The 115,343-nt window shown below is 62.6% G+C and carries 98 protein-coding genes, 5 tRNA genes and 1 pseudogene (2 of these 104 running past the window's edge); 53 read left to right on the top strand and 51 right to left on the bottom strand.

Going from position 1 to position 115,343, the window contains the following annotated elements:
• The 7 genes from ACUN9V_RS02860 to ACUN9V_RS02830 all read left to right on the top strand — a co-directional run.
• Nucleotides 1–1,362 carry the 3' portion of an RNA polymerase factor sigma-54 gene (locus ACUN9V_RS02860; RefSeq protein WP_110693214.1) on the top strand. It extends 90 nt beyond the left edge of the window, so 1,362 of the gene's 1,452 nt are visible here — the last part of the coding sequence; the start codon falls outside the window, past its left edge; it ends in the stop codon at nucleotides 1,360–1,362.
• A gap of 118 nt (nucleotides 1,363–1,480) precedes the next feature.
• Entirely contained in the window at nucleotides 1,481–1,789 is a 309-nt protein-coding gene (gene hpf, locus ACUN9V_RS02855; RefSeq protein WP_075563104.1) for a ribosome hibernation-promoting factor, HPF/YfiA family, read from the top strand.
• A 9-nt stretch (nucleotides 1,790–1,798) separates the two neighbouring features.
• A complete protein-coding gene (locus ACUN9V_RS02850; protein ID WP_075563174.1) occupies nucleotides 1,799–2,275 on the top strand; it encodes a PTS sugar transporter subunit IIA in 477 nt (158 codons plus the stop codon).
• 17 nt (nucleotides 2,276–2,292) lie between these two features.
• Nucleotides 2,293–3,234, top strand: coding sequence for an RNase adapter RapZ (rapZ, locus tag ACUN9V_RS02845; RefSeq protein WP_445510263.1), 942 nt, complete (start codon nucleotides 2,293–2,295; stop codon nucleotides 3,232–3,234).
• Nucleotides 3,221–3,490 (top strand): HPr family phosphocarrier protein, encoded by a 270-nt coding sequence (locus ACUN9V_RS02840; protein WP_445510262.1) that lies wholly within the window; start codon nucleotides 3,221–3,223, stop codon nucleotides 3,488–3,490. The genes rapZ and ACUN9V_RS02840 overlap by 14 nt, the downstream gene beginning before the upstream one ends.
• Before the next feature lie 110 nt (nucleotides 3,491–3,600).
• Nucleotides 3,601–4,956: a magnesium transporter gene (mgtE, locus tag ACUN9V_RS02835; RefSeq protein ID WP_445510261.1), complete on the top strand. Its 1,356-nt coding sequence runs from the start codon at nucleotides 3,601–3,603 to the stop codon at nucleotides 4,954–4,956.
• A gap of 82 nt (nucleotides 4,957–5,038) precedes the next feature.
• Nucleotides 5,039–5,428, top strand: a complete 390-nt coding sequence (locus ACUN9V_RS02830; protein WP_075563100.1) for an acyl-CoA thioesterase — start codon at nucleotides 5,039–5,041, stop codon at nucleotides 5,426–5,428.
• A gap of 196 nt (nucleotides 5,429–5,624) precedes the next feature.
• Here the strand turns inward: ACUN9V_RS02830 and pmbA are convergent, their stop codons facing one another.
• Complete coding sequence (gene pmbA, locus ACUN9V_RS02825) at nucleotides 5,625–6,965, bottom strand: metalloprotease PmbA (RefSeq protein ID WP_445510260.1); 1,341 nt, start codon at nucleotides 6,963–6,965, stop codon at nucleotides 5,625–5,627.
• Nucleotides 6,966–7,186: 221 nt separating this feature from the next.
• Between pmbA and yjgA the strand changes: the two genes are divergently transcribed.
• Complete coding sequence (gene yjgA / locus ACUN9V_RS02820; protein ID WP_439284950.1) at nucleotides 7,187–7,702, top strand: ribosome biogenesis factor YjgA; 516 nt, start codon at nucleotides 7,187–7,189, stop codon at nucleotides 7,700–7,702.
• Nucleotides 7,703–7,850: 148 nt separating this feature from the next.
• Here the strand turns inward: yjgA and tldD are convergent, their stop codons facing one another.
• From tldD to ACUN9V_RS02780, 8 genes are all read right to left on the bottom strand, one after another.
• On the bottom strand, nucleotides 7,851–9,314 hold the full coding sequence (tldD, locus tag ACUN9V_RS02815; RefSeq protein WP_445510259.1) for a metalloprotease TldD: 1,464 nt from the start codon (nucleotides 9,312–9,314) through the stop codon (nucleotides 7,851–7,853).
• A 258-nt stretch (nucleotides 9,315–9,572) separates the two neighbouring features.
• Nucleotides 9,573–9,821 carry a hypothetical protein gene (locus tag ACUN9V_RS02810; RefSeq protein WP_439284946.1) on the bottom strand — a complete coding sequence of 83 codons (249 nt, stop codon included), beginning with the start codon at nucleotides 9,819–9,821 and terminating at the stop codon, nucleotides 9,573–9,575.
• 282 nt (nucleotides 9,822–10,103) lie between these two features.
• On the bottom strand, nucleotides 10,104–14,174 hold the full coding sequence (locus tag ACUN9V_RS02805) for a YhdP family phospholipid transporter (protein ID WP_445510258.1): 4,071 nt from the start codon (nucleotides 14,172–14,174) through the stop codon (nucleotides 10,104–10,106).
• Between the two features lie 4 nt (nucleotides 14,175–14,178).
• A complete protein-coding gene (rng, locus tag ACUN9V_RS02800; protein ID WP_075563094.1) occupies nucleotides 14,179–15,654 on the bottom strand; it encodes a ribonuclease G in 1,476 nt (491 codons plus the stop codon).
• Between the two features lie 122 nt (nucleotides 15,655–15,776).
• Nucleotides 15,777–16,364 (bottom strand): Maf family protein, encoded by a 588-nt coding sequence (locus ACUN9V_RS02795; RefSeq protein ID WP_439284942.1) that lies wholly within the window; start codon nucleotides 16,362–16,364, stop codon nucleotides 15,777–15,779.
• Nucleotides 16,365–16,432: 68 nt separating this feature from the next.
• Entirely contained in the window at nucleotides 16,433–16,912 is a 480-nt protein-coding gene (gene mreD, locus ACUN9V_RS02790) for a rod shape-determining protein MreD (RefSeq protein WP_075563092.1), read from the bottom strand.
• A 2-nt stretch (nucleotides 16,913–16,914) separates the two neighbouring features.
• Nucleotides 16,915–17,886 carry a rod shape-determining protein MreC gene (gene mreC / locus ACUN9V_RS02785; protein ID WP_280951141.1) on the bottom strand — a complete coding sequence of 324 codons (972 nt, stop codon included), beginning with the start codon at nucleotides 17,884–17,886 and terminating at the stop codon, nucleotides 16,915–16,917.
• A gap of 57 nt (nucleotides 17,887–17,943) precedes the next feature.
• A complete protein-coding gene (locus ACUN9V_RS02780; protein ID WP_071232911.1) occupies nucleotides 17,944–18,981 on the bottom strand; it encodes a rod shape-determining protein in 1,038 nt (345 codons plus the stop codon).
• 382 nt (nucleotides 18,982–19,363) lie between these two features.
• Here ACUN9V_RS02780 and gatC point away from each other — a divergent pair, with 382 nt between their 5' ends.
• The 12 genes from gatC (at nucleotide 19,364) to ACUN9V_RS02720 (ending at nucleotide 32,463) form a co-directional block, all read left to right on the top strand.
• Nucleotides 19,364–19,654, top strand: a complete 291-nt coding sequence (gatC, locus tag ACUN9V_RS02775; RefSeq protein ID WP_075563091.1) for an Asp-tRNA(Asn)/Glu-tRNA(Gln) amidotransferase subunit GatC — start codon at nucleotides 19,364–19,366, stop codon at nucleotides 19,652–19,654.
• 190 nt (nucleotides 19,655–19,844) lie between these two features.
• Nucleotides 19,845–21,317, top strand: a complete 1,473-nt coding sequence (gene gatA, locus ACUN9V_RS02770) for an Asp-tRNA(Asn)/Glu-tRNA(Gln) amidotransferase subunit GatA (protein WP_439284939.1) — start codon at nucleotides 19,845–19,847, stop codon at nucleotides 21,315–21,317.
• Complete coding sequence (gatB, locus tag ACUN9V_RS02765; RefSeq protein WP_439284937.1) at nucleotides 21,317–22,783, top strand: Asp-tRNA(Asn)/Glu-tRNA(Gln) amidotransferase subunit GatB; 1,467 nt, start codon at nucleotides 21,317–21,319, stop codon at nucleotides 22,781–22,783. Before gatA ends, gatB begins: the two co-directional genes overlap by 1 nt.
• A gap of 256 nt (nucleotides 22,784–23,039) precedes the next feature.
• Complete coding sequence (locus ACUN9V_RS02760) at nucleotides 23,040–23,936, top strand: FAS1-like dehydratase domain-containing protein (protein WP_445510257.1); 897 nt, start codon at nucleotides 23,040–23,042, stop codon at nucleotides 23,934–23,936.
• A complete protein-coding gene (locus ACUN9V_RS02755; RefSeq protein WP_445510256.1) occupies nucleotides 23,933–25,117 on the top strand; it encodes an acyl-CoA dehydrogenase family protein in 1,185 nt (394 codons plus the stop codon). The genes ACUN9V_RS02760 and ACUN9V_RS02755 overlap by 4 nt, the downstream gene beginning before the upstream one ends.
• A gap of 8 nt (nucleotides 25,118–25,125) precedes the next feature.
• A complete protein-coding gene (locus ACUN9V_RS02750) occupies nucleotides 25,126–25,521 on the top strand; it encodes a VOC family protein (RefSeq protein WP_439284931.1) in 396 nt (131 codons plus the stop codon).
• Nucleotides 25,518–26,894 carry an MmgE/PrpD family protein gene (locus ACUN9V_RS02745; RefSeq protein ID WP_439284929.1) on the top strand — a complete coding sequence of 459 codons (1,377 nt, stop codon included), beginning with the start codon at nucleotides 25,518–25,520 and terminating at the stop codon, nucleotides 26,892–26,894. The genes ACUN9V_RS02750 and ACUN9V_RS02745 overlap by 4 nt, the downstream gene beginning before the upstream one ends.
• Before the next feature lie 49 nt (nucleotides 26,895–26,943).
• Complete coding sequence (locus ACUN9V_RS02740; RefSeq protein ID WP_439284927.1) at nucleotides 26,944–28,143, top strand: CaiB/BaiF CoA transferase family protein; 1,200 nt, start codon at nucleotides 26,944–26,946, stop codon at nucleotides 28,141–28,143.
• 58 nt (nucleotides 28,144–28,201) lie between these two features.
• Nucleotides 28,202–29,026, top strand: a complete 825-nt coding sequence (locus tag ACUN9V_RS02735) for an HpcH/HpaI aldolase/citrate lyase family protein (protein ID WP_445510255.1) — start codon at nucleotides 28,202–28,204, stop codon at nucleotides 29,024–29,026.
• Between the two features lie 473 nt (nucleotides 29,027–29,499).
• A complete protein-coding gene (locus ACUN9V_RS02730) occupies nucleotides 29,500–30,510 on the top strand; it encodes a DctP family TRAP transporter solute-binding subunit (protein WP_445510254.1) in 1,011 nt (336 codons plus the stop codon).
• Between the two features lie 10 nt (nucleotides 30,511–30,520).
• Complete coding sequence (locus tag ACUN9V_RS02725) at nucleotides 30,521–31,183, top strand: TRAP transporter small permease (RefSeq protein WP_439284921.1); 663 nt, start codon at nucleotides 30,521–30,523, stop codon at nucleotides 31,181–31,183.
• Complete coding sequence (locus ACUN9V_RS02720) at nucleotides 31,180–32,463, top strand: TRAP transporter large permease (protein WP_445510253.1); 1,284 nt, start codon at nucleotides 31,180–31,182, stop codon at nucleotides 32,461–32,463. Before ACUN9V_RS02725 ends, ACUN9V_RS02720 begins: the two co-directional genes overlap by 4 nt.
• A gap of 127 nt (nucleotides 32,464–32,590) precedes the next feature.
• On the opposite strand, the gene ACUN9V_RS02715 is transcribed toward ACUN9V_RS02720, so the two are convergent.
• Nucleotides 32,591–34,309 carry a protein kinase domain-containing protein gene (locus ACUN9V_RS02715; RefSeq protein ID WP_445510252.1) on the bottom strand — a complete coding sequence of 573 codons (1,719 nt, stop codon included), beginning with the start codon at nucleotides 34,307–34,309 and terminating at the stop codon, nucleotides 32,591–32,593.
• 192 nt (nucleotides 34,310–34,501) lie between these two features.
• Between ACUN9V_RS02715 and ppa the strand changes: the two genes are divergently transcribed.
• A complete protein-coding gene (gene ppa, locus ACUN9V_RS02710; protein ID WP_445510251.1) occupies nucleotides 34,502–35,062 on the top strand; it encodes an inorganic diphosphatase in 561 nt (186 codons plus the stop codon).
• Nucleotides 35,063–35,167: 105 nt separating this feature from the next.
• Here the strand turns inward: ppa and ACUN9V_RS02705 are convergent, their stop codons facing one another.
• Nucleotides 35,168–36,337, bottom strand: coding sequence for a DUF2333 family protein (locus tag ACUN9V_RS02705; protein WP_445510250.1), 1,170 nt, complete (start codon nucleotides 36,335–36,337; stop codon nucleotides 35,168–35,170).
• A 310-nt stretch (nucleotides 36,338–36,647) separates the two neighbouring features.
• Here ACUN9V_RS02705 and ACUN9V_RS02700 point away from each other — a divergent pair, with 310 nt between their 5' ends.
• The 9 genes from ACUN9V_RS02700 to purH all read left to right on the top strand — a co-directional run bounded on the left by ACUN9V_RS02700 (nucleotide 36,648) and on the right by purH (nucleotide 45,889).
• Nucleotides 36,648–36,785 carry a hypothetical protein gene (locus tag ACUN9V_RS02700; RefSeq protein ID WP_439284914.1) on the top strand — a complete coding sequence of 46 codons (138 nt, stop codon included), beginning with the start codon at nucleotides 36,648–36,650 and terminating at the stop codon, nucleotides 36,783–36,785.
• Entirely contained in the window at nucleotides 36,782–38,962 is a 2,181-nt protein-coding gene (dsbD, locus tag ACUN9V_RS02695) for a protein-disulfide reductase DsbD (RefSeq protein ID WP_445510249.1), read from the top strand. The genes ACUN9V_RS02700 and dsbD overlap by 4 nt, the downstream gene beginning before the upstream one ends.
• Before the next feature lie 172 nt (nucleotides 38,963–39,134).
• Nucleotides 39,135–39,578 (top strand): type II 3-dehydroquinate dehydratase, encoded by a 444-nt coding sequence (gene aroQ / locus ACUN9V_RS02690; protein WP_439284910.1) that lies wholly within the window; start codon nucleotides 39,135–39,137, stop codon nucleotides 39,576–39,578.
• Nucleotides 39,579–39,758: 180 nt separating this feature from the next.
• Nucleotides 39,759–40,229, top strand: a complete 471-nt coding sequence (gene accB / locus ACUN9V_RS02685; protein WP_075562120.1) for an acetyl-CoA carboxylase biotin carboxyl carrier protein — start codon at nucleotides 39,759–39,761, stop codon at nucleotides 40,227–40,229.
• 21 nt (nucleotides 40,230–40,250) lie between these two features.
• Entirely contained in the window at nucleotides 40,251–41,594 is a 1,344-nt protein-coding gene (gene accC / locus ACUN9V_RS02680) for an acetyl-CoA carboxylase biotin carboxylase subunit (protein WP_075562119.1), read from the top strand.
• Nucleotides 41,595–41,707: 113 nt separating this feature from the next.
• A complete protein-coding gene (gene prmA, locus ACUN9V_RS02675) occupies nucleotides 41,708–42,616 on the top strand; it encodes a 50S ribosomal protein L11 methyltransferase (RefSeq protein WP_439284907.1) in 909 nt (302 codons plus the stop codon).
• A gap of 210 nt (nucleotides 42,617–42,826) precedes the next feature.
• Nucleotides 42,827–43,861 (top strand): tRNA dihydrouridine synthase DusB, encoded by a 1,035-nt coding sequence (dusB, locus tag ACUN9V_RS02670; RefSeq protein ID WP_075562150.1) that lies wholly within the window; start codon nucleotides 42,827–42,829, stop codon nucleotides 43,859–43,861.
• Nucleotides 43,858–44,166, top strand: a complete 309-nt coding sequence (fis, locus tag ACUN9V_RS02665; RefSeq protein ID WP_075562117.1) for a DNA-binding transcriptional regulator Fis — start codon at nucleotides 43,858–43,860, stop codon at nucleotides 44,164–44,166. The genes dusB and fis overlap by 4 nt, the downstream gene beginning before the upstream one ends.
• 91 nt (nucleotides 44,167–44,257) lie before the next feature.
• Nucleotides 44,258–45,889: a bifunctional phosphoribosylaminoimidazolecarboxamide formyltransferase/IMP cyclohydrolase gene (gene purH / locus ACUN9V_RS02660; protein WP_445510248.1), complete on the top strand. Its 1,632-nt coding sequence runs from the start codon at nucleotides 44,258–44,260 to the stop codon at nucleotides 45,887–45,889.
• Between the two features lie 152 nt (nucleotides 45,890–46,041).
• On the opposite strand, the gene ACUN9V_RS02655 is transcribed toward purH, so the two are convergent.
• The 5 genes from ACUN9V_RS02655 to ACUN9V_RS02635 all read right to left on the bottom strand — a co-directional run bounded on the left by ACUN9V_RS02655 (nucleotide 46,042) and on the right by ACUN9V_RS02635 (nucleotide 50,837).
• Complete coding sequence (locus ACUN9V_RS02655; RefSeq protein ID WP_110693265.1) at nucleotides 46,042–47,541, bottom strand: NAD-dependent succinate-semialdehyde dehydrogenase; 1,500 nt, start codon at nucleotides 47,539–47,541, stop codon at nucleotides 46,042–46,044.
• A 250-nt stretch (nucleotides 47,542–47,791) separates the two neighbouring features.
• A complete protein-coding gene (locus tag ACUN9V_RS02650) occupies nucleotides 47,792–48,241 on the bottom strand; it encodes a DUF4190 domain-containing protein (protein ID WP_439284900.1) in 450 nt (149 codons plus the stop codon).
• A gap of 71 nt (nucleotides 48,242–48,312) precedes the next feature.
• Complete coding sequence (gene folE / locus ACUN9V_RS02645) at nucleotides 48,313–48,870, bottom strand: GTP cyclohydrolase I FolE (protein ID WP_439284898.1); 558 nt, start codon at nucleotides 48,868–48,870, stop codon at nucleotides 48,313–48,315.
• Between the two features lie 184 nt (nucleotides 48,871–49,054).
• Nucleotides 49,055–50,041: a serine/threonine protein kinase gene (locus tag ACUN9V_RS02640; protein WP_445510247.1), complete on the bottom strand. Its 987-nt coding sequence runs from the start codon at nucleotides 50,039–50,041 to the stop codon at nucleotides 49,055–49,057.
• A 40-nt stretch (nucleotides 50,042–50,081) separates the two neighbouring features.
• Nucleotides 50,082–50,837 (bottom strand): ComF family protein, encoded by a 756-nt coding sequence (locus ACUN9V_RS02635; protein ID WP_445510246.1) that lies wholly within the window; start codon nucleotides 50,835–50,837, stop codon nucleotides 50,082–50,084.
• 140 nt (nucleotides 50,838–50,977) lie between these two features.
• Here ACUN9V_RS02635 and ACUN9V_RS02630 point away from each other — a divergent pair.
• A tRNA-Leu gene (locus tag ACUN9V_RS02630) sits at nucleotides 50,978–51,062 on the top strand.
• Nucleotides 51,063–51,336: 274 nt separating this feature from the next.
• Here ACUN9V_RS02630 and ACUN9V_RS02625 read toward each other — a convergent pair.
• The gene (locus ACUN9V_RS02625) at nucleotides 51,337–52,014 is read right to left on the bottom strand and encodes a hypothetical protein (protein WP_445510245.1); all 678 of its coding nucleotides are present in this window, start codon (nucleotides 52,012–52,014) and stop codon (nucleotides 51,337–51,339) included.
• Nucleotides 52,015–53,406: 1,392 nt separating this feature from the next.
• Between ACUN9V_RS02625 and ACUN9V_RS02620 the strand changes: the two genes are divergently transcribed.
• The 3 genes from ACUN9V_RS02620 (at nucleotide 53,407) to ACUN9V_RS02610 (ending at nucleotide 55,646) form a co-directional block, all read left to right on the top strand.
• A complete protein-coding gene (locus ACUN9V_RS02620; RefSeq protein ID WP_246837739.1) occupies nucleotides 53,407–54,138 on the top strand; it encodes an amino acid ABC transporter substrate-binding protein in 732 nt (243 codons plus the stop codon).
• Nucleotides 54,139–54,228: 90 nt separating this feature from the next.
• Entirely contained in the window at nucleotides 54,229–54,903 is a 675-nt protein-coding gene (locus tag ACUN9V_RS02615; protein ID WP_110693333.1) for an amino acid ABC transporter permease, read from the top strand.
• The gene (locus ACUN9V_RS02610) at nucleotides 54,900–55,646 is read left to right on the top strand and encodes an amino acid ABC transporter ATP-binding protein (RefSeq protein ID WP_445510244.1); all 747 of its coding nucleotides are present in this window, start codon (nucleotides 54,900–54,902) and stop codon (nucleotides 55,644–55,646) included. The genes ACUN9V_RS02615 and ACUN9V_RS02610 overlap by 4 nt, the downstream gene beginning before the upstream one ends.
• Before the next feature lie 21 nt (nucleotides 55,647–55,667).
• On the opposite strand, the gene ACUN9V_RS02605 is transcribed toward ACUN9V_RS02610, so the two are convergent.
• Together ACUN9V_RS02605 and ACUN9V_RS02600 are read right to left on the bottom strand one after the other, a co-directional pair.
• A complete protein-coding gene (locus ACUN9V_RS02605; RefSeq protein ID WP_445510243.1) occupies nucleotides 55,668–57,179 on the bottom strand; it encodes a sodium:solute symporter family protein in 1,512 nt (503 codons plus the stop codon).
• On the bottom strand, nucleotides 57,169–57,399 hold the full coding sequence (locus ACUN9V_RS02600; protein WP_075562946.1) for a hypothetical protein: 231 nt from the start codon (nucleotides 57,397–57,399) through the stop codon (nucleotides 57,169–57,171). The genes ACUN9V_RS02605 and ACUN9V_RS02600 overlap by 11 nt, the downstream gene beginning before the upstream one ends.
• A gap of 308 nt (nucleotides 57,400–57,707) precedes the next feature.
• Between ACUN9V_RS02600 and ACUN9V_RS02595 the strand changes: the two genes are divergently transcribed.
• Nucleotides 57,708–58,526: a DUF1206 domain-containing protein gene (locus tag ACUN9V_RS02595; protein ID WP_445510242.1), complete on the top strand. Its 819-nt coding sequence runs from the start codon at nucleotides 57,708–57,710 to the stop codon at nucleotides 58,524–58,526.
• A 150-nt stretch (nucleotides 58,527–58,676) separates the two neighbouring features.
• Here ACUN9V_RS02595 and ACUN9V_RS02590 read toward each other — a convergent pair whose 3' ends face one another.
• The 15 genes and pseudogenes from ACUN9V_RS02590 to ACUN9V_RS02520 form a co-directional block, all read right to left on the bottom strand.
• Entirely contained in the window at nucleotides 58,677–59,114 is a 438-nt protein-coding gene (locus ACUN9V_RS02590) for a hypothetical protein (protein WP_439303881.1), read from the bottom strand.
• Nucleotides 59,115–59,247: 133 nt separating this feature from the next.
• Entirely contained in the window at nucleotides 59,248–59,853 is a 606-nt protein-coding gene (locus tag ACUN9V_RS02585; protein ID WP_110693337.1) for a HupE/UreJ family protein, read from the bottom strand.
• Nucleotides 59,854–59,930: 77 nt separating this feature from the next.
• Entirely contained in the window at nucleotides 59,931–60,593 is a 663-nt protein-coding gene (gene ureG / locus ACUN9V_RS02580) for an urease accessory protein UreG (protein ID WP_110693338.1), read from the bottom strand.
• A gap of 25 nt (nucleotides 60,594–60,618) precedes the next feature.
• Nucleotides 60,619–61,305 (bottom strand): urease accessory protein UreF, encoded by a 687-nt coding sequence (locus tag ACUN9V_RS02575; RefSeq protein WP_445510241.1) that lies wholly within the window; start codon nucleotides 61,303–61,305, stop codon nucleotides 60,619–60,621.
• 3 nt (nucleotides 61,306–61,308) lie between these two features.
• Nucleotides 61,309–61,962, bottom strand: a complete 654-nt coding sequence (gene ureE / locus ACUN9V_RS02570) for an urease accessory protein UreE (protein ID WP_445510240.1) — start codon at nucleotides 61,960–61,962, stop codon at nucleotides 61,309–61,311.
• A gap of 93 nt (nucleotides 61,963–62,055) precedes the next feature.
• Nucleotides 62,056–63,762: an urease subunit alpha gene (gene ureC / locus ACUN9V_RS02565; protein ID WP_075562940.1), complete on the bottom strand. Its 1,707-nt coding sequence runs from the start codon at nucleotides 63,760–63,762 to the stop codon at nucleotides 62,056–62,058.
• A 167-nt stretch (nucleotides 63,763–63,929) separates the two neighbouring features.
• Nucleotides 63,930–64,232: pseudogene (locus tag ACUN9V_RS02560) on the bottom strand (urease subunit beta); the annotation flags it as partial.
• Between the two features lie 69 nt (nucleotides 64,233–64,301).
• Complete coding sequence (locus ACUN9V_RS02555; RefSeq protein ID WP_075562939.1) at nucleotides 64,302–64,604, bottom strand: urease subunit gamma; 303 nt, start codon at nucleotides 64,602–64,604, stop codon at nucleotides 64,302–64,304.
• A gap of 165 nt (nucleotides 64,605–64,769) precedes the next feature.
• A complete protein-coding gene (locus ACUN9V_RS02550; RefSeq protein WP_445510239.1) occupies nucleotides 64,770–65,717 on the bottom strand; it encodes an urease accessory protein UreD in 948 nt (315 codons plus the stop codon).
• A complete protein-coding gene (gene urtE, locus ACUN9V_RS02545; protein WP_445510238.1) occupies nucleotides 65,714–66,409 on the bottom strand; it encodes an urea ABC transporter ATP-binding subunit UrtE in 696 nt (231 codons plus the stop codon). Before urtE ends, ACUN9V_RS02550 begins: the two co-directional genes overlap by 4 nt.
• Nucleotides 66,409–67,194, bottom strand: a complete 786-nt coding sequence (gene urtD / locus ACUN9V_RS02540; protein ID WP_439284867.1) for an urea ABC transporter ATP-binding protein UrtD — start codon at nucleotides 67,192–67,194, stop codon at nucleotides 66,409–66,411. The genes urtE and urtD overlap by 1 nt, the downstream gene beginning before the upstream one ends.
• An 83-nt stretch (nucleotides 67,195–67,277) precedes the next feature.
• Nucleotides 67,278–68,399, bottom strand: a complete 1,122-nt coding sequence (gene urtC, locus ACUN9V_RS02535) for an urea ABC transporter permease subunit UrtC (RefSeq protein WP_445510237.1) — start codon at nucleotides 68,397–68,399, stop codon at nucleotides 67,278–67,280.
• Entirely contained in the window at nucleotides 68,396–70,021 is a 1,626-nt protein-coding gene (gene urtB, locus ACUN9V_RS02530) for an urea ABC transporter permease subunit UrtB (RefSeq protein ID WP_445510236.1), read from the bottom strand. Before urtB ends, urtC begins: the two co-directional genes overlap by 4 nt.
• Before the next feature lie 184 nt (nucleotides 70,022–70,205).
• Nucleotides 70,206–71,519, bottom strand: coding sequence for an urea ABC transporter substrate-binding protein (gene urtA / locus ACUN9V_RS02525; protein ID WP_110693345.1), 1,314 nt, complete (start codon nucleotides 71,517–71,519; stop codon nucleotides 70,206–70,208).
• 444 nt (nucleotides 71,520–71,963) lie between these two features.
• Nucleotides 71,964–73,760, bottom strand: coding sequence for an acyl-CoA dehydrogenase C-terminal domain-containing protein (locus tag ACUN9V_RS02520; protein WP_445510235.1), 1,797 nt, complete (start codon nucleotides 73,758–73,760; stop codon nucleotides 71,964–71,966).
• Nucleotides 73,761–74,130: 370 nt separating this feature from the next.
• Between ACUN9V_RS02520 and ACUN9V_RS02515 the strand changes: the two genes are divergently transcribed.
• Nucleotides 74,131–75,762, top strand: coding sequence for a BCCT family transporter (locus ACUN9V_RS02515; protein ID WP_110692900.1), 1,632 nt, complete (start codon nucleotides 74,131–74,133; stop codon nucleotides 75,760–75,762).
• Between the two features lie 109 nt (nucleotides 75,763–75,871).
• Here the strand turns inward: ACUN9V_RS02515 and ACUN9V_RS02510 are convergent, their stop codons facing one another.
• From ACUN9V_RS02510 to serS, 4 genes are all read right to left on the bottom strand, one after another.
• Nucleotides 75,872–76,597: a 3'-5' exonuclease gene (locus tag ACUN9V_RS02510; RefSeq protein ID WP_445510234.1), complete on the bottom strand. Its 726-nt coding sequence runs from the start codon at nucleotides 76,595–76,597 to the stop codon at nucleotides 75,872–75,874.
• Nucleotides 76,594–78,567, bottom strand: a complete 1,974-nt coding sequence (locus tag ACUN9V_RS02505; RefSeq protein WP_445510233.1) for a DUF294 nucleotidyltransferase-like domain-containing protein — start codon at nucleotides 78,565–78,567, stop codon at nucleotides 76,594–76,596. Before ACUN9V_RS02505 ends, ACUN9V_RS02510 begins: the two co-directional genes overlap by 4 nt.
• A gap of 197 nt (nucleotides 78,568–78,764) precedes the next feature.
• The gene (cobA, locus tag ACUN9V_RS02500) at nucleotides 78,765–79,628 is read right to left on the bottom strand and encodes a uroporphyrinogen-III C-methyltransferase (RefSeq protein ID WP_445510363.1); all 864 of its coding nucleotides are present in this window, start codon (nucleotides 79,626–79,628) and stop codon (nucleotides 78,765–78,767) included.
• Nucleotides 79,629–80,167: 539 nt separating this feature from the next.
• Nucleotides 80,168–81,445 (bottom strand): serine--tRNA ligase, encoded by a 1,278-nt coding sequence (serS, locus tag ACUN9V_RS02495; protein WP_445510232.1) that lies wholly within the window; start codon nucleotides 81,443–81,445, stop codon nucleotides 80,168–80,170.
• Between the two features lie 347 nt (nucleotides 81,446–81,792).
• On the opposite strand from serS, the gene ACUN9V_RS02490 reads away from it, so the two are divergent.
• From ACUN9V_RS02490 to ACUN9V_RS02475, 4 genes are all read left to right on the top strand, one after another.
• The gene (locus ACUN9V_RS02490; protein WP_445510231.1) at nucleotides 81,793–85,065 is read left to right on the top strand and encodes an FAD-binding and (Fe-S)-binding domain-containing protein; all 3,273 of its coding nucleotides are present in this window, start codon (nucleotides 81,793–81,795) and stop codon (nucleotides 85,063–85,065) included.
• Nucleotides 85,066–85,191: 126 nt separating this feature from the next.
• On the top strand, nucleotides 85,192–85,815 hold the full coding sequence (locus ACUN9V_RS02485) for a LysE family translocator (protein WP_445510230.1): 624 nt from the start codon (nucleotides 85,192–85,194) through the stop codon (nucleotides 85,813–85,815).
• A 138-nt stretch (nucleotides 85,816–85,953) separates the two neighbouring features.
• Entirely contained in the window at nucleotides 85,954–86,397 is a 444-nt protein-coding gene (gene trxC, locus ACUN9V_RS02480; protein ID WP_445510229.1) for a thioredoxin TrxC, read from the top strand.
• Nucleotides 86,398–86,486: 89 nt separating this feature from the next.
• Entirely contained in the window at nucleotides 86,487–88,286 is a 1,800-nt protein-coding gene (locus ACUN9V_RS02475; RefSeq protein WP_445510228.1) for a cation:proton antiporter, read from the top strand.
• A gap of 179 nt (nucleotides 88,287–88,465) precedes the next feature.
• Here the strand turns inward: ACUN9V_RS02475 and trpC are convergent, their stop codons facing one another.
• From trpC to ACUN9V_RS02450, 5 genes are all read right to left on the bottom strand, one after another.
• Entirely contained in the window at nucleotides 88,466–89,278 is an 813-nt protein-coding gene (gene trpC, locus ACUN9V_RS02470) for an indole-3-glycerol phosphate synthase TrpC (RefSeq protein WP_110692892.1), read from the bottom strand.
• 108 nt (nucleotides 89,279–89,386) lie between these two features.
• Nucleotides 89,387–90,406: an anthranilate phosphoribosyltransferase gene (gene trpD / locus ACUN9V_RS02465; RefSeq protein ID WP_075562922.1), complete on the bottom strand. Its 1,020-nt coding sequence runs from the start codon at nucleotides 90,404–90,406 to the stop codon at nucleotides 89,387–89,389.
• Between the two features lie 36 nt (nucleotides 90,407–90,442).
• A complete protein-coding gene (locus ACUN9V_RS02460) occupies nucleotides 90,443–91,030 on the bottom strand; it encodes an anthranilate synthase component II (protein ID WP_110692891.1) in 588 nt (195 codons plus the stop codon).
• Nucleotides 91,031–91,392: 362 nt separating this feature from the next.
• Entirely contained in the window at nucleotides 91,393–91,656 is a 264-nt protein-coding gene (locus ACUN9V_RS02455) for a hypothetical protein (RefSeq protein WP_445510227.1), read from the bottom strand.
• A gap of 398 nt (nucleotides 91,657–92,054) precedes the next feature.
• Nucleotides 92,055–92,130, bottom strand: a tRNA-Ala gene (locus tag ACUN9V_RS02450).
• A 408-nt stretch (nucleotides 92,131–92,538) separates the two neighbouring features.
• Between ACUN9V_RS02450 and ACUN9V_RS02445 the strand changes: the two genes are divergently transcribed.
• The 6 genes from ACUN9V_RS02445 to ACUN9V_RS02420 all read left to right on the top strand — a co-directional run bounded on the left by ACUN9V_RS02445 (nucleotide 92,539) and on the right by ACUN9V_RS02420 (nucleotide 96,278).
• Nucleotides 92,539–93,186, top strand: a complete 648-nt coding sequence (locus ACUN9V_RS02445; RefSeq protein WP_110692889.1) for a response regulator — start codon at nucleotides 92,539–92,541, stop codon at nucleotides 93,184–93,186.
• Between the two features lie 82 nt (nucleotides 93,187–93,268).
• Nucleotides 93,269–95,110 carry an excinuclease ABC subunit UvrC gene (uvrC, locus tag ACUN9V_RS02440; RefSeq protein WP_445510226.1) on the top strand — a complete coding sequence of 614 codons (1,842 nt, stop codon included), beginning with the start codon at nucleotides 93,269–93,271 and terminating at the stop codon, nucleotides 95,108–95,110.
• Nucleotides 95,111–95,171: 61 nt separating this feature from the next.
• A complete protein-coding gene (gene pgsA, locus ACUN9V_RS02435; RefSeq protein WP_110692887.1) occupies nucleotides 95,172–95,720 on the top strand; it encodes a CDP-diacylglycerol--glycerol-3-phosphate 3-phosphatidyltransferase in 549 nt (182 codons plus the stop codon).
• Between the two features lie 63 nt (nucleotides 95,721–95,783).
• A tRNA-Gly gene (locus ACUN9V_RS02430) sits at nucleotides 95,784–95,858 on the top strand.
• Between the two features lie 160 nt (nucleotides 95,859–96,018).
• Nucleotides 96,019–96,092, top strand: a tRNA-Cys gene (locus ACUN9V_RS02425).
• Nucleotides 96,093–96,191: 99 nt separating this feature from the next.
• A tRNA-Leu gene (locus ACUN9V_RS02420) sits at nucleotides 96,192–96,278 on the top strand.
• Nucleotides 96,279–96,833: 555 nt separating this feature from the next.
• Here the strand turns inward: ACUN9V_RS02420 and ACUN9V_RS02415 are convergent.
• The gene (locus ACUN9V_RS02415) at nucleotides 96,834–98,285 is read right to left on the bottom strand and encodes a glycosyltransferase family 29 protein (protein ID WP_445510225.1); all 1,452 of its coding nucleotides are present in this window, start codon (nucleotides 98,283–98,285) and stop codon (nucleotides 96,834–96,836) included.
• Between the two features lie 452 nt (nucleotides 98,286–98,737).
• Between ACUN9V_RS02415 and dusA the strand changes: the two genes are divergently transcribed.
• On the top strand, nucleotides 98,738–99,796 hold the full coding sequence (gene dusA / locus ACUN9V_RS02410) for a tRNA dihydrouridine(20/20a) synthase DusA (RefSeq protein WP_445510224.1): 1,059 nt from the start codon (nucleotides 98,738–98,740) through the stop codon (nucleotides 99,794–99,796).
• Here the strand turns inward: dusA and ACUN9V_RS02405 are convergent.
• The 3 genes from ACUN9V_RS02405 to ACUN9V_RS02395 all read right to left on the bottom strand — a co-directional run bounded on the left by ACUN9V_RS02405 (nucleotide 99,793) and on the right by ACUN9V_RS02395 (nucleotide 102,308).
• On the bottom strand, nucleotides 99,793–100,815 hold the full coding sequence (locus ACUN9V_RS02405; protein ID WP_075562913.1) for a succinylglutamate desuccinylase/aspartoacylase family protein: 1,023 nt from the start codon (nucleotides 100,813–100,815) through the stop codon (nucleotides 99,793–99,795). The two genes, dusA and ACUN9V_RS02405, sit on opposite strands and share 4 nt — an antisense overlap.
• 63 nt (nucleotides 100,816–100,878) lie before the next feature.
• On the bottom strand, nucleotides 100,879–101,490 hold the full coding sequence (locus tag ACUN9V_RS02400) for a YceI family protein (RefSeq protein WP_139313648.1): 612 nt from the start codon (nucleotides 101,488–101,490) through the stop codon (nucleotides 100,879–100,881).
• A gap of 56 nt (nucleotides 101,491–101,546) precedes the next feature.
• Nucleotides 101,547–102,308, bottom strand: coding sequence for a CDP-alcohol phosphatidyltransferase family protein (locus ACUN9V_RS02395; protein WP_075562912.1), 762 nt, complete (start codon nucleotides 102,306–102,308; stop codon nucleotides 101,547–101,549).
• 388 nt (nucleotides 102,309–102,696) lie between these two features.
• On the opposite strand from ACUN9V_RS02395, the gene ACUN9V_RS02390 reads away from it, so the two are divergent.
• From ACUN9V_RS02390 to ACUN9V_RS02370, 5 genes are all read left to right on the top strand, one after another.
• Entirely contained in the window at nucleotides 102,697–103,668 is a 972-nt protein-coding gene (locus tag ACUN9V_RS02390) for a zinc-dependent alcohol dehydrogenase (RefSeq protein WP_445510223.1), read from the top strand.
• Between the two features lie 104 nt (nucleotides 103,669–103,772).
• Nucleotides 103,773–104,171, top strand: coding sequence for a 6-pyruvoyl trahydropterin synthase family protein (locus ACUN9V_RS02385; protein WP_439284801.1), 399 nt, complete (start codon nucleotides 103,773–103,775; stop codon nucleotides 104,169–104,171).
• Entirely contained in the window at nucleotides 104,168–105,232 is a 1,065-nt protein-coding gene (locus ACUN9V_RS02380) for a glycosyltransferase family 4 protein (RefSeq protein WP_445510222.1), read from the top strand. Before ACUN9V_RS02385 ends, ACUN9V_RS02380 begins: the two co-directional genes overlap by 4 nt.
• A complete protein-coding gene (locus ACUN9V_RS02375; protein ID WP_445510221.1) occupies nucleotides 105,232–106,170 on the top strand; it encodes a class I SAM-dependent methyltransferase in 939 nt (312 codons plus the stop codon). Before ACUN9V_RS02380 ends, ACUN9V_RS02375 begins: the two co-directional genes overlap by 1 nt.
• A complete protein-coding gene (locus ACUN9V_RS02370) occupies nucleotides 106,167–107,231 on the top strand; it encodes a lysylphosphatidylglycerol synthase transmembrane domain-containing protein (RefSeq protein ID WP_445510220.1) in 1,065 nt (354 codons plus the stop codon). Before ACUN9V_RS02375 ends, ACUN9V_RS02370 begins: the two co-directional genes overlap by 4 nt.
• A gap of 2 nt (nucleotides 107,232–107,233) precedes the next feature.
• Here ACUN9V_RS02370 and ACUN9V_RS02365 read toward each other — a convergent pair whose 3' ends face one another.
• Nucleotides 107,234–108,136: a RibD family protein gene (locus tag ACUN9V_RS02365; RefSeq protein ID WP_445510219.1), complete on the bottom strand. Its 903-nt coding sequence runs from the start codon at nucleotides 108,134–108,136 to the stop codon at nucleotides 107,234–107,236.
• Nucleotides 108,137–108,353: 217 nt separating this feature from the next.
• On the opposite strand from ACUN9V_RS02365, the gene ribA reads away from it, so the two are divergent.
• Nucleotides 108,354–109,493 carry a GTP cyclohydrolase II RibA gene (gene ribA / locus ACUN9V_RS02360; RefSeq protein WP_445510218.1) on the top strand — a complete coding sequence of 380 codons (1,140 nt, stop codon included), beginning with the start codon at nucleotides 108,354–108,356 and terminating at the stop codon, nucleotides 109,491–109,493.
• A 58-nt stretch (nucleotides 109,494–109,551) separates the two neighbouring features.
• Here ribA and ACUN9V_RS02355 read toward each other — a convergent pair whose 3' ends face one another.
• The 3 genes in view from ACUN9V_RS02355 to recB are tightly spaced (each overlapping or abutting the next) and all read right to left on the bottom strand, a layout consistent with a single transcriptional unit that may run on beyond the window.
• On the bottom strand, nucleotides 109,552–110,340 hold the full coding sequence (locus ACUN9V_RS02355; protein ID WP_445510217.1) for a creatininase family protein: 789 nt from the start codon (nucleotides 110,338–110,340) through the stop codon (nucleotides 109,552–109,554).
• Nucleotides 110,337–112,457, bottom strand: coding sequence for an exodeoxyribonuclease V subunit alpha (recD, locus tag ACUN9V_RS02350; RefSeq protein WP_445510216.1), 2,121 nt, complete (start codon nucleotides 112,455–112,457; stop codon nucleotides 110,337–110,339). Before recD ends, ACUN9V_RS02355 begins: the two co-directional genes overlap by 4 nt.
• A protein-coding gene (gene recB, locus ACUN9V_RS02345; protein ID WP_445510215.1) for an exodeoxyribonuclease V subunit beta crosses the window boundary here: on the bottom strand, nucleotides 112,454–115,343 show its 3' portion. It continues 1,259 nt past the right edge of the window; the window shows 2,890 of its 4,149 coding nt (coding positions 1,260–4,149); the start codon falls outside the window, past its right edge; its stop codon occupies nucleotides 112,454–112,456. Before recB ends, recD begins: the two co-directional genes overlap by 4 nt.

Genomic DNA, 115,343 nt, shown 5'->3' with positions numbered 1-115,343 from the left:
TCGACGCTCGACCTTTGCCAGGAGATCCAGCAAGCCCTCGAATCCAATCCGATGCTGGAGCTGGAAGAGCCCTATTCCGAAGAGCCCTGTTCCGAAGAAGAGTCTCAGGAAGCGCCCGAGGACGAATGGGCAAGCGATATTCCCGACCAACTGGCGCTCGACAGCGACTGGAGCGACACCTACCAGGATGCCAACGCGGGCTCGCTCAGTGGCAACGGCAGTAGCAGCGAAGACGCGCCGGATTTCGACCGCAATGCAATCGCCACCAGCCTGCACGACCATCTGTCATGGCAACTGGCGATGGGGGATTTCGACGGCCGCGAGCGCGAGCTGGGCGAATGCCTGATCGACGCCATCGGTGACGACGGCTATCTCACCGGCTCACTCGACGAGCTCGCCGCCGGCCTCCGAGCCCAGCGCGGCGAAAGCGTCAGCACGGCGGACCTCGAGCATGTCCTGATGCGGGTACAGCAGTTCGATCCCACCGGGGTCGGCGCCCGCGATCTGCGCGAATGCCTGCTGCTTCAGCTCGGCGCGCTGGCGAGCGAAACGCCGCTGCTGCCCCAGGCCAAGCGGCTGGTACGTCAGTTTCTGGAGGCACTGGCCGGCAACGACCGACGCCTGCTCATGCGGCGCCTGCGCCTGGAAGAAGACGAACTCGACTGCGTCATCGCCTTGATTCGCACGCTCGAACCCCGCCCGGGGCAGCGCTTCGATACCAGTCGCGACCACTACGTGATTCCCGATCTCGTCGCCACGCCCTCCCCCGAGGGCTGGCGTATCGAACTCAACGCCGAATCGCTGCCGCGCCTGCGCATCCAGCCGGACTACGCAGCGCTGATCAAACGCGCCGACAAGAGCGACGACAACACCTTCCTGCGTCAGCACCTCCAGGAGGCCCGCTGGCTGCTCAAGAGCCTCTCCAGCCGCAACGACACCCTATTGCGCGTCGGCCGCGAGATCATGTCGCGTCAGGTCGATTTCCTCGCCCACGGCGAGGAAGCCATGAAACCGCTGATCTTGGCCGACATCGCCGGCAGCGTCGAACTGCATGAATCGACGATTTCCCGCGTCACCACCCAGAAATACATCCACACGCCTCGCGGCGTCTTCGAATTGAAGTACTTCTTCTCGAGTCAGGTCGGTGGCCAGCGAAGCGATGGCGACAGTTATTCGAGTACCGCGATTCGCGCCCGACTCAAGAAGCTGATCGGCGAGGAGCCACCGCGAAAGCCGCTCTCGGACAGCAAACTGGTCGAATTGCTGGCCCAGTCGGAAATCTGCGTCGCCCGGCGGACCGTGGCCAAATATCGTGAAGCCATGGGCATTCCCTCCTCCAGCGAACGCAAACGTCTGGCTTGAGTCCGAGCGGAAGATCAACCAACGCTCGCCAATCTACGTCAGATCGATCACGATGACTTTGCAGTGCCCTGAAAAGGGTTACAATCCGAAGTGCCATCTGCCGCAACAGGAGCGTGCCATGCAAGTGAACGTTACCGGCCACCACGTCGAGCTGACCGACGCCCTACGGGACTATGTTGGAGAGAAGCTCGTTCGTTTGGAGCGTCACTACGACAACATCACCAATGTTCAGGTCACCCTGAGTGTCGAGAAGGAGCGTCAACAGGCTGCCTGTACCCTGCATGCCGCTGGCGCCGATCTACACGCCGAGGCTAGCGAAACCGACATGTACGCCGCCATCGATTCGCTGGCCGACAAACTCGACCGTCAACTGGTCAAACACAAAGAGAAGGCACAAGCCCGCGCCCAAGGCGCTGGCGCCCGTTAACGCCTGATGATGACACTGGAAAGCATTCTGCCCCCCGAACGTACCCTTTACGGGGTCACGGGGGGCAGCAAAAAACGTCTGCTGGAATTCTTCAGCACCTTCATCGCCCAAAACACACCCAGCCTGGATAGCCAGGAAGTTTTCAGTCGTCTGATCGGCCGCGAGCGGCTGGGCAGCACGGGAATCGGTCACGGCGTTGCCATCCCTCATGCGCGCAGCCCTCACTGCAAGGTGCCGGTGGCCGGTTTCATGCGCCTGGAGGATGCGATCGACTTCGATGCGATCGATGGCGAACCGGTCGACCTGGTGTTCGTACTGCTGGTGCCGGAAGAGGCCGATGAAGCCCATCTCTCGCTGTTGGCAGAAGTCGCCGGCATCATGAGCCAGAGCAGCGTCCGCCAGCAGTTGCGTCAGGTCGAGACGCAGGCCGCGCTGCACGATGCGCTGGTCGACGCCATCCGCCATCACAGCAGCGACGACGGTTAAATCAGGACGGACAAACCATGCAGCTCGTCATCATCACCGGCCTCTCGGGATCGGGAAAATCGATCGCCTTGCAGGCGCTGGAAGATCTGGGCTACTACGCCATCGACAACCTTCCGGCCAATCTGCTGGCGCCGCTGATCGACGAGCTGCGCGGCGCGCCGCCCTCGCGGTCCAATGTTGCGGTCAGCATCGATGCCCGTAACCTCCCGGAGTCGCTAGAGCGCTTTCCGGGCCTGCTGGAGGCGGTGCGCGAGCGCGGCATCGACACTCAGGTCGTCTATCTGACCGCCGATGCCAAGATCCTGCTCGAGCGCTACTCGGCCACCCGTCGACGCCATCCGCTGACTCGCGGTAACGACATGACGCTGGCCGAGGCCATCGATCACGAGCAGGAGTATCTCGCACCGATTCGCCGCATGGCCGACCTAGTGATCGACACCCGCGGATTATCGGTACACGACCTACGGGGGCGGATCAGCGAACAGGTCGCCAGCCACCGCGGCGGACGCCTGACCCTGACCTTCGAGTCTTTCGGTTTCAAACGCGGCGTGCCGCTGGATGCCGACATGGTGTTCGATGCACGCTGTCTGCCCAACCCGTTCTGGGATCCCGGCCTTCGCACCTACGACGGCCGCGACCAACCGGTCATCGAATTTCTGGAGTCCTATCCCGACGTTCACGCCATGGCCGACGACATTCACGCCTGGCTCGATCGCTGGTTACCGGCCTACCTGGCCAGTCATCGCAGCTACCTGACGCTGGCGATCGGCTGTACAGGGGGCCAGCATCGTTCGGTCTATCTGATCGAGCGGCTGGCTCACCATTTCCATCATGAAGCCGTCGATACCCGGCTTCGTCATCGCGAGCTCGGTATTCATACCGAACTCTCGACGGCGTCGGTATCGCTGGCTGCGCCGTCAAATGAGGCAGGATCATCCGAGCACGATGCCAACACGTGAACTTCGTCTGACCAACCGCCGCGGGTTGCATGCCCGGGCCGCCACCAAGCTGGTGCAGTGCTGCCAGCCGTTCTCCGTTCGCGTCGCCATCCACCATGGCGAACGCCGCGCGGACGCCGCCAACATCATGTCCCTGTTGATGCTCGCCGCCCCCTGCGGTACCGAATTGACCGTGGTAACCGACGGCGACGAGGAAGAGGCTGCCATGGAGGCGATCGTCGCGCTGTTCGAGGCGCGTTTTCACGAGTACGAATAGCGCTCACGCTTCCGACCCATTCGTGAACAGTGTTCTACATCCTCGTCATTTTTTTCGACGATGGTAGAATGCTCATCCTACCGCCAGTCGCTCAAGGATGACCGTTCAGGATGAGCACCAATCCCGAAAAACTGCAGCCTCGGCTGGCCAAGCTCAACGAAGCCCTCGAAAGCGGCGCACTGGACCAGGCCAGGCGCATGCTTAATCGGGGGCTGGCGCCGGTAGACGTCGCGCATCTGCTGGAGTCCACGCCGCCCAAGGAACGCGAGATCCTGTGGGGTTTGCTGGATCCCGACCTCCACGGCGATGTGCTGCAGTATCTGGGCGATGACGTCCAGATCGAATTCCTCAACCGCATGGACGCGGAACAGCTGCTGACGGCCACCGAAGGTCTCGATGTCGACGATCTCGCCGACCTGCTGCAGCAACTTCCCAACACCGTCATCCAGGAAGTCCTCCAGTCGATGGAGGCACAGGAGCGCCAGCGGGTCGAGGCCGTCCTCTCCTATCCCGAGGATACCGCCGGCGGCTTGATGAACCCGGACGCGATCACGATCCGCCCGGACATCACGCTGGATGTGGTGCTGCGCTATTTGCGCCGCCACGAGCGCCTGCCCGATGCCACGGATACGCTGCTGGTGGTCACGCGTCGCGACGAGCTGATCGGCATTCTATCGCTCAACCGCCTGCTGGTATCGGACGTTTCGGTGCTGGTGCGTGAGGTCATGGAGACCGACTTTCACGCGATCCAGGCCATCGCGTCGGACGCCGACGTCGCCACCCTGTTCCAGAAGCACGATCTGATATCGGCGCCGGTGGTCGGTATCGACGGCAAGCTGCTCGGCCGCATCACTATCGATGACGTGGTCGACGTCATCCGCGAGGACGCCGAGCACCAGGTCATGAGCATGGCGGGTCTGGACGAAGACGAGGACACCTTCGCGCCAGCACTGAGAACCAGCCGCCGACGCGCGGTCTGGCTGGGCATCAACCTGCTCGCCGCGACCATCGTTTCCATCGCCATCGGCTTCTTCGAAGATACGATTCAGCAGATCGCCGCGCTCGCCGTGTTGATGCCGATCGTCTCCAGCATGGGCGGCATCGCCGGCTCCCAGACCCTGACCGTGATGATTCGCGGCATCGCGCTCGGCCACGTCTCCGGCGCCAACGTTCGTTGGCTGTTGGTTCGCGAGCTGCTCGTCGGCATGACCAATGGCCTGATCTGGGCGGTCGTCGTGGGGACGATGTCGGTGTTTCGCTTCGACGACATTCGGCTGGGCGAGATCATCGCCATGGCGATGGTGATCAATCTGACCGTCGCGACCCTCGCCGGCACGTTGATCCCGGTGCTGCTCAAGAAGTTCAAGATCGACCCGGCGCTCTCCGGCGGCGTCCTGCTGACCACCATCACCGATGTCGTGGGCTTCGTCGCCTTCCTGGGACTGGCAACCGTATTTTATCTGTAAAGGCAAGATAGCGAAGCCTCTCGAAGAGACCGAGACGCGCCAGCTGCCAGAGCGTGCCAGCTATCGAAAACAGGAGATGCCGATGAACTTCCATACCCGCAAGTGGATCAAACCCGAAGATCTCAATCCCAACGGATCGCTATTCGGCGGCAGTCTGTTGCGGTGGATCGACGAAGAGGCCGCGATCTACGCCATCATTCAGCTGGGTAACGCCCAGGTGGTGACCAAATACATCTCGGAGATCAACTTCGTCTCCAGCGCCCGCCAGGGCGACATCATCGAGCTCGGCATCACTGCCACCCATTTTGGCACTAGTTCGATCACGCTGGAGTGCCACGTTCGCAACAAGATCACGCGCAAGAGCATCCTGACGATCGACAGAATGGTCTTCGTCAATTTAGGCGAGGATGGGACGCCGGCAGCTCACGGGCGCACCGAGATCACCTATATCAAGGACCGCTTCGACGCCTGAGGCCGCAAGCCGCCGGCTTCTGCCAGAAAAAAACGTCAGCGACGGCGTCGCTGACGTTTTTTTCGTAGCTCGTAGCTCGTAGCTCGTAGCTCGTAGCTCGTAGCTCGTAGCTCGTAGCTCGTAGCTCGTAGCTCGTAGCTCGTAGCTCGTAGCTCGTAGCTCGTAGCTCGTAGCTCGTAGCTCGTAGCTCCAGCCTCTACTGCCCCGCGATCGTCATCGAATCGAGCAGCCAGCTGCCGGTCTGGATGCTGCCGCGCCGATCGATGTCATCGCCGATCCCCTGCAGGCCGGCAAACATGTCGCGCAGGTTGCCTGCCACCGTGAACTCCTCGACAGGGTGGGATATCCGGCCATTCTCGATCCAGAAGCCGGCCGCACCGCGCGAATAGTCACCGGTCACCGGATTGAGGCCTTGCCCCATCATCTCGGTCACCAGAATGCCCGTGCCCATCTGCTGCATCAGACTCTCCAGCGGCGTCGTCGGCGCCTGAATGCGCACGTTGCGCGCTCCGCCCGCGTTGCCGGTGGTCTCAAGCCCCAGCCGGCGAGCGCTGTAAGCCGACAGCATGTAGCTCGCCAGCTTGCCGCGATCGATGAACACGTTGTCGCGGGTGGCCACGCCGTCGCCATCGAACGCCGCGCTCGCCATGCCACCGATCTCTTGCGGATGCTCGCCCAGCGAAAACCACTCGGGGAACAGCGTCTCGCCCAGTTGATCGCAGAGAAACGAGGACTCCCGGTAAAGCGCGCCCCCGGCGATGCTGTTGAGTAGATTGCCGACCAGACTGCGTGCCATGTCCGGTGCCAGCAGTACCGGTAGTCGCCCGGTCTTCGGCCGCTGGCCGCCCAGGCGGCGTAGCGTGCGTTCCGCCGCGCTGATGCCCACCGATTCCGGGCTTGCCAGATCGGCAGACTTGCGCGCGGTAGTGAAATCATGATCGCGCTGCATGGCGTCGCCGCTGCCGCCGATCAGCAGGCAGGAGAGCGAATGTCGCGTCCCCCGCTTGCTGCCGAGGAAGCCATGGCTGTTGGCATACACCGTCACCACCTCGGAGGAAGAGAGGCTCGCTCCTTCGGAGTTGGTTATCCCGGGCCGCTCGCGTCCGGCGTTTTCGCAACGCAGCGCCAGCTCGATCGCCTCGTCGGTGCTCAGCGCCCACGGGTGATGCAGATCCAGATCCGACAAGTCGGTTGCCATCAGCCGGGCGTCGGCTAGGCCCGAGGCCGGATCTTCGCCGGTGTAACGCGCGATCGAGATCGCCTTTTCGACGACTGCGCGAAGGGACGCATCGCCGGCATCCGACGACAACGCATTGCCCTTGCGATTGCCGACGTAGACCGTGACCGCGATACCCTGATCGCGAGACAGCTCCACGGTTTCGGTCTCGCCGAGACGTACGCTCACGCCCAGGCCCTGATCGACACTGGCGCCGACCTCGCAGGCATCCGCGCCCATCTGTGCGGCAAGGTCCAACGCCATGCTGGCACGCTCTTCGAGACGCGACTGCTGCGCCTCGGCATTGAAGGCTTGGCTCATCTCAAACTCCTGATTCGTAAAACTCGGATCATAGACATCACAGTCAAAAACCTGATCGAAAAACGGGTCGGACGACGGCGACAATCACAGCGTTTCCGGTCAGGAAGACCTCGGCCAGCGACGCCATCAGCACGGATTCGCGCATCGAACGGACGCCAGACGTGGGCGAGCCGGATCACGCTGATATACTGCGGCTCTCATTCGTCGCCAGGGTCAAGATCATGGGTAGAAAATCGGACAACGACACGCCTTTCGAGGATGACGTGCCGCCCAGCAGAAGCCAGCTCAAACGCGAGATGCAGGAGCTACAGGCGCTGGGCGAACGCATCATCGCGCTGGACCCCGCCGTCCGAGCCCGGCTGCCGCTTTCCGACGACATGCGCGAGGCCGTCGAGGAGACCGGTCGCGTTCGCTCCCACGAAGGCCGGCGCCGCCACATGCAGTATGTGGGCAAGGTCATGCGCAAGGAGGATCGCGATGCGATCCGGGCAGCGTTCGAAGAGATCGACAATGAACACGTCCAGCGCAACGCTGCCTTCCACCGGCTCGAACAGCAGCGCGATCGGCTGATCGAAGACGACGAAGCGCTCGAACCGTTCATCGAAGCGCACCCCCAGGTCGATCGCCAGGCCCTGCGCCAGCTGATTCGCAACGCCCGTAGCGAAAAACAGCGTGGCAAGCCGCCCGCCAGTTCGCGCAAGCTGTTCCAGCTGATCCGCGATACCGCCGGCCTTTGATCTTTCCGTGACGCCTTCACTGTGCGGCGCGGCCGGGCAATGGCCAGGCTAGGCGAAAACCGACAAGGCAGCGGAATTGATGGGTTATCGATGAGCATGCCGATGCCGGTTGTCGACGCCGCATGGCCGAAGCGCAGGCCCGCCGAGGTCAGGACGCCGTCCCCCCGACCGTGATCTCGTCGAGCTTCAGTGTCGGCTGGCCCACGCCGACCGGCACGCCCTGCCCCTCCTTGCCGCAGACCCCGATACCGGTGTCCAGCGCCATGTCGTTGCCGATCATCGAAACGCGCGACATCGCCTCGGGGCCATTGCCGATCAGCGTGGCACCCTTGACCGGCGCGGTGATCCTGCCGTCCTCGATCAGATACGCTTCGGATGCCGAGAACACGAACTTGCCCGAGGTGATGTCAACCTGACCGCCACCGAAACTGACCGCATAGATGCCTTTCTTGACGCTCCTGACGATATCTTCCGGATCGTCGTTCCCCGCCAGCATCAAGGTGTTGGTCATGCGCGGCATGGTGACATGCGCGTAGGATTCGCGCCGCGCGTTGCCGGTGGGCTTCATGCCCATCAGCCGCGCATTGAGCTTGTCCTGCATGTAGCCGGTCAGAATGCCGTCTTCGATCAGCGGCGTGTACTGGCCCGGCGTTCCCTCGTCGTCGACGCTGAGCGAGCCGCGACAGTCGCTGAGCGTGGCGTCGTCAACGACGGTGACGCCCTTGGCGGCGACCTGCTCGCCCAGACGCCCGGCAAAGGACGAGCTGCCCTTGCGGTTGAAATCGCCCTCGAGCCCGTGACCCACCGCTTCGTGCAGGAGAATGCCGGGCCAGCCGTTGGCCAGTACCACCGGCATCTGCCCCGCCGGCGCGGCCACGGCATCGATATTCACCAGCGCCTGGCGCACGGCTTCTCTGGCGTAGGTGTCGGCAACGTTCTCATCGCGCAGCCGTTCCATCGAATAGCGGCCGCCGCCACCGGCACTGCCGCGCTCACGGCGCCCCTCCTTGGCCACGATCACGTTGACATTGAAACGCACCAGCGGGCGAATATCCGCCGCGAGCGTACCGTCGCTGGCGCACACCAGCACCACTTCGTGCACGCCGGTCAACGAGGCGCTGACCTGGGTCACCGAAGGGTCGGCGGCACGGGCCACGCGATCCGCCTGCTTGAGCATGGCGATCTTGTCCTCGGCACTCAGCCCGTTCAGCGGATCGATACCCTGGTAACGCGACGTCGCCGTCGCGAGCTGAATCGGCATCGGCTTACGCCGGTCACCGCTGCGGGCAATACCCGAAGCCGTACGCCCGGTATCCAGCAATGCATCCTGGCTGATCTGGCTGGAATAGGCGAAACCGGTTTTCTCGCCGGAGAGCGAACGCACCCCTACACCGCCGTCGATGCTGTAGCTGGCATCCTTGACCTCGCCATCTTCCAGCACCCACATCTCGTGCCAGGTGCGCTGAAAGAAGAGATCGGCATAGTCGATGCCGGCGCCCATGGCGTGGCCCAGGCCGACATCCAGCGATCCTACGTCGAGCCCGCCGGGGGCCAGCAACAGCGCCGATGCCTGCTTGAGAGCGTCACCACTCATCGTTCCAGTAGAATTCATACCGTTCTGATTTCCTTTGCTTTTTAGTGCGACTTTCCACCTTTTCAGGCCTGAATGAACATTACTCCAGGCTTCTAAGGTATTACCGCACCAGACTGACGATAGATGGTGCCAGCGTATCCCAAACGCAAGGGGTACGGACAGAACGGGACCAGTGAGAAATGCGTTTCGCTCAAGAATGCTGACACAAAAAACCCGCTATTGAGCGGGCTAGAAAATCAGAACCAGAATAACGTTCCCAAAATGATCGGATGAATATTATTCCTTCATATCCTCAACAATGGCTTTGATTCTGCTTTCGGCCTCTGTTTCGTCATCCTCTTCCTTCAGAATATAGTGGAGACGAATCGTGGAATGTTCTTCAGTCTTGCCCGGTTCCGCTGTCGATGACGATGTCGATATTCCGCCAACATGAGCATGAACGCCCAACTCTGCCTGAATACGGCTAACGAGCTTTTCTGCATCGATTTTGGTGTCTTCGATCGTGAAACTGTGGGTATTCGCCATGGCGCGCTCACCTTATCCGGTGTTGAGAACTCTAGCTTTCACGGTCATTCCTTTCACTATCCAACATAGGGCATGGGCTCGAACCTGTCATCTCTGGTCAAAAATCGACTTTATACCCATTGGAAAAATGAAATCGAATGACCAACGCTAACTCGGCGCGTTTCCATGGATGTGCACTCAAAATCAAGGCTCTCGATAGAAGACGCTCAAAGAGACACCTGCCCGTCCATTAGTCGTAAATCGGTACCCACGAAAAAGTCACATGATATCGGGTCATGACGATCATTGGGCACTTTCCAGGTCGATGTTCGGCGAGGACCAGGGGCCCTCGATGCGATAGTAGATCTGGGTGACGCGATCCAGCCAGCGGCCGAAAAGCTGGTCGAACACGAACAGGCCGATACCGACCTGCGGCGCCCCAACCATGACCGCCACCAGCGGGAGGTTCTGACTCACCGGAACGGTAATTCCGAGGCGCTGATCCAGGGTCTGGCGATTCAGATCGACGCTACCGGCAAGGGTAAACCGCGTCGCCGTGCCGTCTATCACGATCGGCCCTTCGGTCTGCAACCTTCCGTTGTACAGGGTCGCGCTGCCGTCAAGCCGTTTGTAAGAGGTCCCGCCGTCGGTCACGTCGGAAAAATCCAGCTGCAGGCGACGCAGGATATTGTCCAGATTGAAAAGCCCCACCAGCTTGGCACCGGAAGAATGGATCTGTCGAAGTCGGCCGTTTTCCATTGTCGTCTGAACTCGACCGGTCGACAGCGGCAGTGCGAATTGCCAAGGCGCTCCCGGCCAGGAGAGCTGCAGATCGCCCTTGGCGCTTTCGCTGGTGATCGGCACCTGCTGATCCATCACGCGGAATGCGCTACCGACGTCACCGCCGCTGGCATGCAGCTGGGCCCGGCTCAGACTGGCATCACCGGCGGCTTGCCACTCCAGCGAGCCCGCCAGATTCAGCTCACCCAGCGACAAGGTCAACGGATCGACGGTGAGCTGACGATCATCGGCTTTCCAGGTCGCTTCGAGCGGACCGAAGCGCTGGCCCTGACGCTCGAACTCCGCGACACGCACGTGCCCTGCCGGCACCTGGGCCAGCTCCTTGGGCAGCGCGACCGGATGCGGCGCGGTCTCGATCTCGTCCATTAGACTCGCGGTCGGGCTCTCGTCACCATCGTCCTGCTTCGGCGTCAGCGCATCGAGGTTGAGACGCTGCAGGTCGACATCGATCGGCATCGCCGCCTTCGGTTGCCAGCTCGCCTTACCGGCGGCGATCTCGCCATCGAGGGAGAGTCGCCAGCCGCTCGCCAGCGGCGAGGCATCGGCCTGCAATCCGCCCAGACAGCGCCCTTCGACCAGGATGCACGGCGTCGACAACGCCACCCGCTTGAGACCGCCACCGTCCTTTACCGGCTTCGCCTCGGGATCGCCGACGTCGTCTTCGAGAGTCGTTCCCACGTTGCTCTCCACGGTAGACGACGAATCGTCAGCCTCGAGCTCGCTCAGGGCCTTGACCCAGCGCTGCGTATCGACACGATCCGGACGCCACAACACGTACCAGCCGGGTTCACTGGGCCAGGCCGCCTGTTCGCCCGGCCATCCTTCCAACCAGACCTGACCCTGGGCCTGATCCTCGAGCGTGCGCCAGCGCGCATGTCCCCAACTGCCCAGCGTCACCGTCCCGGTCCCCGCCGCGATATCGGCGTCGATTGCCAATGCCTCTTTATCTTCGGGGGGCTTGCCGAACGGCGGTGGCAACGCGATACCCAGACTCTGCAGATTGCTGCGCAGCGACAGGCTGGCGTTGTTCTCGGCATCGAGCGTCAGGTCCGCCTGATACGGAAAGAAACCACTCAGCAGACCGCCGACGCGAGACATGCCCGCCCAGTCGAGCAGCCCACGCCCCAACGCTCTCCCTTCGAAAGCGATGCCGCTGGCGCCGGACTGATAGTCACCGATATTGAAGTGAGCCGACACCGGACCCTCGAAAGCTCGCGCGCCCATATCACCCGTGACATAGTCCTCGCCGTTCTTGCGCCGATAGCGCAAATCGCCGTTGACGCCGCCGAGGGTCAACTGGAGCTCGGGAAACGTCAGCGACTCCGCGTCGACCTGGCCTTGGACATCGACCACCATGTCGGTCTCGATATCGCTATCGTCGTCCATCGGCATCGCGATATGCAGCTTGGCGTCGACGTCGCCGTCGCTCTCCCAGCGGCCGAACGTATCGCTCATCGAGTCCAGCGGCGCCTGGGCGAGGAAATCGAGTACACCAGCAGTACTGCCGCCGACATCACCGTTGACCGTCAACTGCTTGTCGGCAAGCGTGACGGTGGCGTCCCGCGTGGTCAGACCGTGGCTGGTGGCATGGGTGATATCGGCATCCAGGTCCATGTTGTTCATCTGTAGATGACCGTAGACCCGCTCCAGCGCCGGCCAGTCCGGGTCGTACTGCAGGCGACCGTCGGCGACATCCAGCGACAGCGTGAAGTAATCCTCGGGGTTGACGAACATCTGGCCCTCCGGCGCTTCCTTGTCGCTCAGCGTGACCGACAGTCCCAGCTTGCCCTGCTTGACGATGCCGCCGATGTCGCCGCTGAACCATTCGCGCAGCTTTTTATCGTCGATCACTCGGGTCGGCAGCCAGGAGAGCACCCGTGAATTTCGCGCGTCGGCATTGGCAATGGAGAGATCGAGGATGAAGGTACCCGGCTTGTCCTGGGCATCGTAGAGCGTCAGCCCGAATCGCCCTTCGGCGCTGGCGCCGCGCCACCCCGCCTTCAGATTCTCGCCGCTGATCACCGCACCCTGCCGGGTCAGTTCGAAATCGATCTCGCCACTGGCGTGGGAGAGAGCCAGCGGATCGGCATAGACGGAAGGGATCGCAAACCGGGCGCCCTCGCCACCGACGAAAGAGACCGTTCCGCCCTGTCCCTGATAGACGACCCAGGCGTCGGCCGGCCCGCCACCGGGGATTTCGTTCCAGGCCGTCAGCGAGACACCTTCCAGCGCGCTCTGGGCATACCACTCGCCGTCATCCTGCCCCACTTCCAGACCGGCGACGTGGCCTCGGGGATCGAGCTGAATCAGCGTCTGCGATAGTTCGAACGGCAGAGGTAGATAGCGCAGATAGTCGGTCATCCCGGCCAGATCGAAAGGCGCGCTTCGCAGCCACCAGCCGTTCTCCGTGGACTGCGCCTGCAATTGCTGCGGCCAGTCGATCGCCGCCAGACCGGTGTGCGAGAGCCGCAAGTCATTCAGCCAGGCCTGCCACTGATCATCGCGGTTTCGGTCGAGGTGGGCATCGAATCCCAGCTGCGTCAGCGTCTCGGATATCTCGTTACGACTGTCGATCACCCGCAGACGAGGCACGTCCACGGACAGGCGAGCGTTACGCGGGCCGCCGTCTCGCCACTCTCCTGCCAGCGAGACCTGCCCGTCGATCTCGCCCAGCGCCTTGGGCAGGCCCGAACTCAACACTGCCAGCGACGGCGACAGTGCGGCCAGATCGAACTCGGCGGCAAGATGAGCATCGGGGTGATGTCCGCTAGCCCCGGCAGCGGTTGGCGCGCCGTTGTCTGCACTGTCGCTTTCACCACCACCGCTTTCATTACTGCCGCTTTCATTACTGCCGCTTTCATTACTGCCGCTTTCACTCGGGTCGGTTTCATCACCCCTTTCGATCGTCAGATGCAGTCGCCCCGCCTTCTCGTTGTCGGCGGCCAGAGTCGCCTGGATCGAGGCCTGACCGTTTCGACTGGCGAGCGTCAGCTGGGGCAGTGACACCGCCGCCTGGTTACGGTTGCCGTGCAGGACCAGCGTGACATTCTCGAGCTGCGCCTGCTGGCGCAGCAGCGTTCGCAGCCAGCCATCGACATCAAGGGGGGATTGCGAGGAATCGGCATCGTCGCGCCCGCCGAACCAGCGACTGCCGGCACCGTCGGGCCAGCCCCAGCGGCCATCGGCGCCCTGGTAGAGGTGGAGCGTCAAGCCGTCGACCTCACCGCCGCGAACCACCGGGGCGCCCAGCCGCCAGCTGGAGAGCGTGTCGAGACGCCCGGCGGCATGATCGAGCTCGAGCAGCGCCTGGCCCTCGCGGCTATCGAGGCGGAAGTCGTCCAGCGTCAGACGAGGATTGCCACGATTCACCGCGAGGGCCAGATGGCCGAGCTCGGCCTGCGCTTCGAGCTGGTCTTCCAACGTCGAGGTCAGCCAGGGACTCAGCCGGTCGATCTGACACGCGGCAAGACGCACCCCAGTCGAGAGCACGGCGATGACGATGGCAACGAGGGCGACCAGCGTCAGCAGCCAGCGCACCGTCATACGTAAACGAGTGATCGGCGGACGACTCATCGGCTCACATCAGTACGATATCGTACTGTTCCTGGGAATAGTGGGCCTCGACCTGGAATCGAATGGTCTTGCCGATGAAGGACTCGAGGTCAGCCACGGCGGAAGACTCTTCGTCGAGCAGGCGGTCGACCACCGACTGCGACGCCAGCACCATGTAGGTCTCCGGCGAATAGGCCCGCTCTTCGCGGAGAATTTCGCGGAAGATTTCATAGCAGATCGTCTCCGGCGTCTTCAGCGAGCCGCGCCCCAGGCAGGTGGGACAGGCCTCGCACAGCGTCTGCTCCAGACTCTCGCGCGTGCGTTTGCGGGTCAGCTGCACCAGGCCCAGTTCGGTGACGCCGGTCAGCTTGTTCTTGGCGTGATCCCGCTCCAGCGACTTCTCGAGCACCCGCAGCACCTGGCGCTGATGCTCGAGCTCCTCCATGTCGATGAAATCGATGATGATGATGCCGCCCAGATTGCGCAGCCGCAGCTGTCGGGCGATGGCCGTGGCGGCCTCGAGGTTGGTCTTGAAGATCGTCTCTTCGAGATTGCGATGCCCGACGTAGCCACCGGTATTGACGTCGATGGTGGTCATCGCCTCGGTCTGATCGATGACCAGGTAGCCCCCGGACTTGAGCTGAACCTTGCGACCCAGCGCCTTCTGGATCTCGTCTTCGACGCTGTAGAGATCGAAGATCGGACGCTCCCCGGGATAATACTCGATGCGCGATTCCATGGTCGGCATGAACTCCCGGGCGAACTCCTTGAGCTTGAAGTAGTTCTCGCGGGAGTCGATGCGCACCTTCTCGATCTGATCGCGCATCACGTCGCGCAGGGTGCGGATGAACAGCGGCAGGTCGTCGTAGATCGGCGTGGTTATCGGGGCGGTGATTCGCCGCTCGGAGACTTTCTGCCACAGCCGCTGCAGAAAGACCATGTCGGCGAAGAGCTCTTCCCGGCCGACGCCCTCCGCGGCGGTACGGATGATGAATCCTCCCCGCTCTTCGCCCGGCAACTCGGCCTGACCGCTTTCGACCAGCGACTTGAGTCGCTCGCGTTCGCCGTCATCCTCGATCCGCTGGGAGACGCCAACGTGGGGGGAATCCGGCATGTAGACCAGATAGCGGGACGGGATCGAGAGATGCGTGGTCAGCCGCGCGCCCTTGGACCCGATCGGATCCTTGGTCACCTGGACCACCAATGGCTGCCCGGCGTGCAACAGATGGCTGATCGACGCCGGCTCATCGCGCATCGAATCATGCGAGGCGTCGGGCGGCAGGACTTCGTTGACGTGTATAAACGCGGCTCGCTCGAGCCCGATATCGATGAACGCGGCCTGCATACCCGGGAGGACCCGCACCACCTTGCCCTTGTAGATATTGCCGACGATGCCGCGGCGTCGGCTACGCTCGATGAAGGCCTCCTGCAGCACGCCGTTTTCCACCACGGCGACCCGTGTCTCCATCGGCGTCAGATTGATCAGTACCTCACCGCTCATGCAGGCATCCTTGTGGCGAGTGGTTCGAGCGCATCGGCAACACCCCTGACGGGCGAACGGAGCAGCGAGGAGTATGGCACAGCCCCCGCCTCACTCATAAAAAGTGCTTCTTGAACGCCGTTTCACAACGCGCCATCCCACACTGCCACACCTTGCGCGCGCAGCAGCGGCGCCGTTTCGTAAAGTGGCAGTCCGACAACGGCGGAGTAGCTACCTTCGAGGCGTTCGACGAATATCGCCGCACGACCCTGGACCGCATATCCGCCGGCCTTGTCTGCCGGCTCTCCGGTCGCCCAGTAGGCGGCCATCTCCCCGTCATCGATCCGACGCATGAACACCTGCGTGGCGACCCGGCATTCGCGCACACCGTGGGCACCGATGACTGCCACCGCCGACAGCACGAGATGGCTTCGGCCGGACAGCGCCGTCAGCATCTCGCGGGCATGCGCTTCATCACGCGGCTTGCCGAAAATAGCGCCATCGCAGACGACCACGGTATCCGCCCCCAGCGTGGGCAGCGCGCTTTCCCGGTGTCCCGCTTCGGCCTTCTCGCGGGCCAGGCGGGAAACGAAATGCTCGGGCGACTCTCCTTCCAGACAGGACTCATCGATATCCGCGGGGGCGATCTCGACCGCCACCCCGATCGACGCCAGCAGTTCAAGTCGCCGTGGCGAAGCCGATGCCAGCCGCAGTGTTGGCGCAGCTTCCATGGATCGTCTCCTGATCAGTCACAAGGCACCAGCGCCATACGCCGGCGAGTTTCCTGAAGCGGGCGCCCCTAGCCGATACCGAGACGACGCCTGACCACCTGCATCATGGTGTAGAGCCACGGCCACAATAGCGAGCCGATCAGCGCCGGCAGCAGAAATTCGAGGCTCAGGGAGATAGGGCCATAAATCGTGCGCAACCACTGCTCGATCAGTTGCGCAATGCCCAGCAGGATGAAGACCAGTACCGCCTGCTGCCAGATCGAGTAGACCCGGAAGCGCTGGTACAACAGCAGGAAGAGATACGCGAGCAGCGACAGCACCAAGGCATTCTGTCCCAGCGGCGCGCCCTCGATCAGATCGAGCATCAACCCCAGCACGAAGCCATGGAGAACGCCCACGCGCTGCGGGGTCACCACGCACCAGTAGGCCAGCAGCACGCCCAGCCAGTCCGGCCGCCAGACCAGCCAGGCATCCGGCAGGGGCATCACCTGCAGACAAAGCGCCAGCAGCAGCGTGAACCAGACAAAGAGATAACCGAACGGGCCCATGCCTACTCCTGTTCCTCGGACTGCAGGGTCAGCGCCGCGGTCAGCGCGTCTTCACTGATGCGGTTGATAGCCGGATGCCCGGGATCACCGGGCCATACCACCTGACGCGCCATCCGCTCCGGACCGCTCAGGTTTTCGTCGGGTTTTTCGGGAGGGAACAGCAGCAGGAAGTAACGCGAACGTTCCGGCTGGGCAATCGGCTCGGCCGCTACTTCCATGAACGCCTGACTCGACTCGCGCTTGACGCTCTTGACCCGCGCCACCGGGTAGCCCTGCGGGAAGCGCCCGCCCAGCCCGGAAGTCACCAGCAGATCGCCTTCGCGAATATCTGCCGTGGCCGGCACGCTGGGGATATTGAGGGTGTCCAGCTGGCCCGTGCCCTGGGCGATGAAACGCAGACCATTGCGATTGATCTCGACCGGTACGGCGTGGTTCGCGTCCGCCACCATCAGCACCCGACTGGTGTAAGCCGAAACCGAGACCACCTGCCCGATCAGGCCCGAGGCGTCCATTACCGGCTGGCCAATGTAGACGCTGTCGCGCCGGCCGCGGTTGATCACCATCTGCTGTGTGAACGGATCGGAATCCAGCGACAGCAGCTGAGCGGTGATATAGGGCACATCGGCGGGATTGGGCGCGTTGAGCAGTTCGCGCAGATGGATGTTCTCGGCGGTCAGGCTCGCCATGCGCTGGACACGGTTGGAAAGCGTCAGCAATTGCTCGCGCAGCCGACCGTTCTCGTCGATCAGCGTCTGCTGGTCGGAGATCGCCATGGCGCTCCAGCGCACCCCTTCGCTGGGCAGCGCCACCAGCCACTGGATCGGCGCCACCACCGAGGTCATATGGGAGCGCGCCGTCTCCACCGCGCTGAAGCGGTGTTCGGCAAACATGAGCGCGAACGCCAGCACCGCACACAACAGCATGCGGTACGTGGGTATCGGACCGTAGGAAAACAGCGGTTTGATAGGCCTCACCCCCACCTACCGAGGACGAAGGAAGCCGCGTGGCGACCTCATCCGTCGCGGCGGGCCTCAATCGCTGGAGAGCAGCTCGAAAGTATGCTGGTCGATCATCTCGAGTGCCTTGCCGCCGCCACGTGCCACGCAGGTCAGCGGATCTTCGGCGATGATGACCGGCAGGCCCGTTTCCTCGGCGATCAGCTTGTCGATGTCGCGCAGCAGCGCGCCGCCACCGGTCAACACCAGACCGCGCTCGGCGATGTCGGAGGCAAGTTCCGGCGGAGACTGCTCGAGTGCACTCTTGACGGCCGTGACAATGGACGCCAGCGGCTCCTGCAGCGCATCGAGAATCTCGTGGGAGTTGAGCGTGAAACTGCGCGGAATCCCTTCGGCCAGGTTGCGCCCGCGCACGTCGATCTCGCGCAGCTCGCCACCCGGGTAGGCGCAGCCTACCTCCTCCTTGATCCGCTCCGCCGTGGCTTCGCCGATCAGGCTGCCGTAGTGGCGACGCACGTAGGAAGTGATGGCCTCGTCGAAGCGATCCCCACCCACGCGAACGGATTCGGAGTAGACGACACCGTTGAGCGAGATGATCGCGATTTCGGTGGTACCGCCACCGATGTCGACGACCATCGACCCCTGAGCCTCTTCGACCGGCAGACCGGCGCCGATCGCGGCTGCCATCGGCTCCTCGATCAAATAGACGTCGCGAGCGCCAGCACCTTCGGCGGACTCCTTGATCGCACGGCGTTCGACCTGCGTCGACATGCAGGGAACGCAGACCAGCACGCGCGGACTCGGCGTCAGGAAAGTGCTCTGATGAACCTTGCGAATGAAATGCTGCAGCATCTGTTCGGTAACGGTGAAATCAGCAATCACGCCATCCTTCATCGGACGGATAGCGGTAATGTTACCGGGCGTGCGCCCCAGCATTCTTTTGGCGTCGAGGCCGACAGCCGCAACGCTGCGCATGTTGCCGGATTGACGAATCGCCACAACGGAGGGTTCGTCCAGGACGATACCGCGACCGCGGACGTAAATCAGCGTGTTGGCGGTCCCCAGATCGATCGAAAGATCGCTCGAGAACAGCCCCCGTAAACGTTTAAACATGGAAACTTTTACCTAGTGCAGACCGGAACCCTGTGCGGACGCAAACGGTATCACCGTGGGGGGTAAGCAGCAAGCGCGAGCCTGCCAGATGGGGCGTTAATATGATAATGTCTCATCCATTTGCTGCCTGGCGAATTTGCCCTGGTCAGATTTGTCGTGACGGCGTTCGTGCGGCTTGCCGTCATCGACTGGTCGTAACGCACCATTTGCAACGACTGGTTTGCAACTGATGGGTTGTCACGAACGGGTTGCCGCGAACGGATCGCCACGGCCTCAGCACGACACCACTTTCTTTCCGCGACGAACGTGACTGAAACGGATGCTCGAACGTAGCGTCCTCGGCCTCAAGACACGTTGTCCCCCATGAGAGGACATTCAACATATGGCAATCGAACACGCAGACGTGCTGCGCGCGGCCCATTTGGCCCGCCTGGGCCTCAACAACGAGGCCGAGGCGGCTGGTTATGTCGATGACCTGACTCGGATCCTGGAGATGGTCGACCGCCTCCAGGCCGTGGACACCGACGGCGTGGTACCGCTGTCACACCCCCTGGACGCCACCCAGCGTCTGCGCCCGGATGAAGTCACCGAAACCAACCAGCGCGATACTTTCCAGGCCTGCGCACCGGAAACGGCCGAAGGCCTCTACTTAGTACCACGCGTCGTCGAATAAGTTCGACGCTATCGACAGGCGAATAAGTTCGACGCTATCGACAGACGAATAAGTTCGACGCTATCGACAGACGAATAAGTTCGACGCTATCGACAGACGAATAAGTTCGACACCGATTTTGCAAGGTGCCACCCCGGCACGCCGGTGGCACCGCCGCGGACAATGATTTGACTCAGGGAATATCGACCCCATGCATCATATGACGCTCACGGAACTCGCCAAGGGCCTCAAGGCCGGCGACTTTTCCAGCCGAGAGCTGACCACCAGCCTGCTCGATCGCATCGAGCGTCTGGATGGTGACATCAACAGCTTCGTTACCGTCACCCGCGATCAGGCGCTCAACGCCGCCGATGCCGCCGATCAGGCTCGCGCCAAGGGCGAATCACGTCCGCTTGCCGGCCTGCCGTTGGCGATCAAGGACATCTTCTGCACTCAGGGCGTTCGCACCAGCTGCGGCTCGAAGATGCTCGACAACTTCCAGGCGCCCTACAACGCCACCGTGGTCGAAAAGCTGGAAGCTGCCGGCATGATCAGCCTCGGCAAGACCAACATGGACGAATTCGCCATGGGGTCGTCGAACGAATCGAGCTTCTATGGCCCGGTCAAGAACCCATGGGACCGCACCGCCGTGCCCGGCGGTTCCTCCGGCGGCAGCGCCGCTGCCGTCGCGGCAGGCTTCGCCCCCGCGGCGCTGGGCACCGATACCGGCGGTTCGATTCGCCAGCCGGCAGCGTTCTGCGGCATCACCGGACTCAAGCCGACCTACGGCCGCGTGTCCCGCTACGGCATGGTCGCGTTCGCCTCGAGCCTCGATCAGGGCGGCCCAATGGCCCAGAGCGCGGAAGACTGCGCGCATCTGCTCGGTGCCATCGCCGGCCATGACCTGCGCGATTCCACCAGCGTCGCCCGCGTGGTGCCGGACTATCTCGCCGAACTGGATGCACCGCTGACCGGACTCAAGATCGGCCTGCCCAAAGAGTACTTCGGCGACGGCCTCGATGCGGAGGTGGAAAGCGCCATTCGCGAAGCGATCCGGGTCTACGAGTCGCTGGGCGCCCAAGTGTGCGAAGTCAGCCTGCCGCACACCCACCTGGCGGTGCCGGCGTATTACGTCATCGCGCCGGCGGAAGCGTCCTCGAACCTGTCCCGTTACGACGGCGTGCGCTTCGGCCATCGCTGCGACAGTCCGGTCGACCTGGAAGACCTCTACAAGCGCAGCCGCGCCGAGGGCTTCGGCGACGAGGTCAAGCGCCGCATCCTGATCGGGACCCACACCCTGTCGGAAGGCTTCTTCGATGCCTACTACCGCAAGGCGCAGCAGATCCGCCGACTGATCCGTCAGGACTTCCTCGATGCCTTCGAGAAGGTCGACGTATTGATGGGCCCGGCAGCGCCGACCCCGGCCTTCGACCTGGGCGCCAAGAAGGATCCGGTCTCGATGTACCTGCAGGACATCTACACCATCGCCACCAATCTCGCCGGCATTCCAGGCATCAGCGTTCCCGCCGGATTTGCCGGCAAACGCCCGACGGGGTGCCGCCCAATCGGCCTCCAGATTCTCGGTCAGCACTTTGCCGAGGGCCAACTGCTCAACGTGGCGCATCAGTTCCAGCAGGCGACGGACTGGCACCGTCGGCATCCGAGCGACCAGGAGACAACCTAATGCAGTGGGAAACCGTGATCGGGTTGGAAGTCCACGTCCAGCTCGCGACTCAATCCAAGATATTTTCCGGCGCCTCCACCGCGTTCGGTGCCGAACCCAACACCCAGGCCTGCGCCATCGATCTAGGCCTGCCGGGCGTACTGCCGGTACTGAACGAAGGTGCCGTGGCGATGGCCGTCCAGTTCGGTCTGGCGATCGATGCCGATATCCCCGAGACCTCGCTGTTCGAGCGCAAGAACTACTTCTATCCGGACCTGCCCAAGGGCTACCAGACCAGCCAGATGGCCCAGCCCATCGTCGGCCGGGGTGAAGTCGAGCTGGTGCTGGATGACGACGTGCGAAAGCGCGTACGCATCCATCATGCCCACCTGGAAGAGGACGCCGGCAAGTCGCTGCACGAGACGTTCTCCAACGGCATGGGCCGCGACATGACCGGGATCGACCTCAACCGGGCCGGTACGCCGCTGCTGGAGATCGTCTCCGAACCCGACATGCGCTCGGCCAAGGAAGCGGTCGCCTACATTCGTGCGATTCACGCCATCGTCACGTACCTGGGCATCTCCGACGGCAACATGGCCGAGGGCTCGATGCGCTGCGACGTCAACGTCTCGGTGCGCCCCAAGGGTCAGGAAACGCTGGGCACCCGCGCCGAGATCAAGAACGTCAACTCGTTCCGCTTCGTCGAGCGCGCGATCGAATTCGAGGTCGAACGTCAGATCGAGCTGATCGAAGACGGCGGCAAGGTCGTGCAGGAAACCCGGCTCTACGATCCGGATCGGGATGAAACCCGCAGCATGCGGACCAAGGAAGAAGCCAACGACTACCGGTACTTCCCCTGCCCCGACCTGCTGCCGATCATGCTCGACAGCGCCTATATCGAACACCAGCGCACCACCCTGCCGGAACTGCCCACCGACAAGCGCAACCGTTTCGAAACGAGCCTCGGTCTCTCCGCCTACGACGCCGGCGTGCTGTCGGCGACGCGCCCTACGGCCGAATATTTCGAAGCCGTGCTGGCCGTCTGCGGCGATGCCAAACAGGCCGCCAACTGGGTCCAGGGCGAGCTCTCCGCGCACCTCAACCGCGAGAACATCGACATCTCGAACAGCCCGGTGACGCCGGAGCAGCTCGGTGGCCTGATCCAGCGTGTGCTCGACGACACCATCAATGGCAAGGCCGCCAAGCAGGTCTTCGCCGCTCTGTGGAACAACGAAGGCGCCAGCGCCGACGAAGTCATCGACACCCGCGGCCTCAAGCAGGTCACGGATACCGGGGCCATCGAAGCGATGATCGACCAGGTCATTCTGGAGAGCCCGGTGCAGGTCGCCCAGTACCGCGACGCCGAACCGGAAAAACGCGGCAAGATGATCGGTTACTTCGTCGGGCAGGTGATGAAGGCCTCCCGCGGCACCGCCAACCCGCAGCAGGTCAACGGCGTGCTCAAGCAAAAGCTGGACCAGGCATGATCCTGCGCTGACCGGCGATGGCTGAGCGGAAAACGAAAAACCCATGGCAGCGCAGTGTCATGGGTTTTTTTGTCTGTCACCAGAATAGCCTTCGCCCCTCCCGCCAGCTTTTCGAGGCCTCGTTGGACCGCCTCGAGCCCAATACGCCGAAAGTCGTATTCAGCGAAACCAAAGCCCCCTGCCACAAAAGAAAGATGTCCTCGGACTCCGAGTCCGGCCATGCTGGCGAGACCTTCCGAGACTGGTGGATCGCCTGATGTCTGACTATGCGCCCGACCATATATCCGACCATGTGCCCGACGGCAACGACGCGCTCGAAAGCTGGATCGGCAAGCGGGAACAGAGCACGGACCATCTCGACCGTGCGCTGGTTGCCCGGGTCGCCGCCACCTTCGGTAAACCGTGCCCGGCTACGGGTGAGCCCCTGCCACCGCTCTGGCACTGGGCGTTTTTCCAGCATCCCCTGCCCGGCGCGCAGCTGGGCGGCGACGGTCATCCAACTCGAGGCGGTTTTCTGCCCCCAGCAGCCGACCGCAATCGCATGTGGGCCGGCGGACACGTCGAGTTTCTGACACCTTTGAGAGTGGGCATCGAGGCCGAACGCGTCTCGACGGTGACCGATATTCAGGAAAAGCAGGGCCGCACCGGCTCGCTGCTGTTCGTGACCGTGCAACACGAGTATCACCAGGCCGGCGAGCTCGCCATCCGCGAAGCACAGGACATCGTCTATCGCCAGCCGGCACCGCCCAAGCTCTCGCTCGACGAGCCGATGCCGGAAGCCGACTGGTCGCAGACCATCGATCCCGATCCGGTCCTGCTGTTCCGCTATTCGGCGGTCACGTTCAACGGTCACCGGATTCATTACGATCATCCCTACGTCACCGAAACCGAGGGGTATCCGGGTCTGGTAGTGCACGGGCCGCTGATCGCGACGCTCCAGCTGCAGGCTTTCTGCGAGGCCAATCCTCGGACGCCGCCTACCCGTATTCAGTACCGCGGCCTGCGCCCGCTGATCGCCAATCAGCCCTTCCAGACCACCGGGCGCATTACTGGCGCCGGTACGGCCGAATTGACCGCCGGCAATCAAGACGGGCCGGCCCATCGCGCCACGGTGGAATTCAATAACAGCGAAGATCAGGAGTCTCGATCATGAGTCTCGCCCCTATCAACCAAGCCCCTGTCGACCATGAGGCGCTGGAAGCGATCCGTGACGGCGTTCGCAGCCTGTGCCAGCAGTACGATGGCGAATACTGGCGCCATATCGATGAAACTCGAGGCTTTCCCGAAAAATTCGTTTCCGAACTGACCGAAGCCGGCTGGCTCGGCGCGATGATCCCCGAAGAGTTCGGTGGCTCCGGCCTGGGGCTGACCGAGGCCAGCGTGATCCTCGAGGAAGTCAATCGTTGCGGCGGCAACGCCGGCTTCGTTCACGGCCAGATGTACAACATGGCGACGCTGCTCAAGCACGGTAGCGAGGCGCAAAAAGCCGAGATACTACCCAAACTTGCCAGCGGCGAACTGCGTCTGCAGTCGATGGGCGTCACCGAACCCACCACCGGCACCGACACCACCAAGATCAAGACCACGGCGGTCAAGCGCGGTGACAAGTACGTGATCAACGGCCAGAAAGTGTGGATCTCGCGCATCCAGCACTCGGACCTGATGATTCTGCTCGCCCGTACCACGCCGCTGGCCGAGGTCAAACGCAAGTCGGAGGGGATGTCGATCTTCCTGGTCGACCTGCACCAGGCGATCGACAACGGCATGACGGTCCAGCCGATCGCCAACATGGTCGGTCACGAGACCAACGAGCTGTTCTTCGATAATCTCAAACTGCCGGCAGAGAGCCTGATCGGCGAGGAAGGCAAGGGATTCCGTTACATTCTCGACGGGCTCAACGCCGAGCGCACCTTGATCGCGGCGGAGTGCATCGGCGACGGTCGCTGGTTCATCGACAAGGCCAGCCGCTACGCCAACGAGCGCATCGTCTTCGACCGTCCGATCGGCAAGAATCAGGGCGTGCAGTTCCCCATCGCCGAAGCACATATCGAGGTGGAAGCAGCCGATCTGATGCGCTGGCGCGCCTGCCAGGAGTTCGATGCCGGTGTGCCGGCCGGAGCCAGTGCCAACATGGCCAAGTATCTGGCGGCCAAGGCATCGTGGGAGGCCGCCAATGTCTGCCTGCAGACCCACGGCGGCTTCGGCTTCGCCACCGAGTACGACGTCGAGCGCAAGTTCCGTGAGACGCGGCTCTATCAGGTCGCCCCGATCTCCACCAACCTGATTCTCTCCTACGTGGCCGAGCATCTGCTCGATCTGCCACGCTCGTTCTGAGATCGCCCATGAAGATCACGCAGCTGGACCATCTGGTGCTGACGGTCGCCGACATCGATGTGACCTGTGATTTCTACGTCGACGCCCTCGGCATGGAGCGCGTCGTCTTCGGCGAGGGTCGGATCGCCTTGGGGTTCGGCGAGCAGAAGATCAACCTGCATCGCCACGGCCGTGAATTCGAACCCAGGGCCGACCGTCCCACGCCGGGCTCGGCGGACCTGTGCTTCCTGAGCGAGACGCCGCTGGAACAGGTGATCATTGATCTGGCCGCCGCAGGCGTCACGACCATTGAAGGCCCGGTTGATCGGACCGGGGCGACCGGCCCGATCCGTTCCGTCTATGTTCGCGATCCCGACGACAACCTGATCGAGATCGCCAATCGACTCGAGGAACGTTTGCCATGAATGAACTGGTCCATGATCAAACCCGTGATCGAACGCGTGAACTGGCAAGCTTTCTGGCTGAACTCAGTTACGCTCAGATCCCCCAACACGTCGTCGAACGCTGCCAGGCGCTCTATCTCGATTGGCTGGGCTCGACGCTGGCCGGCAAGGATCACGCACCGATTCCGCTGTTCGAGCACTACAGCCGGCTGATGGGCCCCAGCGACGGCGGTTGTCAGCAGCTGACCGATCGCCGCATGACCTCGCCCCATTTCGCCGCGCTGGTCAATGCCGCCGCCTCGCACGTGGTCGAGCAGGACGACCTGCACAACAGCTCCGTGCTGCACCCCGCCACCGTGGTCTTTCCCGCCGCGCTGGCAACCGCCCAGGACCTGGGCAGCAGTGGCCGGGACCTGATCACTGCCGCCGTGGCCGGTTACGAAGCGGGGATTCGGATCGGCGAATTTCTGGGCCGCTCGCATTACCGGGTCTTTCATACCACCGGCACCGCCGGGACGCTGGCCGCTGCGGTGGCCGCAGGCAAGCTGATGGAGCTCGACACCGACGGCTTCGTGAACCTGCTCGGCAATGCCGGCACCCAGGCTGCGGGGCTATGGGAATTTCTGCGCGACGCCGCCGACTCCAAGCAGCTGCACACGGCCAAGGCAGCTTCCGACGGTCTTCTTGCCGCCTACATGACGCAAAGCGGTCTGACGGGGGCAAAGCATATCCTCGACGGCCCCCAGGGGATGGCGGCAGGCATGTCGACCGATGCCGATCCTGGCCAGTTGACGGACCGTCTCGGCGAACGCTGGGCGCTGGTCGAGACCTCGTTCAAGTATCACGCCTCGTGTCGCCATACGCATCCGGCAGCGGACGCCCTGCTGGCGCTGATGCAGCGAGAAGCGCTGACCCACGACGACATCGAGACCGTCACCGCGAAAGTCCACCAGGCGGCGATCGACGTGCTCGGCCCGGTCGTCCACCCGCGCACCATCCACCAGGCCAAGTTCTCGATGGGCAGCGTGCTGGGGCTGATTGCCGTGCACGGCGATGCCAGCCTCGCCAGCTTCCGCGATCATGCGCTGCAGGACGAGGCGGTGACCAGTTTCCGCCAGCGTGTCTCGATGGTGCTGGATCCGGAAGTGGATGCCGCCTACCCCCGGCGTTGGCTGGGCCGTGTCGAGATCACGACCCGCGACGGCCGGCGGTTGAGCGCCGCGATCGACGAACCCAAGGGCGACCCAGGCAATACCCTGAGCCGGGACGAGCTGGAAGCGAAGTTTCGCCGCCTCGTCACGTTTTCGGGCGCGGCCACTGACGACGATGTCAGCAAGCTGATCGCCCATGCCTGGGACCTGTCCGCCGTGACGCGGCTCAAGCCGTTGCTATGACGTTGCGGCGATACCGGGTTGCCTCTCATTTTTTCGAACAGGATCTGTCATGACTGCTCAAGCCCCTCGTCCGCTGGATGGCCTTACCGTGGTCAGCCTCGAGCATGCCATCGCCGCCCCGTTCTGTACGCGGCAGCTTGCCGATCAGGGTGCCAGGGTGATCAAGATCGAACGCCCCGGCGTCGGCGACTTCGCCCGTGGCTATGATGAACGTGTCCACGGTCTCTCCTCGCATTTCGTCTGGACCAATCGCTCGAAGGAGAGCCTGACGCTCAATCTCAAGCACGAGGCGGCCGCGCCGATTCTCGACGATCTGCTCGGCGAGGCGGATGTGCTGGTGCAGAACCTGGCACCGGGCGCCGCCGCTCGCATGGGACTCGGCTTCGACACGTTGCACGCGCGCTTCCCCAAGCTGATCGTGTGCGACATCTCCGGCTACGGCGAAGGCGGGCCCTACGAGACCAAGAAAGCCTACGATCTGCTGATCCAGAGCGAGGCAGGTTTTCTCTCCGTCACCGGCGGCCCCGAACCGGATGCCATGGCCAAGGCGGGCTGCTCGGTCGCCGATATCGCCGCCGGGATGTACGCCTACAGCAATATCCTGTCGGCTTTGCTGCTGCGCGGGCGGACCGGCGAAGGATCGCATATCGACGTCTCGATGCTGGAGAGTCTGGTCGAGTGGATGGGCTATCCGATGTATTACGCCTTCGAAGGCGCGACGCCGCCGCCTCGCGCCGGCGCGTCCCACTCCACGATCTATCCCTACGGCCCCTTCCCCACAGGGGGCGGCGGTACGGTCATGCTCGGCCTGCAGAACGAGCGCGAGTGGCAGCTGTTCTGTGAGAAGGTCATGGAGCAGCCGGCGCTGGCTACGGACGAACGCTTCGATGCCAACTTCAAGCGCTCCGAAAATCGAGGCGATCTTCGCGCCTTGATCGAAGCCGTCTTCGCCGAACTCACCGCTGAGCAGGTGATAGCGCGACTGGAAAACGCCCAGATCGCCAACGCGCACGTCAACGACATGGCCGGCGTGTGGAACCACCCGCAGTTGGCGGCCCGTGAGCGGTGGCGCGACGTCATGACGCCCGGCGGAATGGTGCCGGCCGCGCTGCCGCCCGGACGCAACATGGCGTACGAGCCGCGCATGGATGCCGTGCCCGCCCTCGGCGAACATAGCGATGCCATTCTGAAACAGCTGGGCTATGCCGAGGAAGACATGAATACGCTGCGCCAGGCCGGTACGATTTGACCGTGTCCATTGACTCGATTCCCTTTTCATCCCCCTCGATCAAGCAAGGAAAGCGCCCATGATTTCCCCCACGCCGCCCCGCTCCGCGCTGTTCGTACCGGCCAACCGCCCCGAGCGCATCCCCAAGGCGCTGGCCAGCGGGGCCGACATCGTCATCGTCGATCTGGAAGATGCGGTGGCGCCGGAGGCCAAACCCGAGGCACGTCGGGCACTGAGCGTGTTTCTCGAAGGCGCACCGGACGGCGCGGTCTGGGTACGGATCAACGCGGCCGACACCGCGGATTTCGCCGAGGACCTGGCGCTTTGCCGCGATCAGGCAGGTATCGCCGGCCTCGTGGTGCCAAAGGCAGAGAATGTCGACGCCCTGGCCGAGGCTGGCGCCCGCGGCGTCGCGCTGATGCCGCTGATCGAAAGCGCCAGAGGATTGCAGGCGCTACCCGAGCTGGCCCAGGCGCCAGGCGTCATTCAACTGAGCTTCGGCGCCCTGGATCTAGGACTGGATCTGGGCATCGAGCCGAATAGCGAAGGCGGGGACTGGATGCTGAATCAGGCGCGCTATCAGATCGTCCTGCAGTCGCGTCTGGCCGGACTTGCACCGCCGATCGACACCGTGCATCCCGAATTCCGCGACATGGGCGTGGTCGAACGGGCCGCCAGGCGTGCGGTCGAGATGGGCTTCGCGGGCATGCTCTGCATCCATCCGCGTCAGGTGGCGGTCGTCAATCAGACCTTCCTGCCGACTGCCGATCAGCTGGCCTGGGCGACGCGGGTGATCGAGGCGGCCGAGCAGGACGCCGGCGCCGGCCAGGTCGATGGCCAGATGATCGACGCGCCGGTCATGGCGCGGGCCCGTCGGCTGGTGGCCAGCGCCCGGAGAGATTGACAAAGCACGTTGAGACAGGGGACGGGCCGCCGTTTCAGTAACGACGACCGGATCCCAATACGCTCGATCGCGACAGGATCGACAGTTAACTTCTGTGACGTTGCGCCTTCTTGCTGGCGCTATCTAGCGAAAAATTTTCGATCCATCGCTAATGATCGAGATGACAATTATGTCGGCGAAGCCCTTCGCCAAGTCGCTTTCATCTTGCCTCAAAAAGTATCGCTAACTATTGAATTAATTGTATTTTATCCATACGACCTGTCGTCTTTACGGCTCCTATTAGCTGATGTTATTTTGACTTTTTAAACTTTTTAAACCAAAAAGGAGTCGCTCTTTTCCTGATTTAACCCTTCGAGTCCCACCTAAGGTTGAATATACGAGTTCATGTAAATTTCCGCATACTCCGCCTGGCATCGCAGGTAAGGCGCTTTCGAAGACGCCAGACGATAGAACAAACTCAGGAGTGAAATGCCATGTCTCTTATCAATCCAAAAATCCTAGCTGGCGCTATCGGGGTTGCCATCCTGATGGGTGGCGTCGCGAACGCTCAGGCGCAGGACCCCATCGTCATTAAATTCTCCCACGTCGTGGCCAACGACACGCCCAAGGGTCAAGGCGCTCAGTTACTACAAAAGCTGGTGAAAGAGCGTCTCGGCGACAAGGTCAAGATCGAGGTCTATCCCAATTCCTCTCTCTATGACGACACCAAAGGATTGAATGCTCTGCTCACGGGTGACGTTCAGCTGCTGGCACCATCGATGGCCAAGCTTGGCGAGTACAGCCCCAGCGTACAGCTCATGGATCTGCCGTTTCTGTTCGACGACATGGAAGCAGTCACCCGTTTCGAGCAAGGCGATGGCGGCAAGCAGATCCTGGAATCGATGCAGGACAACAACATTCTGGGTCTGGCCTACTGGCACAACGGCATGCGCCAGCTGACTTCCAACGAGCCGCTGATCGAACCCAAAGACGCCCGTGGCATGAAGCTGCGCGTCGAGCCTTCCGACGTGCTCGCGGCTCAGATCAACGAGCTGCACGCCATTCCCCGCAAGATGGCTTTCGGTGAGGTCTATCAAGGCATGCAGACGGGTGTCATCGATGGTCAGGGTGGCAATACCTGGTCCAACATCTACACCCAGAAGTGGAACGAAGTGCAGAGCGACATGACCGAGTCCAACAATGGCGTACTCGACTACATGTTGATTACCAACGCCAAGTTCTGGAACGGCCTGCCCGATGACGTGCGCGACACGCTCGACGACATCCTGGCGGAAGTCACTGAGTCAGTGAATTCGAAGGCAGATGAACTCAACGAGCAAGCCAAGAAGGATATCATCGCTGCGGGCGGTACCGAAGTTCATGAACTCTCGCCGGAACAGGTCAAGGCTTGGCGTGATGCGATGAGCCCGGTGCTCGACGAGTATCGCGATGAAATCGGTAGCGATCTGGTCGATGCCGCTCAGCAGTCCAACACCGCGAACTGAGTGACGATCCATGCTGCTACGCATCTGGAACTCACTGGAGGAGGGCCTTGTGGCCCTCCTGTTGACGGCGATGACCCTGTTGACGTTTTTCTACGTGGTCGTCACCAATCTCTATGACGTTTTCTACGATCTCGGCGACGCTTATCCGGCGCTAGAGGAGCCCGCCTTCGCCGTCGGCGACTGGCTATTGGGTCTGGGTCAGCAGATGACCTGGAGTCTGGCGATGACGACGACGATCTTCGCCTGGCTGATTTTCTTGGGGATCGCTTACGGCGTGCGTATTGGCGCGCACATCGGCGTCGATCTGCTGGTCAGACTGCTTCCGGAAAAACTGCAGCGAGTCTGCGGCGTACTCAGTTGCCTGATTTTCATGGCCTATGCCGGCCTGCTGATGGTTTCGAGTTCAAAGTGGGTGAGCTCCCTGATGACCAGCAATATCGGTGTCGAAGACCTAGGCACATTCGGCCTTAGGGAGTGGCACGTGACGCTAATTCTGCCGATCGGATTTGCACTGATCATCGCACGGCTACTGGAAGTCCTGATTCGCATCCTTCGGGGTCAGCAGCTCGGCCTGGAGCAAAGCAACGAAGTCAGCGATGCACTGTCATTACTGGACGATACCGAAACTTCTCGTACCGAGACGCACACTGACTCCCGGAGAACACGGTCGTGACGATTGCCTTCCTGTTCATATCGCTGTTCATTTTAATGTTCATCGGTGTGCCGATTGCCGTCTCTCTCGGTCTCTCGAGTGCTCTGACGATCCTGCTGTTCAGCCAGGATTCACTGCAGTCGCTGGCCATCAAACTATTCGCCACCTCCGATCATTACACGCTACTGGCGATTCCGTTCTTTCTGCTATCCGGCGCCTTCATGACCAGCGGCGGCGTGGCAAAGCGACTGATCGACTTCGCCAACGCCACCGTTGGGCATTTCCGTGGCGGCCTGCCGATCGCCTCGGTGCTGGCCTGCGTTCTGTTCGCAGCCCTTTCCGGTTCTTCACCTGCAACGGTGGCCGCCGTCGGGTCGATCGTGATCGCCGGCATGGTTCGTTCCGGCTATACCCGCAGTTTCGCTACCGGCATCGTGTGCAACGCGGGGACCTTGGGCATTCTGATTCCGCCGTCCATCGTGATGGTGGTCTACGCTGCGGCGACATCTACTTCAGTCGGCAAGCTGTTCATGGCGGGCGTGGTCCCGGGTGTGCTGCTGGGACTGCTGCTGATGGTGGCGATCTATATCATCGCCCGCATCAAGAAGATGCCGGCGCAACCTCGCGTCAGCCCCCGTGAATGGCTGCGCGCCGCGCGCAAGTCGATGTGGGGCTTGTTGTTGATCGTGGTGATCCTCGGCGGCATCTACTCGGGGATCTTTACCCCCACTGAGGCGGCGGCAGTCGCAGCGGTGTATGCGGCGTTCGTTTCGCTGGTGGTCTATCGCGATATCGGGCTCAAGGAATGCCCGCGAGTCATTCTGGATGCCGCACGCCTCAGCGTCGTGCTGATGTTCATCATCGCCAACGCGATGTTGTTCGCCCATGTGCTGACTACCGAGCAGATCCCCCAGTCGATTACGGCGTGGGTCGTCGAGCAGGGTTTCTCGCCGATCACGTTCCTGCTGGTACTCAACCTGGTACTGCTGGTGGCGGGTAGTTTCATGGAACCTTCGGCGATCATTCTGATCCTGGCCCCGATCCTGTTCCCAATCGCCATGCAGCTGGGCATCGATCCGATCCATCTCGGTGTCATCATGGTAGTCAACATGGAAATCGGCATGCTGACGCCGCCAACGGGACTCAACCTGTTCGTGGCTTCGGCTGTCACCGGCCAGCCGCTGACAGCGGTCATCCGGGCCTCGGCGCCCTGGTTGATTCTGCTACTGGCGTTCCTGCTGCTGATCACCTACGTACCGTTCATCTCGCTCGGCTTGCCGAACTGGCTGGGCATGCCCTAGTCGCAAGACGAGGACCGTGACGTAACCCTCGAGGGCGCCATTACGGCGCCCTCTTCATTTGTGCCCACTGACTCGCCCTACCCATGTCAGCCCTCCTCGTCTCGGGATCAACCCGGCTGCCGAAGCGCTACTTCAGCCACCACGACAGAATCAGCAGGAAGAGCAGCACGGTGGCGATCGCCTGCCACACGCTAGCCGGCTCTCGCCATGGGGGGCGCGGGCTCTCGTCCTCGTGCTTGGGCGCCGGGCGCAGATGATAGGCAAACTCGGAGATCCGCCGAAATCGCAGCGCCCGTAGCGGATCGAGCGAGCGTCTGAAGGCATCGTCGAGATCGCTGCTGATCGCCGAGTTGCTGAGTTGCGCACGGCGATAGGTCATCTGCTCCAGGTCGGTATGACTGCGCAGGTGGTTCGGCAGCAGGGTATAAGGCAGATGACCGGTAAGCATCCAGTAGATCGTCGAGGCCAACGAGTACTGATCGCTGCGGCGGCCGACTTCGGTATCCAGCGCATACTCCGGTGCACTGTGTTCGGTCAGCCCGATCTGCCGCGCCAGCTCGCGGGCTTCGCCCTGAGCGTCGCCCTCACGCTTGTGGCAGGCACCGAAATTCGTCAGCAGCAGACTGCCATGCCGGTCGATCAGGATATTGTCGGGATGGATATGCTGATGCAGCACATCGTGACGGTGCAGCGCCTGTACCGCCTTGACCAGCTGACGCGCGATCTCGAGGCGCTGTTCCAGGCTCGCTTGCGGATGTTTCCCGAGCCACTCGGTCAACGTCTCGCCATCGACGTAGCTCATCAGGTAGTAGAGATAACGGCGTGTCCGCGCCGGCTCCATCACCTTGACCACGAACGGCGAGTTGACACGCTCGACCACCCACTGCTGCAGACTGAAATGCTCGAGATAGACGTTGCGCGTCGACAGTTCCGGGCTCGGCGCCTTCATCACCATGTCGCGACCGCTGCGAATATCGCGCACATGATAGAGCCGCGCCTTGGCGGTGCGCGACAATATGTTCACGACCTCCAGACCATCGAAGCGCTCGCCCTTGGCGAGTTCCGGCGGCACCGGCAGGTGATGGAAGACACGTGGCTGCTCGTCGGTCTCGTCTTCTGACAGGCGGTCTACCCGCACCAGCTGGAAGCAGAACTGGTTGGCGTTGTAGCCCCGCTCGATGGCGCGTTGATTGGCCGCCTCCGCCAGCCGTTCGCAGGCGGCGTCGAGATCGCTGACATCGGCACGAATCAGCTGCACGTACTCGGACGGCACCAGCGTGCCACGAACGGCCTGGGTCATGAACAGGAACAGGTCGCCCTGCTTGAGCGCAAAGCTGGAGTAGTCGATATCGACATGCCCATCCATCCCCAGCGCCCGCGAGGGGTAGCGATAACCGCCCAGATCGGTAACGTGGTCCCGCGTCAGCTGCTCGAACTCCGCGCCCCGGATGCGGTAGACCAGGGTATCGCCCATATGGAAGAGATGCGCGTCGTGCTGATGAAAGATCATCGCCGACAGCGAACAGATGTAACTGCCCCCTTCGATGTACCCGCTCTGGCTGTGGCACCAGCTGTTCAGGGCCCGCAGCACGCGGGTCGCCGACGTCTTGACGTCCCAGTGGTCGGGCGTCGAGTAGTAGTCGGCCAAAAAGCCCCGCACGCTGAGATCGCCGGCCTGCTTGGCGATCGAATTGCGCCAGGTGGAGTCGCTGATCAGCGCGCAGCCCCCCTTGGAGATCAGTTGCTCGCCCTGGGGAATCTGCACCGACATCGAACTGCGGTGGCGGTGTAGATCCGGCGCGACGAAGGCTTGACCATAGGTCAATGACAGCGAGCTTTTCGACAAGGACTTTCTCCCCATGGATCGACGAACGGCGAGTCATCAGGCAATCTCGGACACAGCCCCGACGGCGTCGATGCCGAGGCGTCGTCGGGGAATCGGGCCGGCGTCTGGATTGGTAATCGGACTAGCCTGTTCGTATAATTCTCCGGATTTTCGCCCGCTGGCGTTCAACCTGCAAACCGCAAGGACTCAACGATGAGTTTCGACAAGATTCCCGCCGGGAAGGATCTCCCCAACGACGTGTACGTGGCGATCGAAATCCCCGCCAACCACGCGCCAATCAAGTATGAGATCGACAAGGAGATGGACGCGTTGGTGGTCGACCGCTTCATGGCCACGCCGATGTTCTACCCGGCCAACTACGGTTTCATTCCGAATACGCTGGCCGACGACGGCGATCCGCTGGATGCGCTGGTCGTGACCCCCTACCCGGTGCAGCCGGGTTGTGTGATTCGTGCGCGGCCGGTCGGCGTGCTCAACATGTCGGACGAAGCGGGCGAAGATGCCAAGCTGGTCTGCGTTCCCCATGAAAAACTGTCCGCACTCTACGACGACGTGCACGAGGTCACCGATCTGCCCGAACTGCTGCGTCAGCAGATCGCCCATTTCTTCGAGAACTACAAGGATCTCGAGAAAGGCAAATGGGTCAAGATCGACTCCTGGGATGGCGCCGAGGCAGCCCGTCGGGCGATCGAGAAAGCCGTTGCCGCTTACGAGAACGATGACGATGACGATGACGATGACGCCGAAGCGTAGAGCATCACTCGCTGCATCACGTAAAAACGCCGCCCCGGTGACAAGCCGGGGCGGCGTTTGGCGTTGTGACGTCGTCCGGGTTGGATTCTGACGCCCGCAGAACGATCAGAGCTGGTTGCGAATCTTCTCGACGAGCTGCGATGCCCGCACCGTATAGTTCGCCATCATCAATGAGTGGTTGGCGAACAGCCCGAAGCCCGACCCGTTCAGAATCACCGGACTCCAGACCCGCCCCTGCGAGCTCTCCAGCTCCGCGATCAACTGGTCGAAATCACCGCCAGCACCGCTGTCCTCGATCGCATCGGCATAGTCGATCCTGGCCGCCCGCATCAGCTGGGCCAGCGCCCACGTCGTCCCTCTTGCTTCGAAGAACACGTCGTCGATCCGCAGCCAGGGCGTGCTGTCGTTCTGCTGATCGCCGCTGGGCGACTGACCGACATTGGCGGCAAGCTGTTGGGTCTGCGTCTGCAGACGCTTCTCCACCTGCGCCAGCCACTCGCGCAGGGCGGAGGCATCGGGCGCGTCCGGTGATGCCGTATCGGCGACGGCGTCCTGATCCGATAAACCTTGACCTGATACCCCCTGATCCGACGAATCCTGAGCTGACGCACCCTGATCCGCCGAACCCTGACCTGACGCGCCCTGATCCGACGAACCCTGACCTGACGTTGCCTGATTCGACGCGCCCTGATTCGCCCCGTGCTGTCCGGAGGCGTTTTCCAGCGCCGTGAAGGCCTCGCCGAGATTGTTGCGGGCGGACCGCAGCACATTCTCCGAAGCCGGCCAGCGCCAACTGTCGAGATCGCCGGAAAGCTCGTCGTTGGCCTCTCCCAGCGGAGCACTGCCGACATCCAGCGCCGAACCCAGTGATGCTACCGCATCACGGACCTGCTGGGTCACGCCCTTTTCCCAATTGGGCATGTTGTCGAGCCACAGCCCAGGCGGCATGACATCGTTGCGCAGATATCCGCCCGATTTGTCGAGCAGCGTATCGATGATCGCGATATTGCTGGCCAGCAGCGTTTCGCCGGACGCCGGCGACTGCGGCTCATCGCCACCGCGAGTATCCACGCTCTGCGGGAAACCCCGCTGCTGCTCGACCGCCTGTTTAGGGTCGGTCGGCGACGGCGTCCAGCTCCACCAGATGCCCAGCACGATACAGGCCAGCAAATAGATGACGACCAGCGCCACCAGTGGCTTCCAGATCCAGCCGTACTGGGGGGTTTCGAGGACCTCGGTGCGCGATAGCGGCGCCTTCTTGCGAAACAGAGCCATGGACGATCCTTGTCATTGCTGAGGTTGCGAATGCCGACGTGGGTAACCCGTCAAGAGAACCTGAGTCGAAGGAAGCAAAGTTGGGAAAACGATGAGCCTATCCTATCATGCTCGCCGCCACACGCAGTCCGCCTTTCGCTGTACCCTCTCTCGCTGCAGGGCTTTATTTAGCCGCCCGGTGTTTCGCAGCGACGAGCTTCACAGCGCCGGCTTCTGCAGCTCGGCCTTTCACCGTTTCGCCGTCCGCTCCAATGTGGCGAGCCGTGACGTCGCATGCCGTGGCCCTGGGCAGGGGCTACGGGAATCGTCCATGGCACTTTTTCCCGGCTGCAGGTTCATAGCAGTGGGCCGTTGCCACGGCGGCGGCATCAAGGCCGTCGTCATGAGACCGAATGTCAGTCAACCGCAGATCCGTATTTTCATCGTCGCCGGGAAATCTCTGTTTTGAAGTCGCGTTTATACTCGTTGATTCTGACGCTTGGTTGCTGCCTGATGGCAGCGCTCGGCCCTGCCCGAGCCGAGGACGTGTTTGCCGCCGCTGGCGACTCTCCGTTTCGGAGCGAAAACGCCGCCGAATTCCTGCCGGTCGACGAGGCCTTTCACGCCTACGCCTGGCATGATTCCAAGCGCGTTTACATCGGCATCCGCAACCAGCCCGGCTACTACCTCTACCGTCAGCGCCTGGCGCTCGAGAGTGATCAGTCGGAGATCACGCTCGGCCCCCTCGAAGTCCCCTCCGGTCAGTTCAAACACGATCAATATCTGGGCGATGTTCATGTCTTCTACGATCAGGTCGAGATCAGCGCGCCGCTGCCCGGGCAGGAACAGCGGAATCCGAACCAGCCGATTTCGATCACGCTATCCTTCCAGGGCTGTGCCGACGCGGGTCTGTGCTATCCGCCAGAGCACTGGAGGCTGACCGCCAGACCGGGGCCTGCGCCAGCGGCCTATCGCGATGCCAGCAGTGAAGCCATGGCGTCGCCGATCGGCACGTCGAAAGCAGACACGACCAACGATCCCTTCTCGACACGGGAGACGAGTCAGGCGCTCTCCAACCCGGCTGCCGAGACAGTCGAGACGATGCCAAGCGCCTCGATGACAAGCGCCTCGATGACATTGGCGGGTGAAGTCGAACCGCTCTCTTCGGCCAGCGCCGACGGGCAGTTCCAGTCACTGCTTCGCGCCGGTATTGACCCGAGCACGCTGGGGCTCTTCTTTCTCGCCGGCCTGGGGCTGACGTTCACGCCCTGTGTGCTGCCGATGCTGCCAATCCTGACCTCGATCATCGTCGGCCAGAACGCCCGGCGGCGACGGGCACTGACGCTGTCGCTGAGCTACGTCACGGGCATGGCGGTGACCTTCATGCTCCTCGGAACGCTGATGGGTCTGTTCGGCGCCTCGCTCAACCTGCAGGCGCGACTGCAGTCGGCCTGGGTACTGGCCCCGCTCGCGCTGCTGTTTGCGCTTTTCGCCGCAGCCATGTTCGGCCTTTTCGATCTACGCCTGCCCAATGGCCTCAACCAGCGCGTCGATGCCTGGCAATCCCGACTACAGCGCAGTGGCCCGCTGGGTTTGGCTTCGGCGGGAGCGCTGTCGGTGCTGGTGGTCTCGCCCTGCGTGTCCGCGCCGCTGGCCGGCGCACTGGTGTTTATCTCGACGACCGGTGACGCCCTGGGTGGCGCCATGGCGCTGCTCGCGCTCGGGCTGGGCATGGGTGCGCCACTGGTGGCGGCGGGTACGTTCGGCGCCCAGTGGCTGCCACGCGCCGGCGTCTGGATGACTGGCGTCAAGGCGCTGTTCGGCGTGATGCTGCTGGGCGTGGCGATCTGGCTGGTCGAACGCATCGTGCCGGGGCCGGTCGCATTGTTGCTTTGGGGCATGCTGACAATGGGCTGCGCGCTGGCGCTGGGTCCGCTGCGACCTCGCCCAGCGACACGATTCTTTTCGGCGCCCGATGCCGCGCTAGGGTCCCTTTCGACGCCCGATGCCGCGCCACGATCCCTTTCGACGCCCGATGCCGCGCTAGGGTCCAGTTCAGCGCCCGATGGCGCGCCCGCGGGCAGATTTCGCGGCGGGTCGCTGATACGTCAGACGTCGGGTTGGGTGCTGCTCGTGTGGGGCGTGGCGATGGTATGGGGCGCGGCTCAGGGCGGCAGCGATCCCCTGAGGCCATTGCCGGCCGCCGTGTCCACGTCGTCGCCGGACGCGGCGCCGCGCTTCGAGACCGTCAGCGACCTTGGCCAGCTCGAGGCCGCCCTGGCGGCGGCGGACCGGGCCGGGCGCCCCGCCATGGTCGACGTCAGCGCCGACTGGTGCATCTCGTGCAAGGTCATGGAACGCGATGTCTTTCCTCGGCCAGCCGTCGCCCAACGTCTGGCAGGGTTCACGCTGATTCGAGCCGACGTGACTCGGGACGCACCTGCCAGCCGCCGGCTGCTCGAGCATTACGACCTGTTCGGCCCGCCGGGATTGCTATTTTTCGCTCATGGAGAGGAGTTGCCACGTGCCCGTGTTCAAGGCGAAGTGGACGCCCGCGCACTCATCCAACATCTCGATGCAGTGGCGCAGCTAAGCGAAGCCAAAGCGACTGCGTCAGGGCCGGGTCGGCCATCTCGCGATTCATAGGCGGTGATCTACAGGTGGCGTTAACGAACAACGTTCGATAGTCAGGGTGGACACCCTCAATATTTTTCGGCAAACTTCGACATCATGAAAACGGTGGGCCGAAGACGCTATCTTGCAGCAAAGTGACGCGATCTCGGCGTTCCAAGAACGGGTTAACAGCGTAAGGACGGTCATGGCTAGACTGCTGGTTCTCAACGGTCCCAACCTGAATCTGCTCGGCACCCGCGAGCCGGAGGTGTATGGCACGACCACCCTCGAGGACATCCGGATTCGTCTGACCGAGCGCGCCCTCGACGTCGGCCATCAGCTGGAATGGCTGCAGTCCAACGCGGAGCACGAACTGGTCGAACGCGTGCATCGGGCACGACAGGAGAACATCGATTTCATCCTGCTCAACCCGGCCGCCTTCACGCATACCAGCGTGGCGCTGCGCGATGCGCTGACCGGGGTCGATATCCCGTTCATCGAGCTGCACCTGTCCAATGTGCATGCTCGCGAGCCATTTCGTGCGCACTCTTATTTCACCGACGTCGCCCGTGGCGTTATCGCGGGGTTCGGCGCCGACAGCTATGTGCTGGCGCTGGATGCCGCGTTCAAGCAGTTGGATTCACGCTGATCCACGTCCTTCCGCCGACGGGCGTGCAGCATTGTCAACCCGGTCCTGTCACTCACAGAACTGATAGTCACAGCACTGATAGTTACAGCACTGATACTCATCGCATTGCGCTGGCCCGTTCCGAGTTCGCATGTCGAGAGTGGTGCCTTTATTCACATTCAATCAAGCCGAGACATCGCCATGGATATACGCAAGGTCAAGAAGCTCATCGAATTGCTGGAAGAGTCGAACATCAGCGAGATCGAGATTCAGGAAGGTGAAGAGTCCGTCCGCATCAGCCGTCACCCGGCTGGATTCGGTGCCGCCCAGCAGCCGATGATGATGCCGCAATCCATGGCGCAGGCCGGCCCGAACTACGGCGCGCCGCAACAGACTCAAGCCCCCGATCCCGCCGAGCCGGGCCCCGTGCAGCCTGCCGGTCACGCGGTGACCTCGCCGATGGTCGGCACCTTCTATCGTTCGCCGGCGCCGGGTTCCAAGGCATTCGTCGAGGTCGGTCAGAGCATCAAGAAAGGCGATACCGTGTGTATCGTCGAAGCGATGAAGATGATGAACCAGATCGAAGCCGACAAGGATGGCGTGATCGAAGCGATTCTGGTCGAGGATGGCGAGCCGGTCGAGTTCGACCAGCCGATGATCATCATCAACTAAGACCACACGAGCGAAACCATCATGTTGGACAAGGTACTCATCGCCAACCGTGGCGAGATCGCACTTCGTATTCTGCGCGCCTGCAAGGAGCTCGGGATCAAGACCGTGGCGGTTCATTCCAAGGCCGACCGGGAACTGATGCACGTGCGCCTGGCCGACGAGGCCGTCTGTATCGGCCCTGCGGCTTCGGCCAAATCCTATCTGAACATTCCCGCCCTGATCAGCGCGGCGGAAGTGACGGATTCCAGCGCCATTCATCCCGGTTACGGCTTTCTTTCCGAGAACGCCAATTTCGCCGAGCAGGTCGAACGTTCCGGCTTCACCTTCGTCGGGCCGCGAGCGGAAACCATCCGCCTGATGGGCGACAAGGTCAGCGCGATCAACGCCATGAAGGCAGCCGGCGTACCCACGGTGCCCGGCTCCGATGGCCCGCTGCCGGAAGATGATGCCGAGATTCGGCGTATCGCCGGGCGCATCGGCTACCCAGTGATCATCAAGGCTGCCTCCGGCGGCGGTGGTCGTGGAATGCGCGTCGTCCGCAATGATGACGAAGTCGCCAAGGCGGCCAGCATCACGCGCTCCGAGGCCGCAGCGGCCTTTGGTGACGGCACCGTCTACATGGAGAAGTTCCTCGAGAACCCGCGCCATGTGGAGATCCAGGTGCTGGCCGACGGTCAGGGCAACGCGATTCATCTCTACGATCGTGACTGCTCGCTGCAGCGCCGCCATCAGAAGGTGCTCGAGGAAGCGCCGGCACCGCATATCGATCCCGAGGCGCGCGCCAAGGTGCTCAAGTCCTGCACCGACGCCTGCATCGAAATCAACTATCGTGGCGCCGGCACCTTCGAGTTCCTGTACGAGGACGGCGAGTTCTTCTTCATCGAGATGAACACGCGCGTGCAGGTCGAGCATCCCGTGACCGAAATGGTCACCGGTGTCGATATCGTCAAGGAGCAGCTGCGTATCGCCTGCGGTCAGCCGCTGTCGATTCGCCAGGAAGATGTCGTCCTCCGCGGCCACGCCTTCGAGTGCCGTATCAACGCCGAAGACGCTCGCACGTTCATGCCCTCACCCGGCAAGATCGACCTCTATCATGCGCCGGGCGGTCTCGGCGTGCGCATGGACTCGCACATCTACACCGGTTACAGCGTTCCCCCGCACTACGACTCCTTGATCGGCAAGCTGATCACCTGGGGCGCGGATCGCGAAATCGCCCTGGTGCGGATGCGCAATGCGCTCGACGAGCTGCTGGTCGAAGGCATCAAGACCAATATCGATCTGCAGAAGGATCTGGTCCGTGACAGCGCCTTCCAGCGCGGTGGCGTCAATATCCACTACCTGGAGAAGAAGCTCGGTTTGAGCTGATTCCCGGATATCGAGCCGGTCGAGACGGGGCGGTCTATTCTGCGCATTCAGTGCTGTAATAGACCGCCCCGTCGCGTTGTATTCCTTTTACCCACCGATACGAGAGAGCCCCAATGGCCTGGCTACAACTCAAGGCATCCATCCCGCCCGAACAGGCCGAATGGCTGGAAGAGCTGCTGTTGGCCGAGGGCGCCAGCGCCATCACTCTGCAGGACGCCCACGACGAGCCGGTCTTCGAGCCCGATCGCGGCACCACGCCGCTATGGCGCGAGACGGTACTGACCGGGCTCTACGATGACCTCGCCGGCGTCGAGGCGATGATCGAGCGCGTTCAGCGCGCCTGGGCCGAGCAGTCTCCCGACGAACCGGCGCCGCAGATCGAGTACGAACTGCTCGCCGATCGCGACTGGGAGCGCGAGTGGATGGATGGTTTCGAACCGCTGCGAATGGGCGAACGGCTGTGGATCGTTCCCAGCTGGCACGAAGCCCCCGATCCCGATGCCGTCAATCTGCTGCTCGACCCCGGTCTGGCGTTCGGTACCGGCACCCACCCCACCACCGCACTCTGCCTGGGCTGGCTCGACGCCCAGGATCTCGACCAGCGCCAGATTCTGGATTACGGCTGCGGCTCCGGCATCCTCGCCATCGCCGCGCTCAAGCTCGGCGCCGAGATCGCCGTGGGTGTCGATATCGACCCCCAGGCCCTGCAGGCCAGCCGCGACAACGCCGAGCGCAATCAGATCGACGAGTCGAGCCTGGTCCTCGATTATCCGGAGAGAATCGGCCAGGGCCAGTTCGAAGTGGTCGTCGCCAATATCCTCGCCGGGCCGCTGATCGAGATGGCCGCCACGATCGCCGCGCGGGTACGCCCCGATGGGTTGCTGGCACTCTCCGGCATTCTCGAGGCCCAGACCGAATCGGTGTTGGAGGCTTACCGGGCCCAGGGCCTGATCATGGACGAACCCAAGGAAAAAGAGGGTTGGATGCTGCTGACCGGTCGTCGGCCCGGCCAGAAACGGTAATCGTTTGGAGCCGCGGATCGGCGTGATCCTGGATCCGATCACGCTGACCCCGTTTCGTGCCGGCATTCATGACATGTGGCCTGCACCTGAACGTGTTTCATGCGCTGGATCGCTACGCTACGGCTTAGGTCGTGCGTCGGCAAACAGCGCTTCAACAAAGTCGGCGTGATCGGTATCATGGCTTCCCCGTTTCGCCTGAGCCCTGTAACGATGCGTGATTCCGTGTCATCGCAGACCGATCGCCCGTTACCCCGCATCGGCCGGCACACGCTACCCAATCGCGTGATTCTGGCCCCCATGGCCGGGGTGACCGACCGCCCCTTTCGCCAGCTGTGTCGCGAGCTGGGCGCAGGTCTGGTGGTCTCGGAGATGGTCACCGCCGACAGTCGCCTGTGGCACACCCGCAAGTCTCGCCAGCGCATGATCCACCGTGGCGAACCGGGACCACGCTCGGTGCAGATCGCCGGCGGCGATCCAGAGATGCTCGCCGAGGCAGCGAGACTCAACGCCGAGTCCGGCGCGGAGATCATCGACATCAACATGGGTTGCCCGGCCAAGAAGGTCTGCAACAAGGCGGCAGGATCGGCGCTGCTGCGGGACGAGCGCCTGGTGGCGGACATTCTCGAGGCCGTGGTCGCGGCCGTCGAGATCCCGGTCACCTTGAAGATTCGGACCGGCTGGTGCGCCGACAGCCGCAACGCCGAGCGGGTAGCGAAGCTTGCCGAGAACGCCGGGATCGCGGCGTTGGCGGTTCATGGCCGAACCCGCGAGCAGCGCTACACCGGCGAGGCGGAGTACGACACCATCGCCGCGATCAAGCAGCAGGTGTCGATCCCGGTCTTCGCCAATGGCGATGTCACGACGCCTCAACGCGCCGCCGACGTTCTCGCCTACACGGGCGCGGATGCGGTAATGATCGGACGCGGCGCCCAGGGCAATCCCTGGCTGTTCCGCGAGATCGAACACTACCTCGCAACCGGGCGTGAGCATGCCCCGCCCACGACCGAAGAGTTCGTCGATACCATGGGCTGGCACCTGCGCGCTCTGCACGAGCATTACGGCGAGTATCTGGGTGTTCGAGTCGCACGCAAGCATATCGGCTGGTATCTGGCGTCGCACGACCCCGGTCGCGAACGCCGGGCCCGCTTCAATCGCCTGGAGCAGGCCAGTCAACAGTTCGAGTTTCTCCATGAACTCTTTCGCGGTGACGCCGTCGCGATCGATAACGGAATCCACGCAGCATGAATAGCCGGCAGCCTTTAGCCCTCGAGGGAGAATCGCCCACCGAGGTCGAGCCACTTCAAATGCCCGATGCGCTGTCTCATACCACGCTCAGAGAGTGCGTCGAGCGGGTCATGGAGCGTTATTTCTCCCATCTGGAGGGAGAGTCGGTCTCGAATCTCTACACCATGGTGCTGGCGGAAGTCGAAGCGCCGCTTCTCGACGTCGTGATGCGCAACGTCGACGGCAATCAGACCCGCGCCGCCGAGCTGCTGGGACTGAATCGCGGCACGCTTCGCAAGAAGCTCAAACAGTACGATCTGATCTAACGATACGAACTGGCCTGAAACCTCCTTGGCTTCGCGTTGGCGAAGCCCGCCTGAACGTAAATTGTCTCGCCGTAAAAAAGAGTGGACTGGCATGTCTCAAAACCCTGCTTCTAGCGCCCCTCGGGCCGTGCGCCGCGCCTTGCTCAGCGTGTCCGACAAGAACGGCGTGGTCGATTTCGCCCGCGAACTGGTATCGCGCGGCGTCGACCTGCTATCGACCGGTGGCACCTATCGTCTGCTCCAGGAAAACGATATCGCCGTGACCGAAGTTTCCGCTCACACCGGTTTCCCGGAGATCATGGATGGGCGCGTCAAGACACTGCATCCCAAGATTCATGGTGGCATCCTGGGGCGTCGCGGTCAGGACGATGCGGTCATGGCGGAGCACGGCATCGACCCGATCGACATGGTGGTGGTCAATCTCTATCCCTTCGAACAGACGGTGGCCAGGCCCGACTGCACCCTCGAGGACGCAGTCGAGAACATCGACATCGGCGGCCCGACGATGGTGCGCTCCTGCGCCAAGAATCATGAGCACACCACGATCGTGGTCAGCGCCGACGACTACTCGCGCATCCTGATGGATATGGACAGTCACGACGGGGGCGTCAGTCACAAGACCCGCTTCGACCTGGCGATCAAGGCGTTCGAACATACCGCCGCTTACGACGCGGCCATCGCCAACTACTTCGGCCAGCGTGTCGGCAACGGCGAGCCCCACTTCCCCCGTACCCTGTCGCTGCAGTTCACCAAGAAACAGGGCATGCGCTACGGCGAGAACCCGCACCAGAAAGCCGCGTTCTACATTGAATCAGGCACGGTTGAGTCAGGCACGGCCGAACCCGGCAAGCCGGAAGCGAGCATTGCGACGGCCGAGCAGTTGCAGGGCAAGGCATTGTCGTTCAACAACGTGGCCGATACCGATGCGGCGCTGGAGTGCGTCAAGTCCTTCACCAAGCCGGCGTGCGTCATCGTCAAGCATGCCAACCCGTGTGGCGTCGCGGTAGTGCCGGAGGCCGAGGGCGGCATCCGCAAAGCCTATGACCTGGCCTTCGCGACCGATAGCGAATCCGCCTTCGGCGGTATCATCGCCTTCAACCGCGAGCTGGATGGCGAAACCGCCAGCGCGATCGTCGCCCGTCAGTTCGTCGAGGTGATCATCGCCCCGCGCATCTCTGCCGAAGCCCGCGAAGCAGTCGCCAGCAAGACCAACGTACGCCTGCTGGAGTGCGGCGAATTACCGGTAAAGACCGCGGACGGCTGGGACTACAAGCGCGTCAACGGCGGCCTGCTGGTACAGAGCCGGGATACTGGCATGATCGACGCCGAGGACCTCAAGGTCGTCACCCAGCGCGCGCCGAGCGAGCAGGAGCTGCACGATCTCGTCTTCGCCTGGAAAGTCGCCAAGTTCGTCAAGTCCAACGCCATTGTCTATGCCAAGAATCGTCAGACAGTCGGCGTCGGCGCGGGTCAGATGAGCCGAATCAATTCCGCGCGTATCGCCGCGATCAAGGCCGAGCAGGCCGGTCTGGAAGTGATCGGCTCGGTGATGGCCTCGGACGCCTTCTTCCCCTTCCGCGACGGCCTGGACAACGCCGCCGCGGCGGGTATCACCGCCGTCATTCAGCCCGGCGGCTCGATGCGCGACGAGGAAGTGATCGCCGCGGCCAACGAGGCGGGCATTGCGATGGTCTTTACCGGGATGCGTCACTTCCGCCACTGAGCCGCGAGCCGCGAGCCGCGAGCCGCGAGCCGAAAAAGCATCACCGTGAAACGAACAGCGCCAGCGACATTGTCGCTGGCGCTGTTCGATCGTAGCTCGAAGCTCGAAGCTCGTAGCTCGAAGCTCGAAGCTCGAAGCTCGAAGCTCGTAGCTCAGTCTGACTTTTCCCCCAGATCGATGCAGAGGTACTTGGTCTCCATGTACTCGTCGAGGCCATACTTGGAGCCCTCGCGACCCAGGCCTGAAGCCTTGACGCCGCCGAAGGGGGCGCTGGCATTGGAGATCAAGCCGGTGTTGATACCCACCATGCCGTATTCCAGCGCTTCGGCGACCCGCCAGACGCGACCCAGATCCTTCGAGTAGAAATAGGACGCCAGTCCGAACTGGGTATCGTTGGCCATGCGCACCGCTTCCTCTTCTGTCTCGAAGGGGAACACCGCTGCGAGCGGCCCGAAAGTCTCCTCGGTGGCGACCTTCATGTCCGGTGTCACGTGGCTGACCAGCGTCGGCGAGAAAAACCGCCCACCCAACGAGTGCTCGTGACCGCCCAGCAACAGCTGTGCGCCCTTGTCGGTCGCGTCCTTGATGTGGTCGGCCACCTTGGCCACGGCATCATCATCGATCAACGGGCCGATATTGACGCCCTCTTCGAAGCCGTCGCCGACCTTGAGTTCGCTGTTCATCGCCGCCGCCAGCTTTTCGCTGAAGGCATTGACCACGCTGGACTGCACCAGGAAGCGATTGGTGCAGACGCAGGTCTGCCCGGCATTGCGGAATTTAGAAGCGATCGCGCCTTCGACCGCCGCGTCGAGATCGGCGTCCTCGAACACCAGGAACGGGGCGTTGCCGCCGAGCTCGAGCGAAATCTTCTGGATATGCTGGGCAGCGTTGGCCATCAGCGAACTGCCGACTTCGGTCGAGCCGGTAAAGGTCACCTTGCGCACCACCGAAGAGTCGGTCATCGCCTTGGCGATCTCGCTGGCCTTGCCCGGCACCACGTTGAATACGCCACGCGGAACGCCAGCCTGTTCCGCCAGCGCGGCCAGCGCCGTGGCCGAAAACGGTGTCTGACTGGCCGGTTTGATCACGATGGTGCAACCCGCTGCCAGCGCGGCGGCGGCCTTGCGCGTGATCATCGAAGACGGGAAGTTCCACGGCGTGATCGCGCCGACGACGCCAACCGGCTGCTTGGTGACCACGATACGCTGCTGGGTACTCGCGGCGGGGATGGTGTCGCCGTAAATACGCCGCGCTTCCTCGGCAAACCAGCGCATGAAGCTCGCGGCGTAGACGATCTCGCCCGCGGCCTCTTTCACCGGCTTGCCCTGCTCGGCGGTCATGATCGCGGCCAGTTCATCCTTGTTCTCGAGCATCAGCTCGTACCACTTCATCAGGATGTCCGCCCGCTCCAGCGCGGTATGGTTGCGCCATCCCGGCAGTGCGGCCTCGGCGGCCTCGATGGCACGTTCGGTCTCGGCGCGCCCCAGCCGCGGCATGCGTCCGAGGATTTCGCCATTGGCGGGGTTGTCGACCTCGATCTGCTCGCCACTGTCGGCGGCGACCCAGTTACCATCGATATAGGCGAATGGCCTGAACAAGGCGCTCTCTTTGACGGACTGTGCTTTGTCGGACTGCGCTTTGACGGATTGCATGAATCACTCCTTCCTTGATGTGCTTGCCGGCGGCGGGCTGCTGCCTCTCGCCGACCCGGCCAATGCCCCATGCCGGGAAATCGAGAATGACGCCGATCTGCGGCAACGATTCCAGGCTGACGATTCTACAGCACAGGATGGCGGGTTAACGTCGCCTTCGCCAGTCGCCGATCGCGCCCGCCATCGTGATGTCCTTGCAGAGGGTGGTGGAACCGCCCCGACAGCAGCAAACACTCTCGGCACGGCCGGCTCACCACTGCGACCATAGCGTCACCCCCACGGCAATCGCGATTGCCGCGCCGCTCAATGCGTAGCCGTTGAAGCGCTGTGGGTTGCGATGCACCTGATGCAGCCCCGCCCACGCCAGCACGAGGGCCAGGACTTCGACTATCGGCGCGTAGCGACCCGCACTCAATCCGGCAATCGACACCACGAAGGCGGCCAGGGCCCAGTGCGAGAGCTGCTTTCGCCGCGTCTTGCCGTGGACGTCACGAGTGCTGCTGGCACGGCGCTGCGTTTCCGGTCGATTGAAAACCTGAATGGCGTGACCGTCGCGCAGCGCGAAGCGAACCGCGATGCCGGCGCTCGGCAATCCCCTGCCACGCCACTGCGAGAAATCGAACGGATAGCGTTGGCCGTCGTCGCCCTCGACCTCGCCGGTCTGGGTATCATCGTCGAATTGGTACAGCCGACCGTCCATGCGTCTTTCCTGGCGGGATGGGTTTACGCGTCGAGATGGCCGACCTGCGACGAAGCCGACCGAAACGCCTGTCAGCGGCCATTGACCAGCATCAGGAACTCCTGACGCGTGGTCTGATTCTTGCGGAAGCTCCCCAACATCACCGAGGTCGTCATGCTGGAGTTCTGCTTCTCGACGCCGCGCATCATCATGCACATATGCTGAGCCTCGATCACGACACCCACGCCGCGGGCCTCGGTCACCTGCATCACGGCTTCGGCGATCTCACGGGTGAGATTCTCCTGAATCTGAAGACGCCGGGCATACATGTCGACGATCCGCGCAAATTTGGACAGCCCCAGCACCTTACCCTGCGGTAGATAGGCAATATGACACTTGCCGATGAAAGGCAGCACGTGATGTTCGCACATCGAGTACATCTCGATATCCTTGACCAGGACCATCTCGTCGGTATCGGAAGCGAACACCGCACCATTGATCAGCTGTTCCAGGGACTGATGATAACCCTGGGTCAGAAACTGCATCGCCTTGGCGGCGCGCATCGGGGTATCGCGCAGGCCCTCGCGCTCGGGATCTTCTCCCAGCTTCTCGAGAATGCCGTGATAATGGCCTGCCAATTGCTCTGTCATGTTGCTGCCTTGTCTTTCGGTATCAATCTATCGGTGTCATCGACCGAATGCGTTCGCCACGGCGATCGCATCCGGCTCCCCTATCGGTCATCCGCTGATTCTAGCGAAACTCCCCCGACACCACTATCTCGATACTGTCCTGCCAGGATCTCCCGGTGCGACACCCATGCGTCAGGCCACAGCCTCAGGCCAGCCAGCGCGGCGAATCGAGCGTGATCCGCTGCTGCTCGAGATGACGAATGTGCTGATCCCAGTAGCCGCTGTCGGCAACGTAGGGGAAGGCGCGCGGAAAGGCCGGATCCTGCCAACGCGCCGTTACCCAGGCGCTGTGCCGGATCAGCCGCAGGGTGCGTAGCGCCTCGATCCATTCGAGCTGGCGGCGATCGAACTCGCGAGTCATCTCGTAACCTTCGATGACTTCGGAAAGCTGCATCTGCCACTCCTCGGGGGACTGCGCCGTCAGCAGCATCCACAGATCCTGTATCGCCGGGGCCATGACGCAGTCGTCGAAATCGACCAGCGAGAACTGTTCGTCCCGCCCCAGCATGTTGCCGAGATGGCAGTCGCCGTGGACCCGCTGCAACGCGCTTTCCGGCCAGGCGTGATCGGCCAGCAGCGGTAACAGGGCGTCGAGGGTCCGGCCGTAGATCTTGCGCTGTCGGGTATCGAGCCAGCGCGCCTCGAGCACGCGCGTGCGACTCTCCTCGATCATCGGGATTGGATCGAATCGCAGCCGATGGCGGAAGGGTTTGCGTGCACCGACCTCATGCACGCGACCGATCAGTTCACCCAGCGCAAACAGATGTGCGGGATTTTCGAGTTCCGGCGCCTGCCCGACAACGTGGGCGAACAGCGTGAAACGGAAACCCTCGAAGTGATGCAGCGTGTTGCCGCTGGCGTCTTGCCAGGGCGCGCCGACGGAGATCGACTCCGCCGCGAGGGCCAGGAGAAATTCATGCTCCTCGAGGATTTGGGCGTCGCTCCAGCGCTCGGGGCGGTAGAACTTCACCACCCAGCGCCGGCGGTCGTCGTCGGTCAGCGAGTAGACGCGGTTTTCGTAGCTGTTGAGCGCGAACGGCTCCCCGGGCAACCATAGCCCCAGAGACTCGACGGCCTCGACCACCCGCTGCGGCGTCAAGGTCTCGAACGGATGCAGGGAAACGGCGCTCATACGGACCTCGGCTGACGGCGAAATGCTTGCGCGCATGCTATCAGATTCGGGTCGACGGCGTACGCGCAAACGCCATGGCGGTCACGTTCTCGGCTCCCGCCTCGCGGCAGGCAATGGCCAGCGATTCCAGCGTGGCGCCGGTCGTCATGACATCGTCGACGATCGTCACGGAGGCCGGCAATCGCCCCGCCACGCGGAAGGCCCGCTTCACGTTGCGCCGCCGGGAGATTCGATCCAGGCCCCGTTGGGAAGGCGTCTCGCGTGAGCGCTCGGCCTCGATCACCGGAAGCTCGAGATGCGCAGCCAGACGTTGCGTCAGCCACGCCGTATGATCGAACCCCTGTTGCCGAGTTCGCTCGCGCTGACCCGGCACACCGATCAACGCCCCGGCGGGTTCGATCGATGAGCCGAACGATGACAGCATCAGTCGAATCAGCACTTCGCCGGCGCGCGCGTCTGCCGAAAACTTGTACCGCTGAATCAGACGTATCATTCGCCCCTCGTAGCGCAGCGGCACCCAGGCAGCCGTCTGCGCCGGCGGATGCCGCAGACATCGCCCGCATCGAAGCGATACCATCGATCCAGGCAAAGCGCTTGGCAACGGCTCCGCGCACAGCCCGCAGGCACTGCGATTCCACGGCATCTCGGCATGACAGTCGGCACACCAGGGCACGCCATCGGCAACGGGCGCCCAGCAAAAGGCGCAGTAGCCCGGCAACGCCCTCTTCAGTTGAGCATTGATCCAGGCCAGTAGCCCGCGCGCCACCGGTGGAAGGATTTTTGCGCCTCGCCGCATGACCATTTCTCTCGAACCATTCAGTCATGATGTCGACCGCATCGATGGAAACTGAAGCGAGAATGGCGGATTGTTCGCGCACGTCGAACGATGATTGACATCGAGGAAGGCGTCAGTAGAATGAGCGCGCCTGTCGACATGCGGATGTGGTGGAATTGGTAGACACGCTAGATTTAGGTTCTAGTGCCGTAAGGTGTGGGAGTTCGAGTCTCCCCATCCGCACCAAGACAGCTTTCTTATCTCCCCTGAGCAGTTTCCCCAGCACCAAAAGTCCGCAGCAGCGCGGCTTTCTTTGACGGCTCCAGCTCCCTTCACCGGATCCAACTCCCTTCATCGGATCCAACTCTGCGTGCCCCGCTCACAGCTCCCTGCCTGTAAACCGGCTCGTACATTCGAGGCTTGTCATTGAAGACTCTTACACTGCCAACTTGTGCGGTGTCGGCTCGTATATGGGAAGTGCCTAGATAAATACGGGTAGGCTCGGCGGCCGGGATGATGCTCAACCGTCGAGATGCCGGATCCACTGGCGTACGCGCCAGCGTTGAAATCGGTTGGCGTAGCGCTTGGTATCCAGCGATACCGGCACCAGCGTGCAAGCTTCGTCGTCGCTCATATGGAGACGGAAACGACGCTCGGCACCGATCGGATGATCTTCACTCCCGTAGATGGCCACCACGCGGATATCGAGAAAGTGGAAGACCGTATCGTCCGTGGGCCGATCATGATCGAGTGCTACGTCATGGACGCTGCACAGACGTCTCAGAATCGTTTCGAACGTTCCAACATGACTGAAACTGCCGGGCAGCATAGGGCCCTGACTGGAATGCATCCCTTCTTCCCCCTCCTCGCTCTTTGCTGGGGAAGAATCAGCATCCTCGGAGTCGGACCCGTTCTGCCGATGATCGGCCTCGAAGTCGATCATGTCGTTGGTCAACGACCCCTTGCTGGTGTGCAAGGTCACGATGATGTGTTCCAGGAAGATTGGCTCGGAACTCATGTTACTGATCAGACAGAGCGCGGAGAGATCGTTACCGTGGCCACGATTGATGATGATCCGCGGACGCCGGGTGCGGGCAAAGTTTCGATAAAGAATCTGGGCGTAAAAAAACCAGACGAAGAGCGTCAGTATGCTCGTGATGGCGCTGATGGATTGACTATGTGCGGACAACCATTCCATGGTCGTGATTAACCCCTACCTGCGTGACGAAAAACGCTAATGTAAGCGACAGCGCTGACAAGCGATATAACGTAGTTTGCATGACGGGATCGATGGAATGGCCGATAGACTCAGGCCCCTAGATACAAATCCTGATATCAGGAACACTGAAACACGAAAGGCGGGCCTGGCGGCCCGCCTTCAACTTACCCGTTCAAGCCCGGACTCCTGTCCTTTCATGACGTCTTCCTGACGAAAAGCGACTTACGGTAATGCTTGAGCCTGACCACCATCGTCCTGATGCCGACAGGCCGGCAGTCATCCTTGACTGCGACTCCAACTCATCCGTGTATCCCTTCACCCATCCTTGGGTGTGATGAGTCAGCTAACGAAGCCAAAGTTATACAAGAGTTGTTTTTGCGTCAAGACTTTTGCGAAACTTTATTGCCGGATGACCCTTTGTAAAGCCGTCCTGCCACTAGACCTCTTCCCCGACACGGTTCACTGGCCCGGCCATGTGCAGAGGGCCGGCTGACTGAAGTGAGAAGATAAGAAACGATGGCGAACGATCATCGAACCGTTCAACTCTTTGTTAAATAGGAGGGGAAAATCGACGGAAGGACGCCGATTTTCGAGGCACCTGTCCATACCCGCGCCATGAAACCCAATGTCTGAGGACAGAGGGCGCACAACACATCAGCCGGTTACGCGCCAACTCTTTTCAAGCCCTGAGCCTTGCGACTCATTCCCTGGCCCATGCCACTAACCAGCGCAACGCGCAAGTCCCTTGGTCACGTCCCTGCAGCAGCCTTCACGAAAAGAGTTGTGACAGATGTTAGATCAATACATTACAGACGGCAAAGCCGCGTACAAAATAAGTCCACCCCTCGCAACGTACCTGCCCCGATCAGCGAACCCTGGTAAGCAATAGATTCTGATACGGACTGCACAAGCTGTTCGACAAGCGCCGTATCGTGGATTGCACGAGGTCGTTGACGCGGTCATCGTGGCAGCTCGTGGCTCGTGGCTCGTGGCTCGTGGCTCGTGGCTCGTGGCTCGTGGCTCGTGGCTCGTGGCTCGTGGCTCGTGGCTCGTGGCTCGTGGCTCGTGGCTCGTGGCTCGTGGCTCGTGGCTCGTAGAATGGAACAGCAGGAGCAGCGGCGGGGCCAGGCTATGATAAAAGACACGATGAGAGGCGTGGCTAGGTAGGTAGCAGGTGACGGGCCGATAAAGCCAAACAAATAGGCATATAAATTATTTTTCTTATTACCAAAAATAAAATTGCGCTATTCTACGGTGCTCTGCTGGGCGAATAGATGGCGCCTCTCTTGCATACATCTCCACTCGAAGGGTCTTGATCTCATGTCAAAACGTTTGCTGAAGAGCACTTCACTCCGCCGAGTCACTTTGGCCATGGCGCTGGGGTTGTCGACATCACTGGGCGCCGCAGTGGCGCAAGCCGATACCCTCCGGGTAGGGATGTCTGGGGGCTACTATCCGTTCACCTACGTCGAGCACGATGATCTCAAGGGGTTCGAGGTCGATCTGATGAACGCGATCGGCGAGATCACTGGCGATGACATCAAGTTCGTCACGGCAAGCTTCTCCGGGCTGGCGGGCATGCTGGATTCCAATCGAATCGATACCATCGCCAACCAGATCACCATCACGCCGGAACGTCAGGAGAAGTACCTGTTCAGCACCCCTTACGTTTATGACGGTGCCCAGGTCGTGGTTCGCAAGGGTAACGATGCCATCAAGGGCGTCGAGGATCTCAAGGACAAGACGGTCGCCGTCAATCTTGGCTCTAACTATGAGCAGTTGCTCAACGAACTACCCTACGCGGACCAGATCAACATCAAGACCTACGATTCCAACATCGAACAGGATGTCGCGCTTGGCCGCGCCGATGCATTCGTCATGGATCGGGTCAGCGCGTCCCAGGTCATCAAGGACAAGCCGCTGCCGCTCCAGTTGGCTGGTCAGCCTTTTTCCAAGATCGAGAATGCCTACCCTTTCCGCGATGACGAAGCCGGCAAAGCACTCCGAGATCGTGTCAACGACGCCCTCGCGAAGTTACGTGATAGCGGCAAGCTGGGCGATCTTTCCAATAAGTGGTTCGGATCCGATATCACCCAGCCGTGATCGGTACCGAGCATCGCTGGCCCATGACGCCGATCGACGTCATGGGCCTTTCCATTATTTGAAGTCGCCAGCCGCGGAGCGCCAAGGCCTATGCACGCCCTCGATTTCGACTACATGCTGGGCCTGGTGCCCATTCTCCTGAGCTATCTGCCGCTGACTCTGGAGATGGCAGCCGCCGGCATGGCCTGTGCACTGGTGCTGGCCTGTCTGCTGGCCGTCATCCGGGTAACCCGCGTTCCCGGCCTCAACGCTTTCGCCCTGCTGTTCATCTCGTTCTTTCGGGGCACGCCACTGCTCGTTCAGCTGTTTCTGTTCTACTACGGGCTACCCCAGGTGCTGACCTTTCTGGTTGCGATCAACGGTATCACCGCCACCATCCTCGGCCTGACGCTGCATTTTTCAGCCTATATGGCGGAATCGATTCGCGCGGCGATCGTCGGCATCGATCGTAGCCAGACCGAAGCCGCGCTCTCCATCGGCATGACCCGAGCGCAACTGATGCGGCGAATCGTGCTGCCCCAGGCGACCCGTGTCGCGACGCCGACACTGATGAATTACTTTATCGACATGATCAAGTCGACATCACTGGCCTTCACCCTCGGCGTCACCGAGCTGATGGGCGCAACCCAGAAAGAGGCCGCCGGGAGTTTTCTCTATTTTGAGGCCTTCCTGGTCGTCGCGGTGATCTACTGGATCGTGGTCGAAGCGCTCTCCTGGATCCAGAAATGGCTGGAAAAACGACTCAATCGGGCTTATCAGCGATGATCGAACTCAAGGGTATCCGCAAGCAATTCGGCGACCATGTCGTCTTCGACGAGATCGACCTCAGCCTGGACCGCGGTGAGATCATCGTGATCGTCGGGCCCTCGGGGACCGGCAAGTCCACGCTGCTGCGCTGCATCAACTTCCTCGAGACGCCCGACGCCGGCCATCTGACCGTCGGCGATCTCAGCTTCGATACCACTCGCGCCACCCAAGATCAGATCCTCGCGCTCAGGCGACGTACCGCCTTCGTGTTTCAGAACTACGCTCTGTTCGCCAACAAGACCGCGCTCCAGAACGTTGCCGAAGGGATGATCGTGGTCGATCGCATCCCCAAGGCCAAGGCATACGCCAGGGCGCGCGAGATTCTCGAGCGTATCGGCCTGGCCGACAAGGCCGATGCCTACCCCGCCTCGCTTTCCGGCGGCCAGCAACAACGCGTGGGTATCGGTCGGGCAATGGCCGCCAATGCCGACGTCATTCTGTTCGACGAACCGACCTCGTCGCTGGATCCGCAATGGGTGGAAGAAGTGCTCGGTCTGATGAAACAGCTAGCGGCCGAGCATCAGACCATGATCGTCGTGACCCATGAAATGCAGTTTGCCCGCGAGGTCGCCGACCGCGTGGTGTTCATGGATCAGGGTCGGATCATCGAGCAGGCGCCGCCCGCGGAACTGTTCAGCCAACCCAAGGATGAACGCACGCAGCAGTTCCTGCGCAAGATCCTGGCAGCGAACGTCGGCTGATCGACGCCCGCCGCGCTGGGGTCAGCGCCTTGAGGACGATCTTGAAAAAGTGCTCTTAGAGGCTTTTGAAAACCCCGGCGCGCTGATCGCGAAGAAGCGTTCGACCACGTCGTCCCGTACGGATGGGGTCAGGCACGAGACGACCACGAACAGTGGCAGATTGATCATCAATCCCCAGAATCCGGCGTGAATCCCCAGAGGATTGGGCCAGATCAGCGTGAACGCCAGCGTGACGCTGAACCCGCTCGCGATCCCGGCCAGTACGCCCCACCGCGACGCGCGGGTCCACAGGAACATGCCGATGAACGCCGGCAGCACCTGCGTCGCGAACCCCAGTCCGACCAGCAGAATCATGATCAGGTTGCTCGGTTCACTGATCGCCACCGGCGCCACGATCAGCGCCATGATCGGTATCAACAGGCGTCGGGCCAGACGGGCGGTGGTCGCCTCACTGAGACGAAACAGGGGTTGAGCAATATCCTTGGCATAGGCCATCGATACCGAATGCAGAAACGGTTCGCAGGAGGACATCGCCGCGGCCAAGGTCCCCGCCCCCAATAGCCCCACCAACCAGCTCGGCAGATGCTGCAGGGCGTACTCGAGCGCCACGGTATCCGCTCGATCGAGGTTGGGCAGCGCGGTGATCCCGATGAACCCCACCACCACCATCGGCAGTACGACGATGTAATAGGTCGGTAGCCAGGTGGCGCTGCGCCGGATGGTCTCGGCCGAGCGCGCGCTCATCCACTGGCTCCAGACCGGCGGCATGAACGACAGCATCGATACGATGATCGAGGTGGTCCAGAACGCGAAGCTCATCTTGCCGTCACCGCCAGGCAGGGTCAGAAAAGCGGGCCGTTCACTGGCCAGCCGATCGAAGACACCCGCGAAGCCCAGCTCGCCGGTGGCGTGATGCGCCGCCCACAGTCCGACCGTCCAGGCCACGACCAGCATCAATATGCCCTGGAAGGCATTGGTCAGGCCTATCGCTCGCTGACCGCTGACGTAGAGATAGACCGCGATGACACCCAGAATCACCACCACGCCCGCCCAGACGGGGATGCGCCCGCCACTCATCACCGACAGGATATAGGCCGAACCGATAGTCTGAAGCACCGCGTAGGCGAGCGAGCCGATCGACATGACCAGCGCCGCCAGCCCGCCAAGCAGCGGGCTCTGGTAGCGATCGGCAATTGCCGCGCCTTGAGTCACGTGGCCGAAGCGCTGACCGAAGGCCCATACCTTGGGACCGCAATACCATGCCACCAACGCCAGATAGGAGAGATAGATCACCACATAGAAGACCGCCACCCCCTTGCTGTAGGCCCAGCCCGGCGCGCCCATGAAGGTATAGGCGCTGATGCTGCCGGCAGCGATCAGCAGATAGAGCGTGACAGGCCCCATGCTGCGCCCGGCCACGCCCCACTCCTCCAGGCTATCCATGACGCGCCCGCCTCGCGCCCGCAAGCCGATGAACAGCGCAATGCCGATATAGCCCAACGTGATCCACAGAGGTAACAGACTAGTCGTCATGTGAAGAGGCCTTGAGCCAACGGTTGGCGATCAGCATGACGAGCCAGCAACCCAGCACGATCAAATAGGTCCACACGGCAATCCAGGGCAATCCCAGCCAGAGTCGCGGTTGATTGAGCCAGCCGATCACCGGCCACAGGCCCAGAGCGATCAGTGCCACGAACGTCAGGGTCAAAGTCCACCCCATCCCTGAACGCGGACGGACGACAAAATGTTTCATCGAGATGCTTAACCTTTGAAGATCCAGCCGTTGAAAATCCGGCTTTTTGAAAAATCCAGCCCTGGGAGAATCAGGCGTCGTAAAGCGCGGCGCGCGCATAGAATAACGCATCGCGATCGGCAGTCTGCACCCTGCGTCGTATCGCTGTAGCATTTTCTCTTCTAGTCTAGTGACGCGTCACCCGCCGGGTGTCCTTTTGCCTGAGCGCTATCTACGGTGCCTGAGCACTCGTCGACGATTATTCAGCGACGAGCTGCGCGACAGGGATCAGTGCGTGACATCGGTAGCCGAACAATACGAGGACAAACATGAAAGGGAACCACCTCAGTCTACGCGAGTGGCTGCAACATACGGCATCGGCGGGCTATATCGCCAAAGGGCTGATCTATCTGACGATCGGCTGGTTGGCCCTGCTGACCACGATAGGTCTTGGCGGCAGCGAAAGCGGGGCCTCGGACGTCATCCGCAAGATCGCGCTGTGGCCTTTCGGGCGGGTATTGCTGGCCATACTTGGCCTGGGGCTGATCGCTTACGTGCTGTGGCGTCTGGCCCAGGCGGTCTGGGATACCGAGCGCAAGGGCAACGACTGGAGGGGCTGGATTCAACGACTGGGATTCGTGATCAGCGGTAGCCTATACGTCACGCTCGCCTGGCAATGTGCGACGCTGGTGTTCCAGAGCTTCGCCCAGTCGCAGAGCAGCGGATCCTCGCAAAGCACCGAACGTCTGATGGGCCTCCCTGGCGGGCGCTGGCTACTGTTGCTCATCGGGCTGGTGTTCATCGGCGTCGGCATCCATCAGCTGATCCGCGCCTGGAAGCGCTCCTACCGCAAGAACTGGCACCTGCAGAGCCGGCCCAACCCTCCCCTGCCATTGCTCGAGGCCATCGCGCGCCTGGGCCTGGCGGCGCGGGGCGTCACCTTCGTGCTGATAGGGGGGTTGCTGGCGCTGGCGGCCTGGCGTCTTTCGCCCAGCGATGCTCAAGGTCTCAGCGCCGCGCTGGATCTGCTGGCTCACCAGCCTTTCGGGGATTACCTGCTGGGTGCGGTCGCAATAGGGCTGATAGCGTACGGTGGTTACTGCTTCATCAATGCTGGCTATCGCCGGGTGAGACATCCCAAGAATTGACCCTGAAGAGCTTTCGCCGACCCATGCCACTGCATGTTGACTCGAGAAAAGACGAAAAAAAGACCGCCGAGGCGGTCTGAAATCGATCGACGCAGCCAACCAAGCAACACGCCGCCCGGAATGCAGCGGCGTCGCGGGATAGCTCCTGGCTTACTGCGGCGCACCTGTATTGAGTGGCTCGCTGTTGGTGGAGTCCTTGCCAGCCACGCCTTCCTGATCACTGCCGCTCATGGGCGCGCTATTGTCCATCGTGGGTTGCATCGCGTCGGCATTGCCGTGGCTGGGCATGCCCTTCACCATCCCGTCACGGTTAGCACTATCCTTGCTCGCCATCCCCATCTGATCGCTGCTGCTGTTGGGCGCACTATCGTCCATGGCATTGCTAGCGGAAGACGTATGTGACGAGGAAGACATCCCATTGATCATCGCATCACGGTTGGTGCTGTCCTTGCTCGCCATGCCCATCTGATCGCTGCTGCTGTTGGGCGCGCTATCGTCCATGGCGGTCTGTGCCACGGATGCACCGCTCAACATGACCAACATCAAACCGGTAGCGAGACCGAAACGGCGGCTAGTAGAGATTTTCATAAGAGGCTCCTGCAGTATCGATGATCGAACGTGGCGTCACGTCCGAGACGTTCCCTGACAAAGCGGCGTTGGTCGCCTGTCAATGAATACGCCGACGCATCGAGTTCAGATGCATGCCCCTCATTCAATCTTCTCAGCCCAGCATCAGCGCGCCACCGGCGGCGGCGATGGCAGCGCCGATCCCGCGCAGCCAGCGGCTGTCTCGCTGCATCAACCAGTTGCCGGTGAAACGCCCAACCAGCGTGATGGCGACGCTGGCGATGACGAAACCGAGCGCGTAGAGGGCCGCCGAGGCGCCCGGTGCCAGTTCGCTGCCGTGAGCGTGGCCGTGTAGCAGAATGAACGCGAACACCAGCGATCCGCCCAAGGCGCTGGGCAACTTGACCAGGCTGGCCAGCAGTACCCCTGCCAGCAGAACGCTCGATGCAATCCCGAACTCGACGCCGAGCAGCGGCACGCCCGCCCAGGCGAGCCCGGCACCGGCGACCATGCCCAGCGCGATCAACAGCGGCATGGCTCGACGCAGCGCAGGCGCCTGACGGCAGCTCCACAAACCGATCGCCAGCATCGCGAGCAAATGGTCGAGGCCGGACAACGGATGCATCAACCCGGCAAAGAAGCTTCCACCGTGGGTATGCGGCAACGGCCCGGGATGCGCCAGGGCCGCCGACGCGACCAGCAACGTCAGCGGCGCGGCCAGCCAGGCCAGACGACGAGCAGCGACAGAGGATGAAGTCATGACAGTTCTCCTTGGATCGTACGGCTATTGGCGTACGAATATTGAGTTTACGAATATTGTATGCAACGAACGCAACGTCAGTTGGCAGTCAGCAGTGCTTGATCCTGGATGGCACGACAGGCGTCACCGCGCCGTTCGGGCAGCATGCCACGATCGAGAATGAAGCGAACGATGGTCTCGGCACCGACACCGTCGTGGAGGTTGGTGAAAACGAAGGGGCGTTCGCCGCGCATCATCTTGGCGTCACGCTCCATGACATCGAGCGAGGCGTGAACGTAGTCGGCAATGTCGATCTTGTTGATGATCAGCAGATCCGACTTGGTAATACCCGGCCCACCCTTGCGCGGGATCTTGTCGCCGGCAGAGACGTCGATCACGTAGAGCGTCAGATCCGACAGTTCGGGACTGAATGTGGCGGCCAGATTGTCGCCACCGGACTCCACCAGCACCAATTCCAGATCCGGATGCCGCGCGTGGAGATCATCGATCGCCGCCAGATTCATCGAGGCGTCCTCGCGAATCGCGGTGTGCGGGCAGCCCCCGGTCTCCACGCCAATGATCCGATCTGCTGCCAGCGCGTCGTGGCGCAGCAGGAAGTCGGCATCCTCACGGGTGTAGATATCATTGGTGACCACCGCGATATCGTAGTGGTTGCGCAGCGCCAGACACAGCTGCTTGAGCAGTGCCGTCTTCCCGGAACCCACCGGGCCACCGACACCGACGCGTAAACAGTGCTTCATCGTACTCATCTCTCCTTGCCTACTCTCAACTGCGGAACAGCCGCGAATACTGTGTTTCATGCAGGGCGCTTGCGAGCGCCAGCCCCGGTAACACCGGGCCCAGCTCGGTATCCGTCAACCGGTTGGCGGTGTCGACTGCGATGGCAAGCTCGGGACGCAGCCGCTCGATCAGCCGCTGGGCCGCCGTCTGCCCCAACGGCAGCGCCTTGCAGGCCGCCGCAAGCTGATTCTCGAGCCACGCCCAGGCAAAGCCGAGCTGAGCGTCGGCGACGACGATACCGCGCCGATGGGCCAGCCAGGCAAACAGCGTGACGTAGGCGGGTCGCTGGGGTAACCAGCCGGAAGCCGGCAGTAGGTCGAGATCGCCCAGCAGACGCGCCAGGGCTTGCCCCAGCCTCCGGTCCTCCTCCGCCAGCTCGGCAGTCTCGCGGGTGGCCTGGAGCCAGTCGTTCCAGCGCTGCAATGTCTCCCGATCCTCGTCTGCCCAGGCCGTCTGCAGTCTGGCCAGAACCGGCAGCTCGCACGACGTCAGGCCATCCTCGATCACGCCCGACAACCAGGCGCCCAGCCCCTCTTCGTCGTTCACCCAGCCCAGCTCGAATGCACTCTCCAGACCCTGAGACCAGGCAAAGGCACCGATCGGCAAGGCCGGACTGACCAACTGCATCAACCCCATCAGCGCCAAGGGATCGCGCGTCGACTCGGACGCCATCACTCAAAGCTCATGCTTGAGACCGTCGCGGTGCGATAGATGGTGCTGGAAATCGTAGACCTGGGCGTGCCGCTGCCCATGGCCGTGCACCGGGTCGTGAGGATGGTCGTGGGCATGACCTTGAGAATGGCCGTGAGAATGGTCGTGGGACTGACCAGAATGCTCATGGCCTTGCCCGCCTCCGGAGCCGGATGCGGGCCCATGATCATGACCATGGCCTTCGGCATAGGCGCCGGGCTCAGGATCGAACGGCGCCCGGTGGTGTTCGAGCGTCGCCCCGAGTCTCGTCGCCAGGGCCTCGAGCACATGGTCCGGCGGGAATCGTACCCAGCCGCCCGCCTCGTCGCCGCCGATCGCCAACTGCACATGGCGATTGCCCAGGTGGTAACAGAGCCGAGCCTGGACCAGACCGGCCGCGGTCTTTGCCGTCACCACCGGTTCGTCGGCCGCTCGGACCGCAACGATTTCGCCTGTCTCGGCGCGCAGCAGCGCCCCGTCGCGAAGCACCGGGCCACGATCCAGGAAGAGACCGATCTCGCGGCCGTTGTCGCTGACGGCCTTCAATCTTCCCCGCATCCGCAGTTCGAACGGCAGCGTCACGCTGTCGACGGCAACGGCATCGGATGTCGCCTCGAGCCGTTCAATCAATTTCCACATGTCTGTCTACCTCGTGATGGCCGGATACGGGACTCGGGATGACCTCGATATAGATAACCGAAAACAAGCCCGGCCGGCAGATGAATAGTCGAATCAAAAAAGGTGATAACGCTGAGCCAGCGGTAACTCGGTCGCCGGTTCACAGGTCAGCAGCTCACCGTCCGCGCGAACTTCATACGTCTGCGGATCGACGGTAAGGTGCGGGCAGGCGTCGTTGAGTTTCATGTCCTTCTTGCGCACGTCTCGCACCTGCCTGACAGCGGAGAGTTCACTCTCCAGCCCCAGCCGCGACTTGATCCCGGCGTCCAGCGCCGCCTGGCTGACGAAGCTCAGACGCGTCGCACTGGCGGCCTTGCCGAAAGCGCCGAACATCGGCCGATAGTGAACCGGCTGCGGCGTCGGGATTGACGCGTTGGGATCGCCCATCGGCGCGGCAGCGATCATCCCGCCCTTGATGATCAATGCCGGCTTGACGCCGAAGAAGACCGGATTCCACAGCACCAGATCCGCCAGCTTGCCGACCTCGACGGATCCCACTTCGTGGGCGATACCGTGGGTCAGCGCCGGATTGATGGTGTACTTGGCAATATAACGCCGCGCGCGGAAGTTGTCCGCGCCGAGCGCTTCGTCTTCCGGCAGCAGGCCGCGCTGGACTTTCATCTTGTGTGCGGTCTGCCAGGTTCGGCAGACCACCTCGCCGACGCGTCCCATCGCCTGGGAGTCAGACGCGATCATCGAGATCACGCCCATGTCGTGAAGGATATCCTCGGCCGCGATGGTCTCGCGGCGGATGCGCGAATCAGCAAAGGCCACGTCTTCGGGAATGTTGGGATCGAGGTGGTGGCAGACCATCAGCATGTCGAGATGCTCGTCGATGGTATTCACCGTGTAGGGCCGCGTCGGGTTGGTCGACGACGGCAGCACGTAGTCCTTCGAGCAGGCGGTGATGATATCCGGCGCGTGACCGCCCCCGGCCCCTTCGGTGTGGTAGGTGTGAATGCCGCGTTCCTTGAACGCCGCCAGGGTGTCCTCGACGAAGCCGGATTCGTTGAGCGTGTCGGTGTGGATTGCCACTTGCACATCAAAACGCTCGGCCACGCTCAGGCAGTTGTCGATCGAGGCCGGCGTGGTGCCCCAGTCCTCGTGCAGCTTGAGCCCGATCGCCCCGGCGACGATCTGGGCCTCTAGCGCGTCGGGCAGGCTGGCGTTGCCCTTGCCGAGCAGGCCGATATTCATCGGCAGCGTATCGATCGCCTGCAGCATCTTGCCCAGGTGCCACTCGCCCGGCGTGCAGGTGGTGGCGTTGGTCCCGGTCGCGGGACCGGTGCCGCCGCCGAGCATCGTCGTCACCCCGCTCATCAGCGCTTCCTCGACCTGCTGCGGACAGATGAAGTGAATGTGTGCGTCGATGCCGCCGGCAGTGAGAATCTTGCCCTCGCCGGCGATGATCTCGGTACCCGGGCCGATGACGATTTCGACGTCAGGTTGCACGTCCGGATTCCCCGCCTTGCCGATCGCCGCGATCCGCCCTTTCTGCAGACCGACATCCGCCTTGACCACGCCCCACCAGTCGAGAATCAGCGCATTGGTAATGACCGTGTCCATCACCGAATCATCGTGACGCTGGCTCTGGCCCATGCCATCGCGGATGACCTTGCCGCCGCCGAACTTGACCTCATCGCCATAGACGGTCGCATCGCTCTCGACCTCGATCCACAGCTCAGTGTCGCCCAGTCGCACGCGGTCGCCGACGGTGGGGCCATACATGTCCGCATAAGCCTGCCGGGTGATCTTGACCATCAGTTCGCTCCCCCTTCGTCGCCGTTATCATCGCGTGCCCTACGCGTGGCTTGCGTGTCCTGCGCAGCCTTGGGCGCATTGGAAGGCGGCGCATTCGAAGGCGGCGCGTTAGTTCGCGCGGCTGTGGGCGCGTTAGCGTTAGTTCGCGCGGCTGTGGGCGCGTTAGAAAGCGAACCCATGACATCACCGCGAAAGCCGAAGACTCGCCGCTCGCCGACGTAAGGCACCAGCGTCACTTCACGAGTCTGGCCCGGCTCGAAACGAATGGCCGAACCGGCCGGCACGTCGAGGCGATAGCCCCGCGCCTTGGCGCGATCGAACGCCAACGCCGGGTTGGTCTCGGCGAAATGGTAGTGAGAGCCGACCTGAACCGGCCGGTCACCGGTATTGGCGACATCCAGCGTGATCGTCTCGAGGCCCGCATTGAGCTCGATCTCGCCATCCTGAATCTGCATTTCACCGGGAATCATCGGTTTCCCCTTTTATCGATTCTTGTCCTGTGGAGCGACGTTTCCGCTGTCTGATCGAACGCAGCCGCGTCAGACGATGGGGTCGTGAACCGTGACCAACTTGGTACCGTCCGGAAAAGTCGCCTCGACCTGGACCTCATGGATCATCTCGGCGATCCCCTCCATGACATCCTCGCGAGTCAATATCTCGCGGCCATAGCTCATCAGATCGGCCACGCTGCGCCCATCGCGCGCGCCCTCCACGATCTCGAAGCTGATCAGCGCCACCGCCTCGGGGTAGTTGAGCCTGAGCCCGCGCGCGCGTCGTCGCTCGGCCAGTTGCGCCGCGCTGAACAGCAGCAGCTTGTCTTTGTCTCGGGGTGTCAGTTCCATATCGATATCCTGTCTGTGAGCTACGAGCTACGAGCTACGAGCTACGAGCTACGAGCTACGAGCTACGAGCTTTGCAATGTTGCGCCGGCTTCGGGGCGCTGTAAAAAGCCATGCGCCGGCTTCAGGGCGCTATCAAAAACGCGACGAACGGCGGATTTTGGATGATCACGTTCGCCAGATCCTCGGCTCGCAGACCTCGCGTCCGGCCAGCAACGGTCTGAGGCATGCCCAGGCCGCCCGACACAGGGCCCACGCCTCGTTGCGCGAACCGCCAAGATAACGCAGCAGCACGACGCCGTGGCGCTGAGTCACCGCCCAGTTCGTCGCCGCCGGCAGCGCCGCGCGAATCGCGTCCACGGCGTCCTGCGTCGAAGACAGCCCAGCCGCCCACAGCGTCGCCTGTACCGTCGCTCCGCCTTGCCCCCAGCGACCCACGAAACGCGGGTGCCGTGGATCCAGCGGCTGACGCTCTAGCCACAACGGCCGGCCGTCGTGCATCAATCGAAAGCGCTGCTCGATACGTCCGCTCTCGAATGGCAGATGGCTGGCCGGCCGCCCCAGGGCCATGATCTCCCAACCCAGGCAGCGGGCGTTTCCCTGCAGCAGGATCTCGGTATGTTGCTCACCCCGGGAGCCATCGAAGGCAATGGTTTCCTGCGGCAACCACTCCAGCATCCCGCCGTCCTCGACGCGGAATCGATTGATCTGCGACCAGGCGACGGCGTGACTGTCCGCACGGTAGAGCTTGGTCGCCGCCGGCGTGGTCAGTACCGCATGGGCTGCCGCCTGGACGCCCACGTCGACCTTCAAGGCATCGCCGCTGACCAGGCCACCCGGCGGATGAAGCAGATAGACGTGGCAGGGGTCGGACTGCCCCGCCACGCGGGACTCCGGGTAGAACGGCCGCTGTACCCGCAGAGGCCCATGGTGACGCGCGCGCATGAGCCGCGTGCGCGTCGCTGCGGGCGTTGCCTCGGGCATTGCCGTGGCCATTACCGTGGGACGGGCGGCAAACTCGAGCGACAGCGAGGCGTCCCAATGCCGGCTCGCATCAAACCGATGGCCCGAATCCGCAGGCGCCGTTCGCCAGTGGCGTGAAAGGTCTGCCGTCATACCGTCAAATGTCGCTTGATCAATTCGTCACTCAGTTCGGCAATATCGCCATTGGCCACAGCCTGGCCGCGGTCCATGATCATGAACCCGTCGGCGTATTGGCGCGCGAACGGCAGCTTCTGCTCCACCAGCAATACCGTCAGACCATCTTCGCGATTGAGACGACGGATGACCTCACCGATCTGGGCGACGATGTTGGGCTGAATGCCCTCGCCCGGCTCATCCAGAATCAGCAGCCTCGGGTCGAGCACCAGCGCCCGGCCGATGGCCAGCTGCTGCTGCTGACCGCCGGAGAGATCGCCGCCTCGACGATAGCGCATCTCCTCAAGCACCGGGAACAGCTCATAGATTCGCTCGGGAATCCTGCGTTGCCTGTCTCTTCGCGCCGGCAGGCCGATACGCAGGTTTTCCTCCACCGACAGCGTGGCGAATATCTGGCGCCCCTGCGGCACGTAACCGATTCCCAGGCCAGCTCGTGCTTCCGGGCGGCGCTTGAGCAGGTCTCCGCCGTCGAAGCGAATCGCCCCGCTGCGCGCCGCCATCTCGCCCATGATCGTCTTGAGCAGCGTCGTCTTGCCGACGCCGTTACGCCCCATGACGCAGGTGCAGCGCCCGGCGGGCACGTCGAGTGACAGGTCGCGCAGAATGTGGCTCTCGCCGTAGTACTGATCGAGCTTGTCGACGCTGAGCATCAGGCTGCCTCCTCGTCGCCGCCGAGATAGACCTCGATCACCCGCGGGTCGCCGGCGACCTCGTCCATGGTGCCTTCCGCCAGCACGCTGCCCTGATGCAGCACGGTGACCTGGCGGGCGATCGAGCGCACGAAGCCCATGTCGTGTTCGACCACCACCACCGACTGCTTGCCTGCCAGCCGCGTCAGCAGCTCGGCGGTACGATGCATTTCCGGCTCGGTCATGCCGGCGACGGGCTCGTCGACCAGCAGCAGCCGGGGCCGCTGCATCAGCAGCATGCCGATCTCGAGCCACTGTTTCTGCCCGTGGGAGAGCACCCCGGCCAGGCGATAGCGTTCCGAGGTCAGCCCCGTTGTCTCGAGCACTTCGTCGATCCGGGCCTGGCCTTCCCGATCGAGGCGGGCCAGCAAGGTCTTCCAGATTCGGCGATCGCCGGCCATGGCCAGTTCCAGGTTCTCGCTCACGTCGAGCGCCTCGAACACCGTCGGCTTCTGGAACTTGCGGCCGATCCCCAGGTTGGCGATCTGCGGCTCGTCCAGCGTCAACAGATTGTGGCGACTGCCGAACCAGACCTGGCCCTGATCCGGCCGGGTCTTGCCGGTGATGATGTCCATCATCGTCGTCTTGCCGGCGCCGTTGGGGCCGATGATGCAGCGCAACTCGCCGTCGTCGATGGTCAGATTGAGCCGATCGATGGCCCGGAAGCCGTCGAAACTGACGCTGACGTCCTCGAGATAGAGAATCGGACCGTGCCGGACATCCACCGGCGACTGCGCCGGCGCCATGAAGTCGAACACCCGATCCGGACGCGCGAGCTCCCGCAGACGCCCCAAACGGGAGGACTTGTCGAGGGTGCTATCGATCGAACTCATGCGCTCGCCTCCTGCTGTTCCCGCCGATCTTGCTGTTCCTGCCGATCTCGGCCCCCTTCGTGATCCCGTCGTTTGCCGCGCCACTGCGAAATCACCCCGGCGATACCCTGCGGCAGCAGCATCGTGACCAGCACGAACAGCCCACCGAGGATGAACAGCCACGCATCCGGCATCGCGCCGGTCAGCACCGTCTTCAGATAGTTGACGACCAGCGCGCCCAGCAAGGCACCATAGAGCGTCGCCCGGCCACCCAGCGCCACCCACACCACCACCTCGATCGAGAACAGCGGCGCGAAGGTGCTGGGGTTGATGATCCCGACCTGGGGCACGTAGAGCGCCCCGGCGACGCCGGCGATCATCGCCGACACCACGAATAGTGCCAGCTTGACGTGATCGACCCGATAGCCGATGAATCGCACCCGCGCTTCGGCATCGCGCGTCGCCATGCTGACCCGGCCGAGACGCGACACCGTGATCGCCCGGCATAGCCAGAACGCCAGCAGCACCGCCATGCCGGAGGCCACGAACAGCGCCACGGTCATGCCTTCGCCCGCGAGCGAGAAGCCCAGCAGTTCGTAGAAGCGGGTCAGCCCGGTGCTCCCACCCAACCCCATTTCGTTGCGATTGAACGCCAGCATCAGCGCAAACGTCAGCGCCTGGGTGATGATCGAGAAGTAGACGCCGGTAACGCGGGAGCGAAATGCCAGCCAGCCGAAGACCAGCGCCAAAAGGCCAGGCGCCAGCAGGATCGCCAGCGCCGCCACCGGGAAATAGCTCATGATCGACTGCCATCCGGGTAGCGGCGAAGTCTGCGCGTTGAGGTAGAGCCCCATGGCATAGCCACCGAGCGCAAAGAACGCGCCGTGCCCCAGACTGAGGATGCCCAGATAGCCCCAGATCAGATCCACCGCCAGCGCCAGCAGCATGTACGTGAAGTACTTGCCCAACAGCGCTACCGTGGCCCCACTGACGTGAAGAGCATTCGAGTCCGGCAGCGCGTTGAGTATCAGCACCGCCAGCATGCTGACGATCAGCACCAGGCTGGTCAGCAGCGTCGAGCGGGAGAGAAAGGCCTGACGGGAACGATCGCCACGCCCGAGGTTGTCGGTCAGCGTCATGAGATCCGCCCCTTGGGTGCGAAGATGCCCTGCGGGCGCTTCTGGATGAACAGGATCACGCCCACCAGCACGATGATCTTGGCCAGCACGGCACCGACCCAGGGCTGCAGCACCTGATTGATCACCCCCAGCGACATCCCCGCAACCAGCGTTCCCCAGAGATTGCCCACGCCACCGAACACCACCACCAGGAAGGAGTCGACGATATAGCTCTGGCCCAGGTTCGGCCCGACGTTGGTGAGCTGGGACAGCGCCACGCCGGCCAACCCGGCGACGCCCGCCCCCAGCCCGAAGGTCAGCATGTCGACGCGGCTGGCGCGCACGCCCATGGCGCGAGCCATTGCCCGGTTCTGGGTCACCGCACGCACCTCGAGCCCCAGCCGGGTATAGCGCATCAGCGCCCATAGCCCGGCGAAGACCACCAGGCAGAAGAGCAGAACGGCCAGACGATTGAGCGTCAGCGACAGCGCCTCGTTGATCTGCCACGCCCCTTGAAGCCAGTCCGGCGAGGCCACCCGGCGGTTGAGCGGTGAAAACACGCTGCGGACCAGCTGCTGCAGGACGAGACTGAGACCGAAGGTCGCCAGCAGCGTCTCCAGCGGTCGGCCCTTGAGAAAGCGGATCACGGTGCGCTCGATCACCACGCCGAACGCGCCCGCGACCAGGAAGCCGCCGGGAATCGCCAGTGCCAGCGCCAGCCCCGGCTGACCGGGCAGCGCCTGCTGGATCATCCAGGTGGTATAGGCACCGATCATGATCAGCTCGCCGTGGGCCATGTTGATCACGCCCATGACACCGAAGGTGATCGCCAGACCGATTGCCGCCAGCACCAGAATCGATCCGGCGCTGAGGCCGAAGAATAGCGTCTGCGCGCGGTCGTACCAGGCCCGCTTGCTCTCGATACCGCCGAGCACCGACTGCGCCTCGGCGGCCAGTGCCGAATCACCGGCGGCGATCGGCGTCAGGGTATTGCGCACGCGGGTGTCGAGATTGCCGCGCAGCGTCTCGAGCGCATCGGCATCGCCCTGCTGCACATCAAAGAGCGCCAGTGCGACAGCCAACTGGCCGCGAACCGCCTCGCTCTTCTCCTGGTCGCGCATCGTGCGAACGCTGTCGGCGCTGTCGGCCGTGACCTCGCCGATCAGGCGACTGGCCGCCGATAGCCGTGACGCCTCGTCTCCGGCGCTCAGGGAGAGCGAGGCCAGCAGCCCCTCGATCCGAGTACGCAGGTCGTTGTTGATCTTGAAGACATCGACCGTGCGCCGGGTGCCGGTGCCGGCGTCTTCGAGGGTGATGGCGTCGATGATCGGCCACTCGCGACCGCTATCATCGGTAATGATGTAAAAGCGCTCACCGCGCCGCTCCTTACCCAGGCGACCGTCGAGCAGCGCCTGCAGCCAGCGCGTCTTCTGCTCTATATCGCTGTCGGCGATCGCCTGAGCGGCGTCGCCCTTGGCCTGGAAGCTATTGGTATCGAGTGCCTCCAGTAGCGTCTGCGGCTCGGCAGGAGCCGCCGCGGCGGGCCGGGCGAGAACCGCCACCCAGAGCAGCAGGCAGAGCAACAGACACTCGATGATCAGGCGCCCGAGAGAGCGGCCACCTGCTGAAGAATTCGGGGTCATGGTTCAACGCTCACGATGCGATGCTCGAAGGAGATCCCGCGCCGTCACACACGACGCGAGATTCACTGTCGTCGGCGCCCACGCCTACTCCTATTCCTATTCCTACGACAACGGGCACCGACATCGATGGCCGAAGCGCGAGGAAAACTCCTCGGCTCCGGCCGTGCTCAGGCATGCTTCGACCTCAGTTCGCTCCCGGGCCGTCTTCGCAGGTCATCGATTCGACGTCGAGCTTGCCGCAGCGCAGCGGGGCCCTCCAGTCGCTGATCAGGTTCTTCGACTCCGGCAGGTAATCCGACCAGGCGTCGCCGGCGACGGTCGTCGGTGTGCGCCAGACCACGCTGAACTGCCCGTCATCCTGGATCTCGCCGATCATCACCGGCTTGGTGATGTGGTGGTTGGGCATCATGGTCGAGGCACCGCCCGACAGATTGGGCACGGTCACGCCGATGATCGAATCCTTGACCGCATCGACATCGGTGGTACCGGCTTTCTCGACCGCCTGCACCCACATGTTGAAGCCGATGTAATGCGCCTCCATCGGGTCGTTGGTCACCGCCTCGTCGTTGCCGGTATAGGCGACCCAGTCGTCGATGAAGTCGTAGTTGGCATCGCTATCAACGCTCATGAAGTAGTTCCACGCCGCCATGTGGCCGACCAGCGGTGCGGTGTCGATGCCGGTCAGCTCCTGCTCGCCCACCGAGAACGCGACCACCGGGATATCACCCGCCGAAATGCCTTGGTTGGCAAGTTCGTTATAGAACGGCACGTTGGCATCGCCGTTGATGGTCGACACCACCGCGGTCTTCTTGCCCTGGCTGCCGAAATCCTTGACCTGGGAGACGATCGACTGCCAGTCGCTGAAACCGAACGGCGTGTAGTTGACCATGATGTCGTCATCGGCGACGCCGTTGGCCTTGAGATAGGCCTCGAGAATCTTGTTGGTGGTGCGCGGATAGACGTAGTCGGTGCCCAGCAGCGCCCAGCGCTCGACGCCCTGACTCTTCAGATAGTCCACTGCCGGAATCGCCTGCTGGTTGGGCGCGGCACCGGTGTAGAAGATATTTTCGGAAGACTCCTCGCCCTCGTACTGCACCGGATAGAACAGCAGCCCGTTGAGCTCTTCCACCACCGGCAGCACCGCCTTGCGCGAAGCCGAGGTCCAGTTGCCGAAGATCACGTCGACATGATCGTCGCCGGTCAACATGTCACGCGCCTGTTCAGCATAGAGCGACCAGTCCGATGCCGGGTCCATCACCACCGGTTCGAGCTTGCGACCGAGCAGTCCACCCGCCTTGTTCTGCTTGTCGATCAGCATCAGCATCTCGTCCTTCAGCGTCGATTCGCTGATCGCCATGGTGCCGGAAAGCGAATGCAGAATACCGACCCGAATCGGACCGTCATCCTGCTGCTGGGCGACGGCAGCATTGCCAAAGCCGGCCAGCCCCAACGCGATGCTGGAGCCGGCTATCAACTTGCGAAGGGAGTTTGTTGTCATTGAGTTCTCCTGATCCTGGTCATGGCCCTTGATGATCGGCTTGATCGGCCTGGTGATCGAAAGCCCTGTGCGAGGACGCGCCGGCAACGATCGCAGAACCCTATGCATTTTTCGTGCCTTGATCTCTTCGCACTCATTTTTTGTATACAAGGAACGCGAAAAAAGGGAGAACTTCGTCCAACGAGAAAGAAATTGGTGCAGAAAAAGACCCGCAAATCCGTCAGGACTTTCACGGTTGGCGCAGCAGGCGCCAGTCCGCCGCGGGCAATGCACCATTTTCGTGCTCGGAAGCGCATCGAAACCGGCAAGCGGCACATGAAGGTGCATAGTTAGGCGCATCAGAGAGGCGCACTGAAGAGGCGCACAGAGAAGCGCATGAGGATGCGGGCCGCGTCGCCAAACGCTAGCGCCCCCGCGTCAACGCCGGGATGGAATCCGCGTGACCTAGAACAGGCTCTGATCCAGCGCCATCAGTCCTGCCGGGCCGGCGGCGATCTGGCGTTCCAGCGCTTCGCTCTGAGGTAGCTGGCGCTCGAGAAAATGCTGACCCACCAACAATTTGGCGCGGTAGAACGCTTCGCCCGATGTCCCGTCTACTGTCAATCCGTGGCGAGCGGCCCGAGCGGCCTTCCACCACATCCAAGTGTAGGCGGTGTAACCCAGCAGTTGCAGGTAGTCATGGGCCGCGGCGCCCGCGGCAGCCGGATCCGTTCGCGCCATCTCCATCAACTGCGCGGAGACGCGCTCCAGGCGTGCCAGCTCTTCCATGGCCGCTCGTCGAAAGGGGGTCACTGTCGGATCACCCGAGTCGGTGTCGAGATCGGCCCGCATCTGCTCGGCGAAGCGACGCAGATAAGCCCCCTGGTTGCGCATCAGCTTGCGTCCGACCAGATCCATCGCCTGAATCCCGTTGGTGCCCTCGTAGATCATCGCGATTCGGGCATCGCGCACGAACTGTTCGGCGCCCCACTCGACGCAGTAGCCGCTGCCGCCATAGATCTGCTGCGCCTCCACGGTGGTCGCGAAGCCGCGATCGGTGAGAAATGCCTTGGCCACCGGCGTCAGTAGTGCCACCAGATCCTCGGCCACCTCTCGCACCTCTGCGTCAGGGTGGTACTTGGCCCGATCGAGCTCGCGCGCGACGAAAGCGGCGAATAGCCGACCACCTTCGTTCCAGGCGCGGGCGTTGAGCGCCATGCGCCTGACGTCGGGATGAACCAGAATCGGATCGGCCGCCTGATCGGGTTCGGCGACGCCGCCGGGGCCACGACTCTGGCGACGCTCGCGCGCGAACGCCATCGCGCTCTGGTAGGCGACGTCGCCCAGCCCCAACCCCTGAATGCCGATCGAGAGTCGCTCGTAGTTCATCATGGTGAACATGGTCGCCAGACCCTGATGCGGCTCGCCGATCAGGATGCCCTGGGCATTGTCGAAGTGCATGACGCAGGTCGCGCTGCCCTTGATCCCCATCTTGTGCTCGAGCCCGCCGCAGACCACGCCATTGGCGTCGCCCAGCGAACCGTCCTCGCGCACCTCACGCTTGGGCACCAGAAACAGCGAGATGCCCTTGGCGCCCGCCGGCGCGTCGGGCAGTTTGGCCAGCACCAGATGGACGATATTCTCGGTCAGATCGTGCTCGCCGCCGGTGATCCAGATCTTGCTGCCGGTGATGGAATATCGCCCGTCGCTACCGGGCACTGCCCGCGTCTTGATCAACCCCAGATCGGTTCCGCAATGCGGTTCGGTCAGACACATGGTGCCCAGCCACTCACCGGCGTAGAGCCGAGGCAGGTACCGCGCCTTGGTCGCCTCGTCGGCATAGGCATCTAGCAGCAGTCCCGCGCCGTTGTTGAGCGCCAGATAGAGAGCAAAGCCGGCGTTGCTGGCGTAGAGCATTTCATCGAAAGCCTGGGTCAGCAGTTTCGGCAAGCCCTGGCCACCATGGTCCGGGTTGCCTCCCAATCCACACCAGCCGCCCTGGGCGAGTTCCTGAAAAGCGCCCTGGAACCCTGCAGGCGTCCTCACTTCGCCTCCATCGAAGTGGCATCCTTCGGCATCACCACGCTGGTTGAGCGGAAACAGTTCAGCTTCGACAAGCCGTCCGGCCTCTTCCAGCACGGCATCGGCGAGCTCGGCGCTAAGCTCGGCGGTCGCCGGCATGGCCTGCCACTCCCGCTCGGCGTCGAGCACCTCTTCACGAATGAAGCGCATGTCGACGAGCGGTGCACGATAGTCGGCCATTCGAACTCTCCCGGTGGTTTTCAAACATTCGTTTCAAATCAGCCAAGACTATAGGCAAAAGGACTGCCGTCTTCACCCTGACCTTGGTCTAGCGCTCGATCAGCGATAAAGCCGACCCGGGAGATGCCTTTCAGCTGATAAATGGCAGTAAAACCGGAGATTCTGGCCTAGACGGTTGGAAGGCCCGACTTGATTCAGGATAATTGGGAAACTTGCGTGTTCCCGCGGATACGTCAGACTGAGTACTCCCTCGACAGGGTGGTCGCTCGCTGACACCACGCCCGAACGACGCAAGGGAGCGCAAGGGAATCGTCGTCATTCGCCATGCGAGTGCGGCTTTTAATAAAGACACACCAAATGGAGACGGCTAGTGGCTCAAGACGCTAATAACCAGCCGGATGCGCCAAAGGAAGGCGTGCCGGCACCAGAGGGTCCCGCCAATCTCATCGATACCGATTATGTGATTGGCCAGGACAATATCCAGACCAACAAATTCGGCATGAATGTCGATCTACATGGCAAGGTCTTCTCGGTCTCGTCATTGTTGATCCTGTTTTTCGTGATCATCACGCTGGCGCTACCGGATCAGATGGGCCCGTTGTTCAACGGCGCGAAGAGCTTCCTGACCGACAATCTGAGCTGGCTGTTCCTGTTTGCCGCCAATATCTTCGTGATAGTCGCCGTGGTGCTGATCTTCACGCCACTCGGGAAGGTCCGACTCGGCGGCCTGCATGCCAAACCGGACTTCAGCTATGCCGGCTGGTTTGCCATGCTGTTCGCCGCCGGCATGGGCATCGGGCTGATGTTCTACGGCGTCTCCGAACCGATCACGCACTTCGGCACGTCCGTCACGGGAGACTCCTGGGCACCATTGGGCGGCGCCCAAGGCGACCAGGCGGCTTCCCAGTCGCTGGCCATGGCAGCCACGATCTTCCACTGGGGCCTGCATCCGTGGGGTATCTACGCCGTCGTCGCCCTGGCACTGGCGCTGTTCTCGTTCAACAAGGGCCTGCCACTGACCATGCGTTCGATCTTCTACCCGATTCTGGGTGAGCGCATCTGGGGTTGGCCGGGCCACGTCATCGATATCCTGGCGGTGCTGGCGACCCTGTTCGGTTTGGCTACCTCGCTGGGTTTCGGTGCCTCGCAGGCCGCAGCCGGGCTCAACTATCTGTTCGACATTCCCAATACCGACGTCACCATGGTGGTGCTGATCATCGGTATCACGCTGGTTGCGCTGGGCTCGGTAGTGCTGGGCGTCGACAAGGGCGTTCAGCGTCTGTCGCAGCTCAACATGGGGCTGGCGTTCCTGCTGCTGCTGTTCGTGATCATCGTCGGTCCGACCATGCTGATCGCCACCGGCTTCGTCGAGAACCTGGGTTCCTACCTCAAGAATCTGCCCGCGCTGTCCAATCCGTTCGGTCGGGAAGATGCAGACTTCGTGCATGGCTGGACCGCGTTCTACTGGGCCTGGTGGATCTCCTGGTCACCGTTCGTCGGCATGTTCATTGCGCGTGTAAGCCGTGGCCGTACCGTGCGCGAGTTCCTGATTGCCGTGCTGCTGGTCCCGACCATCGTGTCCGTATTGTGGATGACCGCTTTCGGCGACACCGCGATCAATCAGCTCGTCAGTGATGGCTTCGAAGGGGTGAAGGAAGCGGCTCTGCCGTTGCAGCTGTTCACCATGCTCGGCCAGCTGCCGCTGACCTCGATCACGTCGTTCGTCGGCATCATCCTGGTGATGGTCTTCTTCATCACCTCCTCCGACTCCGGTTCGCTGGTGATCGACTCGATCACGGCCGGCGGCAAGGTCGATGCGCCGACGCCGCAGCGCGTGTTCTGGGCCTTGATCGAAGGCGCCATCGCCATCGCCCTGCTGCTGGGTGGCGGTCTGGCGGCACTGCAGGCGGCGGTTATTACCACCGGTCTGCCGTTCACGATCGTACTGCTGGCAGCCTGCTATGCGATCATCCAGGGGCTGCGTTCCGAGCCTCGCGGCTGACGCCATAGGCCATCGTCACAAAAAGATGGCAGACAAGAAGCGGGCGGCTCATGGAGCCGCCCGCTTTGCGTTGAAATACCCGATAACGCTTCTCGCCAAGATATTGAGCTTATCGCCACAGCGCGCTGACCGGCGTTTGCCAATCGTAGTGATAGAGAATCTGCGCCTGCAGTAGCTCAGCGGTCGCCAGTGAATCGACCAGCGCGTGGTGGCCCGTATAGGCGGGAAGATGATAGCGCTGCCGACTCTCGTGAAGGCGAATCGATGCCATCGGCCGCCCCGCCCAACGCCGCAACCGGGCCCACCACGGTTGCCGATGTATCCGCGCCTCCAGCGACATGGTGTCGATCATCGGCATCAAAAGCCCTTCGCCCAGACGCTCGCGAATGGCGGCGTCCAGGAAGGTGCGCTCCAGTTGGCGGTAGTGGACCACCACCAGTCGCCCCGCGAGCAGCGGTAGCAGCTCATCGATGATCGCCGCGAAGTCCGGCGCGTCGGCGACTTCCGCGTGGGTGATGTGATGGAAGGCGACCGACTCATCGCTGAGCTGGCGCCGGGGCGACAGCACCCAGTAACGGCCATCGGCGGGCCGAATCCGTCCCAGCGTAAATGGCATGACGCCGACGCTGACGATGTCATGGCGACTGCCATCGAGACCGGTGGTCTCGAAGTCCATCGCCACCAGCGGCGCCTCGCCGATCGGCGTATCGGGATCCAGCGTACCCTGCGCATAGAAACTGGCCAGGCGTGGCTCGCGTACCCGCAGGGCCCGCGAAGCCAGATAATCCGGCCAGTTCGGCTCCGTCTTCTTGTTGGCTCCCCAGCGCCAGGTCATCGGCCGCCTCTGCGCGGCGCACCGCCCTGTGGCGATCCCGACCTGTCAGGCTCGGTTTTCGACGAGCTCGGCCGGGTGGGCATGATGTAGCGAAACGAGAGGAATTTCTGCGCGTTGCTGATGGCTTCGAAGGCGTCCTTGAGGTTGTGGCGCTCCCGACTGCCGATGTTTTCCGGATCGACGCTGTTGTCGGGCTCGACGCCCTGCTCGATCGCCTCCGCCTGATGGCGAATTCTCACCATCGACATGAACTCGAACGCGTAGCGCAGACGATCGGTGACCCCGTCCGCGAGCAGTTTCGTCTCGGCGATATCGTCGAGGCGGGTGAAGGTATTCTGCGCCTTCGAACCACACGCCAGCGCATGCACGCGAACCAGATCTGTCAGCGGCGCAGTGCCACGACGCTTGAGGTTGATCGATTTGCGATGCTCGCCGTCCTGATCCATGACGAACTGACGGAAAAACCCCAGCGGGGGCGTGCGATTTCTGGCGTTGCGCGCCAGTGCCGCCAGAAAGACGGGCCGCTGTGGCGCCAGTTCGGCGATCAGATCCTGCAGCGATTCGACCATCGGCGCTTCGCCATGGACCGGTGCCAGATCGAAGAAGATGGAGCTGTGCAACAGGCGTTCGCCGTTGGGCTCCTCCATCCACTCGGTGAAATATCGCTTCCAGACGTGCAGCGGCTGCCGCCAGCGCGCGTTGGTCGCCATGACATCGCCCTTGCAGTAAGGGTAACCACAGGCGTCGAGGCCGTCGCAGACGAATTTGGCCAGCGCCTCGAAGTACTCGCCGTGCCGGTCCGGATCGTAGTCGTCGTCGAGTACCAGCGCATTGTCCTGATCGGCGTTGATGGTCGGCTCTTCTCGCGCCATCGAGCCCAGCACCATGAAGCAGTACGGTACCGGCGCCGGGCCCAGCTCGCTCTCCGCCAGTTCGAGAAGACGCTGTGTGAAGGCGCGACCGATCGTCGCCAGCGCCCGGCACACCATCTCGGAGTTGGCACCATCGGCGACCATGCGCACGAACCCGGTGCGCACTTCGGGCGCCAGCTTGGCGAGCTGCTCCGCGCTGTTCTGAACGAAGACGTTATTGACCAGAAACAGACTGCTGTGGGTTTCGTGACGGACGATATCGGAGAGATGCAGCACGCCGACCGGCTGGCGTCGGTACAGCACCGGCAGATGGTGGACCTGGTTGCGCAGCATGCTCAGCATCGCCTCGTAGACCGACTCGTCGGACTGGGTGACGATGAGTTTGCGCGACATGACATCGCCCACCGGGGTCTGGGGCGACTTGCCCTCCGCCAACACGCGTGTGCAGAAGTCGCGATCGGTCAGAATACCGTTGAGTTTCCAGTGGCGGCCGTCCGGCCCGGTGAAGGTATAGGCGGACTGCGTCTCGGTGACATCGATCACCAGTACGCAGGTGGCATTGGCGTCGCGCATCTGCTGCGCTGCCTGCTGCAGGGTGGTCGTGGCTTCCACCATCTGCGGCTGCCGGTTGATCAGCTTGCGCACCCTCGTGGTCATCAGCCCGCTGTCGTCGCGCTGCTGCTCGACCGTCACCTTGAGGCGCTGCCCGCCGGTCTCAACGAACTCGGCGAAGTCGTCGTCTTCCTCGCACACCGCCTCGAAGACATCGCCGGGGATGAAGTAGATCAGCGTATCCTCGATCGCACCGACCGGGTAGCGCACGCGACGATTGCTGCGCAGCAGGTCCGAATAGCCAAAGATGTCGCCTTCGCTCAGACGGTTGAACAGCCGACCACTGCGCTGGTACATCTCCACCGCACCGCTGCGGATGTACCAGAGCGAATCGATCGGCTGGTCCTTGACCAGAAGCTCGCTGCCGGCCTGAAAATAGCGAATTTCGACCTCGCCGGCGATGCGATCGAGCAACGCATCGGGGAGATTGTCGAACGGCGCGAACTGCGCCATGTGACCTCGGATATCCAGCTGTTCAACGTTCATGCCCTTCTCCCCCGTCGCGAGTTCTCATTGTCGAAGGGCCAAGAGATGGCGTCAACGACGACTCGTTCGCTATCCGGTTGATCTCGCGATGGAAACCGTCGGGAACCCGATACGGGCAAATGCGTCCGGTGCGCAAGGATCGGCCAGCGGCGGGCGCAACTGCGGGGAAGACGGATCGGCAGGAGCCGGTACGACAGTCAGGCGCTGTCGGCCCGGGAGAGTGGCGTGGGATGCTTGCCTTCGACCCAGCCGAGGCTGCCACTGTCGGTTGGCTGGAACCACTCGAGACGCGATGCCAGCTCGACTACGCTACCCACGACGATCAAGGTCGGCGGGCGGGGCTGATGCGCGCCCAGGCTATCGGGCAGGCGGGACAGCGTACCCAGATGCACGCGCTGATTGGCTGTCGTGCCCTGCTCGATCAGCGCCAGCGGCGTAGCGCCATCCAGCCCGTACGCCATCAGCCGCTCGCGAATCAGATCCAACGCGCCTAGGCCCATATAGAAGACCAGCGTCTGATCGCCACGCGCCAGCGCCGTCCAGTCGAGATCGCAGCTGCCATTCTTGAGATGGCCGGTGACGAAGCGCACCGACTGAGCATGATCGCGATGGGTCAGCGGAATTCCCGCATAGGCGGCGCAGCCGGAGGCCGCGGTGATTCCCGGCACCACGTCGAAATCGATGTCGGCGGCGACCAGCGCCTCGAGCTCCTCACCGCCCCGGCCAAAGATGAACGGGTCTCCGCCCTTGAGACGGACCACCCGGTTACCCGCCTTGGCCCAGTCGACCAGCGCCTGATTGATACCCTCCTGGGGCACACTGTGCCTTGAACGCGCCTTGCCGACGTAGAAACGCCGCGCCGAGGGATCGATCAGCGCCAGGATTTCCTGGCTGACCAGCCGATCGTGTATCACCACATCCGCGCGCTGCAGCTGCCTGAGCGCCTTCAGCGTCAGCAACTCCGGGTCGCCGGGACCGGCACCGACCAGCGAGACATGGCCCCGTCGCCAATGGCCATCGGCAGGGACGGAGGCAGAGGCGGCCTGCGCGGTATCGTTCACGGTCACCCGCGGCGGCAGACGGACGCTGCACAGTGTCGGATGCGCCGGTACGTAAACCGCGACGCCGGCTTCTACTGCCACGCTGGCGACTTCCCGGTCCCGCTCCCCATCCCCACTGGCAACCAGCCATAGCTGCCCCGCCCCAGCCACCGGTTCATCGTCACGCACCACCCACCCTTGCGCGCCGCACAGAGACGCCAGGGCTGGCATCAGCGAAACCGCATGCACGGTCACGACCGGCATCAGCCCGGTGATACGCTGCGCCAGCGCCAGCGCCTCGCTGCCGCCACCGATCAGGTGAACGTCGAGGCGGGACGGATCGTATTGCAGGGTGAGGAAATCGGTCACGAGTCGGGCCGTCGGTTGGGGATGGGCGATGGAACCGTCGCGTCTGGTATGCCGCCAGCCATCGGTTCAGGACGCAAGCAGCAAAGTTTAATGCCCCGTAGCGGATAGGCGAAGTAACGCTTGTTTGTAGGGTTATAACCAAATGACCCTTCATAACCTTTTGCTATGAAGGGTCGGGGGCCGTCACACCGTCACTCGGCGTTGAAGCGCGTGAGTCCGCCCATGTACGGCGACAGGGCTGCCGGCACGTCCACGCTGCCGTCGGCATTCTGGTAGTTTTCTAGCACCGCCAGCAGACAGCGCCCTACCGCCAGACCGGAGCCGTTCAGCGTGTGTACCAGCTGCGGCTTTTTCTGTTCAGGGCTGCGGAAACGCGCCTGCATCCGCCGCGCCTGGTAATCCTCGCAGTTGGAGACCGAGGAGATCTCGCGATAGGTCTGCTGGCTCGGCAGCCACACTTCCAGATCGTAGGTCTTGGTGGCGCTGGCGCCCATGTCGCCGGTGCACAGGGTCACCACCCGATACGGCAGTTCCAGCGCCTGCAGGATCGCCTCGGCGTGCCCCCGCATGGATTCCAGCGCCTCGTAGCTGGTGGCCGGATCGACCACCTGGACCATCTCGACCTTGTCGAACTGGTGCTGACGGATCATGCCACGCGTGTCGCGACCGTAGGCACCGGCCTCGCTGCGAAAACACGGGGTATGGGCGGTCAACTTCAGCGGCAGCGCGGCATGATCAAGAATCTCGTCGCGCACGAAGTTGGTCAGCGGCACCTCGGCGGTGGGGATCAGGTAATAGTCGCTGTCGGCAAGCTTGAACAGATCCTCACCGAACTTGGGTAGCTGTCCGGTACCGGTCAGCGTCTCGGCGTTGACCATATACGGCACATAGCACTCTTCGTAACCGTGCTCCTGCGTCTGCTTGTCGAGCATGAACTGCGCCAGCGCCCGGTGCAGGCGGGCGATCGGTCCACGCATCACGGCGAAACGCGAACCGGTCAGCTTGGTCGCCATCTCGAAATCGAGATAGCCGAATCGGGCACCCAGATCGACATGGTCACGGACGTCGAAATCGACTTCCCGCGGCGCACCCCAGCGATGCAGCTCGACGTTGTCGCTCTCGTCCGCCCCTTGTGGCACGTCTGCATGTGGCAGATTGGGCAGTCCGGCGACCAGATCATCCCAGGCCTGCTGCACCTCGCCCAGCTCACGCTTGGCCGTATCGAGGTCGTCGCCGAGCTGGCCGACTTCGGCCAGCAGCGGCTGAATGTCCTCGCCGGCGGCCTTGGCCTTGCCGATCGACTTGGAGCGCACGTTACGCTCGTTCTGCAGCTGCTCGGTCCGCGTCTGCAGCTCACGACGGCGGGACTCGAGCGACTCGAGCTGCGCGGTATCGAGAGTGAAGCCCCGCAGGGCCAGGCGTTCGGCGACGAACTGCGGATCGCTACGCAACAGCTTCGGATCGAGCATGAGTGGGTTCCGTTGTTTGAAATGGAAAGTTCGAAATGGAAAGTTCGAAATGAACAGTCTGAAATGAAAACCGTGACAACAGCCGCATGACCGGCGACGGCAGCTCACCGTTCTGGCGATCACTCTTTACGAGGAGAATATTGTAGGGAAAACCCCACCCCGGCACCATGCGCCACCCGGGATTCGTGTCACACCGCGATCTGGCGCGCTAAACTGTTCGCCCTCGAGCGCTGAAAGCGCTGTGAACCGACTCTAGTAGCGCCTTCGGCGCTGTGAACCGACAACCTGCCAGGTGGAAATCCACCCGGCGACGGCCGCCTGACCGGCCCGACCTGATGGCTTGCTGCATGACGATAATGACACGCCTTGACCCGGCCGATGCCGAGCTGACGCTGCCCGAGCGCTACCGCCGATTCCTCGACGAGCTGGCTGCGGCCGGCTTTCACGGCGATATCGGCGATGACGCCGCCAACCGCACCGTACTGGCCACCGACAATTCGATCTACCAGCGCCAGCCGGCGGCGGTTCTCTATCCACGCGACGCCCTGGATCTCGAGCTGATCGCTCGGCTGATCGGCCGGGAGACGTATCGCGATATCGTGCTCGCCCCGCGTGGCGGCGGCACCGGCACCAACGGTCAGTCGCTGACCGACGGGCTGGTGGTGGATGTTTCCCGGCACATGAACCGGATCCTCGAGATCGACGTCGAAAACCGCCGCGTGCGGATACAGGCAGGCGTGGTCAAGGATCAGCTCAACGCGGCTCTCAAACCGCACGGCCTGTTCTTCGCTCCGGAACTCTCGACCTCCAATCGCGCCACACTCGGCGGCATGATTTCCACTGATGCCAGCGGTCAGGGCAGCTGCGAGTACGGCAAGACCCGCGACCATGTGCTCGGACTCGATATCGTGCTGCCGGGCGGCGAGCGTTTCGAGAGCTGGCCGCTGGACGACGAAGCGTTGACGACCGCCTGCCAACGCGATGATCGGGTCGGTGAGATCCATCGCGCGGTGAGCGGCATCGCCGAAACCGAGCGCGAACGCATTGCCTCGATTTTCCCGCCGCTCAACCGCTGCCTGACCGGCTACGATCTGGCCCATCTGGTCGATGACCAGGGCCGCTTCGATCTCAACAGCGTGCTATGTGGCTCCGAAGGCTCGCTGGCGCTGCTCAACGAGGCGACGCTCAACGTGCTGCCGTTGCCGCGCCATTCGACCCTGGTCAACGTGCGCTACGCCAGTTTCATGGAGGCGCTGCGCGATGCCAAGGCGCTGATGTCGGTAGGCGACCCCACTTCGATCGAGACGATCGACGATCGCGTGCTCCAGCTGGCGATGGAGGATTTCGTCTGGGACAGCGTGGCGGAGTTCTTCCCTGCCGTCGTTAATGACAATGGTGATCGAGGCGCGCCCATTCGCGGCATCAATCTGGTCGAGTTCAACGACGACGATCCGCAACGCTTGGCCGAACGCGTCAACGCTTTTACCGATCACCTGGGCTCGGATGCCAGCGTCGAGCGGCTCGGCTATACCCTGGCAGAGGGCCGACCGCAGATCGGCCGGGTCTACGCCATGCGCAAACGTGCCGTGGGCCTGCTCGGCAATGCCAGGGTCGACGCCAAGGGCGAAAAACGTCCGATCCCGTTCGTCGAAGACACCGCGGTGCCGCCGGAACGCCTGGCCGATTATATCGCCGAGTTCCGCCAGTTGCTGGACGCCCGCGACCTCGAATACGGCATGTTCGGTCACGTCGATGCCGGCGTGCTCCATGTGCGCCCCGCCATCGACATGAAGGATCCCGATCAGGCGCGCCTGATCCGCGAGATTTCCGACGAAGTCGCGGCGCTGACCCAGCGCTACGGCGGCCTGCTATGGGGCGAGCACGGCAAGGGCGTGCGTTCGGAATACTCGCCGCGTTTCTTCGGCGAGCTCTACCCGGCATTGCAACGCGTCAAGGCGGCATTCGACCCGCACAACCAGTTCAATCCCGGCAAGATCGCGACGCCTCTTTCCATCCCGCCGCTTTTTAGCCCTCCCGAGGCCGAGGGTCTTTCCATCCCGCCCGAAGCCGCGGGCAGCGCAAATGAGACCGCCACGCAATCCGCAGCGTCGAGAGCCTGGTCAGCCGAGATCGGTATCGTCGACGGTCACGATCCCGGGTTGCTGGCGATCGATGGGGTGACGACGCGGGGCGAACTGGACCGCCAGATCGATGAGCGCGTGTGGCAGGAACACGCCAGCGCGGTCTACTGCAACGGCAACGGCGCCTGCTACAACTACGACCCCGATGACGCCATGTGTCCGTCGTGGAAGGCGACGCGCGAGCGCGTGCACTCCCCCAAGGGGCGAGCCAGTCTGATGCGCGAATGGCTTCGCCGCCAGGGCAATGCCGGCGTCGACGTCCTCGAGATCGCTCAGGCGCAGCGCCGCGCCGGCTTCGGCGCCTGGCTCGCCGCCCAGCCCGGCAAGCTCCAGCGAGCGATTGCCCGGCGCCGGGGCGAGGACGATTTCTCGCATCAGGTCTACGACGCCATGGCCGGGTGTCTGGCGTGCAAGTCCTGCGCTGGCCAGTGTCCGATCAAGGTCGACGTGCCCGACTTCCGCTCGCGCTTTCTCGAGAGCTATCACAGTCGTTACGCCCGGCCGCTACGGGACTACCTGATCGGCGGGCTGGAGTTCGTGATTCCACACCTGCAGCCTGCCGCACCGCTCTACAACGCCCTGCTCGACAACCGCCTGGTCGATCGCTTCCTGGCGAAAGGTCTCGGCATCGTCGATAGCCCGAAGCTCTCCCGCGCCAGCCTCGGGAAAATGCTCGATGCCTGGGGGATCGCCGAGGCCACGCCGCTGACGCTGGGCAGGCTGACCGACGCGCAGAAGCGTCGCAGCGTGGTGCTGGTCCAGGACGCCTTCACCAGCCACTTCGAGTCGCGGCTGGTGATGGACGTGATCGAACTGCTGTCACGGCTCGATATCCGGGTGTTCGTCGCCCCGTTCCAGCCCAACGGCAAACCGCTGCAGGTGCAGGGATTCCTCGGCCGCTTCGCGCGCACGGCCGAAAAGCAGGCCGCCGGACTCAGGGCGCTCGCCCGTTTCGGCGTGCCGCTGGTGGGCATCGATCCGGCGATGACGCTCACCTATCGGCAGGAGTACATCAAGACACTGGGGCCGCAAGCGGTACCGGAAGTCCTGCTGCTGCAGGAGTGGCTGCTGTCGCTGGGGCCCTCGATCCTGCCGCCGGATTTCAGCGCCGACGCTCTCGAATCCGTCGATCCCGGGTATCGTCTGATGAGCCACTGCACCGAGAAAACCAACGCTCCAGGCAGTCCCAAGGCGTGGCAGCAACTGTTCGCGCGTTTCGGGCTCACACTGGATCTCGTTGCCACTGGCTGCTGCGGCATGTCAGGCACTTACGGTCATGAAGCCCGCCATCGCGAGACGTCGGAAACGATCTACGATCTCTCATGGCGCACGCCGGTGGAGGACGATGCCCATTCGGGCCGACTGCTGGCCACCGGCTACTCCTGCCGGAGCCAAGTCAAGCGATTCTCCGATCAGACATTACCGCACCCGCTGCAGGCGCTGCTGAAGCACGTCAGGATCGTCGGCGCAGTGTCTTGACGTTGAGACGAGACCGTAATCCATCGGCGGACGTCGGCAACCGTCGATCTCGTGCCATACTTTGCCGACCCAGGGCCTGTCGCTTTACGTTCTGGCCTGTCGCTTCATTGAGAAGGAGCACGCTTCATGTCGAGCAATTGGATTCTGGTCAATTTCATCGCCATCTGGACAGTAGCTGCCGTCACCCCGGGGCCTAACTTCTTCCTGACGCTGCAGACAGGGATCGTACACGGACGCCGTGCAGCGATGATCGCCGTCGCCGGGCTCGCCACGGGTACATTCGCCTGGGGGCTGTTCGGCTATTTCGGCATTGCCCTGCTGTTTGCGCTGGCGCCGTGGCTCTACCTCACGCTCAAACTGGTCGGCGGTGCCTATCTGTTGTTTCTCGGCGGACGACTGATTCTGCACAGCTTCCGCGGCGCGGGCGATGAGGCGATCCACACGAATCCTGGGCTATCCGGTGGTCAGGTCTATCGCCGAGGCGTGCTCACCGGCGCCTCGAACCCGAAGACGGCGCTGTTCGTGAGCAGCCTGTTCGCCTCGACGCTGCCGGCCCACGCACCGGCATGGATGGGCATTATCTGTATCGCCGCGATGCTGGCGGTCTCCGTGTGCTGGTACAGCTTGATCGCACTCGCCTCTACCACGCCGCGGCTGCGCGCCCTGTATCGGCGCACGCGGCACTGGATCGAACGCTGCGCTGGTGTCGTGTTCATCGGCTACGGCGGTCGACTGATCACGCTGCGCTGAAGTTGCGACATGAGAGCGCGGTACACCTGAAGCGCTACCCCGAAACCGCATGACTCAACGGCCGTCGATCACCCGAGCAACCGCACTCTTCTTCATCTATGCTCGGCGGCAATCCTTTCATCCGGAGCTCGTCTCGCCATGTCCGAAGCCCAACACGTCGTCTGCCCCCACTGCCACGCCGTCAATCGCGTCGCCAACGCGCGCCTGACGGACAGTCCCAACTGCGGGCAGTGCCACAACGCGCTGTTCACCGGCGAACCGTTGGCGCTGGATTCCGCCAACTTCGACCGCCACCTGTCGCGCAGCGATCTTCCGCTGCTGGTCGATTTCTGGGCCGACTGGTGCGGCCCGTGCAAAGCGATGGCACCGGGATTCGCCAAGGCTGCCGGCGAGCTCGAGCCGCAGATCCGCCTGGCCAAGCTGGATACCGAAGCCGCCACCGATGTTGCGTCACGCTATGGCATCCGCAGCATCCCCACGCTGATTCTGTTTCGCGGCGGTCGCGAGATCGCCCGCCAGGCCGGCGCCATGGGTCAGGCGGATATCGTCAGCTGGGTCCGGCGACAAACTGCCACACCCTGAAAATCTCGTTTCTCGGGCCGTTCGGCATTGCATCGGTCGCATGCCCCGGCTAGTCTGCGCGCCCTTTGCCCCGGCCCGGAGAGACTGCCATGGAAAATGCCGCCCTAGCGCTGACCGGCATCGGCCTGCTGGCGCTGATCTGTCAGTGGGTCGCCTGGCAACTGCGTGTCCCGGCCATTTTACCGCTGCTGATAACCGGCATCGTCGTGGGTCCGGTGACCGGCGTGCTCGAACCCGACGCGGTGCTCGGCGAGCTGCTGTTTCCGCTGGTGTCGCTGGCGGTGGCGGTGATCCTGTTCGAGGGGGCGCTGACGCTCGACTTTCGTGAGCTGCGCGGCCATGGCCGGACCGTCAGTCGGCTGGTGACCTGGGGCGCGCTGATCACCGCGCTGATCGCGATCGCCGCCGCTCATCTCATCTTGGGATTGTCGTGGGAAATGGCCAGCGTGCTGGGCGCCCTGCTGGTGGTTACCGGGCCGACCGTGGTACTGCCGATGCTGCAGACGCTTCGCGCTCGCGAACACGTCAGCCAGATTCTGCGCTGGGAAGGCATTCTGATCGATCCGATCGGCGCCATCGGTGCCGTGCTGGTCTATGAATTCGTCTCGCTGGGACTCTCCAACGGTGCCGCCGCCCATACCCTGATCAGTTTTGCCCAGACGGCGGTGATCGGTTTCGGGCTAGGTACCGCAGGCGGCTACCTGTGGGGCAGCGTGCTGCGTCATTACTGGCTGCCGCAGCGTCTTCACAGCTTCGGCACCCTGATGATCATGCTGACGCTGTTCACCCTCTCCAATCAGCTGTTCCATGAATCCGGTCTGCTGACAGTGACCGTCATGGGCGTCTGGATGGCCAACATGCGTGGCGTGCCGACGCAGCCGATCCTGGAATTCAAGGAGACGCTGTCGATCCTGCTGATCTCGGGACTGTTCATTCTGCTGGCGGCACGCCTGAGTCTCGAGCAGCTGGGACTGCTGTCGTGGGAAGCCTGGGTGTTTCTGGCCATTCTGGTATGGGTGGCGCGTCCGCTGGCGGTGTGGCTGTGCACCTGGGGTAGCTCGCTCAACTGGCGGGAAAAGGCGTTACTGGCGTGGCTTTCCCCGCGCGGTATCGTCGCGGCGGCGGTGGCGTCGCTGTTCGCGATTCGACTCGAAGCCCTGGAAGTGCCCGGGGCCGAGCTGCTGGTACCGATCACGTTTCTGGTGATCATCAGTACCGTCGTCGTACAGAGCCTGTTTTCGCGGCCGCTGGCCCGGCTCCTGAAGGTCAATGCGCCGAGGGCGTCGGGCTTTCTGGTCATCGGCGCCAACCCGGTCGCCAGAGCACTGGGCAGCGCTCTGCAGGAAGCCGGCTTCGCGGTGCGCCTGTGCGACCACAACTGGGATGCGATTCAGGAAGCGCGAATGGCCAATCTGCCCATCTACTACGGCAATCCGCTGTCGGAGCACGCCTCCCAGCATCTGGGCCTGGCCGGTCTCGGCCACCTGCTGCCGCTATCGCCCTATCGCGAGCTCAACAACCTCGCCGCGCTGCACTTCGAGCATATCCTGGGTCATGGCAAGGTGTTTCGCCTGGCCGTCGAATCATCGCGCAGCGCGCGGCGCCACCATCAGCAGGCACTGGCCCACCTGCCACTGCTGTTCGATGGCAATACCACCTTCACCCGGCTATCCAGCCTGATCTCCCAGGGCGCCGCCGTTCGTCACGCCAAGATCAGCGATAGCTTCGACATCGACGACTATCGGCGCATCCATCGCGATCGGCTGTTGACGCTGTTCACGCTCTCGACCAGCGGTCGCATCCGTATCGCCACCGCCGACAAGCCGCTGACGCCCAAAGCCGGCGACACCCTGATCAGCCTGATCTTTCCCGATTCACCGGAGTTCTGACCCGCCCTTTCCCCGACTGGACTTCCCGGCTGGCCTCGCATCTCCACGAAGCCATGCCGTCAATGCGTCGAGAGCGCCCGCCTAACCAACGACAGACGCCGCTCCTCGACTGATACTCGAGAAGCGGCGTCGACAGGATCGATGATCGTTCCGGGCCGTGAGTCAAACGCAAATCGAGGCTAGAAGAACATTCGGCGTAGCGCGCTGCCCGGCTCTTCCTCGCGCATGAACGCCTCGCCCACCAGGAAGGCGTTGACGTCGTATTCGCGCATGCGGGCGACATCGTCGCGGGTGTTGATGCCGGATTCGGTCACGACCGTCACCCCCTGGGGGATGCGCTTGAGCAGCTCGAAGGTGGTGTCGAGCGAGGTTTCGAAGGTGCGCAGATCGCGATTGTTGATGCCGACCAGCGGCAGGTCCAGCATCAGCGCCCGCTCGAGCTCGAAGATATCGTGTACCTCGACCAGCACATCCATGCCCAGCGCCGTCGCCTGCTGATGGAGATCCTTGAGCTGGGCGTCGTCGAGCGCCGCCACGATCAACAGGATGCAGTCGGCGCCGATCCCTCTCGCTTCGGCGATCTGATAGCCATCGATGATGAAATCCTTGCGGATGACCGGCAGATCACATGCTTCCCGCACGGCGATCAGATAGTCTTCGTGGCCCTGAAAATAGTCGGCATCGGTCAATACCGACAGACAGCTGGCGCCCGCTGCCGCGTAGTCGATCGCGATTTCCGCCGGGCGAAAATCCTCGCGGATAACGCCCCTGGACGGCGAGGCCTTCTTGATTTCGGCGATCACGGCGGGGTCTCCGCCGTCGATGCAGGCGTTAAGCGCCGAGACGAATCCCCGCGGTGCGCTCTGCGTTTTCGCCCGCTCGAGCCATTCCTGCTCGCTGACCGCCTGGCGACGCTCGGCGATCTCCTCACGCTTACGCGTCAGAATCTTGGCCAGAATGGTCGGCAGTTCATTATCGGCGGCGTCGGTCATCTTGGATTCCTGTTGAGCTGGTTCGGCTACAACGCTCGTTCGGCGAAGGCACTTAGGCTAGAAGGCATTTAGGCTAAAAGGCACTGGGGCTATAAAGACGCGCTGACATCAGTCGGCAAAGACGCGAGTGAAGTCGGAGAGCTCCTTGAGCTTCTCCAGCGGCAGCTTGGAAGCCTGCGCGTCCTGCGCCATCAGCACGCCTTCCTTGAGCGAGTCGGCGATGCCGGCGGCAAATAGCGCCGCGCCGGCGTTGAGCGCCACGATATCCCCTGCCGTACCCTTGCCGACCAGCGCCTCCTTGACCAGCTTGAGACTGTCTTCGGCGGTCACGACCTTCAGCGCTTCGAGCGATTGCCGTTCGATCCCCAGGGATTCGGGCGTGATGGTGTACTCGCGGATCTCGCCATCACGCAGCTCGGCGACGCGCGTCGGTGCCGCTACCGAGATTTCATCCAGACCATCCTCGGCGTGGACGACCAGGACGTGTTCGCTGCCCAGCTTGCGTAGCGACTCCGCCACCAGCGGCACCAGATGCGGCGCGTAGACGCCCAACAACTGATTGGGGGCACCGGCCGGATTGGTCAACGGCCCGAGAATGTTGAATACCGTGCGCACGCCCATCTCGCGTCGCGGACCGATGGCATGACGCATCGCCTGATGATGCCGAGGCGCGAACATGAAACCCACGCCGACCTGTTCGATGCAGCGCGCAATGGTCGCCGCATCCAGATCGAGATAGATGCCCGCTACGTCGAACAGATCCGCACTGCCGGCGGAAGACGATACGCCCCGGTTACCGTGCTTGGCGACGTGGCCGCCAGCCGCCGCGACGACGAAGCTCGAGGCCGTGGAGACGTTGAACAGGTTGGCGCCGTCGCCGCCAGTACCGACGATATCGACGATGTTGTCGCAGTCGATCGAGACCGGCTGCATCAGTTCACGCATCACCTGTGCCGCCGCCGTGATCTCGTCGGCGGTTTCCCCCTTCATCGCCAGTCCGATCAGGAAGCCGCCGATCTGCGCCTCTGTCGCCTCCCCGGTCATGATGGCGTGCATCACGGCATGGGTATCTTCGTAACTGAGATTATGACCGCGCATGACCGCGCCAATCGCGTCCCGCATTTGCATGTTGTGTCCTCGCCCTTCCCGGCCGACCGTTTCGGATCAGGCGCGCCGTTTCAAGAAATTGGCCAGCAGTTCGTGCCCCTGGCGAGACAGAATCGATTCGGGGTGAAATTGCACCCCTTCGATATCCAGCGTCTTGTGCTTCAACCCCATGATCAGCCCCGGGGTCGGATCGTCGTCGTCCACCCATGCCGTGACTTCGAGGCAGTCAGGCAGGCTTTCGGCATCGACTACCAGTGAATGGTAGCGCGTCACTTCCAGCGGATCTTCGAGCCCCTCGAAGACCCCCTGCTCCCGGTGGCGAATTCGTGAGGTCTTGCCATGCATCACCTGCGGCGCCCGAATCACGTCGCCACCATACACCTGACCGATCGCCTGATGACCCAGGCACACGCCCAATATCGGAATCTTGCCGGCAAAGTGGCGAATCGCCGCCATCGAGATACCCGCCTCGTTGGGCGTACACGGCCCGGGCGAAACCACCAGATGAGTCGGTTCATAGCGCTCGAGGTCAGCGAGGTCCACTTCATCGTTGCGCACGGTAATCACTTTCGCCCCCAACTCCCCCAGATACTGGACGATGTTGAAGGTAAAGCTGTCGTAGTTATCGATCATGAGGACGGACATGGAAACAAACTCCTGGTATGTCGAATCAATCGGCCTGAGTTCCCGATTTCCTGCTCGGAATCATCACCCGAGCCGATCGTTTCAGCGATGCCACCTCATGGAACGAAACGAGCACACAAAAAAAATGCCGCCCCATGGGGCGGCATTGTTATCGAACGTCAATCCACAGACGCCGGCGAGCCACCCTTGCGTTAAAGGCGCCACCACCACTGGTTCGGTCTGTGCGATTGGTTCGTTTTCATGTCCGGTATAGTGCCGTGTGCCGACTCGCCCTGTCAATCGGTGGCGCGGCCTTGTCGACACCTCGTTCGTCCGCGTTCCCGGTCTCTCTCACGCAGCACCTTCACTCGTGTCACGCCTCGTCACTCGACTTCTGCTTCTTCCGCCGACAGGTCGCCCCCTTCGAGTCTCGTCATCAGCTCGCCGATATCAGGAAAGATCGGCTCGATCGCGATCTGCCCGGCCTTCAAGGGACCCAGTCGCACGCTCAGGAATTGCCAGAAAACGAGGCCATAGCTGCCGACGTATTGACCGACTCGAGATTGCCGGGGAACGCCTTCGCCACGCGCGAGTCGCCGCGCCAGGTGAGGAAGGATCTGATCCAGGAGCTGCTCGAAGGCCTCCATGTCGCTTGGCGACTCCGTCGTCAGCCCCGGCAGAGCGGGTACCAACGCCTCCCAGCATCGCGGAGACGAAAATTTAGGTCTGATGACCACATCGAAAACGAACTCTTGCATAGGGCTCCCCGCCGATATCCCTGACCACATCGCGGCTTATCATTGTGACTGCTCGACACGAATCGCGGTCGCGTTCGCGGCTTGAAACATTGTGGGAGACGTTCGGCGAGGCAAACGGGCGAAGAAGCCCGCATAATTCGCCTAATTCGAATGGCCAGAACCTAGGTCAGAACTTAAATCAGAACTTAAATCAGAACTTAAATCAGAACTTAAGCCAGAACTTAGGCCGTAAACACGAAAAAGCCGCTCGACGCGTTGGCGGCGAGCGGCTTTTTCGAAGGCGATTCTGGTGGAGCCTAGCGGGATCGAACCGCTGACCTCAACACTGCCAGTGTTGCGCTCTCCCAGCTGAGCTAAGGCCCCTGATAACGACTGTCCCTCAGGACGCGACGCACTATAAAAGGCCTCGAACTCGAGGTCAACCCCCGGGTGAATTCGCCGCCGCGACATGCGCCCGGCACGCCGAATATCGCCGCCCGACACGGTTTTGTCGGCCGCAAATTCCCGGCTCGAATAGGGAGCATATGATCGGGTAATCTGGCACACTCGATCAACAAGGGATAAGCAAAATCGGACATCGCAGAATACCGATCCAGCGTTCCTCACTATCATCGAGGCCTCAGCTAGACGGATCCTGGCGTTAACACCTTGGACCTCAGCGCGTGGCTGGCCCATGCAGAAAAAGCAGATTTCAATGTTGCCATTGGTGGGCGCCCAATATGGTCGTCCACGGCGAGTTTGCGCGGATAACGCCAGAATTCAGGAGTCATCTTGATCAAGGTACTGGTAGCCGACGACCATCATCTGGTGCGTACAAGTATTGCTCGCGTACTGGCCTGCGAGCCTGACATCGAGATCGTTGCCGAAGCCGACAGCGGAGAAAGTGCGCTGCAAGGCTGTCGGGAGCATCTACCGGATATCGCGATGATCGATATTCGAATGCCGGGCATCGGCGGTCTGGAAACGATTCTGAAACTGCTCAAGACGCAACCCGCGATCCGGATCGTCGTCCTCACCGGCCAGGTCGAAGAAGGCACGGCCCAGCGGCTGATCGATTCCGGCGTCAGCGGGTTCATCAGCAAGGGCACCGAACTGGACCTGATGATCGACGCTGTGCGCCGAGTTGCCGCCGGCGAGCGCTTCATTAGTCCCGACATTGCGCAGCGATTGGTGCTCGCTCGCAGCGCAGGAGTTCAGAGCCCCTTCGATCAGCTCTCGCACCGCGAGTTGCAGATCGCGACCATGATCATCCACTGCCAGAAAGTGAATCGGATCTCGGAGCAGCTCTGTCTCAGCCCCAAGACGGTCAACACCTACCGCTACCGTATCTTCGACAAACTGCAGGTTCAGTCGGACGTGGAACTGACCCATCTCGGCCTGCGCTACGGCATGCTGGAAGGCTTCGAACCAATATCGTGATGGCCCGGAAATCATGGATTCTACGCCTTTCCACAGCGGTAAACCTCGGCGTGTACCGCCAGGATTTTGATATACTTCGGCGATGAATGAATCCTCGATCGATACCCTGCCACGCTTTGATGCCAAGCACTTCCTGAAGTCGGTTTCGGAGTCGCCGGGCGTGTACCGCATGCTCGACGAGCATGCCAACGTGCTTTACGTCGGCAAGGCCAAACGGCTGAAGCCGCGGTTGGCCAGTTATTTTCGTGGCGCGCTGAATGCCAAGACCCAGGCGCTGGTCGCGCGAATCGAAGACATCCAGGTCACGATCACCCGCAGCGAGACCGAAGCACTGCTTCTCGAACAGACCTTGATCAAGGAGCTGCGCCCGCCCTACAACATCTTGTTGCGCGACGACAAGTCGTATCCCTACGTCTTCGTCAGCGACCGGCACCCTTACCCCGCGCTGGAGTTCAAACGGGTTCGGCAGAAGCGGCGTGACGGGCGCTATCTCGGGCCCTATCCGAGCTCAACCGCGGTTCGCGAGAGTCTGTCGCTGATGCAGAAGATCTTTCGTATCCGCAACTGCGAAGATAGCGTCTTTGCTCATCGCCACCGCCCTTGTCTGCAGTATCAGATCAAGCGCTGCAGCGCGCCCTGCGTCGACTACATCAGCGAAGCCGACTACCGTCAGGACGTCGAGCACGCCATGATGTGCCTCGAAGGGCGCAGCGAGCAGGTCACGCAGCAGCTGGCCGCCAGCATGGAGCGCGCCAGCGACTCGCTGAATTTCGAGGAGGCCGCACGCCTGCGGGACCAGGTTCAGCAGCTGCGCCGGCTTCAGGAAAAGCAGTACGTCGACAACGCCGATGGTGATGCCGATATCTTCGCGCTGGCCGAGCAGCCGGGCGGACTCTGCATCAGCGTCCTGGCCATTCGCCAGGGGCGCATGCTCGGCGCCAGGCACCATCAGCCCGACAACGGCCTGGATCTCGCCGCGGACGAACTGCTCAGCGAATTCGTCAGTCAGTACTACCTGGGGCAGTCCAAGGAGATTCCGCTCGAGATCATCGCCTCGCATCCGTTGACGGATAGCGAACTGCTGCAGGCTGCGTTAAGCGAGCACGCCGGCCGCCGAATCCGCGTTGCTGCCCAGGTACGCGGCCACCGCGCGCAGTGGCGGAAACTGGCCATCACCAACGCCGAGCAGCACTTGGCGACCCAGCTCGCCAATCGCAGTCAACTGGGCAAGCGTTTCGAGTCGCTCCGCGAGGCACTGGACGTGCCGGCGACTCCTGCTCGCCTCGAGTGCTTCGACATCAGCCACAGCCATGGCGAGGCGACTGTTGCCTCCTGCGTGGTGTTTGATCACAAAGGCCCCGCCAAATCCGACTATCGTCGCTTCAACATCGAAGGCGTGGCCGCCGGTGACGACTACGCGGCAATGCGGCAGGCATTGACCCGACGCTTCAAGCGTCTGCAGAAAGGCGAAGGCAAACTGCCGGACATCCTGATCGTCGACGGCGGCAAGGGCCAGTTGAACATGGCCCGGGAAGTGCTTGTCGAACTGGAGGTTACCGGGGTCGCCCTGATTGGCGTCGCCAAGGGCACCACTCGCAAGGCCGGCCTGGAAACCTTGTTCATCGAGACGGTGGACCGCACACTCGATCTCGATACCAGCTCTCCGGCGCTGCACCTGCTTCAGCATATTCGCGACGAAGCGCACCGTTTCGCGATCACCGGTCACCGTCAACGCCGCGACAAGCAGCGCCGGACCTCGACGCTGCAGGATATTCCCGGTGTCGGGCCGAAACGTCGCCGCGAGCTGTTACGCTTTTTCGGAGGGCTGCAGGGCGTACGCAAGGCAACTAGGGACGATCTTTCACGCGTTCCCGGGATCAATGAACAGATGGCAGCTACGATTCACCAGGCGCTTCATGGATGACCACACTCATCAGGCGTAAAATGCCCGACTTTCACCTCCCAGTAAGGATGCTAGAGGCACGATGAACATTCCCAACATGCTCACCCTGGCTAGAATCGTGTTCATCCCGCTGATGGTGGTGCTGTTCTATATCCCCTACAGCTGGAGCATGCTCGTGACGGCGGCGCTGTTCGGCCTTGCCGCGATCACCGACTGGCTGGACGGCTATCTGGCCAGGCGCTGGGATCAGAGCACACCGTTCGGCGCCTTCCTCGATCCCGTCGCGGACAAGGTCATGGTGGCGGTCGCGCTGGCGCTGCTGATCGAGCGCTACCAGGTCTGGTGGCTGACGCTGCCGGCCCTGGTCATTATCGGTCGGGAAATCGTGATCTCGGCCCTTCGCGAATGGATGGCGGAAATCGGCCAGCGCAAGCGCGTCGCGGTATCCTGGATCGGCAAGTCGAAGACGACGCTGCAGATGATCTCCCTGCTGCTGCTACTGGGCTTTCCCCCGTCCACCCTCATCGCCCATCTCGGCATCGTGCTGCTCTACGCGGCGGCATGTCTGACGCTGTGGTCGATGGCTCAGTATCTCAAGGCCGCATGGCCGGAACTGACCCGCTCGCTCTGACCGAAAAACGACATAAGCGTTTGACACTTACGCACTTATCCTTATAATGCGACGGCGTGTTCAGCGGGAATAGCTCAGTGGTAGAGCATCGCCTTGCCAAGGCGAGGGTCGGGAGTTCGAATCTCCTTTCCCGCTCCAAACATGTTGTGATGGAAACGGTCAGCGAGGGTCGGAAGCTGGAACGCCAGCCCGGTCAAATCTCCTTTCCCGCTCCAAACGCATATTTCGATCCGAGATATCCAAGTCATCTGTACTGAAAAGATCAGTTCAAACGACAGATTCTCGTAACTCGAAATCAGGCTGGATGGCAGAGTGGTTATGCAGCGGACTGCAACTCCGTGTACGCCGGTTCGATTCCGACTCCAGCCTCCACTTCTCAAGTAGATCGAATCCGAGCGATTCGGTTACTCTCCTGGTTACCGGCACTTCGTTTTCAGAAAGCGACCGGACAAGATTGACCGGTTGTCGTCGGCCCGGATGGCGAAATTGGTAGACGCAAGGGACTTAAAATCCCTCGGTGGCAACACCGTGCCGGTTCGAGCCCGGCTCCGGGCACCATCTTCAGGCTAGACCTTCCCTCGCTGCAAATGATCGACGGTTCCGGTGTTCATCATCATTATACTATCACTATCGGCTCCCGGTAGATCACGGCCCGTGTGATAGATAATTCGCCCCCTGCGATAGATACGCCCTCCCCAGAAGCGTGATTCCCATTCTGAAAATGCCCGCTTCATGCCAAGCTTGAAGGCGGAGTGCCGTTCTCGAGAGCCATCAATCGAATGTAGAGTGTGGAAAACTGGCGCTGAGATTCGCAGGGAAAAAGCGACTCGATGACACCTGGCGTTGCCACCCCGAGCATCGAGTCGAAGTCGTCGCAGGGAAGCGACAAAAAGCGTCGGACGACTCGATTCAATGTCATCGAAGGTTGGCCCGATCATCGGCGGCGAACGTGCGAGCCCGGCCTTTGATGAAAGCTTTATCGGCCGACGCCTGGAGGACTTGAATGCGCCCGAGGCCATGCGGCACCCTGCGAAGGGACTTCCAAGGTGTCATACTTTTGCGCTGCCATTTCGACGCGTCTGTCATGACCATCCCAGTTCGGCGATCCGATTATCACGGGGCATTAAACCGCGGTGTCGTGTCAGCCTTATCTGGAAAAAACGTTTCCTTTAATCGAACAAACGCCTTCCCGAGATAGCCACTCTTTTCAAATCTGTCATTATTGTCAACCCAGCCTTCAAATATCTGCTTCTCTTTGATCCAGTTGTGAGTATAAGCGGGTTGCCTGTGATCAAAATAGTGCGCTTTTCCGGATAACTGATCAGACAACGAAAAGCCAAAGCACTGACTTCTTTCGACATGATTCGTAACATCTTTCACAAACTTCAAGAAGGAAAGGCCTAGACTAGGCTCAGCTTTAAGCTCTTTTTGAAGCGGGAAATGATGACCGCTAGGAAGACAGCATAACCTGACACCTTTTTCATAAAGCGCTTTCAAATGTTCCCATCGTCGAAAATGATATAAAAAATCATACTGATTGAGAACAACAAAACGGGCGTCGCTGGAACGATCAGCCAGCTCTTCTGTATCTCCCGCCCCTCTCACATGAACATCAAACTTGCGGCCATAGTCAGAAGAGTAATGCTCCCGAACGGAGAAATAATTGAATCTGACGACCAATGAATAGGAATCGATCACTTTCCCTTTACCACTACCTAATTCGCATGGTGAATTACCGACCACAGCCACAGTTTCTTCTTTAATCTGTTGGGCGAGCTGACTTGAATTATGCAGTATTTCAAGATGCATATTGTGGTAAAAGATGACATCAGGGCTTTCAGACAAATTGTTTTCAAACAAAAATGAAGCAAGAGGGAGCAGCCTGTTGAACTCATGCTTAAGCCAAGCATGCTCGTTAACTTCTACAGCAACGATATCCGTTTTATTTAAATACAAACTCAACGCCACAGACTCTCTCGTCAACTCCTTGCTTTTGATGCTCTGCCTTAACTGAAATATATAATTCAATAACTGTTCATCAGGACCTTCATACCGCCACTTCAATCTGACCATCTCTTTTGCTGCTTTACCCAAGATGCTCAACTGCCTTTTCCTGACGGTTGAGAAGGCTTCATAAGTGGCGTCCACCAATACCCTGCATCTGACCAGCAAAAAAAACCAGATCAGCACTTCATCATCGCTGGGCTCACCACACGACTTTGAAAAAAAGACTTCTTGAGCGGCGAAAACATCTTTATCGAAAAGCACATAATTTACGGCCCAAAAGACTCGCACCACCAAGCTATTGTCGTTATCAGATAGCTTGATCGCATCTTCATTCTTCAACTCCGTGGCGCAGTTAATAAAATTGAAGGCGGAACCTGCCGAGGGATTGTCTAGAAAGCCATTCACCTCCTCCTGCAGTTTGGCAAAAGCAGATTCGACACCCCCCTCTTCTCTTTCAACCATAAACCCTCTCTCAAAACGACCTGGACAGCTAGACGTCACGCTTTGATGCCTAGAATTTTTATTTCCTTGATTAACGCTTTCATCGACACTATTCAACGACACTATTTCATCGACACGTTAACCGATTTACTCATCGCCAGGTAGGCGCCCCCTAGCGATTCAGTGCCCTGCTGATGCCCAAGATCCGGAAGTTGCCCAAGCGCTTAAGGAGTGACGAATCACCACGCCCGTGACGGAATTGACTGGGATAACGCTTGCCAGCATTTCCGTGAGTGGCCTCTGCCATTCTGGCAAGCTCCGTACCGCGGCGTTCCAGCACCCTCCCCCCATTCTTCGAGTGCAGGCCTGCACAAACATGTACGGGATTTTGTCTCGCCGCCATGACGGTAAAGGCGATGCCAACACGCGCCGAATATGAGAAACTTGCGTCCATCCCCTTGCGCTTGGCGATACAGGCCAAGGTCATTGCATGCTGACGCGTCACGAGGTGTCAGGATGTGATCGTTTCTTGCGCAATGCCAAACGAATCACTGCAACTATTACCTGATATGGCCGCTATCGAAAATGCCCCCACTGCCGTGAAGGCTACTGCCACACGGCATCCGCTCGACCGCACCTTCTCCGTCGCGCCGATGATGGAATGGACGACCAGAGACTACCGGGCGCTGGCTCGCTGCCTGACGCGGCGTGCTCTGCTGTACACCGAAATGGTCACCACCGGTGCGATTCTGCATGGTTCGCCGCGGGAGCGCTTCCTGGGCTACAACGCCGATGAACATCCGCTGGCGCTACAGCTGGGCGGTAGCGACCCGGGGGAACTGGCCGAGTGCGCAATCATTGCCGAAGAATGGGGCTACGACGAGGTCAATCTCAACGTGGGTTGTCCCAGCGATCGGGTGCAGAACAACATGATTGGCGCCTGTCTGATGGCCTACCCCGACAAGGTGGCCAAGGCGGTGGCCGCGATGCGTCGCGCCGTTTCGATCCCGGTCACGGTGAAGTGCCGTATCGGTATCGACGACCAGGACGAGGATGCCGATCTCGAGCGCTTCATCGAACAGGTGGCGGGGGCCGGTTGCGACACCTTCATCGTGCATGCGCGCAAGGCGTGGTTACAGGGATTGTCTCCCAAACAGAACCGCGACGTGCCCCCGCTCAACTACGAGCGCGTCTATCGTCTCAAGGCCAATCATCCGGCGCTGCATATCGGCATTAACGGCGGCGTGAAGACGCTGGAAGCGTGCCAGACGCATCTGGCGGCAGGCGTGGATAGCGTGATGGTCGGCCGCGAAGCCTATCAGAACCCCTGGCTGCTGGCTGGGGTCGACAGCATGCTCTACGGCGAGAACGCGCCGGCTTTCAGTCGCCACGATGTCGCTCGCGCCTTTCGTCCCTACGTGATCGAGCGGCTCGACGAGGGCGCCAAGCTCAACCATGTGACTCGGCATGTGCTGGGGCTGTTTCAGGGTTGCAAAGGAGGCCGCCGGTTCCGCCGTCATCTGTCGGAACATGCTCATCGAGACGGTGCCGGCATCAGGATCTACGATGACGCCGTGGGTCTGGTGGACGAGCAGAAACTGATGGAAGCCTCATCTGAAGAGATCTAGAAGCCTGTGGTCTCGTAGCGGGACTGAAAGCTTTCCACTGCGTTCTCGACGTCGTCGATCTCCTCATAGCGAGCGACGTGAAACAGCGCCTCGCCCTCATTGACCAGCGGCAGATTGCTCATGCCGATGACGATGCCGTCGGCACTCGCGACCACCGGGGCCTCGGCATTGCCGAACGGATCGGCGACCACCCCCAGCGTCTGCTGCTTGGCGACCCGCGCCCCCAGCCTGACCCGTGGCCGCAGGATGCCATCGATCGGCGCCCGCGCCCAGCTCGAGCCGTTGGCGATCTCCGCCGCTGGCGGCGTCCGTCGGCGGCTGTCCGCCGGCAGCATGCCGATCAGACGCATGACACGCCGGATCCCTCTGACCCCGGGCGCAATTGCCCACTCGTCAAAACGCAGCGCCTCGCCGGCCTCGTAGGTCAGCACCGGCACGCCGCGGTTCTGGGCATACTCACGCAGGCTCCCTTCGCGCAACTCGGCATTCAGAATCACCGGCACGCCGAATGCCTCGGCCATGGCCTGGGTCTCTAGATTCTGGCGCAGCTGGGAGCGAATCTGCGGCAAGTTGGTACGATGAATCGCCCCGGTGTGCAGATCGATGATGTGCGTGGCCCGATCGACCATTTCTTCACGCAACAGCGCGGCGATCCGCGAGCCCAGCGATCCGCCCTCGCTGCCCGGAAAGCAGCGGTTGAGATCACGCCGGTCAGGCAGGTAGCGGGACTGCTGCACGAAGCCGAAGACATTGACGACCGGCACGGCGATGAGCGTTCCCCGAAGCCGTGAGAGGTTGGGCAACCTCAGCAGTCGACGGACGATCTCGACGCCATTGAGTTCGTCGCCATGAATGGCGCCACAGACCAGCAGTACTGGGCCCGGCTGACGGCCGTGCACCACCTCGACTGGAATATGCATTGGCGCGTGCGTATAGAGTTTGGCGACCGGCACATCGACCTGGCGACGAGTGCCCGGCTCGATTCGCTCGCCAACGAGGGTGAAAGCTTCCTGCGCCATGAGTAGCCTTGATAATGAATGGATCGGTAAAGAAGATCCTGAGATCGTAAAGCCATCAGGCCATCATGGCGAGCCGTCTTGCTCCACGGCTTCCAGTTCGAAGATCAGGGTCACGTGATCGCCGACCATGCCGTTGTCGACGCCGTAATCCATGCCCCAGTCGCTGCGGTCGAGCGCCCCGCGGACCGATAGACCCAGGGTGGGACGTCCATGCCCGAAAGGGTAGACCTCATCCTGATTCAGCGTGACGTCCAGGGTTACCGGCTCGGTGCGTCCCAACATGGTGAGTTCCCCGTTCAGCGTCCCGGTGGTCGGTGAAGAGGGCTCGAAATCGGTGGCCACGAAATGCAGTCGGGGGTAATCATCGGCATTCAGAAAATCGTCGTCCCGGAGGTGGCGGTCACGAGCATCGAGATTGGTGAAAACGCTGTTGGCCTGGATCGTGACCTGGGCTGAACTCAGCTCCTGCGTCTCGCGGTCGTAGACGAAACTGCCCTCGCCCTCCAGAAACTGGCCCAGCAGGTTCTCGTATCCCAGATGATTCACCATGAACGCGATGGTGAAGTGCTCGGGATCGATCTCGAAACGCCGCGGCTCAGCCTGCGCGGTCGAGATCGACGAACCCAGCACGAACGCCATGGAAGCGGTGAGTAGAGGCAATCGCATCAGGCCCATGGTGAACTCCTTGTCTCGAGTGCGAATGACGGAAAAAGCGTCACGTTCGACGGGAATCAAAGCCCGCTGGCGTCAACGGTTCGGCGCTGCCACAGCCAGACGATATCCCGGCCGAAGGAGAGCGCCAGCAGCAGTGCCGCCAGCAACGTGAAGCCGGTTACCCAAGTCGGCTCGACGAAAGGCAGCAGGCAGGCCATCAACGTTGCCACCTGCCACACGCAGACCGTCTTGCGGAAGACGCTATCGGGTAACGTGCGGTGAAGCCAGGGCGCGTACATCCCCGCCATCACGAAAGCGTAGCGCGCCAGCCCGATGATCAGAATCCAGGCACCGGCCTTGTCCAGCGCGATCAGTGCGGTACACAGCACGACGATGAAAAACGCATCCAGCTCCATGTCGAAGCGCGCACCGAAGGCGCTCGCCGAACCGGTCCGGCGTGCTACCCAGCCGTCGATACCGTCGAGGGATAGCGCCAGTAGCGCCAGCGCGGCAATGCCCTCGGCATGACGCTGGATGAAGTCCGGATAGACGACCACGCCCGCGATAATGGCGATCAGAACGGCCCGGATCAGCGTGATCCGATTGGCCCAGCCCAGTCCGTGACGAGACGCCGGCCAGGCCCACAGCACGGCCGTGGCGATCGCCACATAGATCCCGCCTGCCGTGAATCGCAACCCCGAGGGGGCGGAAAATGCCCACTGTACCCACTCGGTCAGCAAGGCAACCAAAGCCAGGCCCGCCGCCAGCTCGATCCATCCTCGAACGGATTGAAGCCGCCGTCGAGGCGCCACCGCTATACGCGCCGACGAATGTCGCATCGCTGGATCCCTCCACTTCGCAAGAACATTGCCTGATTCCCGTTCGGCATACCGTCCACGTACTTTCCGAATCGTCGCCGTTGACATGGATACGCGACTCGTACAACTCTGGATGCACTTCGACCTGCTGACGCTATAGGGTCGTTACCGCCGGTCTTGGCCGGTTGCAGGCAGGCCGCCAGGCTGAAACGCCAGCTAGTGCTCGCCCGCCGGGGAGGCGATCGCGATCGGCCGCCGCAGCCGTGAATTTCGACCGACACCATTTATCTGTACACTTCTTGTACAATGCCAAATCGTCACACTCTGCCATACTCGTCTCAGGGTAGCGACGAACCAGCGCCACGACGAATTCATCAGTCATGTCCGACTTCAAGGAGCGCAATTCTCGATGACCACGCCTTACGCCCATGCTTTCTGGTCTCTTGGCGACGGCAGCGGTGAAATTCGCCAGGCCGAACTTAGTGCCAGCGGTGATCTGATGGTGAGAACCTGTTACTCCGCCATCAGTCGCGGCAGCGAAACCCTGGTCTTCAATGGTCAGGTGCCGGTCAGTGAATACCAGCGGATGCGCGCCCCGTTTCAGAGCGGCGAATTCCCGGGGCCGGTCAAATACGGTTACTCCAATGTCGGCGTCGTCGAACAGGGCGCGCATGACTGGCACGGCCGCTACGTCTATTGCCTCCATCCCCATCAGACCCACTACCGCGTGACCGTCGACGATGTCGTGCCGCTGCCCGCCGACGTACCACCGCAACGGGCGATCCTCGGCGCCAACATGGAGACGGCACTCAACGCGCTATGGGATGCCGCCCCCGGGATCGGCGACCGCATCAGCGTCATCGGTGCCGGCGTGGTCGGCTCGCTGGTGGCGTGGCTGTGTGCCCGGCTACCCGGCGCCCGCGTCCAACTGATCGATATCGACGAACGCAAACGTTTCCTCGGCGACGCCCTGGACGTCGATTTCCATACTCCCGAAACGGCAGCGGCCGAGCAGGATTTGGTCATCCACGCCAGCGCTTCCGATGCCGGCCTGCAGACCGCCCTCTCGCTGGCCGGATTCGAAGCGACCGTCCTCGAGATGAGCTGGTACGGCAGCCGCGAGGTCAACCTGCCGCTCGGCGAAGCCTTCCACGCTCATCGCCTGACGCTGCGCTCGAGTCAGGTCGGCAGCGTTTCTCCCGGGCATCGACCTCGCTGGGATCACAAGCGGCGGCTCTCTCTGGCGCTATCGCTGCTCAATCACGACTGTCTCGACGTGCTGATCAGCGGTGAAAGCCATTTTAGAGACCTGCCCGAGACGCTGAAGCGCCTGAGTCAGCGCGAAGACGATACGCTGTGCCAGCGCATCCGCTACGGCTGATACCACGTAAAGCTATTGAACTCGTCGCCGTAGTGCCTCAGCGGTTCAGTGGCTGGATCGAACGAATCATGCAACAAGGACGCACTCATCAAGGAGCGACAACAATGTTCAGTTTGACCGTCCGCGATCACATGATGATCGCCCACAGTTTCAACAGCGACACCTTCGGCCCGGCGCAGAAGCTGCACGGTGCCACCTACGTCGTCGACGTCACCTTCAAGCGCCCCGAGCTCGACCACGACGATCTGGTGGTCGATATTGGTCTGGCGAGCGAGGTTCTAAAACGCATTCTCGGCGAGTTCACCTTGAACAATCTCGACGAGATCGACGAGTTCAAGGGTCGCAACACCACGACCGAATTCATGGCCAAGGTCGTGTTCGACCGTCTGTCCCATGCCATCCGTGATGGCGAACTGGGCGATGGCGCTCGCCATCTCACCGCGCTGGACGTCACGCTGCACGAGTCGCACGTTGCCTGGGCAAGCTACGAAGGGGGCCTATGAGCGATTTCACCATGATCGTCGCCGGCGACCCCGGCCAGTTGACCGGCGGCTACGTCTACGACGCGCGAATCGTCGAGGCGCTACGCGCCAACGGTTGGCAGATCGACGTGGTCGGACTCGAGGGCCGCTTTCCGGAGCCTGACGCCGTCGCCTCTCATGCTCTGGATAGCGCCCTGACCACGCTACCGGACGGCAGTCGAGCCGTTATCGACGGCCTCGCGTTGGGCGGGCTGCCGGCGATCGTCGAGCGTCATGCGTCACGACTATCGATCACCGCGCTGGTGCATCATCCGCTCGCCGATGAGACCGGGCTGGGGGCGCCCGAACAGCAGCGCTTCCGGATCAGTGAGACCCGGGCCCTGGCGGCCGTCGAGAGTGTCATCGTCACCAGTGTCTATACCGCCCGGAGGCTGGCCGATTTTGCCGTGCCGGCCGAGAAGATCGCAGTCATCGAGCCCGGCGTCGAAACTGGAGAGTTGGCGAGCGGCGACGGCAGCGGGACCCCGCGCCTGCTGTGTATCGCTACGGTCACGCCACGCAAGGGCCAGGACCTGCTGGTCGAAGCCCTGGCCGGTCTGACCTCGCTACCCTGGCAGTGCGATCTGATCGGTGCCCTCGATCGCGCCGAGGCTTACGTCGACAAGGTGCGAGAGGCGATCGCGCGCCATCAGCTGAACGATCGCGTCCACCTGCTGGGCTCCCAGTCCAGCGAGCGCCTGAGCGCCCATTATCGGCAGGCCGATCTGTTCGTGCTGCCCTCGCACTACGAGGGCTACGGCATGGTGATCACCGAAGCGCTCGCCCACGGTCTTCCTGTGGTGACCACGACAGGGGGCGCTCTGGCTCATACTCTGCCGGACACCGCCGGAATCAAGGTGCCGCCGGGTGACGTCAACGCGCTCCGCGAGGCGATCAGGAGCATGCTGGAAGAGCCTGAAACCTACCGACGCTATCAGGCGGGCGCTCGAGAGATTCGCGCCACGCTCGGCAACTGGCAAACCGCCGCCGAGGCTTTCGGCGAGGCCCTGAAACGCGCCACGACAGCGGAGGCGACGCGCTGATGTCGATGCCTTCATCACCTGCCACCGACACCCTGTCCGGCGACGCCCTGTTCAGCGATGCCCTTTTCAGCGATCAATGGCTGACGCTGCGGGAGCCCGCCGATCACCTGGCGCGCGATGCCCAGCTCACCCATGCCGCGGATCGCTGGCTGACACGACGAGCCACGCCGGCCCGGCCGCTGGAAACGCAGCGCACACTGGTGGACCTGGGATGCGGCAGCGGTTCGAATCTGCGCTATCTGGCACCGCGACTTCACGGCACCCAGCACTGGCGCCTGATCGATCACGACGCCGAACTGCTGGCCCATGCTCGACTGCGCTGCGAGCACCTATCCAGTGCCGATGCCCAACCGATCCATCTGGAGTCCCGGCATTCGAGCCTGACCGAAGCCTGGGAACACGGCCTGCAAGGCGCCGATCTGGTCACGGCGTCGGCACTGTTCGACCTGCTGACGCCCGCCGATGTCGAAGCGTTGGCGGACGCCTGCCAGAACCACGGCTGCGCCGTGCTGTTCGCCCTTAGCGTCGATGGCCATATCCGCTTCCACGATGCCAGCGGAGCGCCGTTATTCAGCGACGACGACCGTTTCTTGCTGGCGGCGCTGGAGACGCATCAGCATCGCGACAAGGGCAGCGGCCCGGCCATGGGGGCGCAGGCATCTCGCCATCTTCGCGAAGCCTTCCATCGTCGCGGTTACCATATTCGCGAAGCCACTTCGCCCTGGCGTCTCGGCCCCGAATCACTGACGCTCGCCGAGTCCCTGCTCGCCGGCTGGCGCAGCGCGCTCCACGAGCAGCTGCCGCAGCAGAGCAGCCGCGTCGATCGTTGGCATGGCGAACGTCTCGAAGGGCTGATGCGTGACAAGCTGACATTGACCGTCGGCCATAAAGACCTGTTCGCCACACCGATGGCGAGCGCTTCGGGAGCGCCAGCGTGAACCGCTGGCTATCGCCCGGGCTACGTCTGGCGGCAACGCTTACGCTGCTCGGCCTGCTGGCCTGGCAGCTGGACACCCGGGAACTGCTGGATCGACTCGGCGCGCTGTCGCCCGGCTGGGTGACACTGGCCATCCTCATCGGCGTTCCCCAGGTCGTACTGTCGGCCTGGCGCTGGCGTATGACGGCGCATCAGGTAGGAATCTCCCTGCCCTGGCCTACCGCCATTCGCGAATACTATCTGGCGACGTTCCTGAATCAGGTGTTGCCCGGCGGCGTCGTGGGCGATGCCGCGCGGGCCTGGCGCCACGGCAACGCCGGGCAGACGTCGAATGCGGCGTCAAAGTCGCAGTCCGGCCCGGCGATACGCGCCGTGATCATCGAACGCGCTTCCGGTCAGGTCGCCCTGCTGGGCGTCGCCATTCTGGCGATAGCGCTTTCACCCGCGCTGCGCGGTGGCATTCGTCAGCTATGGCACGCACACGCTGGCGCCGGTTGGGTGGGCATCATCGGGCTATCGTTGACTGCCGCTTTAGTGCTTTTGGCCGCTTTCTGGCTGACGCGAAGCCGAGCGGGGGCAGCGTTGAAACGGTTCTGGCAGGATCTTCATCGTGCCCTGCTGACGGTCAAAGTGTGGCCGGCACAACTCGCAAGCTCGCTGCTGGTCGTCGCGACCTATATCGCGGTATTCCTGTGCGCCGCCCGCGCGCTCGGACTCGAACGTCCCGTTGGCGAGCTGTTGCCGCTGATCCCCCCGCTACTGATGGCAATGGCGATTCCGCTGACCATCGCCGGCTGGGGTTTGCGTGAAGGTGCCGCCGCCGTGATCTGGCCGCTGGCCGGCCTGCCGGCGCAGGAAGGCGTGATGCTATCGGTGACCTACGGCCTGCTGATCCTCGCCGCGAGCCTGCCCGGCCTAGCCGTGCTGTTGATGGATCATCGGTGGGCCCGCCGGAATGCTGGCCGACGAGCGGCTGATCGGCGAACCGTCCGGGACTTCGAGATTTTCGCCCCCGATAGCGTCGCTCCCGATCGCCTCGCCTCGGGAGGAGAGCCAAGATGAGATCACTCTCCAGTCGCTACGCGATCGCGCAGGTCCAGGTCGAACAGCATGTCGTCGCCCAGTCGAAAATGGCGGCAGGCCGGTCGCAGCGCTTCATCCAGCGTGTCGATCTCCGGCAGCGTCAACGCCGGACGGCCGGAGCCGATCAGCATCGGCGCAACAACGCTGTGCAGACGGTCGAGACAGTCAGCTTCGAGAAACCGCGAGATCGTCAGCCCGCCGCCCTCGACCAGAATCCGTCGATGGCCATGCTCGGCCAGCAGCGCCACGATCTGCGCCGGATCGATACCGGACGGCCCCGGCGACAGCGGTTTCACGCTGACGTGATCAGCGTCGCCGTGGCCGGCCACGCCTTCGTTGACGAGATGCCAGGTCGGCGCGACCGGCTGTCGGAACACGCCGCGCTCTGCCGGCACCCGGCCGCGCGGGTCGAGCACCACGCGCAAGGGATTGTCCCCCTCGACGTGGCGAACCGTCAGCTGCGGATCATCGGCGTCCACCGTTCCTGCGCCCACGACGACGGCATCCACCAGCGCCCGCAGTTGGTGAAGGTGAACCAGGCTCTGCGCGCCGGTGACGTAGTGGGAAGCGCCACTCGCCGTGGCGATTCGGCCGTCCAGGCTCTGACCGATCTGGGCAATGACACAGGGGCCACGAGACGTGTCCGTCATGCACCACGGCAACCAGATCGACAGCAGTCGAGCGGCCTGATCGTCGACCTGATGATTACAGGACCAGCCGCCGTGAGCGTCGATCTCGAGGCGCAGATCGCCCTCGACGATAACACCGTCGAAGCGCGCTTCGGCCCTGCCATACCGGGTCAGCGCTGCCACGCGACGAATCCAGCGCCAGGCCTCGACGCTCTGCTCGGAAGCGATCGGCAGGGAAGGTTCGCGAAGAGTCATGGTCACTCCTTGGCCAGACGGCATGACAAAGTAGCAAAACAGAGTAGTAGAACCGAGTCGTAAAACCGAGTAGCAAAGATCGTCGTGGCAAAGATCGTCGAACGAGGAACGCTGGCCCGACGATCGAGGAAACCCGCCAACCACGCGGACTGCAGGATGACAGGTGAAACGGATCACGGATGACACGAATCATGGACGACAAAGCGAGGAGACGAGCATGCGACAGGTAGAACGCGCGATTTTCGATCTGCGACGCGGCCTTCCGGTTCTGATACGAGCCGACCAGGGCGACGTGATGGTTCACCCGCTCGAGGGCTGCGACGATGATGCCCTGGCAGCGCTGCACGTCTTCAGCGGTAATCGCCCCGCCCTGGCGTTGACGCGCCATCGCCTTTCCCGGCTGGGCATCGAGTTCGAGCCGAGGGTTGGACTGATGCCGATCGATCCCGCCGACAGCGCCGACGACGTCATAGCCCGAGCCAGTGCCGTCGGGCATCGATTGGCGCCGGATCGTCGACCGGACGCTGCCAGTGAGGGCAGCGTGGCAGCGCTGGACCTGATGCGAATCGGGCTGCTGATCCCGGCGGCGATCGTCGCCGACATCAGCGATGCCCAGCGCGAGCATGTGGAGACACTGGTTGCCGAAGGCACGGTGCTGGCCGTCGCTGCCGAACAGGTCTCGGACTACGCCGACGCTCGTTCGCACTTTCTCAAGCGCACCAGCGACGCGGAAATTCCGTTGTCCCACGCGGAGCGCGCGAAGTTCGTGATGTTTCGCGAAGCGGACGGCATGCGGGAACATATCGCCATCGTCATCGGCGAGCCCGCGGAATGGAGCGATGCCGTCCCCGTGCGGTTGCACTCTGCCTGTCTTACCGGCGATCTGTTCGGCAGCCTGCGCTGCGACTGCGGCGAACAGCTGCGCGAGAGCGTGCGTACCATCGATGAACGCGGCGGCGGCGTGCTGCTCTATCTTGCCCAGGAAGGACGCGGCATCGGCCTGGCCAACAAGCTACGCGCCTATACCCTGCAGGATGGCGGACTGGATACGGTGGACGCCGATCACGTCCTCGGTTTCGGCAACGACGAACGCACCTACGGCGTCGCGCTGGAGATGCTCGAACAGCTCGAGATCACTCGCATCGAGCTGTTGACCAACAATCCGGAGAAGATCGCCGCCATGGACCAGGGCGGTGTCGAAGTCGTCAATCGTCGCGGCGTCTACGGCAAATTGACCAAGCAGAACCGGCGCTACCTGGATGCCAAGGCCAAGCGCGCCGGCCACTGGCTGGAAGAGGTGCTCAACGATGGCGACGAGGGTCCGGTGACGCCGCTCAGACGACCCGCGGCACACTGAGCACTCAGCACTTAGCACTGACTGAGCCGCCGCGAGCGTCCCGGCAGAACCGTACGCGCTAGCGCAGCGTCGCCAGATCGAAGCGGCCCGTCTCCTCGATGATCCGTGCCAGGCGATCGGCGAAATGGGAGACCAGCCGGCGTCCGATCTCGACGTCGGCCAGGGTCGCATTGCCGGTGACGCCGCTCGGGTGCAGGTCCTGCGCCATCCAGGCGTAGCCGGCGTCCCCTTCCGGGCCCAGCGTCGAACCGGCCTGCTCCTGCAATTGGCCCGCGGACACCGCATCGGCCAGATGCTCTGCACGAACCTTATGAGGCGCCAGATACAGCATCATCGAGGTTTCCAGCGCGCCGCCGTGCAAGCCGTGGCGCAACTCCTCGGCGGGCAGCGCCTGCGCTGGCGGCGCGAAGCGAAAGTAGTTGGCCTTGACCACCAGCATGGCGTGGGCCGCGCGCAGTTGGAGCGCCGCCAGATCGATCACCGCCTTGTTGCCACCGTGACTGTTGAACAGCACCAGGCGTCGAATGCCGGCACGATGAACGGCCTCGCCCAGCGACTCGATCACGCGAATCGCCGTTTCCGGCATCAGGCTCAGCGTGCCCGCGAAAGCGGTATGCTCGAGACTCGAACCCAGTGCAAGCGGTGGCAGCACAATCACCGTCTGCCCCGCCTCTAGCTGCTCGGTTGCCGCCTCGAGCAGCCCCAGGCCGATATCCAGATCGGTGGAGAGCGGCAGATGGCCGCCGTGCTGTTCGATCGCCGCCAGCGGCAACACTGCCACCGTCGAGTCGTCGACCAGCCCCGCGAGCTCCGTCGTGGTCAAATCCTGCCAGTGATGGACACTCATGCTTCACTCCCTGTCGAATCAGCCGACCTGGATGCCGGAATACCGCGCAGCAAGCGCTCGGCGATCGCACTTTCCCGCACCACCTGCCGCCCCACGGCGTCGCGCAGCTGGCGCTCGTCTTTGCCTCCTCGCGCCAGCGCCAAGGTCAGCCGCGAGCGCGCCCGGGTGATACCCGTGTAGATCAGCTCCCGGGTGACGATGGGGTTGGCTCGCCCCGGCAGCGCGAACAGCACATGCTCGAATTCCGAACCCTGCGACTTGTGCACGGTCATGGCGAATGCGGTTACCGCGGCATCGAGTCGGGACGGCAGCACCTGTCGCACGCCGTCGCCCTGAGGGAAGCAGACTCGCAATCGCCCCGCCTCGTCGGTTAGCGTCAGCCCCAGATCGCCGTTGTAGAGCCCCAGTTGCGGATCGTTATGGGTCACCATCACCGGACGGCCGGCGAACCAGCCATCGGTGCGCGAAATAAAGCCCTGCTGCCACAATGCCCGCGCGATCCGCTCGTTCAATCCCTCGACGCCCCACGGCCCCCGCCGCAGTGCGCAGAGGACCTGAAAGCGACTCTGCAACGCCAGGATCGACGGTAGAGAACCTTTGTCCCGCAACGCCTCGAACAGCTCCCGATAACCCGACACCACGGCCCGTTCGAACGCCGAAGCATCGATATCCAGCGTCGAGACGTCGGCAAAACCCGCTGCCAGCGCTCGGGTAAATGCCCGCCCGTCGCCGGCATTGGCGGCGCGAGCGAGCTCGCCGATGCCGCTGTCAGCGTGGAAACGGAAACTCTTGCGCAGCATGGCGACATGATCGGCCAGCAGATTGGCGTCGCCGGCTGCCGGAAGCGATTCACCGGTCATGGTCTGCAGATAGTCGCGGGTCGCTTCCGAGTAGCCAAGCGTTCCGGCAGCCGAGCTAGTGGCAATCGAGCCAGTGGCAATCGAGCTAGTGGCAGCCGAGGCGGCTGCATCGAAAACATTGGCCCCGGCACACAGATCGCCGAGTACCGAACCCGCCTCCACCGACGCCAGCTGATCCTTGTCGCCGAGCAGGATCAAGCGTGCGTCCGTCGGCAGCGCGTCCAGCAGCGCCGCCATCATCTCCAGATCGACCATCGAAGCCTCGTCGACCACCAGCAGGTCCAAACTCAACGGCTCCTCGGCGTTGTGACGAAAATGACGGGTATCCGGTCGCGCGCCCAACAGCCGATGGAGCGTCAACGCCTGCTGCGGTATCGCTTCACGCACGGTCTCATCGATGTCCAACCGGCCCACGGCACCGGCAATCGATTCTGACAAGCGAGCTGCGGCCTTGCCGGTGGGCGCCGCCAGCCGGATACGCAGCGCCGCGCCACCGCCGGCCAGCGACTGCTGCTGCAGCAGCGCCAGCAGCCGCGTCACCGTCGTGGTCTTGCCGGTTCCCGGGCCGCCGGAGATGATCGTCAATCGCTGACGAAGTGCCAACGCACAGGCCACGCGCTGCCAGTCGGGTTCGTCACCCTCACGCTGGTTGCCGGCGAACAATGCCTGCAGACGATCCGCCAGGTCGGCGGCAACCGGCAACGGCTCGCCCAGCCGTAGGCGAAGATGCGCCGCGACCCCGCTTTCGGCCTGCCAGTAGCGGCGCAGGTAGAGCCGATCGCCTTCGAGCACCAGCGGCGTGGCAAGGCCGACAGCGGCATCGCCGGCAGCCACGGTGGACGATCTCAGCAACGCCTCGATCCAGTGCGCCAGCGTCACGCCCTCGAGCAGCGATTCCGGCAGCGTCACCGGCACCTCCGTCTCGAAGCCGCCATCCAGGGGCGGCAACGACAGTGCGGACCTGGGTGCGGCGAGAGCCCGCGGTAGCGACAGGCACACATGGCCCCGCCCGACCTGATGGCTGACCAGAGCCGCCGCCAGCCACACCAGCGGATCGCTGCGCGATCCGACATCATCATCACGTGCGGCCAGGAAGATCGCGAAATGGCGATCGAGCTGTCGCAGCCAGCCAAGCTCGACCCATAGCGCCAGAGTCGCGAACAGCGTCTCGCGATCGAGCGATGACGGTGGCAATGGTGATGGCTGCGCCGTATCGAGCGCCAGCGAGAACTGATCATCGTGTCCGGTTCGACTCATGAATCGGCCTCCGCTGGTTGCCGCCGGGTTTGCTGAATCAGCGCCCGCGCCGGCTCGGCGTCACCGTCGAGCCACGCATCCAGCGCCTCGATCAACGCCCGCGACGGGCGACGATAAAACACCCCGTTCGCCGACGAACCCACGACGCCCTCCGACGCCATAGAAATCGGCGCATCTTCGAGCGCCATAGAAACCGACGTCGTGGAAAGGTCTGGCGCGCCCTCGGGCGACTTGGAAATCGGAGCCTTGGAAGGGTCTGGCGCGGCTTCGGGCGCCATAGAAACCGGCACGTCTTCGGGTGCCATAGAAACCGGCGCGGCTTCGGGCGCCGTAGAGAGCGGCGCCATAGAAACCGGCGCGGCTTCGGGCGCCTTGGAAAGCGAGTCCCTGGAAAGCCCCCTCAGAAAAACATAGCAGGCGCCGCCGACGTGGCGGTCGTAGTCGTAATCTTCCAGCCGGGACTTGAGCAGCCGATGCAGCGCCAGCACGTAGAGCACGTACTGCAGATCGTAGCGGTGATCCACCATCGCCGCGGCCAACCGCGCGCCCTGATAATCCTCCGGGTCGTCGCCCAGATGGTTGGACTTCCAGTCGAGCACGTACCAGCGCCCGTGCGCCTGAAAGACCAGATCGATATAGCCCTTGAGCATGCCGTTGAGTTTGCGCGGCGCCAGCCGAGGACGCGGACCCGGCAGCGGCTCGAGCCGAGTGACGAGCCGATCCAGCGGTTCGCTCCAGGCCGCTGTCGCCGGGAGCCAGAATTCCAGCTCGGTGCGCCATGCCTCGAGCCGATCGAGATGCACCGGCTGCCCGTCGAGGTGGATCAACGGCTGTCGCAGTCGCTCCAGCAGCCACTCGAGCAGCAGTGGCGCCCACGCCACGTCGAAACCACTCGTCACCAGCCGGCGTTCGACATCCCGGCGCAGCGTATCCGCATAGGCGGGATCCGCCAGGCGGTCGAAATCGAGCATCTCGAGCAGCCCGTGAAGAAAGGTCCCAGGGCGCGGGCCACGGGGGAAATCGAACAGCGAACGAATCCTGGGCCGAGGCACGGGGTCGCGCTCGCGGCTGACCTCGACGTCCAGCGTCGCTGGCAGATCCTCGCTGGCCGCGGCGTCGTCCTCGCCGATACCCTCGCCCTCATCCTCGCCGATACCCTCGCCCTCGCCCTCGCCTCGCTCGCTTCGACCCGTATCCTGACGGGCGTCGGCGATCAGCGCGGTATAGGAGGCGATCCACCAGTCGTCATCGATCCGGCCCTGAAAGCGCCGCGCCGGCTTGGTCTGCGGCGCGACGCTGGCCAGACGCAGCCGATGATCCGGCAGTGCCGGCGGAGGCTCGATCGCCAGCCAGCCAGCCCGCTCGCCCTGTCGCAGCCGTTCCAGCAGCGCCACGCCGTCGTCGTCCTTCTCGCTGCCCAGCAGTCGCCCCAGGGCCGTTTCGTGCAGGCATCCGCTCTTGCCCCGGCCACGCCCCACGTGCGCCACACCCATCCGGCAGGCGTAGGCCGCGCGGGTCAAGGCGACGTAGAGCAGGCGCACATCCTCGTCCAGGCGGGCCAGGTCGGCCTCGCGCGTCTGCGCGTCATCAGGCGAGGCAACCATCACGCTGCCTTCGCCCTCGGCCGGCCGCAGCGCCAGCAGCTTGGTATTTCTATCGGGTTCCGCCGGGCGGTGCGAACAGATGAACGGCAGCAGCACGATGGGATATTCGAGCCCCTTGGACTTGTGCACCGTGATCACCCGCACCAGGTCCTCGTCGCTCTCCAGGCGCTGGCTGAGTGCCTGACTATCCAGCGTCTCGACGCCTTCCTGCAGTGCGCGGTGCCACCAGCGCAGCAGCGCCTGCTCGCCATCGAGCCGCTGCTGGGCATTCTGTGCCAGTTCACCGAGATGCAGCAGATCGGTCAGCGCGCGTTCGCCGTCGGCGCGTTGGGCGAGGCGCTCGGCAATCCGGAAATCCCGCATCACCGCGCGCAGCATGGGGAGCACGCCACGCCGCTGCCACTGGCGATGGTAATCACTGAAGCGTTCGACCTCGCGCTCCCAGGCCAGCTCGTCGGCCAGCAGCGGCTCCAGCGCCTGCGGCGACTCGTTCAGCAGCTTGGTCGCCAGCGCCGCCTTGAGCCTAGAGTCCTGACGCGGCTGTGCCACGGCTTCGAACAGCTGCAGCAGCTCGAACGCCTGGGGCGTATCGAACACGCTCGAACGCTCGCTCAGATAGACGCTGCGAATGCCGCCGTCGGCGAGCGCGGCGCGCACCTTGAGCGCCTCGCCGCCGTGACGGACCAGGATGGCGATATCGGCGGGTTTCACCGAGCGCTCGCCGGAATCGCCGACGAAGCGCCACTCGCCCTCCAGCAGCCGCTGCACCTCGGCACGGATCGCGGCGGCCATCACGTTCTGATAGTCGTTTCTGGCGTGGCGCTCGGTATCCGGCCACCACACCCCGAGCGCCTCGACCGGCTGGCCTTCGCGGTCGACCAGACGCGTCGCCTTGGGGTTCGACTCGACGGCGACGAAAGGAATCTCGTCGCTGCCGAACGGCTGCGGGTGACGCAGAAACAGCGCGTTGGTGGCATCGACCATGGATTGGGTCGAGCGGAAGTTGCGCATCAGCGTGAAACGACTGGGCGTCGCCCGGCGCGCATCGAGATAGGTATGGATATCCGCGCCGCGGAAGGCGTAGATCGCCTGCTTGGGATCGCCGATCATCAACAGCGCGGTCGCGGCCGGATCGCTCTCCGGCGCGCGGTAGATGTGCGAGAAAATTCGATACTGGACCGGATCGGTGTCCTGGAATTCGTCGATCAGCGCCACCGGAAGCTCATGGCGGATGCGCGCCGCCAGCCGCAGCGCCGGACTGTCGGTCACCGCCGCCGATTGC

The organism is Salinicola sp. V024, assembly GCF_052645315.1.
The sequence above is the reverse complement of the archived record's forward strand: the minus strand, read 5'-3'. Positions and strand labels throughout refer to the sequence as shown.

Coding starts and splice junctions, on each gene's coding strand:
- aroQ (WP_439284910.1), top strand. CDS start 39,135: ATGGCTAGACTGCTGGTTCTCAACGGTCCCAACCTGAATCTGCTCGGC.
- ACUN9V_RS02475 (WP_445510228.1), top strand. CDS start 86,487: ATGGAAAATGCCGCCCTAGCGCTGACCGGCATCGGCCTGCTGGCGCTG.
- ACUN9V_RS02355 (WP_445510217.1), bottom strand. CDS start 110,340: ATGAGTGTCCATCACTGGCAGGATTTGACCACGACGGAGCTCGCGGGG.
- purH (WP_445510248.1), top strand. CDS start 44,258: ATGTCTCAAAACCCTGCTTCTAGCGCCCCTCGGGCCGTGCGCCGCGCC.
- ACUN9V_RS02380 (WP_445510222.1), top strand. CDS start 104,168: ATGAGCGATTTCACCATGATCGTCGCCGGCGACCCCGGCCAGTTGACC.
- ACUN9V_RS02455 (WP_445510227.1), bottom strand. CDS start 91,656: ATGGAGGCCTTCGAGCAGCTCCTGGATCAGATCCTTCCTCACCTGGCG.
- ACUN9V_RS02400 (WP_139313648.1), bottom strand. CDS start 101,490: ATGGGCCTGATGCGATTGCCTCTACTCACCGCTTCCATGGCGTTCGTG.
- ureE (WP_445510240.1), bottom strand. CDS start 61,962: ATGTGGAAATTGATTGAACGGCTCGAGGCGACATCCGATGCCGTTGCC.
- ACUN9V_RS02390 (WP_445510223.1), top strand. CDS start 102,697: ATGACCACGCCTTACGCCCATGCTTTCTGGTCTCTTGGCGACGGCAGC.
- ACUN9V_RS02405 (WP_075562913.1), bottom strand. CDS start 100,815: ATGGCGCAGGAAGCTTTCACCCTCGTTGGCGAGCGAATCGAGCCGGGC.
- gatB (WP_439284937.1), top strand. CDS start 21,317: ATGCAGTGGGAAACCGTGATCGGGTTGGAAGTCCACGTCCAGCTCGCG.
- urtC (WP_445510237.1), bottom strand. CDS start 68,399: ATGACGCTGACCGACAACCTCGGGCGTGGCGATCGTTCCCGTCAGGCC.
- pgsA (WP_110692887.1), top strand. CDS start 95,172: ATGAACATTCCCAACATGCTCACCCTGGCTAGAATCGTGTTCATCCCG.
- ACUN9V_RS02395 (WP_075562912.1), bottom strand. CDS start 102,308: ATGCGACATTCGTCGGCGCGTATAGCGGTGGCGCCTCGACGGCGGCTT.
- ACUN9V_RS02490 (WP_445510231.1), top strand. CDS start 81,793: ATGACGATAATGACACGCCTTGACCCGGCCGATGCCGAGCTGACGCTG.
- ACUN9V_RS02700 (WP_439284914.1), top strand. CDS start 36,648: ATGGCACTTTTTCCCGGCTGCAGGTTCATAGCAGTGGGCCGTTGCCAC.
- ACUN9V_RS02740 (WP_439284927.1), top strand. CDS start 26,944: ATGACTGCTCAAGCCCCTCGTCCGCTGGATGGCCTTACCGTGGTCAGC.
- ACUN9V_RS02555 (WP_075562939.1), bottom strand. CDS start 64,604: ATGGAACTGACACCCCGAGACAAAGACAAGCTGCTGCTGTTCAGCGCG.
- ACUN9V_RS02810 (WP_439284946.1), bottom strand. CDS start 9,821: ATGGCGAATACCCACAGTTTCACGATCGAAGACACCAAAATCGATGCA.
- ACUN9V_RS02620 (WP_246837739.1), top strand. CDS start 53,407: ATGGCGCTGGGGTTGTCGACATCACTGGGCGCCGCAGTGGCGCAAGCC.
- ACUN9V_RS02615 (WP_110693333.1), top strand. CDS start 54,229: ATGCACGCCCTCGATTTCGACTACATGCTGGGCCTGGTGCCCATTCTC.
- ACUN9V_RS02750 (WP_439284931.1), top strand. CDS start 25,126: ATGAAGATCACGCAGCTGGACCATCTGGTGCTGACGGTCGCCGACATC.
- ACUN9V_RS02635 (WP_445510246.1), bottom strand. CDS start 50,837: ATGCGGCGAGGCGCAAAAATCCTTCCACCGGTGGCGCGCGGGCTACTG.
- urtE (WP_445510238.1), bottom strand. CDS start 66,409: ATGCTCAGCGTCGACAAGCTCGATCAGTACTACGGCGAGAGCCACATT.
- yjgA (WP_439284950.1), top strand. CDS start 7,187: ATGGGTAGAAAATCGGACAACGACACGCCTTTCGAGGATGACGTGCCG.
- ACUN9V_RS02605 (WP_445510243.1), bottom strand. CDS start 57,179: ATGACGACTAGTCTGTTACCTCTGTGGATCACGTTGGGCTATATCGGC.
- hpf (WP_075563104.1), top strand. CDS start 1,481: ATGCAAGTGAACGTTACCGGCCACCACGTCGAGCTGACCGACGCCCTA.
- ACUN9V_RS02840 (WP_445510262.1), top strand. CDS start 3,221: ATGCCAACACGTGAACTTCGTCTGACCAACCGCCGCGGGTTGCATGCC.
- ACUN9V_RS02520 (WP_445510235.1), bottom strand. CDS start 73,760: ATGGCCGACTATCGTGCACCGCTCGTCGACATGCGCTTCATTCGTGAA.
- ACUN9V_RS02575 (WP_445510241.1), bottom strand. CDS start 61,305: ATGGCGTCCGAGTCGACGCGCGATCCCTTGGCGCTGATGGGGTTGATG.
- tldD (WP_445510259.1), bottom strand. CDS start 9,314: ATGAATTCTACTGGAACGATGAGTGGTGACGCTCTCAAGCAGGCATCG.
- trxC (WP_445510229.1), top strand. CDS start 85,954: ATGTCCGAAGCCCAACACGTCGTCTGCCCCCACTGCCACGCCGTCAAT.
- accB (WP_075562120.1), top strand. CDS start 39,759: ATGGATATACGCAAGGTCAAGAAGCTCATCGAATTGCTGGAAGAGTCG.
- ACUN9V_RS02595 (WP_445510242.1), top strand. CDS start 57,708: ATGAAAGGGAACCACCTCAGTCTACGCGAGTGGCTGCAACATACGGCA.
- ACUN9V_RS02780 (WP_071232911.1), bottom strand. CDS start 18,981: ATGTTTAAACGTTTACGGGGGCTGTTCTCGAGCGATCTTTCGATCGAT.
- gatC (WP_075563091.1), top strand. CDS start 19,364: ATGGCAATCGAACACGCAGACGTGCTGCGCGCGGCCCATTTGGCCCGC.
- ACUN9V_RS02610 (WP_445510244.1), top strand. CDS start 54,900: ATGATCGAACTCAAGGGTATCCGCAAGCAATTCGGCGACCATGTCGTC.
- prmA (WP_439284907.1), top strand. CDS start 41,708: ATGGCCTGGCTACAACTCAAGGCATCCATCCCGCCCGAACAGGCCGAA.
- urtB (WP_445510236.1), bottom strand. CDS start 70,021: ATGACCCCGAATTCTTCAGCAGGTGGCCGCTCTCTCGGGCGCCTGATC.
- rng (WP_075563094.1), bottom strand. CDS start 15,654: ATGAGCGGTGAGGTACTGATCAATCTGACGCCGATGGAGACACGGGTC.
- rapZ (WP_445510263.1), top strand. CDS start 2,293: ATGCAGCTCGTCATCATCACCGGCCTCTCGGGATCGGGAAAATCGATC.
- mreD (WP_075563092.1), bottom strand. CDS start 16,912: ATGGGCCCGTTCGGTTATCTCTTTGTCTGGTTCACGCTGCTGCTGGCG.
- ACUN9V_RS02460 (WP_110692891.1), bottom strand. CDS start 91,030: ATGTCCGTCCTCATGATCGATAACTACGACAGCTTTACCTTCAACATC.
- mgtE (WP_445510261.1), top strand. CDS start 3,601: ATGAGCACCAATCCCGAAAAACTGCAGCCTCGGCTGGCCAAGCTCAAC.
- folE (WP_439284898.1), bottom strand. CDS start 48,870: ATGACAGAGCAATTGGCAGGCCATTATCACGGCATTCTCGAGAAGCTG.
- ACUN9V_RS02385 (WP_439284801.1), top strand. CDS start 103,773: ATGTTCAGTTTGACCGTCCGCGATCACATGATGATCGCCCACAGTTTC.
- ACUN9V_RS02730 (WP_445510254.1), top strand. CDS start 29,500: ATGTCTCTTATCAATCCAAAAATCCTAGCTGGCGCTATCGGGGTTGCC.
- ACUN9V_RS02510 (WP_445510234.1), bottom strand. CDS start 76,597: ATGACCTGGCGCTGGGGAGCCAACAAGAAGACGGAGCCGAACTGGCCG.
- uvrC (WP_445510226.1), top strand. CDS start 93,269: ATGAATGAATCCTCGATCGATACCCTGCCACGCTTTGATGCCAAGCAC.
- ACUN9V_RS02745 (WP_439284929.1), top strand. CDS start 25,518: ATGAATGAACTGGTCCATGATCAAACCCGTGATCGAACGCGTGAACTG.
- ACUN9V_RS02850 (WP_075563174.1), top strand. CDS start 1,799: ATGACACTGGAAAGCATTCTGCCCCCCGAACGTACCCTTTACGGGGTC.
- ACUN9V_RS02590 (WP_439303881.1), bottom strand. CDS start 59,114: ATGAAAATCTCTACTAGCCGCCGTTTCGGTCTCGCTACCGGTTTGATG.
- urtD (WP_439284867.1), bottom strand. CDS start 67,194: ATGGCGCCGGCGCAGTCGCCGGTGGATGTCCGGCACGGTCCGATTCTC.
- ACUN9V_RS02600 (WP_075562946.1), bottom strand. CDS start 57,399: ATGAAACATTTTGTCGTCCGTCCGCGTTCAGGGATGGGGTGGACTTTG.
- ribA (WP_445510218.1), top strand. CDS start 108,354: ATGCGACAGGTAGAACGCGCGATTTTCGATCTGCGACGCGGCCTTCCG.
- ACUN9V_RS02550 (WP_445510239.1), bottom strand. CDS start 65,717: ATGACGGCAGACCTTTCACGCCACTGGCGAACGGCGCCTGCGGATTCG.
- ACUN9V_RS02485 (WP_445510230.1), top strand. CDS start 85,192: ATGTCGAGCAATTGGATTCTGGTCAATTTCATCGCCATCTGGACAGTA.
- dusB (WP_075562150.1), top strand. CDS start 42,827: ATGCGTGATTCCGTGTCATCGCAGACCGATCGCCCGTTACCCCGCATC.
- ACUN9V_RS02375 (WP_445510221.1), top strand. CDS start 105,232: ATGTCGATGCCTTCATCACCTGCCACCGACACCCTGTCCGGCGACGCC.
- ACUN9V_RS02760 (WP_445510257.1), top strand. CDS start 23,040: ATGTCTGACTATGCGCCCGACCATATATCCGACCATGTGCCCGACGGC.
- ureC (WP_075562940.1), bottom strand. CDS start 63,762: ATGGTCAAGATCACCCGGCAGGCTTATGCGGACATGTATGGCCCCACC.
- ACUN9V_RS02830 (WP_075563100.1), top strand. CDS start 5,039: ATGAACTTCCATACCCGCAAGTGGATCAAACCCGAAGATCTCAATCCC.
- ACUN9V_RS02640 (WP_445510247.1), bottom strand. CDS start 50,041: ATGAGCGCCGTTTCCCTGCATCCGTTCGAGACCTTGACGCCGCAGCGG.
- trpC (WP_110692892.1), bottom strand. CDS start 89,278: ATGACCGACGCCGCCGATAATGAACTGCCGACCATTCTGGCCAAGATT.
- ACUN9V_RS02725 (WP_439284921.1), top strand. CDS start 30,521: ATGCTGCTACGCATCTGGAACTCACTGGAGGAGGGCCTTGTGGCCCTC.
- ACUN9V_RS02805 (WP_445510258.1), bottom strand. CDS start 14,174: ATGAGTCGTCCGCCGATCACTCGTTTACGTATGACGGTGCGCTGGCTG.
- ACUN9V_RS02755 (WP_445510256.1), top strand. CDS start 23,933: ATGAGTCTCGCCCCTATCAACCAAGCCCCTGTCGACCATGAGGCGCTG.
- ACUN9V_RS02505 (WP_445510233.1), bottom strand. CDS start 78,567: ATGAACGTTGAACAGCTGGATATCCGAGGTCACATGGCGCAGTTCGCG.
- accC (WP_075562119.1), top strand. CDS start 40,251: ATGTTGGACAAGGTACTCATCGCCAACCGTGGCGAGATCGCACTTCGT.
- fis (WP_075562117.1), top strand. CDS start 43,858: ATGAATAGCCGGCAGCCTTTAGCCCTCGAGGGAGAATCGCCCACCGAG.
- ACUN9V_RS02650 (WP_439284900.1), bottom strand. CDS start 48,241: ATGGACGGTCGGCTGTACCAATTCGACGATGATACCCAGACCGGCGAG.
- ACUN9V_RS02795 (WP_439284942.1), bottom strand. CDS start 16,364: ATGGAAGCTGCGCCAACACTGCGGCTGGCATCGGCTTCGCCACGGCGA.
- dusA (WP_445510224.1), top strand. CDS start 98,738: ATGGCCGCTATCGAAAATGCCCCCACTGCCGTGAAGGCTACTGCCACA.
- pmbA (WP_445510260.1), bottom strand. CDS start 6,965: ATGAGCCAAGCCTTCAATGCCGAGGCGCAGCAGTCGCGTCTCGAAGAG.
- ureG (WP_110693338.1), bottom strand. CDS start 60,593: ATGAAGCACTGTTTACGCGTCGGTGTCGGTGGCCCGGTGGGTTCCGGG.
- ppa (WP_445510251.1), top strand. CDS start 34,502: ATGAGTTTCGACAAGATTCCCGCCGGGAAGGATCTCCCCAACGACGTG.
- ACUN9V_RS02735 (WP_445510255.1), top strand. CDS start 28,202: ATGATTTCCCCCACGCCGCCCCGCTCCGCGCTGTTCGTACCGGCCAAC.
- ACUN9V_RS02705 (WP_445510250.1), bottom strand. CDS start 36,337: ATGGCTCTGTTTCGCAAGAAGGCGCCGCTATCGCGCACCGAGGTCCTC.
- ACUN9V_RS02625 (WP_445510245.1), bottom strand. CDS start 52,014: ATGGAATGGTTGTCCGCACATAGTCAATCCATCAGCGCCATCACGAGC.
- ACUN9V_RS02585 (WP_110693337.1), bottom strand. CDS start 59,853: ATGACTTCATCCTCTGTCGCTGCTCGTCGTCTGGCCTGGCTGGCCGCG.
- ACUN9V_RS02365 (WP_445510219.1), bottom strand. CDS start 108,136: ATGACTCTTCGCGAACCTTCCCTGCCGATCGCTTCCGAGCAGAGCGTC.
- trpD (WP_075562922.1), bottom strand. CDS start 90,406: ATGCAAATGCGGGACGCGATTGGCGCGGTCATGCGCGGTCATAATCTC.
- serS (WP_445510232.1), bottom strand. CDS start 81,445: ATGCTCGATCCGAAGCTGTTGCGTAGCGATCCGCAGTTCGTCGCCGAA.
- recD (WP_445510216.1), bottom strand. CDS start 112,457: ATGAGTCGAACCGGACACGATGATCAGTTCTCGCTGGCGCTCGATACG.
- urtA (WP_110693345.1), bottom strand. CDS start 71,519: ATGACAACAAACTCCCTTCGCAAGTTGATAGCCGGCTCCAGCATCGCG.
- gatA (WP_439284939.1), top strand. CDS start 19,845: ATGCATCATATGACGCTCACGGAACTCGCCAAGGGCCTCAAGGCCGGC.
- ACUN9V_RS02655 (WP_110693265.1), bottom strand. CDS start 47,541: ATGCAATCCGTCAAAGCGCAGTCCGACAAAGCACAGTCCGTCAAAGAG.